Consider the following 114818-nt stretch of genomic DNA (forward strand, 5'->3'; position numbering starts at 1 on the left):
CAACATCCTGGCCAGAAAGCTGGCCAGGATCGCTTGGGGCGTCTTCAAGAGCGGCCGGGACTTTGACCCGGCCATGCTGAAAGTGGGTCAAGCCTGCTTCCAGCAGGCTTGACCACGAACATAGGATCTCGGCTCTACATCTATTGGTGGGTGCCGACCGTTGGTCGGCACACCTGCCCCCATCACACCCGCCCGAACACCAGCGCGGCGTTGGTGCCACCGAAGCCGAAGCTGTTGGACATCACCGTGTCCAGCGTCTGCGCGCGGCTTTCGCGCAGGATCGGGAAGCTCTCCACCTTCGGGTCCAGTTCGCCGATGTTGGCCGAACCGGCAACGAAGCCATCGCGCATCATCAGCAGGCAGTAGATCGCCTCGTGCACGCTGGCCGCACCCAGCGAATGGCCGGACAGCGCCTTGGTCGAGGACAGCGGCGGCACCGCATCGCCGAACACTTCGCGGATGGCGTTGAGCTCGGTGACGTCGCCCAGCGGCGTGGAGGTGCCGTGGGTGTTGAGGTAATCCAGCGGGCGATCGACGCCCTGCAGTGCCATCTTCATGCAGCGCACCGCGCCTTCACCGGACGGGGCGACCATGTCGGCGCCGTCGGAGGTCACGCCATAGCCGATCAGTTCGGCATGGATGCGCGCGCCGCGCGCAACGGCGTGGTCGTAGTCCTCCAGCACCAGCATGCCACCACCGCCGGCGATGACGAAGCCGTCGCGGTCCTTGTCGTACGGGCGCGAGGCGCTGGCCGGGGTCTCGTTGAAGCTGGTCGACAGCGCGCCCATCGCATCGAACATCACGCTCATCGACCAGTGCAGGTCTTCGCCGCCACCGGCGAACATGATGTCCTGCGCGCCATGGCGGATCATGTCCGCGGCGGCGCCGATGCAGTGCGCCGAGGTCGCGCAGGCGGCCGACAACGAATAGCTGACGCCCTTGATCTGGTAGGCGGTGGCCAGGCAGGCCGAGACCGTCGAGCACATCGTGCGCGGCACCATGTACGGGCCGACCTTGCGCACACCACGTTCGCGCAGCAGGTCGACCGCGCCGATCTGCCATTCGCTGGAGCCGCCACCGGAACCGGCGATCAGGCCGGTGCGCAGGCTGCTGACCTGCTCGGCGCTGAGCCCGGCATCGGCGATGGCATCGCGCATGGCCAGGTAGGCGAAGGCCGCCGCGTCGCTCATGAAGCGCTTCTGCTTGCGGTCGATCAGCGCCTCCAGATCGAGGTCGACACGACCGCCGACCTGGCTGCGCAGGCCCGCTTCGGCGTGGTCGGCCAGGGCGGTGATGCCCGAGCGCCCTTCGCGCAGCGCGGCCGAAACGGTATCCAGATCATTGCCGAGGCAGGAGGTGATGCCCATGCCGGTGATGACGACGCGACGCATCAGAAGCTCCCGGTTTCGGTGAACAGGCCGACGCGCAGGTCGCGGGCGCTGTAGATTTCGCGATCATCCACGTACATGCGGGCATCGGACTGGGCCATCACCAGCTTGCGGTTGATGACCCGGCTGATGTCGATCTCGTAGCGTACGAGCTTGGCGTCCGGCAGTACCTGGCCGGTGAACTTCACCTCGCCACAGCCCAGCGCGCGGCCCTTGCCGGGGGCGCCCAGCCAGGTCAGGAAGAAGCCGGTCAGCTGCCACATGGCATCCAGGCCCAGGCAGCCTGGCATCACCGGGTCGCCGATGAAGTGGCAGCCGAAGAACCACAGGTCCGGGCGGATATCCAGCTCGGCGCGTACCATGCCCTTGCCGTGCGGTCCGCCGTCCTCGTGGATGTCGGTGATGCGGTCGAACATCAGCATCGGATCGTTGGGCAAACGGCCGGCGGCGGTGCCGAACAGTTCACCGCGTGCGCTGGCCAGCAGCTGTTCGCGGTTGAACGCGTGGAGACGGGTCATGAAGCACAATCCTGGAAGCGGGGAAACAGGGAAACAAGCGTTCGAGGATGCCCGTGGAAACTGCGCCGATCAAACATTTCAACCGTACGCAACCGTAGTGTTTTCAATGGAATACGCGCATCCTGTTGATGTGCAACGACCATACTTCGGCGTGTGGCCCGTTCGGCACGCCCCCGCTCTTTCCGCCTGACATGACCCGACTGCGCAAGATCATCCACGTCGACATGGACGCGTTCTACGCGTCGGTGGAGCAGCGCGACGATCCGTCACTGCGCGGCAAGCCGGTGGTTGTGGCATGGCGCGGCGCGCGCTCGGTGGTGTGTGCGGCGTCCTACGAGGCACGCGTGTTCGGCGTGCGTTCGGCGATGCCGGCGCTGCGCGCCGAACGCCTGTGTCCGGACGCGATCTTCGTGCCGCCTGACTTTGCACGTTACAAGGCGGTGTCACGCCAGGTGCGCGAGATCTTCCTGCGCCACACCGACCTGGTCGAGCCGTTGTCGCTGGACGAGGCCTACCTGGACGTGACCGAGCCGAAGAGCGGCATCGAACTGGCCACCGACATCGCCCGCACCATCCGTGCGCAGATCCGTGAGGAGACGAACCTGACCGCTTCAGCCGGGATCGCGCCGAACAAGTTCCTGGCCAAGATCGCTTCGGACTGGCGCAAGCCCGATGGCCAGTTCGTGATTCCACCGCAGCGGGTGGACGCGTTCCTGCTGCCGCTGCCGGTGAACCGGGTGCCCGGCGTCGGCAAGGTGATGGAAGGCAAACTTGCCGCGCGTGGCATTGTCACCTGCGGCGATCTGCGGCAATGGGCATTGACCGATCTGGAAGAGGCGTTCGGCAGTTTCGGCAGCAGCCTGTACAACCGCGCACGCGGCGTCGACGAGCGGCCGGTGGAACCGGACCAGCAGGTACAGTCGATCTCCTCGGAGGACACCTTTGCCGAGGACCTGCTGCTGGAAGACCTGGGCGAGGCGATCGTGCAACTGGCGGAGAAGACCTGGAAGGCCACGCGCAAGACCGAGCGCGTCGGCCACACCGTGGTGCTGAAACTGAAGACCGCGCAGTTCCGCATCCTCACCCGCAGCTTCACCCCGGAGCGCCCGCCGGAATCGATGGAAGAACTGCGCGACATCGCGCTGGCCCTGCGCGCCCGCGTCGACCTGCCGGCGGAGACCCGTTACCGCCTGGTCGGCGTCGGCCTGGGTGGCTTCCGCGAAAAGGAACCGGTGGTGCAGGGGGAATTGTTCGAGCACTGATCATTGCCGTGCCGACCAACGGTCGGCACCCACCAACAGCAGCAGGTTCCGTCAGCAGCAGGAAACTTTCGAAGGCGGGGTGGGGCCGGTTGCGGGGGCGTGAGCCGCATGGATGCGGCGACCGAGCTTACATGGACGTACTTGCAGCGTCCCCCGCAACCGGACCCACCTCGCCATCCCACGGATAGCCAGCTGTTGCTGTTGCTTCGGCTGTTGCCGTTGCATTGAGCAGGTGCAGGGCGCAGCCCTGCAAAAGAAAACTCCCTACCTCATGGCCACTGCATCTCGCCCTTGGCCACCTTCGCGCTCAGCTCCAGCGATGCGACGCCATCCAGCTTCGGGTAGCGCGACTGCATTGCCTGCACCAGCGCCGCACTGTCCTTCGCCTTTGCCGCTTCGATATCGAACGTGCGGATGTAGTCCGCAGTGAAGCGCAGTGCACTGGCATCCAGCGCCGCACCTGGCGCGTAATGCCCCGGCACCACCACCTTCGGCTTCAGCGCCTGCAGCTGCTGCAGGGTCTGCAGCCAGTCGGCATGTGACTTCGGCGTCTGCGTGTCGGCCATCCACACGTGCTCGCCCGCCACCACCGGAATGCCACCGACGATCGCGCGCAGCGACGGCACCCACAGCACGGTGCGGTCCGGGGTCGGTCCGTCCAGGCCGATCAGCGGCAGGCGCTGGCCTTCCAGTTGCAGGGCATCGCCCTCCAGCACCTGCGGCAGCACGATGCGCGCGGGCACGTCGGCAGCCATCTTCGGGCCCCAGTAGGCCAGCTTGCCGGCCTGTGTCTGCTGGATGTGGGCAACGGTCTGCGCGGTAGCGACGATGCGCGCCTGCGGGAACGCATCCTGCAGCGTGGCCAGGCCGAAGTAGTAGTCCGGATCGCCGTGGCTGATATAGATCGTGGTCAACTGCTTGCCGCTGGCGCGGATCAGCTCGACCAGTTTGCGCGCGTCGCTGGCACCGAACTGCGCATTGACCAGGATCGCGTCGTGGCGGCCTTCGATCAGCACCGAGGACACCGGGAACATTGCCTGCGGGCCGGGATGGAAGGTCTGCAGGTGCAGTTGGGATTTCGTCGCGGTGGTCGGCGCCGCGGTGGCCGGTGCGGCCAGCAGCGGCGCACTGGTGAAAGTGGCGGCCAGGGCGAGGGGAAGCAGCAGGGCAGCGGTACGCATGGGAATTCCTTGTCTAGAGCCGGGCCAATGCCCGGCTGCATGTTCGCGTAGAGCCGAGCGCGGGCTATGCCGGGCGTCCTTGCCCGGCCCCCTACGGGCCGTCGCAAGCGATGTTGGCAACGGCTCCTGCCGTTGCCTTCGGCTCTACAGGGAGGTAGCGCCGGGCCATGCCCGGCGGACGGCATGATCAATACGCTGCCGTGATGATCTGCTTGGGGTACTTGTGCGCTTCCAGCTCGGCGACGAACGCCGCGCCGTAGTCGGCATAACTGATGCGGCTGTGGCCGCTGGCGTCGGCCAGGAAGGCCCTGGGCTGCACGCGGTAATGGCCCCGCTCTTCGCCCGGGCCGATTTCGGCGGCCGGCGAGAAGAAGGTCCAGTCCAGGTCGTCCACCGCCTGCAGTCGATTGAAGGCTTCTCGATGGGCCAGCGCGTATGGCTTGTAGGCCTCCGGGAAGGTGGGGGTATCGACCAGCTGCACGCCGGGTGCGACTTCCAGGCTGCCGGCACCGCCGACCACCACCAGGCGCGGTACACCGGCCTTGCGCGCGGCCGCGGCCAGCTGTGCGGCCACCTCGCCGACGCGGCCGATGTCATCGCCCGGGCGTGGGCCGTAGGCGCTGGCCAGCACGTCGTGGCCGGCGATGGCGGCGACCAGCGCGTCCTGGTCATCCAGCGAGGCGACCACCGGATGGGCGCCGGCCAGTTCGGCCGGAAGATCCTGCGCGCTGCGCACGATGACAGTGAGTTCGTGGCCGTTCGCCAGCGCGTGGCGGGCGATCTGGCGGCCGATGTTGCCGGTGGAACCGACGAGGGCGATCTTCATGGCAGGACTCCGTGGGGCGGTGTGGGGGGGGGACGCGGCCACTGTAGGCCGCTGCAGTCGCTCGAAAAACAGCGTATAACGCGCTTGTTTGTTGCATGGATCGAGCATATGGACCGATTGACCGCCATGACCGTGTTCGTCGAGGTGGCCGAGCGCGGCAGCCTGACCGCAGCGGCAGAGGTGCTGGACATGTCACGGGCGATGGTCAGCCGTTACCTGGCCGAGGTCGAGGGTTGGCTGGGCGCGCGCCTGCTGCACCGGACCACACGGCGGGTCAGCCTGACCGGCCCCGGCGAAGCGGCGCTGGCGCGCTTCCGGCAGATGCTGGCGATAAGTGAGGAACTGCAGGGCGAGCTGGCCAGCGATGATCCCGAACCGCACGGCACGCTGCGGGTGACCGCCAGCGTGTCGTTCGGGCAGAGCCACTTGGCACGAGCGGTGGCCGGTTTCGTCGCGCGCCATCCTGCCGCGCGCATCGAACTGCTGCTGGTCGACCGCACCGTGAACCTGGTGGAAGAACGGGTGGACCTGGCCGTGCGCATCGCGCGCCAGATCGATCCCAGCCTGATCGCACGGCGGCTGGCGACCTGCCGCTCGGTGCTGTGCGCGACGCCGTCCTACCTGGAGGCGCGCGGTACGCCAACCGCTCCCGAACACCTGGCCGCGCACAACTGCCTGACCCACCACTACGTCGGCAAGAGCCTGTGGCAGCTGCACCGCGATGGCCGTTCGCTGTCGGTGGCTGTGGGCGGCAACATCAGTGCCAACGAGGCATCGCTGCTGCTGGAGGCGGTGCGGGCCGGTGCCGGTATCGCCATGCTGCCGACCTACCAGGTGGCGCCGATGCTGCGCAGTGGCGAACTGGTCGAACTGCTGCCCGAATTCAGTCTGGACGAGCTCGGCATTCATGCCGTGTACGCATCACGGCGACAGCAGCCCGCTATCATGCGGCGATTCCTGGACTTCCTGGGCGAGTGCTTCGCCGGCCCGGCCTTCCAGGATCTGGATTGGCGCCCGCCGGGCACGGAGGATACATGAACCATGGACAGGCCTTGATCGACCACAACCGTGCTGCCTGGGACCGCCAGGCCAGTGAAGCGCGCGAATGGTCGCGCCCGGTGGAAAGCTCAACGATTGCTGCCGCGCGCGCAGGCCGCTGGCAGGTGCATCTGACGCCGCGCGCGTTGCCGCTGGACTGGATGGGCGACGTGCGCGGCCGTCGCATCCTGTGCCTGGCCTCGGGTGGTGGCCAACAGGCACCGGTGCTTGCTGCCGCTGGCGCCGATGTCACCGTGTTCGACCTCTCCGACGGGCAGCTTGAACAGGACCGCGCGGTCGCCGCGCGCGATGGCCTGCAGCTGCGCACCGTGCAGGGTGACATGCGCGACCTGCACGTGTTTGCCAATGACAGTTTCGATGTGGTGTTCCACCCGATCTCGAACCTCTACGTCCCTGACGTGCGCCCGGTATGGACTGAATGCCGCCGCGTGCTGGCGCGCGATGGCATGCTGATGGCCAGTTTCTACAATCCGGTGCTGTTCGTGGGTGCGCGCGATCCGCAGCTGGATGCACAGGGCCTGATCCGTCCGCAGTACGCCATTCCCTATTCGGACCTGGAAGACCTGCCGCAAGCCGAACGCGAGGCGAAGCTGGCCCGTGGCGACGCATTGACCTTTGGCCACAGCCTGACCGAGCTGATTGGTGGCCAGCTGGATGCCGGCTTCGTCATCGATCGCTTCATGGAAGACTGGCAGCCGCGGCCGCGCTTCCTGATCGACCGTTATCTTCCCACCTTCCTGGCCACCCGGGCGCGCCGGATCGGTTGAGGCGGATCGGCGCGGAAACCAGCGGCGTACAATGGGGGCCCACGTCGTGCAGGTACCGTTCCTTGTCGTATCCCTATCCACTGGTCGTGTTCGACCTTGATGGCACGCTGGTCGACAGCGCAGCTGATATCGCCGAAGCGCTGAACCGCACGCTGGAGGACATCGGCATGGCACGCGTGCCGGAAGCCACCGTGCTCGGCTGGATCGGCGACGGTGTGCGCCGCCTGGTCGAACAGGCCGTGCATGCGGCAGGCCGCGAGGTCGACCTGGTCGAAGTGATGCCGGTGTTCATGGTGCACTACCGTGAATGCCTGCTGCGCAGCCCGCGCCTGTTCGATGGCGTGGCCGACGCACTGGCGCAGCTGCGCGCGCGCGACGTGCCACTGGCGATCTGCACCAACAAGCCCGAAGCACTGGTGCCGCCGCTGCTGCAGCACCTGGGCATTGGTGATGCGTTCGCGCTGATACTGGGCGGTGATTCGCTGCCGCAGCGCAAGCCCAGTGGCGAACCGCTGCGGCACATCGCCGCGCATTTCGCGCTGCCGGTGGAGGCGTGCCTGATGGTGGGAGATTCGTTGACCGACTACCGCGCCGCCGAAGATGCGGGCATGCCGATCGCGCTGGTGCGCTACGGCTATCCGCGCGGCCTGGACCTGGGCAGCGCGCACGCGGTGGCAGTGATCGACGACCTGCGTGAGTTGCCGGGGTTGGCCGCGGGCGTTCGGGCGTAGAGCCGAGCCCACGCTCGGCTGCTTTTCATTGCGTGAGCCGAGCATGGGCTCGGCTCTACAGTAGATCGACGCCATGCGTCGATGGCATCAGGAGGCGCCGGGCGATGCCCGGCGCGCGCCTTCATTTCGGCTGGTAACGCACGCTCAGCTGGTACTCGCGGCCGGGCTGGTTGAACCACGCCACGGTCTCGTAGCGGCGATCGAACACATTGGCGACACGCGCCAGCAGCGTCCACGACGGCGTCAGCGCGTACTCGGCGCGCAGGTCCAGCGTACCGTAACCGCCGACCTTTATCGTGTTGGCTGCATTGTCATAACGCTTGCCTGAACCCTGAACCGTCAGACCGGCGCGGAAGTCGCCGAAGCGGCGGTCGATGTCCAGGCGTGCGGTCTGCTGCGCGCGGCGCGGCAGCCAGTTGTCGAACTGGGTGCTGCCATGGGTACGGTTGCGCGGGTCGGTGTAGCTGAGCTGTGCGTTGATGTCGAAGCCGGCCAGCAGCACGCCACCGGTCAGTTCGGCGCCGCGGATGCGGGCCTTCTCCACTTGCTGCATCCTGAAGGTCGCCGCATCGTAGGTAATCAGATCATCGATGCGGGTTTCATATACGTCCAGGCCCCAGTGCCAGCCCTGTCCCTGCTGCGAAACGCCCAGGTTGGCGCTCTTGGACTTCTCCGGGTTCAACGTCGGCACGCCGCTCCACGGGTCGTACAGATCGCTGAAGGTCGGCGCCTTGAACGCGGTGCCATAGCTGGCGTTGAGGCGCAGGCCGTGGCCCAGTTCCATCGCCCAGCCGGCGCTGCCGGTGGCGTGGTTGCCGAACTGCTGGTTGTCGTCGTTGCGTGCGCTGACCTGCAGCTGGTGGCGGCCGAAGCGGCCCTGGTACTGCACGAACACGCCGGTGCTGCGACGGCTGTCGACGAGGTACCCGGCGCTGCTGCCATCCAGGTTGTCTTCGCTCCAGTCCACGCCGGTGCTCAGCAGCTGGCCTTCGGCCATGCCGAAGTCGCCCTGCAGCGAGGCGCTGTCACGATGGGTCTGGGCGCTGCCACGGGCATCGAAGTCGCCGAAGTTGTCCGACTCGTTGTCACTGCGGCCGACATTGGCGGTGAACGCCAGGCGTTCGGACGGGGTGTAGCGCAGCTTGCCGGACAGCACCTGCTGGCGGGTTTCCGAATAGTTGTAGTAGCCGTCGTAATGGTTCTTTCCGTCGGCACGCAATGCACTGCCTTCCACGTTCCATTGGTCGTTGAAGGTGTAGCCACCGCGCAGGCTCTTGGACAGGTTGCGGTAGCCGTCGCGGTCATGCTCGTCGGCAAAGCAGCCCGCGGTGAACACCGAGGAGGAGCCGCGGCAGGCATCGATGCCATCGGAATGCTGGTAGGCGATGTCAGCGCCGAACCAGCCGCGTTCGGTGCCGCCGCCAATGCCGCCACTGGCCTCGCGCAGTCCATTGCTGCCGCCACCGAGCTGGAAATGCGGGGCGAAGTCACCCTGGCTGCGGCGGGTGAAGATCTGGATCACGCCACCGATGGCGTCCGCGCCGTACAGGCTGGACTGCGGGCCACGCACGATCTCCACGCGCTCGATCTGTGCCAGCGGCAGGTCCTGGTACATCGCCAGGCCGAGGTCGGCGCTGTTGATGCGCACGCCATCGACCAGCACCACGGTGTGGCCGGAGTTGGTGCCGCGCAGGAACAGCGAGCTCTGCTTGCCCAAGCCGCCGGCATTGGTCAGGTTGATGCCGGCGCGGCCGCGCAGCAGTTCCTGCAGCGAGGTGGCCTGGCTGGATTCGATCTGCGCGCGGTCGATCACCTGGGCCGGCGCGATGCTGTCCTGCAGGGCGATCGGGGTGCGGGTCGCAGTGACCAGGATCTGGTCGAGCGCGGTGGTGTCATTGGCGGCCTGGGCCAGCGCGGGCAGGGCGGCCAGCACGGCCAGGGACAACATTCGGGACTGCAGCTTCATGGGGGACTCCAGGTGCCACGCACGCCCGCGTGGCGAAGGGGAGGAGCCGCGAAGGCAGGCACGCGCCGATGCCGCAGCGCACGCCACGGTCATCCAGCGCCATGCCCACCGCATCGCGACCTGAGGCTTCCGGGCCGGTCTCCGGGCTTGCCGCCGGGCGGCGCGAGGCCGCCGTCCAGGCGCCTTCCCATGCCTGAGGCACAGTGGCAGTGTTGCCCGGAACTGACGTGCTTACCGTTGCGGGGGCAGCGCCGGCCTGGCGTGGAATCACGCGTCACCGGCTTCCCGTTTCAACCTGCCGGCCGTGGCCGCAGGTCACCTGGAAGTGCGCGCAGTCTACGGCATCGCAGGCAGTCCCGTTGCGTCGCGCCTGCTCGACTGCCTTTGCTGTGCCCTTAGAATGGTCCCTCGATCCCGTGGTGCCGTTGCCGATGTCCGCCCGTTTTCCGCTGTCCCCGCGTTGCCTGTACGGAACGCACGCATGATCCTCGACCTGGTCCGCCATGCCGGCAACGGTCGCGATGAGTTCCTCGATGGCCGCAGCGACCCACCGCAGCTGGCCCGCCTGCCGCAGGAACTGGTCGACGCCTACGCCGCGCAGCCCTGGGAGCGGGTGATCAGTTCGCCGCGGCTGCGCGCGCTGCACACGGCAATGGCGCTGGCCACGCCGCGCGGGCTGGACGTGGAAGCGGACGAGGAATGGGAGGAACTGGATTTCGGCGATTGGGACGGGCATTCGCTGTTCGACCTGCCGGAGGATGCACTGGCTGCCTTCCATGCTGACCCGCATGCGTTCCCGCCGCCGAACGGCGAAAGCTGGGGCCACTTCGAGCGGCGCATCGCGCGCGCGCTGGATCGCCTGCTCGATGATGACGATCCGGTGCCGACGCTGGTGGTCAGCCATGGCGGCCCGCTGCGCATGGTGCTGTCGAAGGTCTGCGGCCTGCCGATGTCGCTGTGCTGGGCGCTGCGCATCGACCATGGCACGCGCCTGCGTGTGTGGCTGGAGCGCGGTGAGGCCGGGCTGGTGGGCGAATTGCTGGAGCTGCAGCAGCCCTGACCCATCGGTAGTGCCGGCCGCTGGCCGGCAGCCTCGGAAACGCTGCGAAGATCATGCAGTTGCCGGCCAGCGGCCGGCACTACCATGCCGTCAATCCTCGTCCGCATCCTCGGCAACGCTGTCTTCCGCGTCATCGTCGGCATCGAAGCGCTGCTCATGCACCGGGCCCGACGCCGGGCCGGCCGCCTTCAGCGGATGCGCGGCGATGCGCGCTTCATAGTCCTGTACCAGCGCATCGCGCTGCGGCTCGCTCAGTTCCTGCCAGTGGCAGTCCAGCAACGCACCTTCCAGCGAGTACAGCAGGTTCAGGCTGGGCTTGAAGCCGGCACGCTTGACCTTGACGAAGGCACCGACCGCTCCGATCGCGACCAGGTCGTCGCGGCTGCGCAGGCCGACCTGGCGCAGCCAGGCCGCGCTCTTGGGGCCGATGTTGCGCAGCTTGGGTGCGTTCATCCCAGCGCCTCGACGAACACGCGGGCGATGGCTTCCAGGCCGGCCTGGTCGTCGGCATCGAAGCGGCCCACCTTCGGGCTGTCGATGTCGAACACGCCGATCAGTTCATCGCCGCGCAGCAGCGGCACCACCAGCTCCGAACGCGAGGCCGAATCACAGGCGATGTGGCCGGGGAAGGCGTCGACATCCTCCACGCGCTGGGTGACCCGCTGGCTGGCGGCGGCACCGCACACGCCCTTGTCCAGCGGGATGCGCACGCAGGCCGGCAGGCCCTGGAACGGGCCGACCACCAGTTCCTTGCCATCGTACAGGTAGAAACCCACCCAGTTCAGGTCGGGCAGGGCGTGGTAGACCAGTGCGGAGAGGTTGGCCGCGTTGGCGATGCGGTCGGACTCGGCGTAGACCAGGCCACGGGCCTGTTCCAGCAGCTGGGCGTATTGTTCCGGCTTGCTGCCGGTGAGCGAGGCATTGGCGAACATGCCCGCAGTCTAGCAAGCGCGACGGGCCGGCGATAATGCACGCTCTGTTGCCCTGTTGGAGCCAATCGATGCCGTTGCCTGCCACGCTGCCGCCCGCCCTGTTCGTTACCGGCACCGACACCGAAATCGGCAAGACCGCGGCCAGCACTGCGCTGCTGCATGCGCTGCGCCGGCGCGGCCTGCGTGCAGTCGGCATGAAGCCGGTGGCCAGTGGCAGCGAAGACCTGGGGCAGGGCCTGCGCAACGAGGACGCGCTGGCACTGCAGGCGGCCAGCTGGCCGGTGCCGGACTATGCCGACCTGAACCCGTATGCGCTGCGGCAGCCGCTGGCACCGGAGCTGGCGGCGGCCGAGGACGGCGTGCAGGTGGAACTGGCGCCGATCGTGGCCGCGTTCGCGCGACTGCGCGCGCAGGCCGATATCGTGGTGGTGGAGGGGGTTGGCGGTTGGCTGGCGCCGGTCTCGGCCACGCTGGACCAGCTCGACCTGGTGCGTGCGCTGCAGCTGCCGGTGCTGCTGGTGGTGGGCATGCGGCTTGGCTGCGTCAACCATGCGCGGTTGACTGCGCAATCACTGCAGGCCAGCGGCGTGGACCGCCTGGGCTGGATCGGCAACCACATTGATCCTGCGATGCAGCGCCAGGACGAGAACATCGCCACGCTGCAGCAGCGCCTGCCGATGCCGTGCTGGGGACGGCTGCCGCATCTGCCGGGGACGGATGGTCAGATCCTGAGTACGCACCTGCTCGACTGACCTGCTTCCTGTAGAGCCGAGCCCATGCTCGGCTCAGCGGGGACCGTCAGCGAAGGGCAGCCGAGCGTAGGCTCGGCTCTACAGGAGCTGGCGCACTGCCAGCTCCCGCGCAATCGCACCCAGCCGCTCCACCGCACCGATGAAGCGCGCATCCAGGCTCTGGCAGCACGACAGCCGCAGGCAGTGGCGGTAGCGTGCGCCGCGCGAGTACACCTGGCCCGGCATGAACACGATGTCCTCCAGCAGCGCTCGCTCGAACAGCTCGCGCGTGTCCACGCCCGGCAGTTCCAGCCACAGCAGGAAGCCGCCCTGCGGTTCGGTGGCGCGGGTGCCGGCCGGGAAGTGTTCGGCCACCAGCTGGCGCAGCCGCCCGACCTGTTCGCGGTACAGGCGGCGCATGCGGTGCAGATGGTGCTCGTAGCTGCCTGCTTCCAGATACGCGGCCACCGCATCGCCGAGCAGCTGCGGCTCGCCGCCGGTGGACTGGAACTTCAGCAGTGCGATGCGCTCTGCGAAGCGGCCGCCATCCAGCCAGCCGATGCGGTAATCCGGCGCCAGTGTCTTTGAGAAGCCACCGACCACCATCACCCAGCCATCGCGATCGAAGGCTTTCAGCAAGGGTGCCGGCGGTTCGCAGAACTGCAGCTCGGCGTACACCGCATCCTCGATCAGCGGCAGCTGCCGTGCGTTGACCAGTTCGGCCAGGTGTTGTTTGGCGGCGGTCGGCATGGTGCAGCCGAGCGGGTTGTGCACGGTCGGCATCACCACCAGTGCGGCCAGCGGCCTGTGCTCCAGCAGCGCATCCAGTGCATCCACGTCCAGTCCGTGCTGCGGGTGGGTGGGCAACTCGATGGCCTGCAGGCCGAGGTTGGCCAGCAACGGATACAGGTTGAAGTAGGACGGCGCCTCGATGCCCACCGCGTCACCGGGCTGGGTGACCGCGCGCAACGCCAGCTGCAGGGCTTCCATCGCACCATGGGTCAGCAGGAGTCGCTCGGCGTGGGTGTGCAGTCCCATGCGCGGACTGCGGCGCACGATCTGTGCCAGCAGCCGGGGGGAGCCGTTGGGTCTCGCATAGGTCTCCACCGTCTGCTGGCCGTGGCGCAGCACCTGCGCGGTATGCCGGGCCAGCTGCGCGCCGGGATAGAACTGGCGACCACGTGGGCCGGCGAAGGCCAGATCGACCACACCCGGGCGGCGCTGTGCTTCCAGTACCCGGGCCATCAGGACCTGCTGCAGCGGCGCGGTGGGCGCGGATGGGGTGTCGCGCAGCGAACGCTCCGGCACCGACAGCCGCGGCGCAACTTCGAAGCCCGCCTTCGGCCGCGGAATCACCAGTCCGGCATCTTCCAGCTGGCGATAGGCGGCAATCACCGTGTTCAGGCTGAGCCTGCGCTGCAGGGCCATCTGCCGCAGCGAAGGCAGGCGGCTGCCGACCGGAAGGCGGCCACCATGAATGGCTTCGGCCAACTCATCCGACAGCCGTTGATAGCGGGGGGGAATCATCGAGGCCTGGTCATCTGTATCCATCGAATATCCCGCCATCTGGTGCTGTACCCATGATGATGGCGAGCCTAGCATGTCGTTGTCGGCCGGGCCTGATCGGGGCACGGCCGATACTTCCCAAACGCACGGCTGGATGGCCGTGCGTCTTTTTTTGTGTGTAGAGCCGAGCCCATGCTCGGCTGCACTTCCGCCAACAGCAGCCGAGCGTGGGCTCGGCTCTACAGAGAGCACCGCCGAGCGTCGGTCAGGCCAAGGGGGAATGCCGGCTACCGCATCGGCACCAGCGCCGCCTCGCGCCGGTACAGCGCCGGGAACTGCTTGCCCAGCGCCGCAAGCTTCGGTGCGTCGTAGTAGCGGATGTAGGCGGCCTGCGGGTAGTTCGCCATGTAGTTCTGGTGGTAGCTTTCGGCCGGGTAGAAGCGCTGGCCGCTGACCAGCTGGGTGACGATCGGTGCGCGGTAGCTGCCGGCCTGGCCGAGCTGGGCGATGTAGGCGCGGCTGGCTGCCTGCTGGCGGGCGTCATCGGTGAAGATTGCCGATCGATACTGGCTGCCGTGGTCCGGCCCCTGGCGGTTGAACTGGGTCGGGTCGTGTGCCACCGAGAAGAACACCTGCATCAACTGCCCGTAGCTGACCTGGCGCGGGTCGTAGTCGATCCTCACTGCTTCGGCGTGGCCGGTCTGGCCGCTGCTGACCCGCTCGTAACGCGCGTCGGCGGCGCTGCCGCCGATGTAGCCGGACACCGCATTGCTCACGCCCTTGACGTGCTGGAACACGCCCTGCACGCCCCAGAAGCAACCGCCGGCGAACACCACGCTGGCGTGGGTCGCGTCATCGCGGAACGCCGCATCGCCCGTGGGTGCCGGTAGTGCCTGGGTCTGCGCGCTGGCTTCGACCGGCGCCGCAGCCGCGCCGTGGTCGACCAGCAGCACACCGGCGATCAATGCGGTGGCCACCAGTCCGGCGACACCGGCGGCGATGCCCTGTTCAAAGGAGAGTTTCATCATGTCCTCCGGTTTCAACCAAAAGTGAAGGCATAGGCCTGCACGCCCGCATCGAGGAATTCGATCTCGAAGCGGTGCGGACCGACCGTGCCGCGCTGGCGCACCAGCTGGTACAGGCGGTGCTCGTCGACCACGCCACTGCCATCGGCATCGACATCGCTGCCGGCATCGGCGGAGGGCAGCGGCTTGCCGTCCAGCCAGACGCGAAAGCGCACCGGCGTGCCGTCGCGGGTCGGTGCCAGCACCAGGTGCAGGTCGCGCGCATGGAACTGGAAGGCAATGCGGCCACCGGCCCGCTGCAGCTCTGCGGCCTCGTCGGTAATGGTCCAGTGGCCGGACAGTCCCCACTGGTTCAACGCCAGGGTGGTCGGCAGCGTGTAGTCGAACGCGCTGTCGCTGCGCTGTCCGCCGGGTGAGGCGAACTGCTCGGCACGGGCGTGGCCGAGGTAGGTTTCCGGCGAGCGCAGGTTGCCCATGTCGGCCTGCACGGCCACGCCCTTCAGGTCGGCGGCAGCGGGATCGGCCGGTGGCGGCAGGTTCGTCTGCCCGGCTTCGGCCAGCAGGCGACGGATCACCTGTTCCGAGCGCGCGTAGTTGCCTTCGCCGAACTGGTGGCCGCGGATGTTGCCCTGCGCATCGACGAAGTACTGCGCCGGCCAGTAGCGGTTGTTGAACGCGCGCCAGATCGTGTACTGGTTGTCGAGCGCCACCGGGTACTCGACCTTCAGCTGCTGCACCGCCTTCATCACGTTGCGTGGGTCACGCTCGAAGGCGAACTCCGGCGTGTGCACGCCGACCACCACCAGGCCGTGGTCACGGTAGCGGCGTTCCCATTCGTGCACGAACGGCATCGCGCGCAGGCAGTTGATGCAGGAGTACGTCCAGAAATCGACCAGTACCACCTTGCCGCGCAGCTGCTGGGCCGTCAGCGGTGGGCTGTTGAGCCAGCCGGTGGCGCCGTCCAGCGCGGGCAGGGTGCCTTCCACCGGTAGCGGTGCATCGGCTGCGGCGTTGGCACCGGCCATCATCATCATCGGCGGTGCCGCCGGCTGCGCACCGGGTACCGCATCCAGCAGGCCCTGCTCGATGCGTGCGGTGCTGACCGTCGAAAGACGGGTGAGCAGGCCGGTATCCCAGCCCAGACCAATCGCCACCACCGCCAGCAGCGCGGCTACGCCCAGCACCTTGCGCAGTACGTCGCCCAGCCCAAGCCGCGCCTGCAGCGCGCGGAACACGCGGCCACCTACCCATACCGCCAGCGCCAGCGCGCTGATCGCACCCAGCGCATACGCCAGCAGCAGCGCACTGGTACCGGCACTGGCGCCATGCAGGGCGGCACCGGTCAGCACCAGGCCGAGGATCGGCCCCGCGCAGGGCGCCCACAGCAGGCCGGTGGCGACGCCGATCAGCAGCGAGGTCCACGCGCCGCCGTGCCCCGCGGCATCCGCCGCATCGGCACGCGCGCTCAGCCGTGCGCCGACGCGCTGGAATGGCGCCAGCAGATGGTCGGCCAGTCGCGGCCACAACAGTGCCAGCGCGAACAGCGCCATCAGCAGCAGGGCGACCCAGCGTCCGACCTGGTTGGCCTGCGCCACCCATTGGCTGCCCACCGCAGCCAGGCTGGCGACCACGGTGAAGGTGAGCGCCATGCCCAGCAGCAACGGCAGCGTGCTGCGCAGGAAGGGGCGGTCGGCACGCGCGAACACGAACGGCAGCACCGGCAGGATGCACGGGCTGAGCAGGGTCAGCGCGCCGCCGAGGTAGGCAAGCAGCAACAGCAGCATCGTCAGGCTCCGGAAGCAGGGGAAGAACCGACCGGCACCCGCCAGCCGTCGGCGGTACCGTCCGTGGCGCCGGGAACGAACACCATCGCCGCACCGTTCATGCAGTAGCGCAGCCCCGTCGGGCGCGGGCCGTCGTTGAACACGTGGCCAAGGTGGCCACCACAGCGGCGGCAGTGCACCTCTACCCGCAGCATCCCGAAGGTCACGTCGCGGTCTTCGCCGATGGCGTTGTGCAGCGGTGCCCAGAAGCTGGGCCAGCCGGTGCCGCTCTCGAACTTGGTGGAGGAGGAGAACAGCGGCAGTGCACAGCCGGCGCAGGCGAAGGTGCCTTGCCGGTGTTCCTTGTTGAGCGGGCTGCTCCAGGGGCGTTCGGTGCCCTGCTGGCGCAGCACCGCGTACTGCGCCGGGGTCAACCGCTGGCGCCATTGCGCATCGCTGTGCATGACCTCGAACTGTCGCGGCGGGCGCGCTTCAGCGGCCGCCGGGGCGGCGCGGCTGCAGGCCCCCAGACCGAGCAGGCCGGCAGCGGTGGCAACACCACCCAGGCCCAGCAGATGGCGGCGGGACAGGGACATGGCGGACTCCGGGAAGGGGCGACGGGGCCATGCTGCGCCCGCCCGGGTCAACGAATCCTCACGCAGGATTCAATTTTTCGTGAGGTATCGGCGGCCGCCCCGCGCCACAATGCTGCCAGCCTCCCCACTGGCCCCGAGCTGCCGATGTCGACCAAACGCGTGCTGATCGTTGAAGACGATGCCCACATCGCCGACCTGCTGCGCATGCACCTGGGCGATGAGGGCTACGACGTGGCCCATGCCGCCAGCGGCGATGCCGGCCTGCGCCTGCTGGAGCATGAAGGTCCGTGGGATGCATTGGTGCTGGACGTGATGCTGCCCGGCGTGGATGGCCTGCAGGTCTGCCAGCGTGCACGCGCGATGGCGCGCTATGTGCCGATCATCATCATCAGCGCGCGCGGCAGCGAAACCCAGCGCATCGTCGGCCTGGAACTGGGCGCGGACGATTATCTGGCAAAGCCCTTCTCGATGCCGGAACTGGTAGCGCGGGTGCGCGCATTGCTGCGCCGCGCCGAGGCGATGGCGCAGAGCGCACGCATCGATGCCGGCGCGATCGAACTGGGCGGCCTGCAGCTGGATCCGGTCGCGCGCACCGCCTCGGTGGATGGCAACGCGCTGGAGCTGACCCCGCGCGAGTTCGACCTGCTGCTGTTCTTCGCCCGTCATCCGGACCAGGTGTTCGCGCGCATGGAACTGCTCAACCAGGTCTGGGGCTACCAGCACGATGGCTACGAACACACGGTCAACACCCATATCAATCGCCTGCGCAGCAAGATCGAGCCGGACCCGGCCAACCCACGGCGGTTGCTGACGGTGTGGGGCCGCGGCTACAAGCTGGTCGATCCGGCCGGGGCGGCGGCATGATCAAGCCGAACCTGTGGCAGAAGCTGGCGGTGGTGACCGCTGCGCTGATGCTGGCGTGCTGCATGGCGCTGCTTGCACTGCAGATGCGGGCCAACACCCGCCACGAGCAGGAGGTGGTACAGCGGCTGTCGCTGGGCCTGGCCGAGCACATTGCCCAGCGCAGCGAGCTGATGGATACCAGCGGCATGCGCGATGCCGCCGTGCGCGCGCTGTTCGGCCAGCTGATGGCGGTCAACCCCAGCGTCGAGGTCTACCTGCTGGACGACCAGGGCCGCATCCTTGGCCACGATGCGCCCAGTGGGCACCTGGTGCGCACCCGGGTGGACGTGGCGCCGCTGCGCCGCCTGCTGGCGGGAGCACCGTTGCCGATCCTCGGTGATGATCCGCGCAGCGCCGATGGCCGCAAGGTGTTCAGTGCTGCACCGTTGATCGTGCAGGGCCGCCAGGCCGGCTATGTGTACGTGGTGCTGGTGGGCGAGCACCGGCAGATGCTGGCCGACGACCTCGCTGCCGGCAGCCAGTGGAACACCACGCTGTGGTCGGTGGCACTCGTTGGTGGCCTCGGCCTGCTGGCCGGGCTGGTGGCCTTCTACTGGGTGACACGCCCGCTGCGGCGGCTGACCCGGCGCATCCAGGCCTTCGACATCGATGCACCCACGCCACTGCCGCCGGCGGAGCCGCTGCGCCCGGGTGAGCGCGATGAACTGGTGATCCTCGAACATGCGCATGCGCAGATGGCGCGACGGTTGGGCGAGCAGTGGCAGCAGCTGCGCCAGCAGGATCTGCAGCGCCGCGAGCTGGTCGCCAACATCTCGCATGACCTGCGTACGCCGTTGTCGTCGCTGCATGGCTACCTGGAAACACTGGCGTTGAAGGACGCCACGCTGTCGCCGGACGAGCGGCGCCGTTATCTCGGCATCGCGCTGGCACAGAGTGCCAAGGTCGGCCGGCTGGCACGCGCGCTGTTCGAGCTGGCGCGGCTGGAACATGGCGAAGTGCGCCTGGAGTGGGAAGTGTTCGCGCTGCCGGAACTGCTGCAGGATGTGCTGCAGAAATTCGAGCTGGCGGCGCAGGCGCGCAACCAGCACCTGCACGCCGAGTTCCCGCCCGGCCTGCCGCTGGTGCGTGCCGATCTGGGCCTGGTCGAGCGGGTGCTGACCAACCTGCTCGACAACGCGCTGCGGCATGCACCCGAGGGTGGGCAGATCGAGGTGCGCCTGCGCGCAACCGATGACAGCGTGGAGGTGAGCGTGGCCGATGATGGCCCCGGGGTGGCGCCAGCGCTGCGCACCCACCTGTTCCAGGCACCGGCCGCGCTCGGCGCTCGGCGTGGCGAGAACGGCGGGCTGGGCCTGCTGATCGTGCAGCGCATCGTGCAGCTGCATGGGCGCAGGATCGAACTGCGTGACAGCGCGAGCGGCGCGTTGTTCGTGTTTGCCCTGCCACGCGCCGAACCGGCGGCCTAGCAGGCCGGTTCGCCCGTCACCGCACCGCCGCTTTCCAGCGGCAGTTTCAGGCGGATGCACGCACCTCCCAGTTCGGAGTCGGTCACTTCAACGTGGCCGCCGTGCTTGTCGGCCACCACCTGCACCAGCGCCAGGCCGAGGCCGAAGCCCGGGCTGCCCGGGTCCAGCCGCACGTAGGGTTGCAGTACCTGGCCGCGCAGTTCGGGTGCGATGCCGGGGCCGTCGTCCTCCACCTGCAGGCACAGCCAGCCGTCATTGACGGTGCTGGCAATACGGATCTGCCGGCGCGCGTAACGCAGTGCATTGCCGAGCAGGTTGCGCAGTGCCAGCTCCAGCATGTGCCGGTTGACGTTGACCAGGCCCACCGGCGACAGCGCCTGCTGCACCGGCACCGGCAGCGGCGCGAACTGGGCGACCACGCCGCGCACCAGCGCCGCCAGCTGCAGGCGCTGGCGGGTCAGCTGATGGCAGCGACCCAGTGCGGCGTACTCGACGCCGGCGTCGGTCAGGTGCTGCAGCCGATCCACATCGGTGCGCAGGCCGCCCAGCGCATCGCGCTGCACGTCGTCGAGTGCGCTGTCTTCCAGCTCGGCCAGGCCGAAACGCATCCGTGCCAACGGCGTGCGGACTTCGTGCGCCACCGCCTGCGCGAGCACCCGCTGGCTTTCCAGCAGTTGCTGCAGCTGCTCGGCCATGTGGTTGAAGGCATTGGCCAGCGGCCGCACCAGTGCGGTGCCGGCGCGCGGCGCACGCGTGTCCAGCTGGCCGTCGCGCATCCGCCGCGCCGCCTGGGCCAGCTGCGAGACGTCGCGCCACAGCCGGTAGACCATCACGTACATCGGCAGTGCCACCGCCACCATCAGGATCAGCAGCAGGATCGCCACGCCGGAGACTTCGCTGTCCTGCCAGCTTTCGTCAGGCAGCGCTGCGTCCAGCGGCCCCAGCATCAGCGCGTAGCCGCTGTCACCGATGCGCTGCAGGCTGCGCATGTGCTCCAGGTCGATCTGCACCCGGCCGTTGTTGAATGGCGGTCGCTGGCTGGACTGCAGCGCCTTCACCGCCTCGGCCAAAGGAACCAGGCGTAGGGCATAGGCGAAATCAGCGTCGAGTTCGCGGGCCAGCGCCGGCCACTGTTCACGCGGGGTTTCGGCGAAGCGATGCTGCAGCAGCGCGTGCGTGCCGCGCATCTCGGCCTGCAGGCCGGCTTCGGTGCGGTCTTCCAGCAGCGCGTCCCAGGCCCACAGGCCCAGCACGATCAGCAACAGATGGGCGAGCAGGAAGCCGATGCCGTAGCGCAGGAAGTGGAAGGCGTGGCCGCGCATCGCCGACGGCGTGCGCGTCATCCCCATGCCGAGCGGCTGAACAGGTAGCCGCGGCCGCGAACGGTCTTGATCCGTTCTGGCTGCTCCGGGTTGTCGCCCAGCTTGCGGCGCAGGCGCGAGATGCGGGCATCGATCGAGCGGTCCAGGCCGTCGAAGGCGATCCCGCGCAGGCCGCGCAGCAGCGCATCGCGGTCCAGGATCTGGCCGGCGTTGCTGGCCAGCAGGAACAGCAGGTCGAACTCGGCGGTGGTCAGTTCCAGCAGGGCGCCCTGCAGGTGTACGTTGCGGGTGGAGGGGTCGATGTTCAGCTCGCCGAAGCGCAGGCTGCCGTCGCGTGGCTCGACCCGGCGGTGGCGGCGCAGGTGGGCGCGCAGGCGGGCCAGCAGCACCCGTGGTTCGATCGGCTTGCCGATGTAATCGTCGGCGCCCAGTTCCAGTCCCAGCACCTGGTCGATGTTGTCGGTGCGGGCGGTCAGCACGCAGATGATGCCGTCATAGTGGGGCCGGATCTGCCGACACACTTCGAAACCATCCTGGTCGGGCAGGCCGACATCGAGCAGGACCAGCGCCGGCTTTTCCGCCAGGATCCGGGCCACTGCCCGTTCGCCGCTGCGTTCATGGGCGACCCGGTAGCCATGCCGCTGCAGGTAGTCACTGACCATCGTTCCCAGGCGGGCATCGTCTTCGACCAGTACGATATCCAGCATTTCCAAGGCCTCCGTGGACGCAAACGTACCGCCACGGCACGAGCGCGGCGATGCTATCCCAGCCTGCGGGCCGCCCGGGTCGAGCGGGTGGGCGCCATTCAGCCGGGGTTGCTGGCGCTGGGGCCGCACTCCAGGCCTGGCAACAGCTTGGCGTTGAGCATAGCCTGAGACTGTTACAAAGCGTTACCTTCGTGATACGTCTGGTGACCATCGCTGACAGCAACGCGACTGACGCGGGGCCGTCAGGGCGCAGAGCATGGAGTCTCCTCCGCTCCGCGTGCCGTTCCCATGTCGCCCGCCGCCGCCTGCCTGCTGACCCCGTCCCGCCGCTGCCGCTGCGGAGGTGCCCGATGAGCGGCGTGGTCGGGGCCTGGCTGCCGCCCGCCGAGGACGAACACCTGCTGCAGCAGCTGGCGCCGATGCTGCGCACCCTGCAGCAGCGCGGCCGGGGCCGCATCGGCTACTGGACCGACGCCGAGGCCGGCCTGGCGTTGGGCCATTGCCGGGCGCCCACCGATACGCCGTTGCAGCCCCTGAGTTCAGACTGTGGTCGTTACGTGCTGTGCCTGGATGGCCGGTTGTACAACCGGGCCGACCTGCAGTCGCAGCTGCGCGATCTGCCGCGCAGCTGCAGCGATGCCCGGCTGCTGCTGCAGGCGATCGTCGAATGGGGCGTGGAGCGGGCGCTCTCCCGCATCGAGGGCGCATTTGGTTTCAGCGTATGGGACCGCGAATCGCGCGAACTGTGGCTGGCCCGCGACCCGGTCGGCGAGCGGCCGCTGTACTACGGCTGGTATCAGGGCCAGTTCCTGTTTGCCTCGGAAATGAAGGCGCTTCAGGCCTTCGCCGGCTTTGCCCCGAGCATCGACCAGGATGCGCTGAGCCTGCTGTTGCGCCATGACTATGTGCCGGCACCACACACCATCTACCGCGGTATCCACAAGCTGGTGGCAGGCGCGATGCTGCGCATCGATCTGAATGACCATGCGGCTGGCGGTTCCAGCCAGGCCACACAGGGCGGCTCACGCTACTGGTGTGCACGCGATGCGATGCAGAGCGCGCTGCAGGAACCACTGCAGCCGGCACCCAGCCTGGAGCAGGCCACCGACCAGCTGGAAGCGGTACTGCAGAAGGCCATTGCCGCACGCATGCACTCGCCGCTGGCCTGCGGCGCGTTCCTGTCCGGAGGCACCGATTCCTCATTGGTAACCGCAATGATGCAGGCGCAGTCGACTCTGCCGATCGAAGCCTGGACGGTCGGTTTCGACGATCCCGGCCATGATGAGAGCGACTGGGCCTCGCAGGTCGCGCGTCACCTGGGCGTGCAGCATCACCTGCACCGCATGGACGCGCGCCAGGGCCTGGACCTGCTGCAGCGCCTGCCGCAGGTCTGGTGCGAGCCGTTCGCCGATGCCTCGCAGCTGCCGACCCTGCTCGCCAGCGAACTGCTGGGCGCTCGCAAGCCGGTCGCACTGACCGGTGATGGCGGCGATGAACTGTTCTTCGGTCACCCCAGCTACGGCCGCGCGCTGCGCAATGCACGCCTGTGCGGCGGCCTGCCGGACTGGGTGCGTGACCTGGCACGGCGCAGCGGCAACCGGATGAACGTGGAGCGAGGCCGCCTCGGCGGCTGGCGTGCGCTGGTGGCGGAAGTCGCCGCCAACGACGTGGAAGGCCACTACCTGCAGCGCGTGACGCGCTGGCGGCAGCCGGCGCAGGTGGTGCTGGGTGCACGCGAGCCGATGACGATCTTCCAGCAGCAGGACACCGCGCTGCCGGCCGAGGCGCGCATCCAGCTGCTGGATTTCCGCATGGACCTGGCCGAGGGCATCCTTGCCAAGGTTGATCGCGCGGGCATGGCGGCGGGCGTTGAAACCCGTGCGCCATTGCTGGACATGGAGGTGGTGCGCCTGGCCTGGCGCCTGCCGCAGCACCTGAAGTACCACGATGGCGAACACAAACTCATTCTGAAGAATCTGTTGGCACGCTACCTGCCCGAGCCGCTGGTGTACCGTCCCAAGCGTGGCTTTGGCCCGCCCATGGCGCGCTGGCTGGCCGGTCCGTTGCGCGATTGGGCGGAGGCGCTGCTGGACCCGCAGCTGCTTCGCAACCAGGGCTGCTTCGATGCGGCACGCGTGCGCGGCATCTGGGAAGCGTTCCTGCGCGGCGAGCGCAAGTGGCACACGCACCTGTGGAACGTGCTGATGTTCCAGGCGTGGCACCAGCATTGGCATGGTGGTCGCGGGCGCTGAGGTTCCTTCGCGGGTTGTCCTGCGCGGCGCAGGGCGGAGGCCCTTGCGTACGAATGTCCTCCGGCGCCGGCCGTTGGCCGTCACCTCCCCCTTTACTTCGTACGCAAGGGCCTCCGCCCTGCGTTCGGAGTTCGTCGGCGCCTCGTTGAAAGGCGCCACGAGCGCTGCGCTTTACCTGCCGTAAGCCGAGTCTCGTCGGGGCGGGCGGGGGGCTGGGCAAAGTAAAGGAGGAGGTGGCGGCCAACGGCCGGCGCCGGGACATTTGCCCAGGCCCCTGCCTGTCCCTGCGGGGCCCCTCAGTTCGCAGAGACATCGGACGAAGACGCACTCCGGAATCCGGACGCCAGGCAAAAAAAGACCCGGCAGAGGGAGGGATCTGCCGGGTCCGGATTGCATGGGGGGAGGGACCCACGCAATGAGCGTTGCGTCGCGTCAGTGGTTGCTCGCGTCCGCCGTTGATTCGTTGTAACCCTGCACCAGTTCGGACCACGCCTTGCTGGCCACCAGGCCGAGACCGACCACGTCCTGCTGGGCCTGGCCCAGCCGCTGCAGGTTGTCCTGCCACAGCTGTGCGCCCTTGTTGAGCATCCCGGCCGCGTCGTCGCTGCGGGCCAGTTCGCCCAGCCAGCCGCCGGTCGCGGTCAGGTTGCGCTCCATCACCTTCAACTGCACGCCGAACATGCTTTCCGCGTTCTCCAACGCCAATCGGTTTGCGCGCGTTGCGGCGGCGGCGAACTGGCGGGTGGCATCACTGAAGCGATCGCTGAAGGCGGCGGCCATGGGGGGCATCAGGGAGTGGCTTGATGCATTGCAGCATACGCCGTTGATGCGGCAATGCAACAAAAATAACAAAGGCGCTCAGGGCGCCTTTGAAAATCCTTTCAGATCAATGAGTTGATCAGGCCGTCGGGCCGCGGTAGCGACAGCCGGAGGTGCAGGTTTCGTGCACGGTGATCTCGCTCAGCGCCGGCAGGCTGGGCTTGAGTTCGTTCCAGATCCACACCGCCAGGTTCTCGCTGGTCGGGTTCTCCAGGCCGGGGATGTCGTTGAGGTAGTGATGGTCCAGGCGGTCATAGATCGGCTGGAAAGCCGCCTTCACGTCGCCGAAGTCCATGATCCAGCCGGTCTGCGCACCCGGCTCGCCCTCGACCTTCAGTTCCACCCGGAACGAGTGGCCGTGCAGGCGCGCGCACTTGTGCCCCGGCGGCACGTTGGGGAGGCGGTGCGCCGCCTCGAGCATGAAGACTTTGAAGATTTCCATGGCGCGATTGTACGCCGCAGGTGGCCGGCCATCCTGAGCGATTGTTGGACTTTCGTGAAGTAATTCTTTCCATCCGGATGAAGAGATGATAGTTTCTCTTATATCCGTATGAAGAGATGTTATTGGCCGGACCCCGGCTTGGCATGGACTACTGCGGAACTACGTCGCCCTTTCCACCTCCCCCACATCGTCATGCCCAAGCACACCCTGCTCGTGGCGGCCCTGGCCGTCGCTCTGGCCGCGCCTTTGTCCGCCGCCGCCGAAACCTCCGCCGACGCCAGTGGCGAAGCCAGCACCCTGGCCGCCGTGCGCGTCACCGGTTCCAACATCAAGCGCACCGATACCGAGGCCTCCAACCCGGTGCAGGTGATCGGCCGCCAGCAGTTGGAACAGACCGGCAAGGCCACCGTCGCCGACGTGCTGCGCTCGATCTCGGCCAACACCGGCAACGCTGCCAACGAAACCACCAACAATGGCTGGGCGTCCGGCTCGGCCGGCATCGGCCTGCGTGGCCTGTCGCAGAAGAACACGCTGGTGCTGCTCAACGGCCGCCGGCTGGCCAACTATGGCTTCCCGGCCGGTGGCCTGTCCGACACCTTCGTCGATCTCAATGCGCTGCCGCTGGTCGCGGTCGAGCGCATTGAGGTGCTCAAGGACGGCGCCTCGGCGGTGTACGGCTCCGACGCCGTGGCCGGCGTGGTCAACATCATCACCCGGCAGAACTTCGAAGGCGCCGAGATCGGCGGCAGCTTCGGCGGTGCCGACCAGGGCGGCCTGCACGAGCAGAACCTGAAGTTCGTCGGCGGCCTGGGTGATCTCGACACCGATGGCTACAACATCCTCTTCAGTCTGCAGGGGTACAACCGTGAGCGCCTGGACCAGGACGAACGCAACCTGACCAGGAGCGGCATCTACACCGACAAGCCGGGTGGCCGCTGGAACGGCTGGTCGGCCAAGGGCGCGCGCTACCTCATCAACGGCGTGTCGGTGCCGATGCTCGACGCCAACGGCAACTGCCCGGCCGGCACCACCCGCGTTGCCAGCGCGCCGATTGATGGCCTGTCCGGTGACACCTGCGGCTTCAACCAGGCGCCGTTCACCACGCTGATCCCCTCGACCAAGCGTTACCAGGCCTATGCCAACGGCACCTTCCGCCTGAACGACAACGTCGAGGCCTTCGGCGAAGTGCTGTACAGCCAGATCAAGAGCGCCGCGTGGTTCGGCAGCAGCCCGTTCTTCACCCTGGAAAGCGGCCGCTTCGCGTTGAACGCCAACAGCGGCCTGGCCGAGCCGGTGTCGTCGCTGCTGCCGGCCAACAATCCGTACAACCCGTACGGCCGTGCGATCCCGATCGAGTACACGTTCTTCGACCTTGGTGGCACCATCAAGACCAACCGATCCACGGCCTATCGCGGCGTGTTCGGCCTGCGCGGCACCACCGCCAACTGGGACTGGGAAGTGGCTGCATTCGGTGCGCGCAGCAGCGAGCGCGAGAGCGTGTCCGGCGGCTTCGCCAATCGCTGGGCGCTGGCCGACGCGCTGGCCACCGGCAGCTACAACCTGCTCAACCCGGCGGCCACGCCGCAGTCGGTGCGCGATTCGATCAACATCGCCACGCTGCGTCCGGCCGAATCCAAGCTGCAGGGTATCGATGCGAAGATTTCCGGCAGCCTGGGCCATACCTGGGCGGGTGAGATCGGCTTCGCGGCCGGTGCCGAGTGGCGCCGCGAAAAGCTCGACTCCAACAACCCGTGGCAGATCGATGCCGGCCTGCAGGTGCGCCCGGCCATTGCCGAAGTACACGGCAAGCGCCAGGTCAGTGCGGCCTACGCCGAAGTGAACGTGCCACTGGCCTCGACGCTGGAGCTGTCCGCTGCCGCGCGCGCCGACCACTACGACGATTTCGGCGATGCGTTCTCGCCGAAGATCGGCCTGCGCTGGCAGCCCCTGGATGTCCTGCTGGTGCGTGCGTCCGCTTCCAAGGGCTTCCGCGCACCGTCGCTGTCGGAAAACTCCAACAGCACCAGCATCGCCTACGGCAGCGTGGTTGATCCGCGTGATCCGGACGTGCCGGGCTCGCGCCAGAACCCGACCTTCTTCACCGTCGGTAACAACGCACTGAAGCCCGAGCGAACCAAGAGCGTGAACTTCGGCGTGGTGCTGTCACCGTGGGCCAACACCAACCTGAGCGTGGACTATTACCGCATCCAGCTGGACAACCTGGTCGGCACCAACAATACCCAGACCCTGGTCAACGACAACGTGGCTGGCGCGGTGCAGCGCGATGAGCGCGGCAAGCTGCAGGCGGTTTACAACCGCTACCAGAACCTGAGCGAGCTGAAGACCTCGGGTATCGACGTCGAACTGCGCCAGCGCATCCCGACCGCGGCGCTGGGTGACTTCACCGTGTCCTCGGCCTATACCCACGTGCGCGACTACCGTCGCCCGACCGTGGTCGGTGGCCCGCTGGTGGACTACGCCGGCAGCAACCTGGGCGCGACCCTGCCCAAGGACAAGGCCACCACCACGCTGGACTGGAAGTACGGTGATTTCAACGCCGCAGTAACCTGGTACTACACCAGCAGCTACCGCCAGGAAGCCAGCACCGCAGCCAAGGCCGTGCAGCAGCGCGTCGGCAGCTATAGCCAGTACGACCTGTACCTGGGCTACACCGGCATCGACAAACTGACGCTGTATGCCAAGGTGCAGAACCTGGCTGACAAGACGCCGCCGTACGACGCTTCGTTCCCGGGCATCCGCGCGCCATACGACTTCAGCCAGTACGACCTGCGCGGCCGCTACTTCACGCTAGGCTTCGATTACCGCTTCTGATCCATCCGCTGCGGCCGGTTTCTTCAGGGAGCCGGCCGCGCGACCGTCTGCCGTTGTGTCCTGGGGAGTCACCGTGTCCTTGCATCGTCGTGCCGTTCTTCCGTTGCTGATCGCCGCCGCCACCGCACTGTCCTGCCCGCAGCCAGCGCAGGCACAGAGTGCGTACTTCTTCCCGCAGGCCGTCGACGCGGCCGCGTTCGATACGTCCATTCCCACACCCGAGCAGTTCCTCGGCTACCCGATCGGCAGCCGTTACACCCGGCACGACCAGCTGGTGGCGTACTTCCAGGAACTGGCGAAACGCTCGGACAAGATCAGCGTGCGCGAGATCGGCCGCAGTTACGAGGGGCGCCCGTTGCTGATCGCCACGGTAACCGCTGCCGGCAACCACGCGCGGTTGGAACAGATCCGCCAGCAGCACGCGACCCTGGTCGATCCGGCGCAGCCGCGCAGTGCGGCGGGCGACAGCCCGGTGGTGGTGTGGCTGGGTTACAGCGTGCATGGCAACGAGACCTCCAGCGCCGAGGCGGCGATGCTGACCGCCTACTACCTGGTGGCCAACCGCAGTGCCGAGACCCAGCAATGGCTGCAGCAGGCGGTGGTGCTGTTCGACCCGGCGCAGAATCCGGACGGTCGCGATCGCGCCGCCAACTGGCACAACGCGTGGGCCTCCGATCCGGCCTCGGCCGACCCGGCTGACAAGGAGCACGTCGAGCCGTTCCCGCAGGGCCGCACCAACCACTACTTCACCGATCTCAACCGCGACTGGCTGGCCCTGACCCAGCAGGACTCGCGGCCGAAGGTGGAGGTGTTCCACCAGTGGTACCCGAACGTGCAGATCGACTTCCACGAAATGGGCAAGGACAGCACGTACTACTTCGAGCCTTCGCCGAAGAGCATGCACAGCCCGTTGATTCCGGCGCCGTCGTACGAGTTCAACAAGACCCTGGCCAAGTACCACGCGCAGGCGCTGGATGCCTTGGGTTCGCTGTACTACACCGGCGAGAATTTCGACAACTTCTCGCCGGTGTACGGCTCGACCTATCCGGACTTCCACGGCGCGGTCGGCGTCACCGTCGAGCAGGCCAGTTCACGTGGCCGCGTGCAGGAATCGGTGAATGGCCTGCTGACCTTCCCGTTCACCGTCCGCAACCAGGTCGCCACCGGGCTGGGCACGGTGCGTGGTGCAGTGGCCGAGCGCAGTGGCCTGTTCGACCTGCAGAAGCAGTTCTTCCAGAGCGCGTTGAAGCAGGCCGCACAGCAGCCGGTGAAGAGCTTCGTGTTCGGCGACGCGCACGATCCGGCACTGACCCGTCGCCTGCTGGAACTGTTGCTGCTGCATCGCATCGAGGTACGTGCGCTGGAGCGTGCAGTCACCGTCGATGGGCAGCGCTTCGATGCCGGCAGCGCCTACGTGGTGCAGTTGCAGCAGGCGCAGTTCCGCCTGGTGCATTCGATCTTTGCCGAGACGCCGCCGATCAAGGGCGACGTGTTCTACGGCAGCACCAGCTATGCAATCGCACCGGCCTACGGCGTGGCCTTCGCCGGCAGCCGCAGCCGTATCGAAGGCGGCGCACGGGTGACTGCGTTGCCGGCGCAGCAGGGCGCGGTGCTGGGTGGCCAGGCCGGGTTCGCCTACGCGATCGACTGGCGCGACTACAACGCCGGGCGCGCGCTGGCCGCGCTGCAGGGCAAAGGCGTGAGCGCACGTGCAGCATTCCAGCCGTTCACCACCGCGACCGCGCAGGGCGACGTCAGCTTCGCCGCCGGCAGCCTGGTGATTCCGGTTGCCGGGCAAGCGCTGCAGGGCGCGGCGCTGCTTGAGGCAGTGACATCGGCCGCGCGCGAGGCAGGTGTGCAGGTGCACGCGCTGTCCAGTGGCCGCAGCCGCGAAGGCATCGATCTGGGCAGTGACGGCGTCAAGGCGCTGCGCAAACCCGCGGTTGCGCTGGTGATGGGTGAGGGCGTGGCCGCCACCGAGATCGGCTCGGCCTGGTTCCTGCTCGACCAGCAGTTGCATTTGCCTGCCAGCAAGCTGGACCCGCAGCAGCTGGGCAAAGTGTCCCTGGACCGCTACACCACGATCGTGCTGTCCGGGGGTACCTACACCGGCGTCGATACCACGGCGGTGGCTGCGCTGAAGCGCTGGGTGCAGGCGGGTGGCTCGCTGGTTACCTACGGCAGTGCATCGAAGTGGGCGATCGAGCAGAAGTTGGCCGACGGCGAGAAGCTCGGCAAGGAAGAAGAGACTGCCGACGAGAGCCGCCGTGCATTCGGTGACCAGCGCGACATCGCCGCGATCGAGCGGGTCAGCGGCAACATCCTGAGCGCCGATGTGGACACCAGTCATCCGCTGGCGTTTGGCGTGCCGCGCCGGCAACTGGCGATCAACAAGGAGAGCACGGTGACGCTGCAGCCGAGCACGAATCCGTTCTCGACGGTGGTACGCATCGACACACCGCCGCGGGTGAATGGCTATCTTTCCGAGCGCAACCGTGCGCGGGTGGCGGGCAGCGCGTGGGTGCTGGTGTCGGCGCAGGGGCAGGGCAACGTGGTGCTGTTTGCCGATGACCCGGCGCACCGCAAGTACTGGCACGGCACGGACCGGTTGTTGATCAACGCGATCTTCTTCGGGAATCTGGTGAATCCGAGTAAGGCGCGGGGTTGAGGCGTTTGGCGCCGAGTCGTTGTTGTGCTTGGGAGGCAGGGGGCCTCAGCCAGGACACGCCGTGAACCCATCCATGGGGGCTCGATGGCGCCATCCTTGGCGCCAACGGTCCTGGCTGAGGCCCCCTGCCTCCCATGACAGTTTCCTGCGGGCGCGGACGCATCAGACCCCAAGGCGGGAGCAAGGGCAAAAGCAAAGCCAGGAATTGCGGCTTCGGCTTTTGACTTTGAATTTGAATTTGAATTTGAATTTGATCTTTCTTCTCCCGGCTACCCGGCGGGAGAAGAAGGCGCGGGCAATGCTTGAAGCGGATGGGCGTGGGGCCAGCGCAAAACCGTGAGGCGCATGGATGCGCCGACCGAGCCCCCATGGATGGGTTTACGGCGTGTTTTGCGCTGGCCCCACTCCCACCCTCCCTCAGCGCAGCACACCGCCGGCTTCTACTCACGGTAGCCAGCAACAAAAAAGGACGGCGCGTCAGCGCCGTCCTTCGATAGCCCCCCGCGCAGCGGGAAGCACCCTCCATGTCAGCTGGGATCAGCCAGCGCGACCACCGCCGCCACCCTGGCCACGACCACGGCCGCCACCACCGCCACGGCGCTGGCCCTGGCCGGCACCTGCACGCTGCTGGCCATTTCCACCGCCTTCGCGGCGGCCACCGCCGGCCTTCTTCGGGCCGGCATGCGCATGGCGCGGCGCATCACCGTGCGGACGGCGTGCGTGGCTCTTGCGCGGTGCGCGCTCGCCGGTATCGTGCTCAGCCTTGCCCGGCGCACTGTTGCCCCAGCGGATCGGAACCTGCAGTTCGAAGCCCGGTACATCGCGGATGTCCATGTCGCGGCCCAGCAGGCGCACGATCGCGCGCAGCAGCTTCACTTCATCCTGCGCCACCAGCGAAATCGCCTGGCCGGTCGCGCCGTTGCGGCCGGTACGACCGATGCGGTGCACGTAGTCCTCGGCCACCATCGGCAGGTCGAAGTTGATCACCTTCGGCAGCTCGTTGATGTCGATGCCGCGCGCAGCGATGTCGGTGGCCACCAGCACGGTCACGCGGCCGGCCTTGAAGTCGCCCAGCGCACGCAGGCGCTGGCCCTGGCTCTTGTTGCCATGGATCGCCGCAGTCTTGATGCCCGACTTTTCCAGGAACGTGGCCAGTTTGTCGCTGCCGTGCTTGGTACGGGCGAACACCAGGGTCTGCTCGCGGCTGTCCTGCGCCAGCAGGTGCAGCAGCAGGTCACGCTTGCGGCCGGCATCGACCGGGTGCACGCGGTGGGTGATGGTTTCGGCCACGGTGTTCTTCGGCGTCACCTGGATCTGTTCCGGGTTGCGCATGAACTCCAGCGCCAACTGGCGGATGTTGTCCTCGAAGGTGGCCGAGAACAGCAGGGTCTGGCGGTTCTGCTTCGGCAGCTTGGCCAGGATGCGCTTGATCGACGGCAGGAAGCCCATGTCGAGCATGCGGTCGGCTTCGTCCAGCACCAGCAGTTCAATGCCGGACAGGTCGACGCTGCGACGCTCCAGGTGGTCGATCAGGCGGCCCGGGCAGGCCACCAGCAGGTCCACGCCACGGCGCAGGATGTCCAGCTGGTTGCCCATGCCGACACCGCCGTAGATGCAGGCGCTGGGGATACGCAGGTACTTGCTGTAGCCGCGCAGGCTGTCATGCACCTGGGTGGCCAGTTCGCGGGTCGGGGCCAGGATCAGCGCACGCGGCTTGCGCGGGCCGGCACGCACTTCCTGCGAGGCGGTGCCCAGGTGCTGCAGCAACGGCAGGCCGAACGCGGCAGTTTTGCCGGTACCGGTCTGTGCGCCGGCCAGCAGGTCGCGACCGGCCAGCGCCAGCGGGATCGCCTGCTGCTGGATCGGGGTCGGGTTTTCGTAGCCCTGCTCGGCAAGCGCACGCAGCAGGAAGGGCGCCAGGCCCAGCGATTCAAAAGACATTGAGATTGCTCCAGGTACAAGAAACGCCTGTCCGAACGGACAGACGGGGGCAGATCAAAGTGATCGGCTGACTCGGAGCGTTCCCGTGAACCGCGCTGCGAGAATTGGGTGCAGCCGGCACGAAGCGCCGGCTGGAATGCGTGACGAACGGCGTCGGAGTGGGGGCGGGCGAAGAGGGCGGACCCTGGTCGCCGGCGGTCCCGGAGGGAAACGGACGGCCGCTGCAGACCCCGCAAGTCTAAACGATGTTTGAGACTTCACGCAAAAAGGCCTGTTCAGGTAAGCGGTTCTCTCTGCAGGGCTGCGCCCTGCACCCGCAGAGGCCAAAGCGACGTCAACGTCAAAAGCGGGTTTCCTGAGGGATGGCGGGGTGGGTCCGGTGGCGGGAGACGCCGTAAACCCGTCCATGGGGGCTTGGCCGCGGCATCCATGCCGCGGACACTCCCGCCACCGGGCCCACCCCGCCTTCGACAGTTTCCCGCGAGCTGCTGGGACGTCTCTTGGTGTCAGATCCGCTTTCCTTTGGAAAACGGATCTGTCCCCCGGAATTCCATTCGATATCTGACCAATGTGTCGACCAAGGTCGACATCCACCAGCAGTCGCCGGAATGTGTCGAGGGCGGGCGGTGTCGGATTGCGGGGTGTCCGCGGCATGGATGCCGCGGCCAAGCCTACAGGGACGTACTTGCGGCGTCCCCGCAATCCGACACCGCCCAGGCAACCCACGGAAAGCCAGCTGTTGCCGTTGCCGTTGCCGTTGCCGTTGCATTGAGCAGGTGCAGGGCTGCAAGCCCTGCCGAACCCCCCACTACGGTAGGCTGGGCCGATGCCGCGCTGCAGCTTGGCGCCGCCGCAGATTTGATTACACTTGAAACTTGTTTGCCCACGACTCCGGACACCCACCCATGAAGCTTGGTTCCTTGAAGGAAGGCGGCCGCGACGGCACCCTGATCGTCGTCTCGCGTGACCTGCGCCACGGCGTGCGCGCCACCGGCATTGCCGCCACCCTGCAGCAGGCCCTGGAGGACTGGAGCCACATCGCGCCACGCCTGAACGCCCTGTACGAATCGCTCAACGCTGGCGACGCCGATGGCGTGTTCGACCTCGATCCGCAGGCGCTGGCCGCACCGATGCCGCGTGCCTATGAGTTCGTCGATGGCAGCGCCTACCTGCCGCACGTCGAGCGCGTGCGCCGCGCCCGCGGTGCCGAGGTGCCCGAGAGCTTCTACACCGACCCGCTGATGTACCAGGCCACCAGTGCGGGCTTCTACGGCCCGCGCGATGCGGTCAAGGTGGTCAGCGAGGACTACGGCATCGACCTGGAAGCGGAGATCGTGGTGATCACCGACGACGTGCCGATGGCGGCCACTCCGGAACAGGCCGCCAGCCACATCCAGCTGGTCGGCCTGGTCAACGATGTCTCCCTGCGCAACCTGATCCCGGGCGAGCTGGCCAAGGGCTTCGGCTTCCTGCAGTCCAAGCCGCGTTCGGCGCTGTCCCCGGTGTTCGTCACCCCCGATGAGCTGGGTGCTGCGTGGCAGGACAGCAAGGTGCACCTGCCGCTGCTGACCCACATCAACGGCCAGTGGTTCGGTGCGCCGGAGGCGGGCGTGGACATGCAGTTCAACTTCGCCCAGCTGGTCGCGCATGCGGCCAAGACCCGCCCGCTGGGTGCCGGCACCATCGTCGGCTCGGGCACCATCGCCAACGAAGACACCAGCAAGGGTGCCTCATGCTTCGCCGAGCAGCGCGTGGTCGAGACCCTGCGTGACGGCAAGCCGAGCACGCCGTTCATGTCCTTCGGCGACGTGGTCCGGATCGAGATGCTCGACGCTGCCGGCAACAGCATCTTCGGTGCGATCGAGCAGCGCATCGAACAGGCGGCCAAGCCCTGAGCATGGAGGCGGCGATGGAGATTCCGGTCGACGACGGCATCGTGCTGTACACCTACTGGCGATCCAGCGCCGCCTACCGCGTGCGCATCGGCCTGGAGCTGAAGGGCCTGGCCTGGGAGGCGCGGCCGGTGCATCTGGTGCGCGACGGTGGCGAGCAGCACCATGAGGCTTATCGCGCGCTCAATCCGCAGCAGCTGGTGCCGACCCTGCTGCGTGAGGGGCACACGCTGACCCAGTCGCTGGCGATCCTCGAGTACCTGGAAGAGCGCTTCCCACAGGTGCCGCTGCTGCCTGCCGATGCTGCGGGCCGCGCACGGGTGCGGGCGCTGGCGCAGCTTGTGGCCTGCGATATCCATCCGATCAACAACCTGCGGGTGATGCAGTACCTGGAACGCGACCTGCAGCTGCCTGCCGACACCCGCACGCAGTGGACCCTGCACTGGATCGCCGAAGGCTTTGACGCGATGGAAGCGATGCTGGCCAACAGCCGCGACACCGGCACCTTCTGCCACGGCGACCGCCCTGGCCTGGCCGACATCTGCCTGTTGCCGCAGCTGTACAACGCCCACCGTTTCGGCCTGGACCTGGCACCGTACCCGACCCTGCGCCGCATCGAAGCGGCCTGCCAGGCGCTGGACGCCTTCGACCGCGCACGCCCGGAAAACCAGCCCGACGCCGCCTGAAAGCAGAGGGGGCGGAACGGATCACGTCGTAAGTGCATTTACGACTTAATCCCCTCCGTCCCCTTTCTGTTGCAATCGGGCCAGGTCATCGCGGAACAACCGGTAGGCCTCCTCGCGGCGGGCATCGTCGGTCTGTCGCAGCACCCACGCCGGGTGCACAGTGGCGTAGCCGCGCGTGCCATCTTCGAGGGTGTGCCAGCGTCCGCGGTCGCGTGAGAGGTCGAAGTCACGACCGAATACAGAGGCTGCCGCTGTCGCGCCCAGGCACACGATCACCCGGGGCCGCACACGCGCGATCTCGCCCATCAGCCAGGGGCGGCAGGCCTGGATGTGGCGGCTTTCCGGTCGCTTGTGCAGCCGCACCTTGCCGCGCCGCTCATGGTGGAAGTGCTTCACCGCGTTGGTGAGGTACAGCTGGGCGCGATCGATTCCCAGCTCCGCCAGTGCGCGGTCCAGCACCTGGCCGGCGGGTCCTGCGAACGGCTGCCCGCGCAGATCCTCGGTGTCGCCGGGTTGTTCTCCGACCAGCATCACCTCGGCCCCTGCCGGCCCCTGGCCGAACACGGTCTGCGTGGCCTGCTCCCACAACGGGCACTGGCGGCAGGCGCTGGCCTGTCCGCGCAGATTGTCCAGACTGCTGGCATCGGTTGCCGGCGCCGCAGCGTTCGCACGTGGGCGAATCCTGCGTCGCGGCGCCTGCGCCGGCCGGTCATGCATCTCCTGCACGCGGTCGGCCGCATCGCGCACCAGGCGTGGCAGCAACTGTGCTTCAGGCAGATGGCGCCAGTACTTGGCCGGCATTTCCTGCATCATCATCCGCGTGTTGAGCCGGGCCGGATTGAAGATGCTGGCGTAGTAGGTCTGCCACAGCGACTCGCGTGCATCCTCGGGCGGGGCATCCTCACGCCGTGCACCGGGGCCGAAGGCAAGCGCCTGCCCATCCCAGGCGACGCTGCGCGAAGGCGTGAGGATGGCCCAGCGCATGCCGGTGAAGCGGCGCGCGAAGAAGGGCGCGACCCGGTCGACGATGTGGTGCTGTGGCTCGAACCAGGCGATGAACGCATCAGGCTGGCCAGGCACCTCGCGGAAGCGCACGAATGCCTTCATCTTGTGCGTGTCACGGCGGACCGCCTGTGCCATGGCCAACGCCCGCAGTACGTCGGCATCGGCGGGGTTTGACAGCACCGAGCGTTCGTCATGGGTGATGCGCCACAGCAACCGGTACAGGAGGGCCATGCGCTGTCCGTCGCGATGGCACAGGCAGGTGGCCGCCAGCTCCAGGAAGTCGCGCGGTACCGTCGGTGCGCCAGCATCGGCCTGTGCGGGCGCCGAGGTGACCGCTGGCGCGTCCAGCAGTGATGCGTCGCTACCCTCGAGCCAGTCCAGCTGCTCCGGCGCGACGCCGCGCAGCAGGGCTTCGCGCGCACCGCTGCGCCAGGCGTCCAGCGACCACGGCGGATCCACCCGCAGCGACCAGCGTTGCGCGTCAGGCTGCGGGCGGGGCATCGAACAGCGAACCCTGGCGCGGCGGCGGGGCCAGCTGCGCGCGCAGCGCCGCCGGATCGTCCAGCGCTTTGCGCGGGTGATGGTCGGCCAGCAGCACGAACGGCAGCAGCTTGCTCATCGGTGCCTTCAGGCGCGCGATGTCGGCCACGCGCAGCCGCCCGTGACGGCGCGCCATCAGCACGCGCTTGACGTTGCGCACGCCCAGGCCGGGCACGCGCAGCAGCATTTCCTTCGGTGCCCGGTTCAGATCGACCGGAAAGCGCTCGGGGTGGCGGATCGCCCAGGCCATCTTCGGGTCGATATCCAGGTCGAGCATGCCGTCCTGGGTGGTATCGGTAATCTCATCCACGCCGTAGCCGTAGAAGCGCAGCAGCCAGTCGGCCTGGTACAGGCGGTGCTCGCGCTGCAGGGGCGGCGGCTGCAGCGGCAGCTGGCGGCTGGCATCCGGAATCGGGCTGAAGGCGGAGTAGTACACCCGGCGCATGCGGTAACTGCCGTACAGGCTGTCGGCGCTGGCCAGGATCTGCTGGTCGTTGGCCCCGTCCGCGCCGACGATCATCTGCGTGCTCTGCCCGGCCGGGGCGAAACGGGGAGGGCGCGGGCGTGCGCTGCGGCTGGCCGTCGGCGCCACCGCTGCGGGGGCCTTGCGCGCCTCCTTGGCTTCCTCGATGCGCCAACGCAGTTCGCCCATCGCGCCACGGATGGAATGAACCGTCTTCTCCGGCGCCAAGGCGCTCAGGCCGGCTTCGGTCGGCAGTTCCACGTTGATGGACAGGCGGTCGGCATAGCGCCCGGCACTGGCCAGCAGTTCCGGCGAGGCCTCGGGAATGGTCTTGAGGTGGATGTAGCCGGCGTAGCGGTGTTCTTCGCGCAGTTGCCGGGCTACTTCCACCATCTGTTCCATGGTGTAGTCCGCATTTCGGATGATGCCGCTGGACAGGAACAGGCCCTCGATGTAGTTGCGCTTGTAGAAGTCCAGGGTGAGCGTGACCACCTCATCCACGCTGAAACGTGCACGCGGCACGTTGCTGGAGACCCGGTTCACGCAGTACGCGCAGTCGTAGACGCAGAAGTTGGTCAGCAGGATCTTCAGCAACGAAACGCAACGGCCATCCGGCGTATAGCTGTGGCAGATGCCCATGCCTTCGGTGCTGCCGATGCCGCCGCTGGCGCGTGAGTCGCGCTTGCCCGAGCCGCTGGAGGCGCAGGAGGCATCGTATTTGGCGGCGTCAGCCAGGATGGCAAGCTTGCGGATGGTTTCCATTGCGGAAACCTACGGATGAGCGGTCTCAATGGATGAGACCGGCCCTGAATCCTTCAGGCTTGCGCCGGGCATGGCCCGGCGCTACCGGTGTCGAAAGAGCTGCGCGGATCAGAAGCCGTGGGTGATGCTGGGCGCGCCCGCCGAGAAATCGGCGTACGGGTCATGCTCGCCGCTGCTGCCCTCGGACAGGCGGAACTTCAGGGCCAGGCCATCGCGCGAGTCGGCCGCGCGCAGCGCTTCTTCCTGCTCGATGATGCCGGCCTTGGCCAGCCGGAACAGGCACTGGTCGAAGCTCTCCATGCCTTCTTCCAGCGAGGCTTCCATCGCCGCCTTGATCTCGTGCACCTGGCCGCGGCGCAGCAGGTCGCGGATCATCGGCGTGTTGATCAGCACCTCGGTGGCCGGCAGGCGACGGCCTTCCTTGTTCTTCACCAGGCGCTGGCTGATCACCGCACGCAGGTTCAGCGCCAGGTTCATCAGCACGTTCTTGTGCGCGCTTTCCGGGAAGAAGTTGAGGATGCGCTCGATGGTCTGGTCGGCGTTGTTGGAGTGCAGGGTGGCCAGGCACAGGTGGCCGGTCTCGGCGAAGGCGATCGCCGCCTCCATCGTTTCCGCATCCAGGATCTCGCCGATCAGGATCACGTCCGGCGCTTCACGCATCGCGTTCTTCAGCGCGTTGTGGAAGGCATGGGTATCCAGGCCGACCTCGCGCTGGTTGACGATCGACATCTTGTGCTTGTGCAGGTACTCGATCGGGTCCTCGATGGTGAGGATGTGACCGGTGGTGGTGCTGTTGCGGTGGTCGATCATCGACGCCAGCGAGGTGGACTTGCCGGAGCCGGTGGACCCCACCACCAGCACCAGCCCGCGCGGGGTCATGATGACGTCCTTCAGCACCTGCGGAAGGTTCAGCTCCTCGATGCTCGGGATGCGGCTGCGGATGGCGCGGATGACCATGCCGACCTCGCCCCGCTGCTTGAACACGTTGACGCGGAAGCGCCCGGCGTCGGGCAGGGCGATGGCCATGTTGAGCTCGAGTTCGCGCTCGAACTGCGGCACCTGGCCCTCGTCCATCAGCGAGTAGGCAATCTTCTTCACCATGCCCGGCGGCAGGCCGGTGTTGCCCAGCGGATAGAGCTTCCCCTCGATCTTGATGTAGACCGGTGCCCCGGTGGTCAAAAACATGTCCGAAGCGTTCTTTTCGGTCATCAGCTTCAGGAAGTAGCCGATATCCATTGCGAATTTTCCCCAACGAAACGGCCGACGCCCGTTGCCAGCACGGTGTCGGCTTGACGACAATGGCCGTGAACCGACAACCGGTACGGCCTCCCCAATGAAACGACTTAGCTTCGCACGAATGCGCCATGGCCTGTATGTGATGGCGTTTGCATTCGCACTGTCTGCCCCCGCCTGGGCGCAGGACGCCGCCCTGGAACTGGCGCAGGCCCGGCAGGCGGTCGACAAGGCCACCCAGGCCGATGCCGACCAGTACGCCCCGGACCTGATCGGGCTGGCCCGGCAGGGGCTGGAGCAGGCCCAGCGCGCCGCAGGCGACCGCCGCGAGCGCAAGAATGCGCCGGCAATGGCCCTGCGCGCCGCCGCCGATGCCGACCTGGCCCGCGTCCGCAGCGAGGAAGCCACCGTCAGCGCGCAGCTGCAGCTGCGCCGCAACGAGGTCAACCAGCTGCAACGCCAGCTGTCGACCGGGGAGGACCGCCGGTGAAGCCGATGACCGCCGCAACCCTGGCCGCGCTGCTGGCGCTGCCGACCCTGGCCATGGCCGCCGACAACCCGATGGTGGCGCAGCTGAGCCAGCGCCTGATGGCCATCCAGGCCAACCCGGATACCGCTGAGCTGGGCGCGTTCGAGCGCATGCAGGCCCAGCAGGCCATCGCCACCCTGGACAAGGCCAAGCGCCGCGATCAGGAGCTGGCCACCTACCTGGCCGAGCGCCGGGTCGAGATCGCCGAGACCGCCGTGCGCACCGCACTGGCCGCGCGCGAGGTGGACCGCCTGGATCGGACCCGCAGCGACCTGCTGATCGAGGCCAGCCGCCGCGATGCGGCCCGTGCCCGCCAGGAAGCCGAGCAGCTGCGCATGCAGGCGCAGATGCAGGCCGAGGAGGCCGAACGGTTGCGCCAGGCCGCCGAAGCCGAGACCCTGGCCCGCCAGGACGCCGAGAACGCCCTGACCAGCGTGGCCGGCAAGCAGCAGCAGCGTCTGAGCGCCGCACAGCAGAACGCCGCCAAGCTGGCCCGCGAGGAAGCCGAACTGGTGTCCGGGCAGAAACTGCCGGGCTCGAAGTTCGATGGCCGTGGCGAAGTTTTCACCTTCGCTGGTGACGCATTCGCCGTCGGCGCGTCAAGCCTGTCCAGTGGGGCCCGCAATCAGGCCAAGGCCCTGGCCGAGTACCTGAACATCGGCAAGAAGGGCCGCCTGCGCATCGAGGCCTACGACAGTGCCAACGGCGTGGGCCAGAAGCGTGCCGAAGCGCTGCGCGACGCCCTGGTCGCGGGTGGTGTCGCCAGCAACCGCATCCAGGTCAGCGGCAAGAAGGCTGCGTCCACCCGGGCGCGCTCGGCCGAGGTCATCATTGCCCCGTAATGCATTGATATTGTTTGTTTTTCGTTGTGATGAGCATTCAGCCTGAACCCCGCCCGGCGGGGTTCGGTCTTTTTGACGCAGGGGTCTTGTACCCCGCCTTGAGCAGGCGTAGGGTCAATCGTCCGGGACGCAATGCCGCGGACCGGACGATGGGAGGGCCGGGCCGATGCAAGCAGGGCGCGAACCGCAGCAGATCGACGTGCGCAGGCCAGTGCCGCAGGTCGTTGCAGGCGTCCAGGTGGCCATCGACCGGCGCTCCTCCATGAACAACGCCCCGTGCCTTTCGGCCGGGGCGTTCGTGTATCTGTCGAAGGAGGTCCATCATGTTTGAAGATCAGCCCCAGAGCGAGATCGACGCACGTCGCGCGCGTGATCCGGAGTTCAGGGCACTCCATGACCAGCACCGCAAGTTGAACAAGAAGTGCATGGACGCGGAGTTGGGTGTACTCCCGATCGATGATGTCACCCTGGGTCGCATGAAGCGCGAGAAGCTGCTGGCCAAGCAACGTCTTCTGCGAATGTACGAAACACCGCTCCCAACGACGTCCCCCACGCTTTGACGCACATCGTCGCGCCCGGAACGGCGTGACCCGGCCATCGATGGCCCTGCCGGGGGCTCCTGCCCTGGCATCGCGGCCGCGCCGATGAGGCGGCCGCGCCAAGGCACCACAGGCGGTGGTGCCTTGGCCTTCAGGCACAACTCACCGATGCGGGCGGCACCGGTCTCCTCGTCGATCCGGGGCCGTCCGCATCCCTTTTTTGCGGGCTTCCGGCCCCGCGGCGCAACGACCTGACATTCATCGCCATCCGACGGATAATCATCGGTCCGGCCCTGCGCGGCGCGAATCGAAAGTCCTCCGAATGCCCATTCATTCTTCCGTCCTCGAACTCATCGGCCAGACCCCGATCGTCAAGGCCCAGCGCCTGGACACCGGCGTCTGCGAGCTCTACCTGAAGCTGGAGAGCGCCAACCCGGGCGGATCGATCAAGGATCGCATCGGCCTGTCGATGATCGAGGCGGCGGAGCAGCGTGGCGACCTGAAGCCGGGCGCGACCCTGGTTGAAGGTACCGCCGGCAACACCGGCCTGGGCCTGGCGCTGGTGGCACAGCAGAAGGGCTACAAGCTGATCCTCGTCGTTCCCGACAAGATGAGCCGCGAGAAGATCTTCAACCTGAAGGCGATGGGCGCCGAAGTCCGCCTGACCCGCTCGGACGTGGCCAAGGGCCATCCGGAGTACTACCAGGACTTGGCCAAGACCATCGCCGAGCAGACCCCGGGCGCCTACTTCATCAACCAGTTCGGCAACCCGGACAATCCGGCAGCGCACGAATTCGGTACCGGCCCGGAGATCCTGGAGCAGATGGGGGGGGACCTCGACGCCATCGTGTTCGGCTGCGGCAGCTCCGGCACCATGACCGGCCTGTCGCGCGCGTTTGCCAAGCTGTCGCCCAAGACCGAGCTGGTGCTGGCCGATCCGGTCGGCTCGATCCTGGCCGAATACATCAACGACGGCGTGCTCAACGACAAGTCGGGCAGCTGGCTGGTGGAGGGCATCGGCGAGGACTTCCTGCCGTCGATCTCCGATTTCAGCCGTGTCAAGAAAGCCTATGCAATCAGCGACGCCGAGAGCTTCCACACCGCGCGCGAGCTGCTGGGCAAGGAAGGCATCCTCGGCGGTTCGTCCACCGGCACCCTGCTGGCCGCAGCGCTGAAGTACTGCAAGGAGCAGACCACACCGAAGAAGGTGCTCGTACTGGTCTGCGATACCGGCAACAAGTACCTGTCGAAGATGTACAACGACTACTGGATGCTGGACAACGGCTTCCTGCAGCGCCCGCAGCACGGCGACCTGCGCGACCTGATCCTGCGTCCGTACGGCCAGCGCGACACTGTCGTTATTGGCCCGAACGACCTGCTGACCACCGCCTACCAGCGCATGAAGCTGTATGACGTGTCGCAGCTGCCGGTGATGGACGGTGACCAGCTGGTCGGCATCGTCGATGAAAGCGACGTCCTGCTGCATGTCTATGGCGACGAAGCGCGCTTCCGCGACACGGTTGCCACGGCGATGGTCAGCAAGCTGGACCGGCTGGACGTGAAGTCGCCGATCGAGGCCCTGCTGCCGGTGTTCGACCGCGGCCAGGTGGCGATCGTGATGGACGGCGATGCTTTCCTGGGCCTGATCACCCGTATCGACCTCCTGAACTACCTGCGCCGTCGCGTGCAGTAAGCCGCCGATCACGGCAGTTCACCGCTGAATTCCGGTTTATTCGCGTCAAAGCTCGTTAAGGCTGCGCTGATAGACTCCCGATCCTTTGACGGCGCCGCACGTCGGCGCCATTCAGGAAACGACATGTCCAACTCCTCTTCGCCCGACCGTGCGCTGGCCCTGGCCACGCTGGCCATCCACGGTGGCCAGTCGCCCGACCCCAGTACCGGTGCGGTGATGCCGCCGATCTACGCCACCTCGACCTATGCCCAGTCCAGCCCGGGCGAGCACCAGGGCTTCGAGTACTCGCGCACGCACAACCCGACCCGTTTCGCCTATGAGCGTTGCGTGGCGTCGCTGGAAGGCGGTACCCGTGGCTTTGCGTTCGCTTCGGGCATGGCGGCCAGCTCGACGGTGATCGAGCTGCTGGACGCCGGCAGCCACGTGGTGGCGATGGACGATATCTACGGCGGCAGCTTCCGCCTGTTCGAGCGCGTGCGTCGCCGCACCGCCGGGCTGGATTTCAGTTTCGTCGACCTGACCGATCTGGCGGCGTTCGAAGCCTCGATCACGCCGAAGACGAAGATGGTGTGGATCGAGACCCCGACCAACCCGATGCTGAAGATCGTGGACATCGCCGCGGTCGCTGCCATCGCCAAGCGCCATGGCCTGATCGTGGTGGTCGACAACACCTTCGCCTCGCCGATGCTGCAGCGCCCGCTGGAACTGGGCGCGGACCTGGTCCTGCATTCGGCCACCAAGTACCTCAACGGTCACTCGGACATGGTCGGCGGCATGGTGGTGGTTGGTGACAACGCCGAACTGGCCGAGCAGATGGCGTTCCTGCAGAACTCGGTGGGTGGCGTGCAGGGCCCGTTTGACAGCTTCCTGGCCCTGCGCGGCCTGAAGACCCTGCCGCTGCGCATGAAGGCACATTGCGCCAACGCGCTGGCCCTGGCCCAGTGGCTGGAAAAGCACCCGGCGGTGGAGAAGGTGATCTACCCCGGCCTGGCCTCGCACCCGCAGCATGAGCTGGCCGGCAAGCAGATGGCCGGCTACGGCGGCATCGTCTCGATCGTACTCAAGGGTGGGTTCGAGGCGGCCAAGCGCTTCTGCGAGAAGACCGAGCTGTTCACCCTGGCCGAGTCGCTGGGCGGTGTGGAAAGCCTGGTCAACCACCCGGCGGTGATGACGCATGCCTCGATCCCGGTCGCACGCCGGGAGCAGCTGGGCATCAGCGATGCGCTGGTGCGGCTGAGCGTGGGTGTTGAGGAGTTGGGGGATCTGCAGGTGGATCTGGAGCGGGCATTGGCAGGGAACCGCTGATTCATGCAGAAGCACGCCAATCTCCTGTTCCTGTTCCGCCAGCTGCTGGGGCGTGAGTTGGCAGCACGGTACCGCACCACCACGTTGGGTGTTCTGTGGCTGGTGCTGCAACCTTTGCTGATGCTATGCGTGTACACGCTGGTGTTCAGTGGCGTGTTCAAGGCGCGATGGGCGGGGGCCGAATCCACCGGCGACTTCGCCCTGATGCTGTTTGCAGGCCTGGTACCGTTTACGCTGCTGTCGGAAGTGCTGATCACCGCACCGGGTATCATCGCCGGGCAGCCCAACTTCGTGAAGAAGGTGGTATTCCCGTTGCCGGTCCTGTCGATGGTAAAGGTGGCCGCAGCGCTGACCACCGCCGGCATCGGCCTGACCATCCTGCTGGTCGCGCAGACCTGGCAGTCGGGGCTGCCGTCGGCATGGGCGCTGGCCTCGCCGCTGATCCTGCTGGAAATGACCCCCATGCTGCTTGCGATCGCCTGGTCGCTGTCGGCACTGGGGGTCTATCTGCGCGACATCGGCCAGTTCGTCGGCATCCTCAGCAGTGTATTGCTGTTTCTCAGCCCGATCTTCTTCCCGGCGCATGCAATGCCCGAGGCGGCGCGCGGCCTGGTGTACTTCAACCCGCTGGTCACCCCCATCGAACAGTTGCGTGCGGTGACGGTGCAGAACTCGGCGCCTGATCTGGCCACCCTGTTGCCGCACTTCCTGCTTTCCGTGGCGGCGGCGATGCTGGCCTACGCGCTCTTCCGTCGCCTCTCGCGCGGCTTCTCGGACGTCCTATGAACAACCCGCAGACCACCACGGTGCATGCCTCACCCGACGCGGCCATTGAAGTGGTGGGCGTGACCAAGGACTATCCGGTCTACGCCAACCCGCGCGACCGCCTGCTGTCGCTGCTCAAGCCTTCCGGCGACCGGGCCAGCCGCACCTTCCGCGCGTTGGACGGCATCAACCTGATCGTGCCGAAGGGCGAGACCGTCGGCATCATAGGCCGCAACGGCGCCGGCAAGTCGACCCTGCTGCAGATCCTGTGCGGCACGGTGCGCCCGACCTCCGGCTCGGTCAGCATCCGCGGGCGCTTTGCCGCGCTGCTCGAACTGGGGGCCGGTTTCAATCCGGATTTCTCCGGCCGCGACAACGTGTACCTGAGCGCCTCGTTGCTGGGCCTGAGCCGCAAGGAAGTGGACGACAAGCTGCAGTCGATCATCGACTTCGCCGATATCGGCGATTTCTTCGATCGGCCGGTCAAGACCTATTCCAGCGGCATGTACGTGCGCCTGGCGTTCTCGGTGGCCATCCACACCGAACCGGATGTGCTGATCATCGACGAAGCACTGTCGGTGGGTGACATCCGCTTCCAGATGAAATGCCTTGCGCGCATCGAACAGATCCGTGCACGCGGCGCCACCATCCTGTTCGTGTCGCATTCGCTCGAGCAGGTCAAGCGCTTCTGCCAGACCGCGCTGTGGCTGGAAGGTGGCAAGGTCAAGCTGCACGGTGAAGCCAGCTTCGTGGCCGACCGTTTCCGCGACTACGAACTGGGCAAGGACCTGGCCGTGGCGCAGGATGCCGAAGTGCGCCAGGCACCCGCCCCGGGCAGCATCCCCGCGCATCTTGAAACGGTTGCACTGAGCACCGACATGCTGGCCCCGTTCGAGCCGCTGACGGTGGACATCAGTTATACCGTCGGCGATGAGGTGGTCGATGGCCTGCTGCTCGGCGTAGCGATCAAGGGCATGGACGGCCTGCATATCTTTGGCCCCAACACCTATCTTGAGCGGGTGGTGATTCCCACCTCCCGCGGCTCGCACCGCGTCAGCTACTGCATCCCGTCGATGACCCTGCTGACCGGCAGCTACCGCGTTGATGTGGGACTGTTCACCGACAAGGGCCTGGTCTGCCTGGATTATCTGTCCGAAGCCAGTGTCTTCACCGTGGCTGCGCCCTACTTCAGTGAGGGCGTGGTCTATATCCCGCATGAGTGGAAGGTCCATGACCCCGACGCTGCTTGAAATTCCCTTTGACCATTACCAGCGCTACGCTGCGGCGACGCATCTGCTGCAGGCGCTCGATCTGCCCGCGCCGCGGGTGCTGGAAGTAGGGGCCAACCGTCAGCGTCTGCTCGGGCAGTTCCTGCCACAGGCAACGTTCCTGTACACCGACCTGCATGCCGAAGGGGACGAGAAGGACTTCGTGGTGGCTGACGCCACCGCGCTGCCGTTCCCCGAGCAGGGCTTCGACGCGGTGGTCTCGCTGGATGTGCTCGAGCATATTCCCGCGCCCCTGCGTGCCAAGGCCGCGGCCGAAATGGCGCGTGTCGCCAGCCGTGCGGTCATCGTCGGCTTCCCGCCGGATCAGCCGTGGGTGCGTGACGCTGAAGTCGATGCGAATGGGCGCTGGCATGAGCTGTTCGGCGAGGACTATGTCTGGCTGCAGGAGCACAAGGAATTCGGCCTGGTGGACACCGCCGAGATCGTGGCCGCGTTTGAAAGCGCCGGCATGACGGTGCTGCGTTTCGGGCAGGGCAATGCCGCATTGTGGTCCAGCCTGATGGGTGCGCATTTCATCAAGGTGAAGTTCCCCGAGCTGGAGCCGCTGGTCAGCGCCGCCGACCGTCTCTACAACAGCCGGGTGTTCGCCGGCGATCACAGCGACCAGCCCTATCGCGAGTACTGCGTGGCGGTGCGCCTGCCCAGCGACGCGGCGCGCCTGCAGGCCAACCCGCCGTTCCGTGCCGATCTCGATGCGGAGGCGACTGCGCTGCTGAGCGGTCTCGCCGGCGGCCTGCGTGAGCTGGCGGTGCGTACCGCCAACTCCGAGAAGGAATGGAAATCCACGGCGCGGCTGCTGGACGCCTACATCGCCGATCTTGCCGTGGCCAAGCGCGAGTGGGGCGCCACCGCCGCCTATGCGCAGCAGCTGCAGCAGGCCAAGGACGAGGCCGATGCCGGGTGGCTGCGAAGGCGCGACCAGTGGCAGCAGGCCGAGCTGGATTGGCAGCAGCGCGAGCAGGAGCTGAAGGCGCGTGTGGCCGATGAGCTGCAGCAGTTGCAGAGCGCCCAGGCACGCATGGCTGAACTGGTGGAGGCCGCGGAGGCCGCGGAGGCCGCCCGCTTGCAGGCACTGGATGTGGAGCGCGAGCTCGAGCAGCGCCTGCAGCAGCGCGCGGCGGACTACCAGCGCTCGCGCCGCAAGTGGCAAGCCGCAATGGTGGGGTTGACGCTGGGCGGCCTGGTCATTGGCGCGCTGGTGGGTTGGGGCGTGTCTTGAAGCGATGGGGCAAGCGGGAAGTGACCGTACTGAATCAACGAGGTAATGCCTGATGTCCAAGATGGGTAATCTGCTTCGCGGAATCTACTGGAGCATTCGTCGCGCACAGGGGCAGGGTGTCTCTTTCGGCACCATCCTCTCTGCGCTGGCCCGCGCCGCACGCAGGGGGCCGAAGCATCTGGCCCGGGCGATTCTGGCCTATGCCAATGGATCGCACACGGCAGCAGCGACCACGCCGCCGGACGTCTACGCCGAATGGCTGCGCCAGCAGGCGCCGGCCGCAATTCCGGCGGACGCTGGCCTGATCAGCATCGTGATGCCTGTCTGCAACACGCCGGAAGTGTTCCTGCGCGAGGCCGTGGCCAGCGTCGAAGCACAGACGTACCTGAACTGGGAACTGTGCATCCACGACGATGCGTCCGATCAACCGCATGTGGCACGCGTGCTTGAAGAACTGGCGCGGCGGTTGCCGAACCTGCGTGTTTCGCGCTCAAGTGAGCGGCAGGGCATTGCGGCCACCACCAACGCTGCGGTCGCACTGGCCAAGGGGCGCTGGATCACCTTCCTGGACCATGACGACCTGCTGGAGCCGGATGCACTGGCTGCGGTGGTTGCCTGTCATGTGGCCACCTCGGCAGGGGTCGTGTACACCGACCACGATGTGCTGGGCGAAGACGGCCGCCTCCGCCATCCGTACTTCAAGCCCGACTGGAATCTGGACCTGTTCCTGTCGCAGATGTACCTGGGTCACCTGGTCAGCTTCGATGCTGCGCTGGTGGCGCAGCTGGGGGGGCTGCGCAGCGACTGCGATGGCTCGCAGGACTACGATCTGGTGCTTCGCTGTGCCGCCGCCGGCGCCACCATCGCGCATGTGCCCAAGGTGCTCTACCACTGGCGCGCGCACGCCGGTTCCACCGCGGCCAATGCCGGCTCCAAGCCCTACGCGCACCACGCCGGTCGTCGCGCGCTGCAGCAGCATGTGCAGGCAACCCACCCCGGGGCGCAGGTGGACGACGGCGAGCAGCTGTTCTGCTACGACGTACGCTACCCATACGCGGACAAGGGCCCCTTGGCCAGCATCATCATTCCCACCCGCGATGGCCTGGACCTGCTGCGGACCTGTGTTGAATCGCTGTACGCCAAGACCGACTACCGTGCATTCGAGATCATCGTCGTCGACAACGGTTCAACCCAGGCCGAGACGCTGCAGTGGCTGGAGGCGATGTCCCGCCGCGAGAGCTTCCGGGTGATCCGTGCCGATGTGCCGTTCAACTGGTCGGCACTGAACAACCTGGCTGCGCGGCAAGCGCGTGGCGAGGTGCTGGTGTTCCTCAACAACGACACCGAGATCATCGATGGGCAGTGGCTGCAACGGCTTGCCGAGAACGCGCTGCGGCCGGACGTGGGCGTGTGCGGCCCGTTGCTGCTGTACGGCGATCGCACCATCCAGCACGCCGGCGTGGTGATCGGCATGGGCGGCTGGGCCGACCATGTATTCAAGGGTGAAGCGCCGGTGCACAACCAGAACCTGTTCGTTTCCCCGGTGCTGCAGCGCCAGGTGCTGGCCGTGACGGGCGCCTGCATGGTGGTGGCACGTGACACGTTCGAGTCGCTGGGCGGGTTCGATGAATCCTTCATTGTCTGCGGCAGCGATGTGGAGCTGTGCCTGCGTGCGCATGCACGCGGCCTTGCCACCGTTTACGTCGCACGTGCAGTGATGATCCATCACGAGTCCAAGACGCGTGATCCGCGTGCAATCCCCGAGAGCGACTTCGTGCGCTCGGCCGAAGCGTACTCGCCGTATCGCGAAGAGGGCGATCCGTTCTTCAGCCCGAACCTGGACTACATGGCTTCATCGCCCCGTCTGCGCGGGGCCGTGCAATGAGCCGCCTGGGTAACCTGTTGCGGCGCGTCGCCGCGCGCCTGGATGCAAGCGCTCCCGGTGCGCCCACGCCCAATACCCACGTTGCCGAGATCACTCCCTGTACCCCCCGGCACGACCCCTGGGAGGGCCGGCGGCTGAACCTGGTGCTGCCGTCGATCAACAAGCAACATTACTTCGGCGGCATCCATACCGCTGTGCTGATCTACCGCGAGCTGTGCCGGTTCTTCCCTGCATCGCGGATCATCCTGGTCGACAGTTCACCGGATGAAGAAGCGCTTTCGCGCTTCTCCGACCACGTACTGGTGCCTGCAGACCAGACCTCCACGGCGATGCGGCAGATCGTGCCGTTCAGCGATCGCTACCAGAAGACCCTGCCGGTGGCCGGCGAGGACATCTGGGTGGCCACCGCCTGGTGGACGGCGTATGCAGCGCAGCGCATGTCGCAATGGCAGGGCGACAACGGCGGTATTGATCGCCCGATGATCTACCTCATCCAGGACTTCGAGCCGGGGTTCTATGCCTGGTCGAGCCAGTACGCGCTGTCGCTGAGCACGTACCGCCCTGCGCGCGACATCGGCATCTTCAACACGGCCCTGCTTGCCGGATTCTTCGAGCAGCATGGCCTGCGCTACGAGAAGCACTCGGTGTTTGAACCGGTTCTGCATGACGGGCTGCGCCCGGCGCTGCAGCAGGTCCGTGATGCTGCTGTTCCCCGCCAGCGCCGCATCGTTGTCTACGCGCGCCCGGGCACGCCGCGCAATGCATTCGAGCTGATCTGCGAGGGCCTGCGCCTGTGGGGCTGGAAGGACCCGCGCGCGAGGCAGTGGGAGGTGGCGGCACCGGGTGAACTGCAGGCCGACCTGGATCTGGGCCCGTTCGCGTTGAAGGCGCTCGGCAAGCTGGATATCGATGCGTATGCCCGGCTGTTGTCGACGTCGGCGATCGGCCTGTCGTTGATGGTCTCACCGCACCCCAGTTATCCGCCGCTGGAAATGGCCGCGTTCGGCATGGAGGTGCTGACCAACCGCTACGACAACAAGCGGCTGGACCAGACCGTGGCCAACGTGCATTCGCTCGACAGCATGACCCCCGAGGCGATCTGTGCGGGGCTTGTGGCGCTGGTGGATGCATTTGAACAGCGCGGCATGATGCAGAGTGCCGTTGCCGGAAGCGATCATGCCCTGCTCGGCCAGGGCGAATTCGCCCGTATTGCCAGCGACGTGCACAGCCGCGTGCTGGCAGACGGCTGACTACATGGTCGCCAGTGCTGGAAACGGGCCAAGCCATGGCGTGCTGGGGCGCAACCGCGGCAGGTGGGTGGCCGCCGGCGTCCTGATCTTCATCCTGCTCTGCTCGCGCAGTGTTTCCCAGTTCCAGTTCGTCATTCTGCTGGCGGTCTCCCTGTTGTCCATGGGATGGTTCGGTCATCGGGTACTGGCATGGCTGGGGCTGGCAAGCACAGCGCAGGGACCTGGCCTCTTCCTGAAGGCTTGGCTGGGCCAGTTTGCACTGCTGCTGGTCTGGCTTGTCTCGGCTCCGCTGGCCTGGGCCTGGACGAGCTGGGCCGACCTGCCGCTGGCCCTGCCGTTTATGGTGATGGCGGCACTGTCGATCAGTCTGCTGCTGCATCGAACGCAGGCACGCGGGTTTGCGCGCAGCCTTGTGCCCTCATGCAGCGGTTCTTCGCTGCCGAGCCTGCTGGGCCTGTTCGCACTGGTCGCCACCGCCGCGCTGTACTCGCGGCGTGCCGGCGCGCTGGGGCTTGATACCCATCAGCATATTGCCTTCACAACGGCAATGTACGAAGCGGGCTATCCGCTGCTGACCGCCGGCGGCACCGCCTGGCTGGAGAAGTACCCGAAGCTGCTGCATGTGCTGGCCTCGCTGTGGGCCTGGCCCGGCATGGGCCATCACCTGGGGCCGTTCCTGAAGGTGCAACCGGCCCTGCAGGCGACGCTGGCCGTGGTGGGGCTCACCGAGCTGGTATGGGGGCGCCTGCGCTCACGGGGGCTGTCGCCGGCGCTGTTGATGGCCGGCGGCGCACTGCTGCTTGCGGGCCTGGGTGCGCTCATGCTGCGCGGAACCACGTACTTCTATCCCGTGGCAGACCTCAACAGCACCGGGCGCCTGAGTGCGCTGGCAGTGCTGCTGCTGCCCGCCCTGGCGGCCACCCTGCACGGCATGGCGCGGAACCGGCGCAGCGCCGCGTTCTGCTGGGCCGCGCTGCCCTTTGCCGGGGCAATGGCGGTCAAGCTCAATCCTTCACTGGCAGTGGCCTACGCCGGTTTCTCCGTGCCGCTGTTCCTCTGCGTGGCGGTGTTCCCGTGGTTGCACACGCGTGGACTGTCCCTTCGCCTGCTGATGCCGCTGCTGGGGCTGTTCACCGGAACGGCGGCCGGCGTTGTGTTGCTGCTGGCCGATCCTTACTACCTCCAGCTTGTGGCAGAAGCCGTGCCAGAGGTGCGGGCGGGGCTGCAGCAGTTCCTGGGGCTGCGCCTGTACACGCCACCCTCCGTTGCTCTGGTCGAGGGTTCACTGCCGGAGGCGCTTCGTGCGGCGGTGATGTGGGAGCTCTGGCACGGGCCTCAGCCGGCGCCCTGGACGCAGTGGATGCCCGATTCCAGCCAGTTCCTGTGGCGCGCCATCCATCCGCTGGGACATGCTCTGGCGCTTGCCAGCATTGTGGCAGGCCTGGCAGCGCTGCTCTGGCGCCGCTGGGCCGCGGAAAGCCGGCGTCTGCTGGTGTCGATTCTGGGGTGGCAGATTGGATTGCTGCTCTCGGTGCTGTGTGCGCAGCGGCTTGCCAACATCGTCCTGCTCGCCCTCGGCCACAGTTCGCTGGAAGCGAGCCTGCTGAGCACCTACTCGCAGCGTTACATCGACCTGCTGGGCATGTATGCGCTGCTCATCCAGTCGATGCTGGCACTGGCGTCGCTGCTGCTGCTGCTGGACGCGGTGGGTGCAGGCCGCCACCTCCGCGCCCTGCCCAAGGCCAGCCTGCGCCGCGCCACCGCCATCGTGGTCGCCCTTGGGGCCCTGGCCTTTGCAGTGGTGCCACCGCCTGCACCGCGGGCCAGGACCATGGGATGGCCCTATCCAGTGGACGAAAAGCAGGTGCGGGCGTTCCAGCAGGCCGAGGCGCGTTTGCCGGCGGATGCGGTGGTGCTGGTACCGGCCTATTCGGTCATGCTCAATGGGCGCGAGGACTGGGTGCTGCCCTCTGCCAGCGTCGCGCCCTATCTTCCGTTCGGACAGCGTGACTATCTGTTCAATGTACGGCTGGGGGCCGGCTATCCATTCACGGCACGCGATCTTCGACAGCTGCTCTGCAGCAACAAGCCCGCCGCAGCGCGCCAGCAGCTGCGAAGGCTGGGGGTGACCCATGTGTTGATTGATCGTTCCGACCGTGCAACCGATCGTGACATGCTGGAAACACGCCTGTGCATGACCGAGCTGGGCAGGCTGGGCCTGAGCGTGCAGGATGCGATTGCCGCACCGGGCGGCCTCTTCTTCTATCCTCTGCAACCATGACCGCTGCTCTCTCGCCCGACGCTCCCCAGGCTGCTCCCTGCGTACCGCGCATCGCGGTGATCATCCCGTGCTACAAGGTCACCCGCCATATACGCGGTGTGCTGGCAGCGATCGGCCCCGAGGTGACGGCCGTCTACTGCGTGGACGATGCGTGCCCCGAGGCGTCGGGTGATTTCATCGAATCTGATACGGATGACGCCCGGGTGCGGGTGTTGCGCCATGCCCGGAACAAGGGCGTGGGCGGTGCGGTCGTGACCGGCTATCGGGCTGCCATTGCCGACGGCATGGAGATCCTGGTCAAAGTGGACGGCGACGGGCAGATGGATCCGCGACTGCTGCCGTTGTTCGTGACTCCGATCGCGCGCGGGCAGGCCGACTATGCCAAGGGCAACCGTTTCTGGGATCTGGGCCAGATCAGCCGCATGCCCTGGCTCCGTCGCCTGGGTAATCTGGGGCTTTCCTTCCTGGCCAAAGCATCCACCGGCTACTGGGATCTGTTCGATCCCACCAATGGATACACCGCCATCCACGCCGCGGTCGCCGCACGCTTGCCGCTGGCAAAACTCAGCGAGCGGTACTTCTTCGAAACCGACCTGCTGTTCCGGCTCAACGCCGTGCGTGCCGTGGTGGTGGACGTGCCGATGGACGCGCACTACGGCGAAGAGGTCAGCAACCTCAGCGTAGGCAAGGTGCTGGGCGAGTTCGCCCTGAAGCACGCGCGCAACTTCGCCAAGCGCATCAGCTACAACTATTTCCTGCGCGACCTGTCAGTGGCATCGCTGCAGCTGGTGGCCGGTGTCGTGCTGTTGCTCGGAGGCGGTGCCTACGGCGCTGTTCGCTGGTTCGAACTGTCCGTGGCGGGGTTGGCAGCACCGGTGGGTACGGTGGTGCTGCCTGCCATGGCCATTCTCAGTGGGCTCCAGCTGATCCTGGCCTTCCTCAACTACGACATTGCGCTTCGCCCGCGTGATGTCCTGCACACCCGGCTGCCGCCGCTGGTGTCAGACCAGGTGCGGCAGCGCGATATGGGTGAATGAAGCGGCTGACAGTACGAACAGCAGCAGCGCCACGGCGGTGAACAGGACGCGTCCCCACTGCGACTCGCCGGTGCGCATGAACAGCGGCACCATCATCACCACCAGGCCCATCACATAGCGCCCCTGCGGCTGGAAATCATAGGTCCAGCTGTGCAGGAACGAGGCCAGCACCAGTGCCAGCCCGCAGCCGACACTGGTGATGGCCAGGGCAGGGGAGAGCGTGCGGGTGCCCAGTCCCCAGGCAAGCGCGAGCAACAGGACCCCGAGCACGCACCAGCCGACGAACCGATAGGCGCTCTCGGTGTCGAAGTACTCCATATAGCCATAGACGCCAAAGAAGCTGCGGAACGTTCCCACGTGCCACTCCTTCGGTGCGTCGAGCAGTTGCCCGATCTGCACGCCCTTCTCCTGGAGCTTGAACCCGGAGACCTCTGCGGACAGCGTGCGGCTCACCGAGGGCTTGAATGCGGGCTCGGCGAACCGCTCACGCTGCTGCTCGATCAGTGCGGTCTTGCCCGGGCCGCCGCGGTGCTTGTAGGCATCGGCCGCGATCCACGGCAGGGCCACCGCTGCAGACAGTGCGAGGGTCAGACAAATGCGACCGATCGCTGCGCGGCTGTGGGATTCGCGCAGCAGGACCCAGGCTGCATAGAAGCAGTAGAGCAGCGACAGGCCGGCCATGATGCCCACCACGGTGAGCAGGGAGGAGCCCGCCGCAGCGGCCAGCCCCGTGCCGGCGCCGTTGGCGGCAACGCCGGCCAGCAGCAGCACGACCAGGGACGACGCCAGCAGGGCGCGCAGTCGCAGCGCGACGACCGACATCGACAACGCGATGAACGCTGCGACCGGCCAGTAGTTCTTCTTCGAAAGAAGCAACAGGCCCAGGCAGGTGCAGAACACCAGCAGATGCCCCAGTGTGGCGGCGTCGAAGGGCCCGCGGCGCTGCAGGAAGCGCTGCAGTGGGCCCTCGGGCATCAGTGCGATCGTGGCGGCCAGCATGCCCAGCGCGAAGGGCATTGCATCGCCATTGAAATAGGAGAACACGTACCAGAGCTGTGGCGTGATCAGCAGCGGGATGTAGCTGCCCCGCGGCGCGCGGATCACCACCAGGCCAACGAGCATCAGCGCAAACAATGCCAGATTGAACGCGCGATAGGACAGCATCACGTCCAGGCCCAGCTCGCCAAAGATCCGTGAGGTCTTTGCGGCGAACAGGTAGACAACGTTCCATTCGGAAAGATAGGTCACGCCATACGGACTGCTGGTGAAGCTGGTCGCCAGGTCCGCTGCATCCATGCGCGGCGGCGCCCAATGGTGCTGGAAATACCCCGCATCCGCGTCGTGCAGCAGCTCATCGGGGTGCACCGAACGCCCCGAGGTCGGGGAGAACATCGACAGCGCGGTGCACAGCCCGAGCACGATCAGTGCCAATGCCAGGAGCGGCATGGGCCGGCGCAGGAACTGGAGGCTGATGGCTACCAGCAGGCTCAACCAGAATGCCCACCACAGCAGGTTCCACGTAGCCGGTGCTACGCCGGAGTTGCTTTTCATCGGCACCGCGAGCGGGATCGCCAGCTGTGGATCGGTGGCATCGGCGGCGATCACGAACCGTGCGTGTTCCAGGCCGGGGCTGGTGTCGCGTGCCATCTGCACACCTTCCAGCTGCAGCGGGTCTGCGAGCGTCTGTCGCTCGCGCCCGCCGAAGCCAACCGCGCCGATATGCGTGAACACGATGGGCGCTGCGCCGGGATCAGGATCTATCCGGACGCCATGCAGCGTGCCGCGTGGCAGCTCGTAGCGCAGTTCGGTCTGGCCGGCCTGATAGCGCTTGATCATGGACAGGGACTCGGAGAGGCCCTGTCCCATGTCGAAATAGACCTGCAGCCGCCCAGGCTGTGCGCTCTCCAGGTCAATGACCAGCACCTGGCGGTTGTACGGCACGATCAGCAGGATCAGCAGCAACAGACCCGCGACCAGCATCATCAGCCCTTGCAGGCGGCGGAGCATGGTCAGGCTGGAGTACCAGCCGGGCAACCCCTTGAGCAGTTCCCGGGCGTCCTGCGCTGCTGAAGTGACCGGTTGATTCATGCGAGCACGTCGTCCGCAGCTGCGAAGATCGCCTCAAGGTGCTCTTCCACGCCCACCCACAGTGGCATGCGCACCAGCCGCTCGCTGAGCGCGTCGGTATTGTGCAGCTCGCCATGGGTACGGCCGGCCTGAAGGCCGGCGGGTGCCGAATGCAGCGGAATGTAATGGAAAACGGTCTGCACCCCGCGGTTCCTCATTTCCGAGATGAAGCGGGTGCGCGCGTCGAGGTCGGGCAGGAGCATGTAGAACATGTGCGCGTTGTGCTGGCAGTCGGCCGGTACGATCGGCCGGCGCAGCCGGCCAGCCGCTTCATGCGGCGCCGCCCATTGCTGGTAACGGTCCCAGATGGCCAGGCGGCGCGCGGTGATCTGGTCTGCTTCTTCGATCTGCGCGCAGAGGAATGCGGCGGTGATTTCGCCGGGCAGGAAGGAGGAACCGACGTCCACCCAGGTGTACTTGTCGACCTGGCCGCGGAAGAAGCGGCTGCGGTTGGTTCCCTTCTCGCGCAGGATTTCCGCGCGTTCGCCGAATTGGGCGTCGCGGCAGAGCAGGGCGCCGCCCTCACCTGAAATGATGTTCTTGGTTTCGTGGAAGCTGAGGGCCCCCAATTCGCCAATCGTGCCCAGTGGTCGCCCCTTGTAGGTGGACATGATGGCCTGTGCTGCATCCTCGACGATGGCCAGGCCGTGGCGGGCGGCGATGTCCAGCAAGCTGTCCATTTCGCAGGCGACACCGGCATAGTGCACTACGCAGATGGCGCGGGTGCGCGGCGTGATCGCAGCCTCCACCAGGCGCTCGTCCAGGTTCAGCGTGTCCTCGCGGATGTCCACGAAGACCGGCACCGCCCCTCGCAGTACGAATGCGTTGGCGGTGGACACGAAGGTATAGGACGGCATGATCACTTCGTCACCGGGCTGCAGGTCGAGCAGCAGCGCCGCCATCTCCAGCGCGGCCGTGCAGCTGTGGGTCAGCAGCGCCCGCTGCGCCCCGGTGCGCTGTTCAAGCCAGGCGTGGCTGCGCTTGGTGAACTGACCGTCGCCGGACAGGTGGCCGTTGGCGTGCGCCTGCGCAATGTGCCAGAGCTCACGACCAGTCATGAAGGGCTTGTTGAAGGGAATCAAGAGTGTGCCTCGCAGGGTGGGCGTTGGAATGGTGTCAGGCGACCGATCGTGACAGCACGACCACACCCAGCATGATGATCAGCGTTCCGGCGATCTTGTATCCATCCAGCTGCTCACGGAAGATCACGCTGGCAAACAGCGCAACCAGGAAGAAATTGATCGCCATGTACGGGTAGGCCCGGCTGATCGGCATCTTGCTGATGGCCGCCATCCAGCACAGCGATGCACCGAAGGCTGCCGCAAAGGCGGAAATGACCCATGGCTTGAGCAGCAGTTGCAGCACGTTCAAAGGCTGCAGCGGCGCGGAAAGCAGGTGGCCGTGGACGCCTACCTGCCACTTCAGGATCAGCTGGCCGTAGACCGTCAGCATGATCGTCAACGCGATGAAGAGGTAGCTCATCGTCTCAGTTCCCTGGCAGGGTGATCTTGCGGGTCAGCACGTCCAGCAGGTCGGTGCCGTCCCAGACCGGGTGGAAGTCAAGTGCGCGGCCGAAAGGCACGATGCGGTCGATGGCACGATTACCGAGCCGGTCAAGCAGCTTGATCAGCGATTCCCGCGGGAAACCCTGCACGACGAGCGTCTGGTCGCGATCATCCAGCTGTGGCGCCAGTGCTTCCAGCGTGTCCAACTGAACGTCCACCACCAGCCCGTGGCCACTCTGCAGCTCGCGCAGGTTTCCATCGGCGCGGGCAGCATCGAGCGTAAGGGGATAGGTGCCCAGTGACGTGCCCGAATGCAGGCCATCGGAGGAGAGTGCGGCCATCAGGTGGGCATCGGTCACCCGGGCCATCATCGCGGCGGGCTCATCTGCGACGGCGCCGGATTGCGAGCGTACCGCAGGCCAGAACCGTGCACGCGCGGCCTCCACTGTTTCCTGCGCGCCAACCCAGTACAGGGTGCGGGGTGAAGAGCACGCCTGCTGGCCGAACCAGAGAACATCGTTGACGAACCGGTGGGCAAGCTGCTGCAGGTCTGCGTCGCTGCTCTGCAGTACATGCGCGGCATCGATGGCTGCCACACCGAATCGATCCGGGAAGGCGAGTTCAACAGCCAGCGGCGCCAGCGGCAAGGAACGGATCTTGGCGACCGTTGCGTCGCCGCCCCAGATGATCCGCGCATGGCAGCTGCGGGAGATCAACGTAGTCACCGCGTCATCATGCGGATAGGTCAGCAGTACGCTTCGCTGCAGGACGTCGGCATGCAGCCCTTCCTCGCGCATGGCGTGCAGGATCGAGACCAGTGCCTCGCGTTGGGGACTGTGCTTCTGCGACAGGCGGGCTACGTTGCGATTGCCGGCCAGCACGGACATCAGCCAGGCATAGGCGAACAGCACATCGACGTTGGCCGGCGCAAGATGGAACACCAGGCCACGTGCCAGCAGGTGTTCGGTGGACGGCGCCAGCAGGCGCCGCGACAGCTGCTCCTGCGCCGCCGGACGGAACCAGTGTGCCAGCGTCGCCAGTTCGGGATGCTCGCGCAGCACCGGCAGCGCGAACACACGTCGTGCGAAATCGGCAACGAACGCGCGCGCCTCCGCACTGAAAGGTGGCAGCGGCGGCAGCGTGGCCAGGCGCGCCAGCTGATCCGGCAGCGCTGCGTCTGCGTCAATGGAAAACAGGATCTGTGTCATGCGCGGGGTACCGTTCGTGTGTCGCTGCAGCCGCGGACTTCAACGTTCTTGATGCGGCCCAGTACGCTGAAATGCTTCCCGAGTCGACCGCAAGGGCAATCGTCCTCGCCGTGGATCACGCCCAGGTCCTCGGTGAGCAGGCTGTGCCCCGGGTAGCTGCCAGGCAGCAGGCTCAGCACCTGCACGGCACCTGCGGTTCCATTGGCTGTTGGGCTGAGATCCTGCAGGTCACGAATGATCACATCGGCATAAGCCGGTGCATGAAGATGACCGTGCTCGCACTCGAAGAAAATCGATGCGACCTGCTCGACCATGCCGTAATAATTGTGGACGCGATCAATACCGAAGGTGCTGGAGAGCGAGGCCTTGTAAGCGGCATTGTCGACCTTCTGTTCGTCCATCTTCTTCCAGCCGCCGCCATGAACCAGCATGCTGCCTTCGGGAAAGCGCAGCGTTACGCCGTCGCGTGCGGCAGCCTGGACAAAGGACTGCCAGACGATGAAGGTGAAGCCGAACAGCAGTACCGGTTCGTCCGGGGCCTTGGCCAGCCAGTGCGCCAGTGCTGCCCAATCGGGCTGCAGCTGTTCGTCGAGCAGGTACAGATGGTCGCGGCCGAAGTTGGAGAAGCCCAGGATGCCGGCTGCGCGCGCGTTGAAGCGGCTGCGATCGCGCAGGAACGAGTCGTCGTCGACCACCAGCATGCGCATCCGGCGGTTGCCGGCAAAGTGGGAGAAGATCCGCGTCAAGGCGCGGGTCTGCGCGCGTGCGGTTTCCGCATCGAGGAAGATCCTCGAGACGGCAGCGCCCGTGGTGCCGCTGGAAACCAGCGTGCGCAGTACCTGGTCGTCGGCGACGCTCTTCAGGTCGATCTGCTTGAACAGCCGGACCGGCAGCCAGGGCAGCGATTCCAGCGAGTCCGCCTGGCCGCCGCGCCACAATGCATCGAGCATGGCGCGGTAGGGCGGGCAGGACAGGTGGTGATGCCGGGTGAGCGACTGCAGGCCGTCCAGCAGCCATTCGCGCTTGGCCTGGCGGCCCAGCCCATAGACCTCCGCTTCCAGCGCAGCCGCTGCCAGCGAACTGTCCGTGCCTGCGTTCATTGACGTGCTCCTTGCGCGGCGAGCTGCCGCAGCGACAGATAGTCGATCTTGCCGCTGGACAGCAGCGGCAGCGAATCCAGATGGATGCAGCGGACCAGGCCGCCGAACAGCTTGTAGCGCGCCTGCACCAATTGGCGGACGTTGTCCTGCGCGGCGGGGGCATCGCCATGGCTGAATACGACCAGATCGTCGTCATTGCCCGAGCAGGCGATCTGACGGCCGAGCGCGGTCGACAGCATCGCTTCCACTTCGTCGAGATTGACGCGGTTGCCGGAGATCTTCAGGAACCGTTTGGCGCGCCCGGTGATGTAATGGAACCCTTCGTCATCCACACGGGCCAGATCGCCCGTGCGAAGCAGGCCGTGCAGTTCGTCGGGGCGCGCAAGTTCTTCGCGCGAGGTGGCATAGCCCATCATGACATTGGGCCCCTCGTAGACCAGTTCACTGCTTTCCGCATCGACATGCATACGACCACCCGGCACCGCAATGCCGATGCTGCCGATCTTGTCCAGCAGCCGCTCGGAGGGAACATAGCTGATGCGGGGCGAGGCTTCGGTCTGGCCGTACATGACGAAGAACTGCAGGCCGTGGTCCTTGGCAGACTCGGCAAAATGCTGGACCAGTTCGTCGCGCAGGCGGCCACCGGCCTGGGTCAGCATGCGCAGGCTGGGCAGCTGCAGGCGCGCAAGGCCCATGCGGCGCAGTATTTCGTAGGTGGCCGGAACCCCGGACAGGGAAGTGACCGCATTGCCGCGTGCGGCTTCCCAGAACTCGCGGGTCATCAGGCTGTCTTCGCTCAGCACCACGCAGCCACCACAGCCCAGATGGCTGTTGAGGATGGACATGCCAAACGAATAGGCCAATGGCAATGTGGTGATGGCGCGGTCTTCGGGACCCAGGCCGAGATAGGCAATGATCGATGCCGTGTTCGCGGCCAGGCCCTGCGCGGACAACCGCACCAGCTTGGATGAACCCGTACTGCCCGAGGTGCTCAGCAACAGCGCCAGGTCGCCATGCGGCGATGGCAGCGTGAGCTGGGTTTCGCGCAGGTGGATGCCCAGAGTGCCTGCGACATGCACCGTCCGGTAACCCGCCGGCGCCGTGCCCGGCATGGCAAGCCAGTCCGGCGCGTACTGGGTCAGCAGCGCGTCCAGCAGCTCCAGGTCGACATCGGGCTGGATCAGCAGGGGTACCTGGCGGGTACTGCGCAGGGCGCCCAGATAGAGCGCGACCGCGTCGATCGTGCTGGGCATCGCCAGCACGCCCATGCCCCGCCCGGCGGGCAGGTGCATGGCCAGGGTATCGGCCAGCACGCCCAGTTCGTCATAGCTGAGCGTCCGTGTTCCCTCGATGAGCGCAGTGCGGTTGCCGTGCGCCAACTGCCAGAACTGCATTCAGACCACCATCTGTCCGTCGATGCCGATGATCTGGCCGGTGATATAGGCGGAGCTGTCGCCGAGCAGGAAGGCGACCAGCTCGGCCACTTCGCGCGGCGTTCCTGCGCGGCCCATGCCGATCGATTCCACCCGCTTGGCGTGGGCGGCCTGCGGCATGGCGCGGGTCATGTCGGTATCGATGAAACCCGGCGAAATCGCATTCACGCGAATGCCCTTGGCAGCCAGTTCCTTCGACGCGGATCGGGTTGCACCGACCAGTGCCGCCTTGCTTGCCGAATACAGGCTCAATCCTGCAGCGCCATTGACGCCCATGATCGAGACGAGGTTGACGATGCTGCCCTTCCGGGTTCGTGCCATCATCCGGCTTGCATGCTGCATCATCATCAACGGCGCTTTGACATTCACCGCCAGCACGCGGTCGATGTCTTCGGCACGGATCATGCCCAGAAGACCTTCGTGCAGGACCCCTGCGTTGTTCACCAGCCCATCCAGGCGGCCGAACTGGTTGAATATCTGCTTGAACACGGCGGCCACCGCATCGACGTCAGCCAGATCGATGACCGCGACCATCGGTTCCGGTGCCCCCTGTGCAGTGACCTCGGCGGCGAGCGCGCGCAGCGCGTCGTCATCGCGCGCGACGATCACCAGCTGGACGTGCTGTGCTGCCAGCAGTTCGCAGATGGCCCGGCCGATGCCTCGTGAGGCCCCGGTAACCAGGACAACGGGAGCGTGGGTGCCCGTCATTGTCAGACAGCAGCGCCGTGCTTGCGCAGGATTTCACGCGCCTTGCCGACCGAGCTCATGTCGATCACTTCGTCCATGTCGATCATGACGTTGAACGCTTCTTCCAGTGCGGCGACCACGGACATGTGCGCGATCGAATCCCACTGCGGAATGGTGTTGTAACGCAGTTCGTCAGTCACCTGGGAGGCATCGATGCCCAACACGCGGGCGAACACGGCTACAACCTGGTCTTCGTTGCTGGAGTTGCTCATAGGAATTTCCGGAACCCGTTAAGAGATGAATTGAATTGGAAGCCAAGCCGGGCATACAGATTGATGATGCCGGTATTAGCGGCGGACACCAGCGTCGTGCAGCGCTGGATATCCCTGGAAGCCAGCGATTGCAGGGCCGTGACCCATAGCGGCATGGCCAGCATGGCGTACGGCGCGGCTGCACCGGTCAGCAGCAGCTCTGCCCTGTGCTCGTCGGCGAAGACTCGTTCTGCATGGAAGCCAATGACACGGCCGCGTGATTCCGCGGTTTGGACCAGCTGGGCGTTGACCAGGTCCTCGATCCAGTTGGCGGTGCGAAGACGTGCGTGTGCAGGGTCGATGGCAGGGTCTTCCAGAAAACGGCCATGCCCGAAGTCGTCGGCGGCGATGGACCGCAGCAACGGAATGTCCGCAGCAACCGCCGGCCGCAGCGTAGGCAGCATCCCGCGCGGGACCGCAGGCAGTTGCCCCATGCCGCTGCGTGACACGGTCAGTGACGTTTCAACAAACTGGAAACCACAGCCAAGCACCGCAGCACGCAACGCATGCGCATTGGCATCGATGCGACCGAACAGGTAGTGGACGCCCTGCTGCCTGGCCCAGGCCTGGGCCTGGTCCAGCATTGCGGCCGCCTGGTCCGTGGTGGCCGCATCCAAACGGACGATCTCGGCAGTGGTGCAGCCCAGCGCGCGCTCATCCCAGGGGGTCAGGCGCGCCTCGACCACGCTGCCGCCTGCCTGCAGAGACAGGTGGCTCATGGAGCTTCTCCGCGAACGGTCGTTTCAGAGACGATGTAGTAGGGGCGCCGTTGCACATTGCGGAAGACCTGGCCGACGTACAGCCCCACAACGCCCATGGAGAACATCATCAAGCCGCCAATCAGCCAGATTGCGGCGATGATCGAGGTGTAACCCGCAACCTGGATGTCGCCGTCCCACCATCGCCAGATGCTGATGGCCACCATGACGAAGGCGACCAGCGCGCAGAACATGCCAGTGCCGGCCACCATGCGCAGCGGCTTCTCCGAGTAACCCAGGGCAATGTTCATGGCCAGCCGCAACAGGCGCCGCAGGGTGTAGGACGATTCACCCTCTGCGCGCTGCTGGTGGCGTACGGGAAGCTTGCCCGTGCGGAAGCCGGCCCATTTCACCATCAGCGGGAACGAGCGATCACGTTCCGGCATTGCACAGACCGCGTCGATGACCTTGCGGTGGAAAATGCCGAAATTGGCCGTGGAAGGGTCCTGCGGAACGCCGGTCAGCCAGCCCAGCACCGCAAAGAACCCCCACGACGAGAGGCGCTTGAGCGGGGTGTCCATGCGCTGTATCCGCTGCGCGAACACGGCTTCAAACTGCTCATCCACCGCCTTGCGGTACAGGCCGGGAATTTCTGCAGGAACATCCTGCAGGTCGCAATCCATGACGACCGTCCAACGGCCCTGGGTATGCTCGATGCCGGCTGAAATGGCCGAGTGCTGCCCGAAATTTCGCGAGAGCTTCAGGCCCTTGAGCCAAGGCCGGCTGGCGGCCAGCTCCTGGATGCGCGGCCATGCGCCGTCAGGGCTGGCGTCGTCGACCAGGATCATCTCGAACGACACGCCCATGGATCCTGCCGCAGCCTGGACTTGATCGACGAGATCTTCCAGGCACCCTTTACAGCCATAGACAGGCGCGACGACCGACAGTTCGACCGGCGGCTGCGGAGGGGAAGGCGGAACAGCGGTCATGGAGTGGTGGGCCTCGGCGCTATCTTCAGGGAAATCGGATCCATCGCGCCGGCGCATCCGCCTGCAGGGGGTAAATCCGACAACGGAAGAGTATAGACGCCCGGGCAGGGTCCGGCATGACGACGGCGGCGCAGGCGCCGCCGCCGTCGCTTGAGTCAGAGCGCCTTTTCCAGCTCCGGCAGGATCGCAAATAGATCCCCAACCAAGCCGATATCGGCAATCTCAAAGATCGGCGAATCCGGATCCTTGTTGATCGCCACGATCGTACCGGCGTCCTTGATGCCGGTCAGATGCTGGATCGCACCGCTGATGCCCACCGCCACATACAGTTCCGGGGCGATGATCTTGCCGGTCTGGCCCACCTGCAGGTCGCTGGGCACGTAGCCGGCATCGACCGCGGCGCGCGAGGCACCGACGGCGGCGCCGAGCTTGTCGGCCAGCTGGAAGATGACCTTGAAGTTCTCTTCCGAACCGACGCCGCGGCCACCGGAGACCACGCGCTTGGCGCTCTGCAGGTCCGGGCGGTCGCTGGCAGCGGCGGCCAGGCCGATGAAGCGGGTGTGGCTCGGCAGGGCAGCATCGACGCTGGCCGCTTCAATGGCGGCACTGCCGCCCTGGGCGGCTTCCGGCCACGACGCGGCGCGTACGGTGGCGACCACGATCTGGTCGGCGGGGGCTTCCACGGTGATGATCGCGTTGCCGGCGTAGATCGGGCGCTTGAAGGTGTGGCTGCCTTCGACGGTCATCAGGTCGGAGACCTGGTTGACGCCCAGCAGGGCGGCCACGCAGGGCATCAGGTCCTTGCCGAAGGTGGTCGACGGGCCGAACACGTGGGTGTAGCCCTTGGCCAGCTGCGCGATCTGCGGCGCCAGCACCTGGGCGATGGCCTGCGCGTTGGCAGCGTTGGCCACGGTCAGAACCTTGGCGACGCCAGCGATCTTCGCGGCCTCAGCGGCAACGGCGGCCGGGTCGGCGGCCAGCACCAGCACGTCGATGCTGGCACCGCTGATGGCGGCAGCAGCGCTTACGGTCTTGGCGGTGGCGGCGTTGAGCTTGCCGTCGTGGTGTTCGGCGATGACGAGAATCCTGCTCATTACAGCAACCCCTTCTGCTTGAGTGCGGCCACCAGTTCAGCCGCGTCCTTGACCATCACACCCTTGCTGCGCTTGGACGGCGCGGCATACTGGGTGGTCTTGAAGGTATCGGCGGCTTCAACGCCCAGATCGGCCAGCTGCAGGGTCTCCAGCGGCTTGGCCTTGGCCTTCATGATGTCCGGCAGCTTGATGAAGCGCGGCTCGTTCAGGCGCAGATCGGTGGTGACCACTGCCGGCAGGTCCACTTCCAGCGTTTCCAGGCCGGCGTCGACTTCGCGGGTCACCGTGGCCTTGCCATCAGCAATCTCCAGCTTGCTGGCGAAGGTCGCCTGCGGGCGGCCCCACAGCGTGGCCAGCATCTGGCCAGTCTGGTTGGCGTCGTCGTCGATGGCCTGCTTGCCCAGGATCACCATGTCCGGCTGTTCCTTCTCGATCAGCTTGAGCAGGGTGCGTGCGGCTGTCAGCGGCTGGATGGCCTGGTCGGTAACGACGTGAATGGCGCGATTGGCGCCCATGGCCAGGCCGTTGCGCAGGTGCGCCTGGGCATCGGCCGGGGCGATGGTGGCGACCACCACTTCGCTGGCAATGCCCTTGTCGCGCAGGCGCAGGGCTTCTTCCAGGGCGATTTCATCGAAGGGATTGGGGGACAGCTTGACGCCGTCGGTGACCACGCCGGAACCGTCCGGCTTGACCTGAATGCGGACGTTGTAGTCCACCACGCGCTTGTACGCGACGAGGATTTTCATCTGGTACGGGGTCCTTCAATAACTGGGGAGAACGTCCGGTCCTCGCACAGCAACCGGTTCGGGGGTGGGATCCCGATTCTAGCTGGCTTGAGCGGACCATGCGAATGCGTATGGTTATGCTGCGGTGCGGCATGGCTCTTTTGAATCGAGTGCGTCGTTCACGTCACGCAGGCAGTCGTGAAGACGAACCACATGTATCCTGTGCCGCTGTGTCGGGCGCTTCATAGCGCCCCTTGGATGAATTTCGATCAGGAGAACAGGTAGTGCCCACATGGCTTGTCACCGGCGGCGCCGGATTCATTGGCGGTAACTTCGTTCTCGAGGCCGTCGCGCGCGGCGTCAAAGTCATCAACCTCGATGCGCTGACCTACGCCGGCAATCTGAAGACCCTGTCCAGCCTGGACGGCAACCCCAACCACGTGTTCGTGCAGGGCGACATCGGCGATCAGGCGCTGGTCACCCGCCTGCTGGCCGAGCACCGGCCGGACGCCGTGCTCAACTTTGCTGCCGAGAGCCACGTGGATCGCTCCATCGACGGTCCTGGCGCCTTCATCCAGACCAACGTGGTGGGCACCCTGGGCCTGCTGGAGGCGGTCCGTGACTACTGGAAGGCGCTGCCGGCCGAGCAGGGCGCGGCCTTCCGCTTCCTGCACGTATCCACTGACGAGGTGTACGGCACCCTGGGTGAGACCGGCAAGTTCAGCGAAACCACGCCGTATGCTCCGAATTCCCCGTACTCGGCGTCGAAGGCCGCCTCGGACCACCTGGTCCGTGCGTTCCACCACACCTACGGGTTGCCGGTACTGACCACCAACTGCTCCAACAACTATGGCCCGTACCACTTCCCGGAGAAGCTGATCCCGCTGGTGATCGCCAAGGCGCTGGCCGGCGAGCCGCTGCCGGTGTACGGCGACGGCAAGCAGGTGCGCGACTGGCTGTTCGTGTCCGATCACTGCGAGGCGATCCGCACCGTGCTGGCCAAGGGCCAGGTTGGCGAGACCTACAACGTCGGTGGCAATTCGGAAAAACAGAACATCGAAGTGGTGCAGGCCATCTGCGCACTGCTGGACCAGCGCCGCCCGCGTGCGGATGGCCAGCCGCGCAGCAGCCAGATCACCTACGTCACCGACCGCCCCGGCCATGACCGCCGCTATGCGATCGATGCGTCCAAGCTGAAGAACGACCTGGGCTGGGAACCGGCCTACACCTTCGAGCAGGGCATCACCTTCACCGTCGACTGGTACCTGGACAACCAGGAATGGGTCAACGGCGTGCTGGACGGCAGCTACCGCCTGCAGCGCATCGGCACCGCAGCCTGAACCCGGGAGACACCATGACGCAGCGCAAGGGCATCATCCTCGCCGGTGGCTCCGGCACCCGGCTGTATCCGATCACCAAGGGCGTCAGCAAGCAGCTGCTGCCGGTGTACGACAAGCCGATGATCTACTACCCGCTCAGCGTGCTGATGCTGGCGGGCATCCGTGAAGTGCTCATCATCAATACCCCGCACGAACAGGCGTTGTTCCAGCAGTTGCTGGGCGATGGCTCGCAGTGGGGCATGGACATCCAGTACGCGGTGCAGCCCAGCCCCGATGGGCTGGCCCAGGCGTATCTGATCGGCCGCGACTTCGTGGCCGGCAAGCCAAGCTGCCTGGTGCTGGGTGACAACATCTTCCACGGCCACGGCCTCCGCGACGTGCTCAAGCGCGCCGATGAGCGCACCGACGGTGCCACCGTGTTCGGCTACTGGGTGAATGATCCGGAACGCTACGGCGTGGCTGAATTCGACAAGAGCGGCAAGGTCATCGACCTGGTCGAGAAGCCGGAGAATCCGCGTTCGAACTATGCGGTGACCGGCCTGTACTTCTATGACGGCAATGCCAGCGCGCATGCCGCCGACCTGAAGCCGTCGCCCCGTGGCGAACTGGAGATCACCGATCTCAACAAGCGCTACCTGGCCGAAGGCAACCTGCATCTGGAAGCACTGGGCCGCGGCTATGCCTGGCTCGATACCGGCACCCACCAGTCGCTGCTGGAAGCGTCCAACTTCATCGAGACCATCCAGACCCGGCAGGGCCTGCAGGTCTGCTGCCCGGAGGAAATCGCCTTCGGCCAGGGCTGGATCAACGCCGAACAGCTCGAAGCGCTGGCGGCGCCGCTGATCAAGAATGGCTACGGCCAGTACCTGCACAAGCTCGCATTGCGTGGAGTTGTTCCGTGAAAGTGATTGAAACCAAGTTGCCCGGTTGCGTGGTGATCGAGCCGGCGGTGTTTGGCGATGCCCGCGGCTATTTCTTCGAGACCTGGAATGCCGAGCGCTTTGCCGCGCTGGGCCTGCCGGATCGCTTCGTGCAGAGCAACGTGTCGACGTCAGCGCAGGGTGTGCTGCGTGGCCTGCATTACCAGTGGCCGCGCCCGCAGGGCAAGCTGGTCAGCGTGCTGGAAGGCGAGGTCTATGACGTGGCCGTCGACATCCGTCGCGGCTCGCCGACCTTCGGCCAGTGGGAAGCGGTGGTGCTGAGTGCGGAGAACAAGAAGCAGTTCTGGATTCCGGAAGGCTTCGCCCACGGCTTTGCAGTGCTGTCCGAGCGCGCGGTGTTCAGCTACCTGTGCACCGAGGTCTACCTGAAGGACTTCGACGCCGGCGTGCGCTGGAACGATGCGGATATCGCCGTGGACTGGCCAGTCAGTGCGCCGACGTTGTCGGCCAAGGACGAGAACGCGCCGTTCCTGAAGGACATCGCCGAAGACCGCCTTCCGGTCTACACCGCCGCCCAGGGCGCGCCATGACCGTGCTGGTGTTCGGTGGCAACGGCCAGGTCGGCCAGGAGCTGCTGCGCGCGCTGGCGCCGCTGGGCAAGGTGGTCGCGACCACCCGCAGCGGCACTCTGCCGGATGGCAGCGCCTGCGAAACCGCCGATTTCGGCCAACCTGAAAGCCTGCCAGCCCTGCTGGACCGTCTTCAGCCGTCGGTGGTGGTGAATGCTGCGGCCTATACCGCCGTTGATCGTGCCGAGCAGGATGTGGAAGCTGCGTTTGCGGCCAACGCGCAGGCGCCTGGCATGATCGCGCGTTGGTGTGCGGCCCATGGCGTGCCGTTCGTGCATTACTCCACCGACTATGTGTTCGATGGTCAGGGCACCGCGCCGTACCGCGAGGACGAGCCGACCGCGCCGCTGGGTGTGTATGGCACCAGCAAGCGCGATGGTGAGGATGCAGTACGCGCGGCCGGCGGTCGCCACCTGATCTTCCGCACGGCCTGGGTGTATGCCTCGCATGGGGCAAATTTCCTGCGCACCATGTTGCGCGTCGGCGCCGAGCGCGACCAGCTGCGTGTGGTGGCCGACCAGGTCGGTACACCGACGCCGGCCGCGTTGATCGCTGATGTTACTGCGCAGGCGCTGCGGCATCCGGGCCAACTGTCCGGTACCTGGCACCTGACCGCCAGCGGCCAGACCAGCTGGCATGGGTTCGCCGAAGCGATCTTCGCCGAAGCGCTGGTTACCGGCGTGTTGGCGAAGGTGCCGGCGGTCGAGGCGATTCCCAGTTCCGAGTATCCGACCCCGGCCAAGCGCCCGGCCTGGTCGGTGCTGGACAACCGCAAGCTGCAGCAGGATTTCAGCATCGTACTGCCGAGTTGGCAGCATGGCCTGAAGCGGGTGATGGCGGAGATTGCCTGACCCGGCAGGCGGCGTGCCGACCAACGGTCGGCACCCACCCCGACCAACGGTCGGTCGCCTCCAGCGGGCGCCGGGTCAGCTGCGCCCGTAGGTATCCTCGAAGCGCACGATGTCGTCCTCGCCAAGGTAGCTGCCGGACTGCACTTCGATCAGTTCCAGCGGCAGCTTGCCCGGGTTGCGCAGGCGATGGGTCACGCCCAGCGGGATGTACGTGCTCTGGTTTTCGCTGAGCAGGATCACTTCGTCGCCGCGGGTCACTTCTGCGGTGCCGCTGACCACGATCCAGTGCTCGGCGCGGTGATGATGCATCTGCAGGCTGAGTGTGCCGCCGGGCTTGACCGTGATGCGCTTGACCTGGAAGCGTGCACCATTGTCGATTGAATCGTACGCGCCCCACGGACGGTAGACCTTGCGATGCCACGTGGCCTCGCTGCGGCCTTCGGACTTCAGCTGACCGACAACGGTCTTGACCTCCTGCATGCGGTCGGCCCTGCCGACCAGCACCGCGTCGTCGGTCTCGACGACAATCACGTCATCCAGGCCGACCAGCGCCACCAGGCGCTGTGCATAGGCATAGGTGTTGCGGCAGTCGATGGCGATCACATCGCCCTGGTGGGCGTTGCCATCGCCGTCCTGCTGCGAGACATCGCGCAGGGCTGTCCACGAGCCGACATCGTTCCAGCCGGCGTCCAACGGAATCACCACGGCGTCGGCGGTTTTTTCCATCACGGCATAGTCGATGGAATCAGAGGGAACGGCGGCGAAGGCGTCCTTGTCCAGGCGGGTGAAATCCGAATCGCGGCGGGCCTGCTGCCAGGCCTGGCGGCTGCCGGCCAGCATGCCGGGCTGGAAGCGCTCCAGTTCCTGCAGGTAGCGCGAGGCCTTGAACAGGAACATGCCGCTGTTCCAGTAATACTGGCCGCTGCTGACGTAACCGCTGGCGGTCTGGAGGTCGGGCTTTTCGACAAAGCGCTCGACCGCACGCAGACCCTGCCCATCGGCGGCCTTGATATAGCCGTAGCCGGTTTCCGGACCGGTCGGCACGATGCCGAAGGTCACCAGCTTGCCGGTTTCGGCGGCACTGGCGGCGGCCTGCACGGCGCTGCGGAAGGCGGCTTCGTCGGTGATCACATGGTCCGAGGGCAGCACCAGCAGCAGCGCATCGGCGCCGTCGCGGGTGGCTTCCAGGGCTGCGACCGCGATTGCCGGCGCCGTGTTGCGGCCAACCGGTTCCAGAATGATGGCCGCCGGCTCGGCGCCGACCTGCTGCAGCTGCTCGGCAGCGACAAAGCGGTGCTCCTCGTTGGCGATCACCAGCGGGCCATGCGCGGTGATCGGCGCCACCCGTTTCCAAGTGGCCTGCAGCATCGTCAGTTCGCCCGCCAACGGCAGGAACTGCTTCGGGTACGCCTCGCGCGACAGCGGCCACAGGCGGGTCCCGGAGCCACCGGACAGAATGACGGGCTGGATGATGCTCATGGTCGTCCTTGATTACTGCTGGATTAGGCGGGAAATTTCGTCGGTACGCGCCTGCATCAGCGCGGCGTCACCACGGGCTTCGACATTCAGGCGCAGCAGCGGTTCGGTGTTGGAGCTGCGCAGGTTGAAGCGCCAGCCGCCGAAGTCGGCACTGATGCCGTCGGTGTGATCCAGTACCGGTGATTGCGCCGCGAAGTGCTCCATCACGCGGGCCACGGCAGCCTTGGAATCGGCCACCTTGAAGTTGATCTCGCCACTGCACGGATAGGCCGCCATGCGGTCTTCGACCCACTCGGCCAGTGAGCGGCCGCTCTCGGAGATCAGCTGCGCAATCAGCAGCCAGGGGATCATGCCGGAGTCGGCATAGGCGAACTCGCGGAAATAGTGGTGGGCGCTCATCTCGCCACCGTACACGGCGTCTTCGGCGCGCATCTTTTCCTTGATGAAGGCATGGCCGCTCTTGCACTGCACCGGCACACCGCCCGCCTGTTCGACCATATCCACGGTGTTCCAGACCAGGCGCGGGTCATGCACGACCTTGCCGCCGGGATTGCGTGCCAGGATCGCCTTGGCCAGCAGGCCGACCAGGTAGTAGCCCTCGATGAAGCGGCCGGTGTGGTCGAAGAAGAAGCAGCGGTCGAAGTCACCGTCCCAGGCAATGCCGAAATCGGCACCGTGTTCACGCACCGCATCGGCGGTGGCGGCGCGGTTTTCCGGCAGCAGCGGGTTGGGAATGCCGTTGGGGAAGCTGCCGTCCGGTTCGTGGCAGATGCGGATGAACTCGAACGGCAGGTGCGGGGCCAGCAGGTCGACGATCGCGCCCGCGCCGCCGTTACCGGCATTCACCACCAGCTTCAGCGGCTTGAGCCTGCTGGCATCGACATAGCTGAGCAGGTGCTGGATGTAGGCGCTCTTGTCGTGCTGGGCAACCTGCCCGGCACGCGGCGGCTGGGCCTCGGACGTATCGGCGGAAACCGCGTCGGAGATTGCGAACAGGCCGGTATCGGAGCTGATCGGCCGGGCATTCTCCTTGACCAGCTTCATGCCGTTGTAATCCATCGGGTTGTGGCTGGCGGTGACCATCACGCCGCCGGCCGCGCCCAGATGGTCGGTCTGGAAATAGACTTCTTCGGTGCCGCACAGGCCGATGTCGATCACCTCGCGCCCGGTACCACGCAGGCCGGTGGCCAGTGCATCCTGCAGCGCCGGGCTGGTCAGGCGCACATCGTGGCCGAGGACCACTGGACCGGGAGCGAGCTGCGCGGCCAAGGCGACGCCGATGCGGCGGGCCAGGTCTTCGTTCAGTTCTTCCGGCACACGGCCGCGGATATCGTAGGCCTTGAAGGCGGGCAGGGGCATCGATCAGTTCCTTTGTGAGCTCAGTCCCCAATTGTAGTCCCAGTCATGTATGGGAATCGTTTCCATCGGGGAACGCCGCCTGACTGGCGTCCGGAGGTCAGCTTCGCGTCGACCGCTTGCCCGCTTTGCGCAAACGCTTGCCGGGCAGGCCCGGCAACGGCGCCAGCAGCGCCTGCACGTCTTCTTCGCTGAAGCGCGGCCCGGCGCTGCCACCGCCTTCGAGAATCGAGTCGGCCAGCGTGGCCTTGCGCTCCTGCAGCTCGGCAATCCGTTCTTCGATGCTGCCTGCGGCGATCAGCCGGTAAACGAACACCGGCTGCTGCTGGCCGATGCGATGGGCGCGATCGCTGGCCTGGTTTTCGGCCGCCGGATTCCACCACGGGTCGAAGTGGATGACGGTATCGGCGGCGGTCAGGTTCAACCCGACGCCACCTGCCTTCAGGCTGATCAGGAATACCGGCACCTCGCCCTGCATGAAGCGCTGCACCGGCGTGGCCCGGTCCTGGGTGTCGCCGGTCAGGGTCACATAGGCCAAGCCCAGCTGATCCAGTGCCTGCGCGATCAGCGCGAGCATGCCGGTGAACTGCGAGAACAGCAGGATGCGCCGGCCTTCCTCGACCATCGACGGCAGCATCTCGCGCAGCAGGTCCAGCTTGGCTGAGCCCGCATTGCGCGCCGGGGCATCACCAGGCAGCAGGCGCGGATCGCAGCAGACCTGGCGCAGCTTCAGCAACGCATCCAGTACCACGATGTGGCTGCGCGCCAGCCCGCTGCCGCTGATGGCTTCGCGCACCTGCTTTTCCATCGCTGCGCGCACGGTTTCATAGAGATCACGCTGGCCGCTCTCCATTTCCACCGCGCGGGTAATGACGGTCTTGGGCGGAAGCTCTGACGCCACCTGGTCCTTGCGCCGGCGCAGTATGAACGGACGCAGCCGTTGCGCCAGCAAGGTGGCGCGGCGGTGGTCGCTGCCACGTTCGATCGGATGGCGCCAATGCTGGTTGAACTGTTTCTCGCTGCCTAGCAGGCCGGGCAGCAGGAAGTCGAACTGCGTCCACAGTTCGCCCAGGTGGTTTTCCAGCGGCGTGCCGGTCAGGCACAGCCGGTGGCGCGCCTGCAGCGTGCGCAGGGTGATGGCCGCGCGTGACTTCGGATTCTTCACCTGCTGGGCTTCATCCAGAATCAGCAGATGGTAGGTATGTGCCTGCAGCGCCTGCTCGTCGCGCCACAGCAGAGGGTAGGTGGTCAGTACAAGGTCGTGCCCGGGAATCGCCTCGAACAGCGTTTCACGTGCCGGCCCGTGCAGGGTCAGCACGCGCAGGCCCGGGGTGAAGCGTGCCGCTTCGCTCTGCCAGTTGTGCAGCAGCGAAGTGGGCACCACCAGCAGCGTCGGACGGTCCAGGCGCCCGGCTTCCTTCTCGACCAGCACATGCGCCAGCGTCTGCACGGTTTTGCCCAGGCCCATGTCATCGGCCAGCACGCCCCCCAGGCCCTGCTGGCGCAGGTACTGCAGCCACGACAGGCCTTCGCGCTGATAGGGACGCAGCGTTGCCACCAGCCCTGCCGGCGGCGGCACTTCGCCCAATGCGGGTGCCTGCATCAGCCGCTGCACCAGTGCCTGGGTGTCCTTGCGCCCGCGGAACTGCAGGCGCGCCGTGTCCTGCAGCGCCTGCAGGCGGCCACGGTCAAGCACAGACAGGCGCAGCGGCGCGCCACGCTGGGCGAACAGATCCGTCAACAGGGCCATGATCGGTTTCAGTCGTGCGGCCCGCAATGCCAGGCGCGTGTTGTCGCCCGCCATCAACAGAATGTTCTCATCATCGCCGATGGCGTCCAGCTGGCCACGCATCCAGCGGGGATCTGACTGCAGCACCTGCTGCAGCAGCGGAACCATCGACACGTTGCGGCCTTCCACCTGGATGTCCAGGCCCAGGTTGAACCAGCCCGCATCCGCCGGGTCCGCCTGGATGTCCAGGTCGATCTCATCCACCCGGGTGATGCGATGGCGGAAATCGTCGTCGGTCTCTACCTTCCAGCCCAAGGCTTCCAGGCGCGGTACGTCGTCCAGCAGGAACCGTGTCCAGTCATGGGTGCGCAGCTGGAACTGAGGTCCTGCGCCCTCCAATGGCGCCCGCGGCGCCGTGTCGCGATGCAGTCCCACCGTGCGCAGCTCGGCCTCGCGCCGTGATTCCTCGGCCAGGTCGCGGGGCAGCAGCGCAAGCTGGCCCTCCGGATCGTGGGCGAACAGGCTCGGATCATCCAGGAACCGCACGTGCTCGTCGTATTCGAAGGCCACGGTGGCGATATCGGCCCATTGCGAAGGGTCGCGTGGGCCGAGCCACGGCGGACGGAACTCGACCGTGTGCAGGCGCAGGACGGGGGTCATCGAACGGATCAGCAGCGTTGGCAGCGTGCTGCTGTCGTCGGGCATGGGGGGCGTATGGTCGATCTGCTGCAGCATCTGCGCCAGCACAGCCGCCACGTGCATGCAGTCGTGGCCGAGCGGGCAGGAACACCGGTTGCGTAGCAGGCTGCGCGGATGGCGAAGACTGGCGGCCAGGTCGATCTCCACCCGGTAGGAGTACTTGGCCGGGATCTTTACCTCAGCGACCAGAATGTCACCGAACAAACGCATGCTATGGACTTCCGACAGGCCATGGTCGCTCATTTCCAGCGTCCGGCCTTCCATCCAGCGGAGCAGGTCTTCTTCGGTGTAGGTATGGGCCATCAACGAGGGTGGGGCGGGCACGGGGCCGGCCATTGGCAGGGGAACCCGGCATTCTACGGAACCCTGTGCGATGCCCGTGCAATGCTGCGGCGCATCCAGGCCCTTCGCCGCCCTCCAGCTAGAATGCGGTCATCCTCAACGTGCAGGGTAGTACAGCAATGCAGCAATCGACTTCCACCGGCAAGCGCAGCAAGCGCTTCGCCAGTGCGGCGGAGGCCCTGCAAGGGGTGGTCGCCGATGGCCAGACGCTGGCCGTGGGCGGCTTCGGCCTGTGTGGCATTCCCGAGGCATTGATCGCCGCGCTGCGCGACAGTGGCGTCAAGGGCCTGACCGTGATCTCCAACAATGCCGGGGTCGATGGTTTCGGTCTGGGCCAGCTGCTGGAAACCCGGCAGATAAAGAAGATGATTTCGTCCTATGTGGGCGAGAACAAGGAGTTCGAGCGGCAGTTCCTGGCCGGCGAGCTCGAGCTGGAATTCAACCCGCAGGGCACCCTGGCCGAACGCCTGCGTGCCGGCGGCGCAGGCATTCCGGCGTTCTTCACCGCCACCGGCTATGGCACAGTGGTGGCCGAAGGCAAGGAAACCCGCGAGTTCGACGGCAAGCACTACGTGATGGAAACCGCGCTGCGCGCCGATGTGGCACTGGTCAAGGCCTGGAAGGCCGACGAGGCCGGCAACCTGGTGTTCCGCAAGACCGCGCGCAACTTCAACCCCGCCTGTGCGATGGCCGGCAAGGTCTGCATCGTGGAAGTGGAAGAGGTGGTGCCGGTGGGTGCCATCGATCCGGACCAGGTGCACCTGCCGGGCATCTACGTGCACCGCATCGTGCACAACCCGCATCCTGAGAAGCGTATCGAACAGCGCACCATCCGCGCGGAGGGCAACTGACATGGCGTGGACCCGCGATGAGATGGCGGCGCGTGCCGCCCGCGAACTGACCGATGGTGCCTACGTGAACCTGGGCATCGGCCTGCCGACCCTGGTCGCCAACCACATCCCCGAAGGCGTGGACGTGTGGCTGCAGTCGGAGAACGGCCTGCTGGGCATCGGGCCGTTCCCGACCGAAGCCGAGGTCGATGCCGACCTGATCAATGCCGGCAAGCAGACCGTCACCGCGCGTGCCGGTGCCAGCTACTTCGGCAGCCACGACAGCTTTGCGATGATCCGTGGCGGTCACGTCAATCTGGCCATCCTCGGCGCCATGCAGGTCACCGACAAGGGCGACCTGGCCAACTGGATGGTGCCCGGCAAGATGGTCAAGGGCATGGGCGGCGCGATGGACCTGGTGGCCGGCGTGCAGCGCGTGGTGGTGTTGATGGAGCACACCGCCAAGAACGGGGAGCACAAGATCCTGGCCGAATGCACGCTCCCGCTGACGGGTGTTGGCGTGGTCGACCGGATCATCACCGACCTGGCGGTGTTCGACGTGACTGACAAGGGCCTGCTGCTGGTGGAGGCCGCGCCGGGTGTCAGTGATGACGAGCTGAAGGAAAAGACCGGCGTCGCATTCCAGCGCGGCTGATCGATACGGGCAAGGGGGGCGCGTTGTGCCCCCTTCAACGTCAGCCGCGTCGGGCGTAGGCGTACTCGTGGCTGCTGGCATCGGCCTCGCCGAGGCAGGCTGCGGCCGTCGCGACGTGCAGTCCAGCGTGTTCGCAGCAGGCACCCAGTACACGTTCAATGGCGTGGGCCAGCGTTCCATCGATCTGGCCCTGCTCGATGTCGAATGCGCTGCGATACAGGTGCGCGTCCAACAATGGGCGCAGGGCCTGCAGCCGCCACCAGCCCATACTGCCGGCGCCGAATAGACTGGTGTCCACGGGCTTTTCCAGTCCAAGACGCGCCTGCAGCCGTGCCAGTAGGGGGGCATTGCCACCGACGAATTCGGCAACGGGAAGCAGATGCCCTTCGGCGACCACCATGCCCAAGGCGGGGTCGGCCTGGAATGCGGCATGGATGCGTGCGGCACGTCCTCCCCGGACCAGCCGTTGCAGTAGTTCCTGCCGCCACTGATCGCCATCTGTGCGATGGGTCGAGCGCTTCGTGTGCAGTTTCAGCACGACGTCGTGGCCCGTCTGCAGCAACCGCTCGGCAACTTCCAGGAACGGAAGTATGTCGCGACCGTGGTTGTCGACGGCCACGACCTCACCCTCAAGCCCATGCGCCGCCAAGGCCTGCCGGACCTGATCCATCTGCTGCACCGGGGTGGTCACCACGATTGCCCACTCCAGTGCGGCCTCGCGCAGTGCGGTCAACACTTCCGGCAGCGTTTCCAGATACCAGGCGTGCAGATGCACTGCCGGTACCAGGCAGGAGGGCGGTGCTGGCACCAGAGCATCGCGCGTGGCCTGCAGCCAGGCATGCCCCAGCCGCGCATCCGGTTCCAGCACCGCACCTTCGGCCCATTCGTTCCATGCGTTTATGAACACCAGTCGCTGCGCCGGCGGTGCTGCGGAGAGGCGTTCATGGATCGTGGTGCGCAGCCAATCGCGGTAGCCACGCGGAGAGGCGTGCAGGTAGACGCGGCCACGACCGGAACGACGAGCCTCGTTGTCCCAGCCGGGGTTCACGCCGGGGTACAGCGGATAGTCCGGCAGCGGCCGCGCCGCGATGTCGGTGGCCAGTTCGCGCCAGTCGCGGACATCGCCATTGAAATCTGGATTGAGCAGCCACTGTTGCGCCGACAACGAGCGTGGGTTGCTCATGTTCGGCGGGAATTCGACAGCGGCATCGAAGCCGATGTCGCGCGGGTCGGGGCGTTCGAAGCCCTGCACATAGGCCAGGTGGATCTCGCCTACACCGTTGTCGCGGCACCAGCGGCGCCAGCGCTCGGCGGTGGCGCGTGCATCGGGCAGCAGGTTCGGGCGGTAGACCAGCAGCATGGGCCGGCCATCGACCTTCAGCGCACGGCGATCGCGCAGGTACGGCGCCACGTGGGTGATGAAGGCCAGGTCGTCGGCGGCGCTGTGCTGCTGGCCGATCAGGATGTCGTCGTCGCGGCCATCCCAGCGGCGTGCCCAGTTTTCATTGGCCCAGCACAGGCAGAACGGCAGTTCGATGCTGTCGTCGGCCAGCCATTGGCGCAGCGGGTCTTCCATCAGCGTGCGGCCGCTGAACCAGTAGTAATAGAAGCAGAACGCGCCGATGCCATGCTCGGCGGCAAGCCGCGCCTGGTCACGCATCACCTGCGGGTTGCGCAGGTCATAGAAACCCAGATCGGCCGGAAGCCGCGGTTGGATGTGGCCTTCGAACTGTGGCAGCGCGCGGGTGACGTTGCGCCATTCGGTGAACCCCTTGCCCCACCATGTGTCATTCTCGGGGAAGGTGTGGAACTGTGGCAGGTAGAACGCGACCAGTGTGGCGGGCATCGGATCCGGCAGCGCAGCCTTCTGGTGCGGGCGGTAGCCGATCGCGGCCTCGTCGGCGCGCCAGCGGAGTTGCGCACTGGCCCGTGTAGCACCCGCGTCCTGCTGTCCCTTTGGCGGCGAGGGTACCCAGTCGCCGTGCCGTGCCAACAGCCGTGTGCGCAACCGGTCGCGCTGCGCCTGCGGCAGCGGCAAGGCCCGGAACACGGCGCGCAGCAACGGGAACAGCAATTGGCGCAGGCTCATCGGATGGGGCCCCGGCAAGTCAGGCAATCGGATGGTATCGGCATCTGGGAAACAGTCATGGGGCCATTTTCGACGCTGCTGGCCACGACGGCAAACGCCGGCGTGCTAGCGTGTGGCCATGCTGTTCCCCTACGACCTGCCCGGTGCCGACGTCCAGCTCCTGCCGGGCTGGCTGGCTGCGGCCGATGCCGACCGGCTCGTGTCCGCACTGCAGGCCGAAGTTCCGTGGGAGGTCCATCGCATCCGCATGTTCGGCAACTGGGTGGATTCGCCAAGGCTGAGCTGCTGGATTGGCGATCCGCAGGCGCGCTACCGCTATTCCGGGGCTGAATTCGTGCCGCACCCATGGCCACCCGCGTTGCAGGCCGTGCGTGAGCGCTTGCAGGCAGAAGGCTTCGGCCACTTCAACAGCGTACTGCTGAACCGCTATCGCGGCGGCGGCGACTACATGGGATGGCACAGCGATGACGAGCCGGAGTTGGGTCCGGCCCCGGTGATTGGGTCGCTGAGTCTGGGCGCATCGCGTCGATTCCTGCTGCGCCGGCGCGATGATCCGGCGCGCAAGGCCGAGTACCTGCTCGGCCATGGCGATCTGCTGGTAATGGCGGGGCAGACGCAGAGGTTCTACCAGCACGCGCTTCCGAAGATGGCGCGGGTGCAGGGTGAGCGGATCAACCTGACGTTCCGCTGGATTGCGCCGCGCTGATCGATCAGCGCGCGACGTTAGGCTGGTCGGCCTGCCCGCTCACCAGTGTCCACCCCACCACATCCTGCGCAAGCTGCTGCAGGCCACGTTCGAACGCCGCGGTCACCGCCGGTACGTCGGTGCTGCCGACCGGCTGCGCCTGGCGGAACGTACGGTCGGCCACCACGCGCTGGTCGGCGACGTGGATCAGCTTGGCGTTGACCTCGATCACCACGGTCGGCGTGGCCTGGCCCTGGTAATCCGATTCGAAGCGGCGCACGTCGGTGGACAGCTTGTAGTCGGCACGGATGCCGGCGGTGCTGCGCGCCACGCCGCGGATGCGCCCGGAATCCTCGAAGCCGCGCAGCAGGGTGTCCTCGATCATGTCGGTGGCCGGCTGTGCCCAGCTGGCGCCCTTGTAGATTTCCATCTGCGAAGGCGTCGGCCGCACATTGATGCGCGGGCTGTCGACCAGGCGCGCGGCGCTCGGCTTGGCCAGTACCAGCTGCCAGCTGGCCTGTGGCCACGCCGGGTCGGCCATCACCTGCACCGAGGGCGAGTACAGCGTCACTGCGGTTTTCTCGCTGCTGCCAAGGATGGAGCAGCCGCCCAGCAGGGCGACCATCGAAGCGGCCAGCAGCAGGCGCGGAAGGGGGGGCGGGCTCATTTGGGTTCGAACTCCTTCGGTGCGTCGCGGCCCAGCAGGTAGCGCGCGGGGTTGTTCTCGAGGCGGTCGCTGACCCGGCGCAGGTCGCGGATCAGGCCGCGCAGTTCGGTCAGCGTCGGGCCGAGCTGGCCGAGGCCATCATTGGCGAAGCTGTTGATCGCGGCGCGGTTCTCGCCAAGGATCGAATCGGCGTTGCCGGCGGCCGAGTCGAGCTTGGCCAGGGTGGCATCGAGCTTGTCGATGATGCCCGGCAGCTGCTGCACCAGGTTCCTGTCCAGGCGCTCGATGGTGCCGTTGGTGGTCTTCAGCGTGGTGTCCAGGCTGCGGGCGGCATCGCGCGCGCTGAGCAGCAGCGCCTGGGTACCCTGGTCGCGGTCGGCCAGGCCACCGCTGATGGTCTCCAGGTTGGCCAGCGTGGCGTTGATCGAGGCTACATTGCGGTCGCTGAGGATCTGGTCCATGCGCTCGACGATGCGGTTGGCAACATCGGTGATGTTCTGCAGCGCCGACGGCGTGGTCGGTATGATCGGTGCCGGGTCCTTGTTGACCGTGGTCAGCGCCGGCGACTGCGGCGTACCGCCGCTGAGCTGGATGATCGACGGGCCGGTGAGGCTGGTGATCGCCAGCTTGGCGCGGGTATCGGTCTTGACCGGCGTGGTCGAGTTCAGGCGGATGCGTGCGACCACCTGGCGCGGGTCGTCCGGCACCAGGTTCAGCTCGACGATCGACCCGACCGCGATGCCGTTGTACTGCACCGGGCTGCCCACCGACAGGCCGGTCACCGCCTCGCGGAACACCACGCGGTATTCCTGCCAGGTGCGGTCGGAAGAGTACTTGGCCGCCCACAGGCCGAACGCCAGCAGGGCCAGGCCGGTGATCAGGGTGAACGCGCCGATCAGCACGTAGTTGGCTTTGGTTTCCATGGCTCAGGCACTCTCGATCTGTTCGCCACGCGCGGCGCGCGCGCGGGGTCCGTGGAAGTATTCCTGGATCCACGGATGATCCAGTTTCTCGATTTCCGGGAGGGGGGCGTTGGCAACGACCCTGCGGTCGGCCAGCACGGCCACGCGGTCGCAGATGGCGTACAGAGTGTCCAGGTCGTGGGTGATCAGGAACACGGTCAGCCCCAGCGCTTCCTGCAGGGTCTTGATCAGGCGGTCGAACGCGGCCGCGCCGATCGGGTCGAGGCCGGCGGTGGGTTCGTCCAGGAACAGCAGCGGCGGGTCCAGCGCCAGCGCCCGGGCCAGGCCGGCGCGCTTGCGCATGCCGCCGGACAGCTGCGAGGGCAGCTTGTTGATCGCGTCGGCGGGCAGGCCGGCCAGCTTCACCTTCAGCAGTGCCAGCTCGTAATGCCAGCGCTCGGGCAGTTCGCGGTGGTGTTCCTTCAGCGGTACCTGCACGTTCTCGCCCACGGTCAGTGACGAAAACAGTGCGCCGTCCTGGAACAGCACGCCGGTGTTGCGTTCGATGTGCAGGCGGCTCTCGGCGTCGTCGGCACGCGCGTCGCGGCCCAGCACTTCGATCTGGCCTTCGTCGGGCGTGCGCAGGCCCAGGATGGAGCGCATCAGCACCGACTTGCCGGTGCCGGAGCCACCGACCACTCCCAGGATCTCGCCGCGACGCACGTCCAGGTCCAGGTCTTCGTGCACGGTCTGGCTGCCGAAACGGTTGACCAGGCCGCGCACGCGGATGGCCAGCTCGTGGCCGTCGTCGTCCTGCATGGGAATGTCTTCGGGCGTCGGATGCGTGCTCATGTCACCAGCCCATGTGCATGAACCACAACGCCGCGAAAGCGTCGATGATGATCACCAGCGAGATCGTCTGCACCACGCTGGAAGTAGTGCGTTCGCCTACCGACTGTGCCGTGCCTTCGACCTTCAGGCCTTCCAGGCAGCCGATCAGGCCGATCACCAGCGCGAATACCGGCGCCTTCGACAGGCCGACCAGCATGTGCCGCACCTCCATGGTCTCGTGCATGCGCGCGATGTACATCTGCGGCGGGATGTCGAGGTCGAACGCACCGACGGTGACGCCGCCGGCCAGGCCGGCGATCATCGCGATGAAGGTCAGCAGGGGCAGGGTGACCAGCAACGCCAGCAAGCGAGGCAGCACCAGCAGGTCGACCGGGTCCAGGCCCAGCGTGCGCATCGCATCGATTTCCTCGCGCGCCTTCATCGCGCCGATCTGTGCGGTGAAGGCGCTGGCGGTACGGCCGGCCAGCACGATCGCGGTCAGCAGCACCGCGAACTCGCGCAGGAAGGCGATGTTGACCAGTTCGACCACGTAGATCTCGGCGCCGAAGTCGCGCAGGATGGTCGAGCCGAGGAAGGCGATCACCGCACCGACCAGGTAGGACAGCAGTGCCACCAGCGGCACCGCATCCAGCCCGACCTGCTCCATCTGGTGCACGGTGGCGGTAAGGCGGAAGCGGCGCGGTTCCTTGACCAGGCGGGCCGCCTTGACCAGGTTCTCGCCGAGGAAACTGCACAGCGCCTTGATGTTGTGGCCGGTGGCATGGACGCTGACACCCAGCCGCTCCAGTGCCGCCAGCACGCCGAAGTCGCGCTTGGGCTTGGGCCGGTCGTCGGCGACTTCCTCGATGGTGCACACCAGCGCCTGGTGATCCGCGCGGAACTTCAGTGCGTCTTCGCCGAGGTCGGCGCGATGGGCCACGCGCAGCACCTGCAGCACGCCGGCCGAATCCATCTTCTCGATGGCGGTGGCATCGATGCCGGTCAGCGTGTCAGGAACGCCACGCAGGACCTCGGCCGCGGCCAGCGCGGTCTTCAAGGTCCAGGTGCCGGACAGGCGGATCACGCCCGGATCATGGGCGTCCTGTTCGAGCTGGGGGGCGTGGTTCGGGGTCACTTGGGCCATTCCGGTCGCAGCATAACCGTTCTGTATTGGCCATCGCGTCGAACTCGGATGAATTTCTCCGGTCAGGCCCCGCCTAGGTAATACTACGGCGCATGTCCGCAGATGCTCACACGATCCCCACGCCCCAGGCCACCTACGCGCAGCGGGTGGCCTTCGTTTCCGAGATCGCCGGACGCCTGCACAGCTATGGCACCACGGCCCAGCGCCTGGAAACGGCGGTGGTGGCACTGGCTCGCCAGCTCGACCTGGATTGTGAACCGTGGTCGAACCCCACCGGCATCATCCTCAGCTTCAGCGATCCGGCGCAGGCGATCGGCTCCAGTGACATCACCCGGGTGATCCGCCTGGCGCCCGGCGAGAACGACCTGCACAAGCTCAGCGTCGCCGACCATATTGCCGAAGAAGTGGCCAACGGCCGGATGAGCATCGCGCAGGGCCACACCGCGCTGCGCCAGCTGGACAAGGATCCGGGCCGGCGCGGCAAGCTGCGCACGATCCTCTCGTTCACCCTTGGCGCGGCCGGCGTGGCCGGCATGTGGAAGCTGCCGTGGCTGGACATTGCGACCGCCGGTGTCATCGGCCTGATGATCGGCCTGCTCGGCATGGTCACCGACCGTCGCCCGGCCACCCGCGAAGCCGCCGAGGCACTGGCCGCGCTGTTGGCTGGCCTGGTCGCCACGCTGGTTGCGTCCTTTATTGGTGCGCTCAACCTCAACACGGTGATCATCGCCTCGCTGGTGGTGCTGCTGCCCGGCATGTCGCTGACCAATGCGGTCAACGAACTGGCCAGCCAGCACTGGGTATCGGGCACCGCGCGCTTTGCCGGCGCGCTGACCACCATCATGAAGCTCAGCGTCGGCGCGATGATCGCGGTGACCCTGGCCGACGTGCTCGGCCTCGACCCGGTGATCCGCGCGGCTCGGCCGCAGGGGCCGTGGGTGGAGTGGGGCTCGCTGCTGACCGCGGCATTCGCGTTCGCGATGCTGTTCAAGGCCAATCGTCGCGACTATCCGTGGGTGATTGCCGCCTCGGTGGCCGGTTATGCGATCTCCAAGTTTGGCGGCCACGCCTGGGGCGCGCCGGCCGGCATCTTCCTGTCGGCGATGCTGCTGACCGCCGGTGGCAATCTGTTCGGTCGTCTGGTCGGGCGTCCGGGCGCGATCATCCGCCTGCCCGGCATCATCATGATGGTGCCCGGCAGCACCAGCCTGCGCGGCGTGCTGACCCTGGTCCAGCAGCAGGACGTGGGCGCCGGCCAGAGCGTGTTCCTTACCGTGCTCAACGTGGTGATGGCACTGGTGGCCGGCCTGCTGTTCGGCAATCTGCTGATGCCCGCCCGCAAGACTCTGTAGAGCCGAGCCCATGCTCGGCTTCGGATATGGATAGCCGAGCGTGGGCTCGGCTCTACAAACAAAAAAACGCCGGCTTTCGCCGGCGTTTTTCATTGCATCCCGATCCGGCCTCAGGCCTTCTTGATCAGGAAATCTTCCGGCTTCTTGTTGCCCTTGGCAGTCAGCTCAGCCATCCAGCGCGGCTGCTTGCCACGGCCGGTCCAGGTTTCCTTGGGGTTGGCCGGGTTGCGGTACTTCGGGGCAACCTTGCCCAGCTTGCGGCCGGCGGTCTTCGACGGGGCCTTGGCGGCCGGAGCGGCCTTGCGGGCACGCGTGGCCGGGGCGCTGCCGAACAGTTCTTCGATGGTGTAACCCTCGGTCTTGGCCAGCTTGGTCAGCTGGGCCCGGACCTTGGTGATCGGCCGGCGCTTGGCGACGATGGTCTGCTGCTTCTTGGCGGTACGGATCAGGGCGCCCAGCTCGCGTGCTGACAGGCCGGTCAGGTCAATGCTCATTTACGGTTACTCCGGAAACTAATGTGTGGACGGGACAAGCCAGTCCATGGCGTCGGCGGACAGAATAGAGATGAATTAATCACAGCACAAATGCAGGCGGGTCATGGCGTGGCGGCATGCAGGCGCCGTCGCGGTGATTTTGACCGGATTATGTCCGCTGCAATATCGGGGAAGACCGCGGCAGAAAAAAAAGACCGGGGCAGGGCCCGGTCTTTTTCCTGATCAGCCCTGCAGACGCTGCAGCAGGGAGGCCTTGTCCAGGCTTTCCGCTTCGCTGGCGCGGCGCGAGCGGTATTCGTAGGTACCGGCGGCCAGGCCGCGTTCGCTGACCACCACGCGGTGCGGGATGCCGATCAGTTCCATGTCGGCGAACATCGCGCCCGGGCGCAGGCCGCGATCGTCAAGCGCCGCGTCCAGGCCGGCATCGCGCAGTTCCTGCAACAGGTTGGCCGCAGCGTCGGCCACGGCAGCATCGCCCTTCGGGTTGATCACGCACACCACCACCTGCCACGGCGCCATCGCGTCCGGCCAGATGATGCCGGCGTCGTCATGGTTCTGTTCGATCGCGGCAGCTACCACGCGCGAGATACCGATGCCATAGCAGCCCATCGCCATCACCGCCGCCTTGCCGTTTTCATCCAGCACGGTGGCATCCAGCGCTTCGGCGTACTTGCGACCGAGCTGGAACACGTGGCCGACTTCGATGCCACGGGCAATCTTCAGTTCGCCACCGTCCAGTGCGCGGTCACCGGCACGCACGTTGCGGATGTCCGCCACTTCCGGTTCCGGCAGGTCGCGGCCCCAGTTGACGCCGGCCAGGTGGAAGCCGGTTTCGTTGGCGCCGACGACGAAGTCCGACATCGCCGCCACTTCGCGATCGGCGACCACGCGGATGGGCTTGGCCGGGGCGACCGGGCCGAGGAAGCCCGGCACGCTGCCCAGATGCTCGGCGATCTCCGCCTCGCTGGCGAAGCGCTGTTCGTCCAGGCCGGCAACCTTGGCCAGCTTGATCTCGTTGACTTCATGGTCACCGCGCACCAGTACCAGCACGAACTGCTGTGCCTTTCCTTCACCCGCGATCAGCGCCACCGACTTCACCGTGCGCTGCAGGTCGATGCCGAGCAGGGCCGCGACCTCCTCGCAGGTCTTCTGGGTGGGGGTGTCGACCTTGCGCATGGCTTCGCTGGCGGCCGCACGCGGCGCCGGATCGGCGGCAATCGCCGCTTCCATGTTGGCCGCGTAGTCCGAGCCGGTGGAGAACACCAGCGCGTCTTCGCCGGAATCGGCGATCACGTGGAATTCCTGCGACGCATCGCCGCCGATTGCGCCGGAGTCGGCCTGCACCATGCGGAAGTCCAGGCCGAGGCGGGTGAAGATGCGGCTGTAGGCCGACTTCATGTTCTCGTATTCGCGCACCAGGCACTCGTCGTGCAGGTGGAACGAATAGGCGTCCTTCATCAGGAACTCGCGCGAACGCATCACGCCGAAACGCGGGCGGATCTCGTCGCGGAACTTGGTCTGTACCTGGTAGAAGTTCACCGGCAGTTGCTTGTAGCTGGACAGCTCGCTGCGCGCGAAGTCGCAGGCGGCTTCCTCGGCGGTCGGGCTGTAGCAGAACACCTGGTCCTTGCGGTCCTTGATCTTCAGCAGCTGCGGGCCGAACTTCTGCCAGCGCCCGGTCTGCTCCCACAGTTCCTTCGGCTGGATGGTCGGGATCTGGAATTCCACGGCACCGGCGCGGTCCATTTCCTCGCGCACGATGCGCTCGACCTTGCGCAGCACGCGCAGGCCCAGCGGCGACCAGGTGTACAGGCCCGATGCCAGCTTGCGGATCATGCCCGCGCGCAGCATCAGCCGGTGGCTGGTGAGCTCGGCGTCGCTGGGGGTTTCCTTGGTGGTGTGCAGGTGGAACTGGGAGAGGCGCATCGTCGGCTTCGGATAACGGCAGAGACGCCTATTCTGCCAGCCCGGCCGGGGGGAGGGGTATCGGCAGGGCTGCGCCCTGCACCCGCAGTAGTGCCGGCCGCTGGCCGGCAACCTCAGAAGCAACAGTCGAAGCAACAGCGGGCTTCCCGTGGGATGGCGGGGTGGGTCAGGTTGCGGGAGACGCCGTAAACCCCGCTCCGCGGTCCGGCCCAGCCGCCGGCGGCTGTGCGTTCGGGCGCTTGCGAAGCAGTGCTTCGCGAGCAAAGCGCCCTCACCCATGGGGGCTTGGCCGCGGCATCCATGCCGCGGCCACTCCCGCAACCGGACCCACCCCGCCTTCGACAGTTTCCTGCGGGCTGTCGGAATGGCTCCTGGGGTCAGATCCGTTTTCCGCAGGAAAACGGATCTGACCCCGGATTCAATTCGAGATCCGACAGATTTCATCCACGCATGGCGTGGATCTATTGGCCACCGGGAATCTGTCGGGGGTGGGGCGGTGTCGGATTGCGGGGTGTCAGCCGCATGGATGCGGCTGCCAAGCCTACATGGACGTACTTGCGGCGTCCCCGCAATCCGACACCGCCCCGCCATTCCACGGAATGCCCGCTTTTGACGTTGCCGTTGCCGTTGCATGCAGCCTCTGCAGGTGCAGGGCGCAGCCCTGCCGGCCTCCTTAACTTGCCGGTGGGCAGTACGCCTTGATCGCGGCCTCCGCCAGCCCCTTCTGCGCGGTGCGCTGCTCCGGGCTCAACGGGGTATCGGCCTTGCCATCACCATCGGCGTCCTGCATCACCTGGCCGCCACCATCCAGCAAGGCCAGGTTGGCACGGGCGGTGCTGCACTGCTCGGGCACCGGTGCAGCCGGAGTCTGGGTGCTGGTTGCAGTCTGCGGGCTGCGCGCCTGCTCCCGGGTCTCGTACTTTTTGCCGGCCGGCGGGGTCTCCGAGTACTGGGTCACGCCATGGGCGTCCTTCCATTTATAGACCGGGCCAGCCACGGCGCTGGCACTGGCCAGCAGCAGGCATCCAAGGCAGGACAGGGCACGCATGGCAAACTCCGCGGAATGGGCGTAGAACGCCGATTGCAGCATTGGCGCCGAGCACTGGCAAGTCGATTAAACTGGATTCCATGGACCCGATCACACCGCCGCCGCGTTCGCGCACGATTTACCTGCTGCCCAACCTGTTCACCACTGCCGGACTGTTCGCCGGCTTCTACGCGATCATCGCCGCGGCCAATGGGGATTTCGTCAACGCCAGCATCGCCGTGTTCGTGGCGGCGGTGATGGATGGGCTGGATGGGCGCGTGGCGCGCCTGACCGGCACCAGCAGCGAATTCGGCGTGCAGTACGACTCGCTGGCCGACCTGGTCAGCTTCGGCATGGCTCCGGCGCTGGTGATGTATCACTGGTCGCTGTCGTGGCTGAAGTTCGACGATCCGCTGCTCGGCCGCGTTGGCTGGGCCGTAGCGTTCCTGTACGCGGCCTGCGCGGCACTGCGCCTGGCCCGCTTCAATACCCAGGTGGCGGTGGTCGACAAACGCTGGTTCGTCGGCCTGGCCAGCCCGGCCGCGGCCGGCCTGATGATGTCCTTCGTCTGGGCGTTCGCAGATGGCAACCTGGGCTGGGACGGCAACCAGTTGCGCTACGTGGCGCTGGCGGTGACGATCATCGCGGCGCTGCTGATGGTCAGCCGCATCCGCTTCTGGAGCTTCAAGGGCGGCGGCGCCAAGGGTACCCGTTCCGACCGCGTGCCGTTCCTGGTGCTGGCCCTGGTACCAGTGGCCATCGCCATCGCGGTGATCGACCTGCCGCGCGTGCTGTTCGCGGTGGGCATCCTGTACGCCCTGTCCGGCCCGGTGATGTGGGCCGTGCAGCGCCTGCGCAAGAAGCCCGAGGCCGCGTGAGCCAGGACCTGCCCGTGCTGTGGTCTCCGGCCCAGCAGGCCTGGCTGCAGGCCATGGGCTACACCGTCTATCACGACGGCCAGCTGGCCGCCGAGCTGGACGCCGCGCTGCAGCTGAGCGTGGCCGAAGCCGAGGCGGCTGCCGCGCCAGCGGTGGAGCAGGCGCGGGCACCCACCGCGCCCGCGCGCGAACCTCTGGCTGCGCCAACACCGGTTTCCCGGCAGGAACGCCAGGCGCCACCACGTCGCCAGACCCCGGTCAACGCACCGGATACCGCGCCGGCGGCGGCCCGCCCGCTGCCCGGCGGCAATGCCCGGCAGCCGGTGGTGCGGCTGCCGGATCGCCTGCAGATCGCCTTGCTGCGCGCGTCCGGCTGCAATCCCAATGATCCGGCCACGCAGGCGCTGATGGACAGCTGGCCGTTGGACCAGCTGCGCCAGGATCCCGCCGCCAAGCGCGCGCTGTGGCCGCAGCTGCGTGCCCTGCGCAAGCGGGGCGCACCGTGAGTGCGGTCAGCCAGCCTGGTCCGGTCAGCCTGCGCGCGCTGCGCGAGAGTGACCTCAACGCGGTGATGGCGATTGAGGTACGCGGGTATCCGTTTCCGTGGACCCGCGGCATCTTCGTCGATTGCCTGCGTGCGGGCTATCCCGGCCTGGCCATGGAGCGCGATGGCCAGTTGATCGGCTATGGGGTGCTCAGCATCGCGGCCGATGAGGCACATGTATTGAACATCTGCATCGATCCGCTGGCGCAGTCGCGTGGGCTGGGTCGTCAACTGCTGCGCGCGCTGGTACAGCTGGCTGGCGACCGGGGGGCACAGCGTGTGTTCCTCGAAGTGCGTCCGTCCAATACGCCGGCGCTGGCGCTGTACCACAGCGAAGGCTTCAACGAGATCGGCCGCCGCCCGCGCTACTACCCGGCCGCACAGGGCCGCGAGGACGCGGTGGTGATGGCGATCGAGCTGGTCGATGGTGACCTGCAGGCGATGCCGCCGTTGTGACGGAGAAGGGTGCCGGCCAGCGGCCGGCACTACCGCTAGCCGCCAACCTTGGTTGGCACGCTTCTCTCACGCCATCCGCAGTGCGAGCACGCCACCCACAATCAACGCCGCTGCCAGCCAGCGCGCACGCGGAATCCGCTCGCGCAGCACGAATACCGAGATCAGCAACGCGAACAGGATCGAGGATTCGCGCAGCGCCGAGACCATCGCCACCGGTGCCTGGGTCATGGCCCACAACGCCATCGCGTAGGAGGCGGTGGTGCCGACGCCACCGGCCAGGCCCAGTGGCCAATGCTGCCGCGCATAGTCCAATACCGCGCCGCCGCGGGTGTACAACGCCCACAGCGGCAGCGGAATGCCCGACAGCAGGAACAACCACAGCGTGTAGCTGAGCGCGCTGCCGGACTGGCGCGCGCCGTGCGCATCGACCAGGGTGTAGGTGGCGATCATCGCCGCAGTCAGCAGCGGCAGGCGCAGCTGGCCGCCACGTGCACCCAGTGCCATGCACAGGATGCCGGTGCTCACCAGCACCACGCCCAGCCACGCCGCCGGGGGCAGTTGCTCGCCCAGCAGGGAGCCCGCCAGTGCGACCAGGATCGGCGCGCTGCCACGCATCAGCGGATAGGCCAGGCTCATGTCGACCCGCTGGTAGCAGCGTGCGACCAGCCCGTAGTAGGTCACCTGCAGCAGCACGGACGCAGCCAGCCAGGGCCAGCTTTGCGCGGCCGGGAACGGCAGGAAGGGCAGGGCCACCGCCGACAGCAGCGCAGCGCTGCCGGTCACCAGCACGGTGCCGAGGAACTTGTCCGGCCCGCGTTTGACGATTGCATTCCAGCTGGCATGCAGTGCCGCGGCGGCGAGGACCAGCAGGAAGATGGAAAGCGGCATCCGGTGATGATGCCATGCCGGGAAAATGTTCCGGGTTTGCTGGGTGCCAACCTTGGTTGGCACCCACCAGGGCGAGGTGTTACAGCTTCGCGCGCTGTTCGCGCAGGCCGGCCAGCTGGGTGTTCCAGTCGGCCAATCGCACGCGCTCCTGCTCGACCACCGCCGGTGGAACCTTGTCGGTGAACCTGGCCAGCTTGGTTTCGCTCTTTTCCTGCTCGCCTTCCACGCGCTTGATCTCCTTGTCCAGGCGTGCGCGCTCGGCGTCCAGATCGACCAGGCCTTCCAGCGGCACCAGCAGCTTCAGCTCGCCCACGATCGCGGCGGCCGCCGGCGGTGCGCTTTCGCCTTCGGCCAGCCACTGGACGCTGTCCAGCTTCAGCAGGAACGACAGCGAGGCGCTGAAGCGTTCAATACGCACGCGGTCCTGCGCCAGGCCGGCCTGCAGGCGGAGCGGCACCAGCTTGGACGGCGCGACGTTCAGCTCACTGCGCACGCGGCGCACGGCACTGATCACCGCCTTCAGCCATTCCACGTCGGCCTCGGCCTGGGCGAAATCGCCTTCGAACTCGGCGGCGGTCGGGTACGGGCGCAGCGACAGCGTGGTTTCGGTCAGGCCCAGGCGCGGGGCCAGCTGCTGCCACAGCTGTTCGGTGATGAACGGCGTGAGCGGGTGCAGCAGGCGCAGCAGCGCTTCCAGCACGTACAGCAGGGTGTGGCGGGTGCTTTCGGCATCAGCCGCGTCTGCACCGTTCAGTGCCGGCTTGCTCAGTTCCAGGAACCAGTCGCAGAACGCGTTCCAGGCGAACTCGTACAGGCACTGCGCCAGCAGGTCGAAGCGGTAGGCGGCGAAATGGCCCTGCGCTTCGGCGGTGGTGGCGGCCAGGCGCGCGAGGATCCAGCGCTCGGCATCGGTACGCGGCTTCGGCACGCCGGTGAACGCAGCGCCTTCGGTGTTCATCAGGGCGAAGCGGCTGGCGTTCCACAGCTTGTTGCAGAAGTTCTTGTAGCCCTCGGCGCGGTTCATGTCGAACTTGATGTCGCGGCCGTGGGTGGCCAGCGCGGCGATGGTGAAGCGCAGCGCATCGGCACCGTGGGCAGCAATGCCGTCCGGGAATTCCTTGCGGGTGGCCTTTTCGATCTTCTCCACCATCTTCGGCTGCATCAGGCCGCCGGTACGCTTGGCGACCAGGTCGTCGATGGTGATGCCGTCGATGATGTCCAGCGGATCGAGCACGTTGCCCTTGCTCTTGGACATCTTCTGGCCCTGGCCGTCGCGGATCAGGCCAGTGAAGTAGACGTCCTTGAACGGGATCTTTCCGACCAGGTTGTCGGTGGCCATGATCATGCGCGCCACCCAGAAGAAGATGATGTCGAAGCCGGTGATCAGCACCGACGATGGCAGGTAGCGGTCGAAGCCGCGCTCGGCCATGGCCTGCTCATTCGGCCAGCCCAGGGTGGAGAACGGCCACAGCTGCGAGGAGAACCAGGTCTCCAGCACGTCGCTTTCCTGGTTCAGCACCACGTCGCTGCCGAGGTTGTTCTTGGCGCGCACTTCGTCTTCGCTGCGACCGACATAGCAGCTGCCGGTGGCTTCGTCGAACCACGCCGGAATGCGGTGGCCCCACCACAGCTGGCGGCTGATGCACCAGTCCTGGATGTTGTTCATCCAGTGGCGGTAAGTGTTGATCCAGTTCGGCGGCACGAAGGCGATACTTCCGTCCTCGACCAGTTCCAGGCCACGCTTGGCCAGGTCGTCCATCTTCACGAACCACTGGTCGGTCAGGTACGGCTCGATCACCTGGCCGGTACGGTCACCGCGCGGCACCTGCAGCTTGTGCGCCTTTGTCTCGATCAGGATGCCCAGGTCTTCCAGTTCGGCCAGCACGGCCTTGCGCGCTTCATAGCGGTCCAGGCCCTGGAAGCGCTCCGGCGCGTTTTCGTTCAGCGCTGCCACCGGCGTGAACAGGTTGATCATCGGAAGGCTGTGGCGCACGCCCACTTCGTAGTCGTTGAAATCATGCGCCGGGGTGACCTTGACCACGCCGGTGCCGAACGCACGGTCCACGTAGTCGTCGGCGATCACCGGCACGCGGCGGCCGGTCAGCGGCAGCACCACGTTCCTGCCGATCAGGTGCGCGTAGCGTTCGTCTTCCGGGTGCACCATCACTGCGGTATCGCCCAACAGGGTTTCCGGACGGGTGGTGGCGACGACCAGGTAGTCGCGGATTTCGCGCAGGGTTTCCACGCCGTCGGCATCGCGCTCGACGTGCTCGTAGCTCAGGCCTTCATCCAACGTGTAGGCGATCGACCACAGGAAGCCGTCTTCCTCGGCACTCTCCACTTCCAGGTCGGAAATGGCGGTCTTCAGCACCGGGTCCCAGTTCACCAGGCGCTGGCCACGGTAGATCAGGCCCTGCTCGTACCAGCGCACGAAGGCTTCGTTGACCGCCGCCGACGGCTGCGGGTCCATGGTGAAGGTGCTGCGCGACCAGTCGGCGGAGGTGCCGAGGCGGCGCATCTGGCGTTCGATGGTGTCGCCGGACTGCTGCTTCCACTCCCAGACCTTGCCGATGAAGCCTTCGCGGCCCAGCGAATCACGGGTCTCGCCCTTGCCTTCCAGCGCCAGGTTGCGGCTGACCACCATTTCGGTGGCGATGCCGGCGTGGTCGGTGCCGACCTGCCACAGCGTGTCGTAGCCGCGCATGCGGTGGTAGCGCACCAGCGCGTCCATCAGGGTCTGCTGGAACGCATGGCCCATGTGCAGCGTGCCGGTCACGTTCGGCGGCGGCAGCAGGATGGTGTAGGGCTCGCCCGTGCCGGACGGCTTGAAGTGGCCGGCCTTCTCCCAGGCCTCGTAGAGGTCGGTCTCGAAGGACGTCGGGTCGTAGCTGGAGGCGAGTTGGGTCATGCGGGGGAACCAGGAGGTAATCGTTGAAGGATCAGGGCGCGGCGGCGGCCCATCAAGGGGCCGGGGCGCGCTTACATGTCGTGCTTGTTCAGGTCGTAACCGGCGGCCTTGTACTGGCGCCAGCGTTCGCGCAGCGGTTCGCGCGCTTCCGGATCGGCCGGAACCACTTCCAGCACGCGCTCGCACTGGCCCAGCCAGGGCTCGTCGCGCAGGTTGATCACCAGCGGACGCACCGGTGCCTCGGTGCCGGGCACGGTGATCAGCACCAGGGCTTCTTCCTCGTCCATGTCTTCGCCGGCAATCTGGTGCGGGATGTAGGCATCGTTGTCGAACGCCCACAGCAGTTCGTCCAGCTCCTCGGCCTGGGCCTGGTCGCGGGCCAGTACCAGGGTGAACAGCCCGGCATCGTTGGCCTTGCGCGCCAGCTCGCAGACCAGGCGCAGGGGCTCGGTCAGGAAACGGGGCTTGGCGATCAGGTAGAAGTCGGCGCGGGGCATGGCAGGGTCCGGGGCAGGCAGGGTTCCGGCGGTGCCGGGCGAGGCCCGGGCCGGCGTCTGCCGGCCAGGGTCGGGTACGGCATCAGGCGCGGGCGGCCTGGTCCAGCAGCCACTGGCTCAGCAGGCCCACCGGGCGGCCGGTGGCCATGCCGCGCTTGCCTTCATCGCTGGCCACGCCGGCGATGTCCAGGTGGGCCCAGCGCTGGCCTTCGGCGAAGCGCGACAGGAAGCAGCCGGCGGTGATCGCACCGGCCCAGCGGCCGCCGATGTTGTAGACGTCGGCGAAGGTCGAATCCAGCATCGGCTGGTATTCGTCCCACAGCGGCAGGCGCCAGGCGCGGTCGAACACCTGCTCGCCGGCGGCCAGCAACTCGTTGGCCAGGTCGTCGTGCTTGCTCATCAGGCCGGCGGTCTGGTGGCCCAGGGCGACCATGCAGGCACCGGTCAGGGTGGCGACGTCGACCAACGCGGCCGGCTCGAAGCGCTGCGCGTAGGTCAGCGCGTCGCACAGGATCAGGCGGCCTTCGGCGTCAGTGTTGCCCACTTCGATGGTCTTGCCCGACATCGAGGTGATCACGTCCGACGGACGATAGGCGTTGCCATCGATGGCGTTCTCCACCGCCGGGACCACCACGACGAGGTTCAGCGGCAGCTTGGCCTTGACCGCAGCGACGAAGGTGCCGATGACGTTGGCGCCACCGCACATGTCGTACTTCATTTCCTCGATGCCGCCCTGGGTCTTCAGGTTGACGCCACCGGTATCGAAGGTGATGCCCTTGCCGACCAGCACGTAGGGCTTGGCGTCGCCGCCATTGTTCCACTTCAGCACGACCAGGCGCGGGCGGTTGGCCGAGCCACGGGCCACGGCCAGCAGCGAGCCCATGCCCAGCGCTTCCATCTGGTGCTCGTCGAGGATCTCGGCTTCGGCACCGTCATGCTCGCCGGCGAACTTCACGCCCACCTCGGCCAGGTAGGCCGGGGTGCAGTAGTTCGGCGGCAGGTTGCCCAGCTCGCGGGCGAACTCGACACCGGCGGCGATGGCCTGGCCCTGGGCCAGGGCCTGCGCGTCGTCACCGGCGATGGCCAGCTGGGCCAGGCCGGCGTCGTCGGCCTTCTTCTTGCCCAGGGTGGCGGTGTAGCGGTAGGCGGCGTGATCGGCGGCGATCACCGCCTGGCGGATCGCCCAGGCCGCGTCGCGGTCCTTCACCGCCACTTCGGACAGGGTGAACAGTGCGCTGCGGGCAGCGCCGGCCTTCAAAGCACGCACGGCGTCGCCCACGGCCTTCAGGTACTGCGGCACGCCGAAGCGGGCGGCGTCGCCGAGGCCGACCACCAGCACGCGCGGCGCGCTCACGCCCGGCAGGTCGTGCAGCAGGGTGGTGGCGCCGGTCTTGCCGGACAGGTCGCCACGCTGGGCCAGGGCGGCCAGGCGGCCACCGCTGGCGGCATCCAGCGCCTGCGCGGCCGGGGTCAGGGTATGGTCGGCATACGCGCCGACCACCAGGCAATCAACGGTGGCGGCGGCCGGAGCAACGTGGTTCAGGGTGAATTCGAGGGCCATTGAGCAGATTCCATTGGCGAGTCCGTACAATCGCAGGCCGTTTACGCCCAGACAGTAGACTGGGCGGCACCGCGAACGAACCCCAGAGTTTAAACCACCGCCCCATGCTGAAGCTCGACCGATACCTGCTGGGCGATTTCGTCCAGAGTTTCCTGGCTACCCTGATCGTCCTGCTGGTGGTCAGCGTGGGCGGCGTGCTGGTGGACATCCTCGGCAACATCGCCGACGGGCGCCTGCCGGCCAAGCTGCTGTTCTCGCAGCTGGGCCTGCAGTTCATCGCCTACCTGCCGCTGATCCTGCCGCTGGCGCTGATGCTGGGCCTGCTGCTGGCCATCGCCCGCCTGTACCGCGACTCGGAGATGGCGGTCATCACCGCGATCGGGGTAGGCCCAAAGCGGCTGCTGCGGCCGCTGCTGATGCTGGTGGTGCCGGTGGTGCTGCTGGTCGGCGCCTGCTCGCTGTGGCTGGGCCCGTGGGCCGGCCGGGTGGCAGAGCAGATGGTCATCGAGGCCAACCGCAGCGTGCTGATGGCCGGCCTGGAGCCGGGCCGTTTCACGCCGCTGCCCAACGGCGGCGTGGTCTACCTGTCCTCGATCTCGCCCGACGGCACCCAGCTGGGCAAGGTGTTCCTGCAGCGGCAGAAGGATGATCGCCTGGAAGTGGTTTCGGCCAACAGTGGCCGCATGTACTTCGAGGGCACCCGCCAGCGCTTCCTGGAACTGGATGATGGCCACCAGGTGGAAGGGCCCGTGGCCGGTGGGCTCGACTACCGGCTGGCGACCTTCGCCCGCAATGACGTGGCCCTGCCCGACGGCGCACAGACCCGCACCGAGGACGACCCGGAACTGATGCCGACCCTGAAGCTGATCGGCGATGCGCGCCCGCAGGCGCAGGCGCAGCTGCACCGTCGCATCGCACCGCCGCTGATCGCGCTGGCGTTCGCCCTGCTGACCGTGCCGCTGGGCCGCAGTTCGCCGCGGCAGCAGCGCTATGGCCGCATGATGCTGGCCCTGATGGCCTACATGGTGGGTACCAACCTGATGTTCATCGGCAGTGGCTGGATTGCCAACGGCAAGATTCCGGCCGCGCTGGGCCTGTGGTGGTTGACGGTGCCGCTGCTGGCGCTGGCGATCTGGATGTATGCACGTGATGGCCGCCTGGGCCACCCGAAGGGAGCCCGCGCATGAGGCTGCGCCCGATGCGTTTCGACCTGTACCTGGGCCGGTCGGTGTTCACCACGGTGCTGCTGACCTGGGCGGTGCTGGTCGGCCTGGACGTGGTGATGGCCTTCTCCGGCGAGTTCAAGGACATCGGCAAGAACGGCTATACGCTGGGCCATGCCGCCGCCTGGGTGCTGTACACGGTGCCGCGCCGCGCCTACACCATGTTCCCCACGGCCGCGGTGATCGGCGCACTGATGGGCCTGGGCCAGCTGGCAGCGACCTCTGAACTGACCGCGCTGCGTGCACTGGGCCTGTCGCGCAAGCGCCTGAGCGTTTCGGTGGCGATCGCGCTGTCACTGCTGACCGCGGTGATGGTGCTCAGCGCCGAGACGCTGGGCCCCTGGGGCCAGGACCGCGCCGATGCGCTGAAGTCCAGCGCCAAGTGGGGCCGGGATATCGCGACCAGCCGCTACTCCGGCCTGTGGGCACGCGAAGGCGATACCTTCCTCAACGCGCAGAGCGGCGAGGAGCAGCCGGTCGGTGACAAGGGCACCCGCCTGATCCTGCGCGACGTGCGTCTCTACCGCATTGCCGGGGACGGAGGGATCGCCTCGTTGACCCATGCCGCCACCGCCGAGCACGACAAGGACGGCTGGGTGCTGACCGGGGTGCGTCGCGACACCTTCGGCGAGCGTTCGGCGACCCGCCAGGAAGTGGCGCGCGAGCCGTGGAACTCGAATCTCGATGCGGCGGCACTGGCTACCGGCATCGCCAAGCCGCGCAACCTGAGCGTTGCCGAGCTGAGCACCAGCATTGCCTACCGCCAGCGCAACGGGCTGGATGCGCGCGATTTCGAGGATGTCTACTGGAGCCGCTGGTTCTACCCGGTGAACGTGCTGGCACTATGCCTGGCGGCGGTGCCGTTCGCGTTTGGTTCGCTGCGCAGCGGCGGCATGGGCAAGCGCCTGTTCCTGGGCATCCTGTTCGCGCTGGGCTTCTGGCTGCTGCAGCTGTTCTTCGGGCGCATGGCCGGCGCGTTGAAGTTCGACTACCGCATTGCCTATGCGTTGCCGCCGATCGTGATGCTGGCGGTGTCCGGACTGTTGTTCCGGCGCAAGTCGGGTTGATTCTGGTAGCGCGGGGCCATGCCCGGCGCTACCGGGGCAATCCACCGCTTCGGCATCCGAGCCAGGACCACCAGCATCCCGGCCCAGCGTGCTGGATTCTGTAGAGCCGAGCCCATGCTCGGCTGCTTTTTGCGCACCGCCTGCCAGCCGAGCATGGGCTCGGCTCTACAGATCGTGCATCACCGTTTCGGCATGCGCACCAGACGGGTGCCGCTGGCGCGGTCGTGCCAGGTCAGGCGTTGACGGTCGACCCACGCCCACCAGAATCCCAGCCCGCCCAGCAGCAGTGACAGCGTACCTACCGCAAAGCGCAGCCACAGCTGGTTGCGCCGCAGTGGCGTGCCATCGCTCGATTGCACTTTAAGCCGCCATGGACGCATGCCCAGCGTCTGTCCGCCGCGGCGCCAGCTGGCCGTGGCGTACCACCCCGTGATCGCCCAGCACACCGCCCACAGCAGCCACTGCCAGGCACTGAATGGCGCGATGTTCTCGCGTTGCGCGTGGCCGCTGAGGGTGTAGGCGAGGGTGAACAGCGTGCCGGCGAGCATCCACAGTGCCAGCACCGGCAGTGCGTCGTAGACCATTGCCAGCATGCGCCACAGCAACAATGCGCGCGGATGGGGCATTTCGGCAGCAGCGGCAGAGGCCGTGTCGGTGGCAGGCTGGGACATGCGTCGAGCATACGCAAAGCTGGCCGTGCCCGCAGTGGCCCCCGTATCCTGCACGCATGGCCCATGTTTCCACCCCCGCCGAACGCCGCCAGCTGGTCCAGCAACTGCCCGAACTGCGCGCCGACGACAGCGCACGCATCCAGCGCTTCCTTGATGCGATCTGGGCCGAGAACGGCCTGGCCCGCGCCACCCTCGACAGCTACCGGCGCGATCTGGAAGGGCTGGCGCGCTGGATGGATGGGCGCGACGGTGGCCTGGCCGGCATCGAGCGCCCCGGACTGTTCGAGTATCTGGCCTGGCGCACCCGGCATGGCTGGTCGCCGCGCAGCAATGCGCGCCTGCTGTCGGCGTTGCGGGCGTTCTTCGCCGATGGCGTGCGCCGCGGCGAACGCAGCGAGGATCCCAGCGCGCTGCTCGACCCGCCGAAGTTGCCACGGCTGCTGTCCAAGGCGCTGGCCGAAAGCCAGATCGACGCGCTGCTGGCAGCGCCCGATACCGACAGCGCATTGGGCCTGCGCGATCGCGCCATGCTGGAACTGATGTACGCCGCCGGCCTGCGCGTGAGCGAGCTGGTGCTGCTGCCCGCGACTGCGGTCAACCTGCGCCAGGGCGTGCTGCGGGTCACCGGCAAGGGCAGCAAGGAACGGCTGGTGCCGTTGGGCGAGGAATCCCAGCACTGGCTGGAGCGCTACCTGCAGCACTCGCGGCCGCAGCTGGTCGGGAAGGGCAAGGTGCAGGCGCTGGCCGATGGGCAGACGCCGTTGTTCATCGAGCCGTCGCTGCATGCGCTGACCCGGCAGGCGTTCTGGCACCTGGTCAAGCGCCATGCGCAGGTGGCCGGCATCGACCCGGCGCGGATCAGCCCGCACGGCCTGCGCCACAGCTTCGCCACCCATCTGCTCAACCGTGGTGCCGACCTGCGCGCGTTGCAGATGCTGCTCGGCCACAGCTCGCTGTCCACCACCCAGATCTACACCCTGGTAGCGCGCGAGCACCTGCAGAAGCTGCACGCCCGCCACCATCCGCGCGGCTGAGCAGGCCCCTGAATCCCGGCCACAAACCATGGGCGGTGCCGCTGTCCGGTACCGCCGGCTGTGTCAGAATCCAGGGTCTTCTTCTGTCGCGGATCATTCCATGCTCCGATTTGCCATCGCCGCCGTGTTCGGTGCGCTCAGCCTGACCGCCTGCGCCCAGCCGGCCCCGCCGGCCGCCAAGGCGCCTGCTGCTGCCGCTGCGGCCAAGGCCGCCCCCGCCGCCAACGCGTCGGCCGACCAGGCGGTACGTGCCGCGTTGACCGCGCTCAATCCCGGTTTCCAGGTGGATTACATCGGTGCCGCACCGTTCCCGGGCTTCCGTGAAGTGGTGGTCTCCGGCCAGCTCCTGTACGTGTCCGATGATGGCCGTTACCTGTTCCAGTCGCAGCCTTACGACACCCGTGCCAAGGGCCCGGCCAACAGCGAAGGCCTGCTCGGCTACCGCCGCGATCTGCTGGCCAAGGCCAACCATGGCGACCGCATCGTGTTTGCCGCACCGAACGCCAAGTACACCATCAGCGTGTTCACCGACATCGAATGCGGCTACTGCCGCAAGCTGCACCAGGACATCGCCGAGCTCAACCGCAACGGCATCTCCGTCGAGTACCTGGCATTCCCGCGCATGGGCCTCGGCAGCAAGGACTACACCGACATGATCTCGGTCTGGTGTGCGGCTGATCGCCGCCAGGCACTGACCAACGCCAAGCGCGGTGGCAGCGTGCCGGCAAAGAACTGCACCAACCCGGTGGCGATGCAGTACGCACTGGGCCAGCAGCTGGGCGTGAACGGCACGCCGGCGATCTTCGCGCCGGACGGCACCCAGTTGGGGGGCTACCTGCCGCCGGCACAGCTGCGTGCGGCGCTGGAAAAGCTGTCGGCCAAGCGCTGACGCGACCGACCTTGTTTCTGTAGAGCCGAGCCCATGCTCGGCTGATGTTTCCGCAGCCGAGCATGGGCTTGGCTCTACAGGTAGGAAGCCGGGGGAGCGCAGCACCCCCGGCTTTTTTCTTACTTCAGGCCATCACTGACCGCCTTGGTCAGCGTGCCCTGCGCATCGTCACCACTGAACTCCCAGACGAACGCGCCGCCCAGGCCCTGGGTCTTCACGTAGCCCATCTTGCGGGTGATGTTGGCCGGGGTGTCGAAGCTCCACAGCGTGCTGCCGTTGTAGATCCAGGTGGCACCTGCGGTGTTGTCGGTGTAGCCCGGCCACGCCAGGTTCTTCAGCACCTTCCAGTCTTCGATGCCGGCTTCATACGTGCCCGGGGCAGCGCCGGTCGCGGTCTGGTACAGGCCGTTGTTGGCGTTGGCCACACCGGTCCAGCCACGCCCGTAGTAGCCGATGCCCAGGTTGAGCTTGGCCGCGGGCACGCCGCGGCTGATGAAGGCTTCGATGGCGTCGTTGCTGTTGTACAGCTTCTGGTCGCCGGTGGACGGATCATTGGGCGAATCGAACAGCGCCGACTGGTGATTGGTCTTCGCATCCCACGCGCCGTGGAAGTCGTAGGTCATCACGTTGATGTAGTCCAGGTACGGGTGGTACGCGGCCGGATCGGTGACGCGGATCTTGTCGATGCCGGCGCCCACCGCCACCGTCAGCAACAGGCCCGGACGCACCGCATCGAGCTGGCGGCGGAACTCGGCCATCAGCGCGGTGAAGTTGGCGTTGTCTTCCGGCTTGCCGCATTCGATGCCGCAGGCCACCGGGTATTCCCAGTCGATGTCGATGCCGTCGAACACACCCAGCGCGGCACCGGCACCACCGGCACCGTCGGTCACTGGCAGATTGCCCTTGATGTACGCGTCGATGCACGAGGCGACGAAGGCCTGGCGGTTCTCCGGGCGCGCTGCGCTGGAGAAGCCGCGCGACCAGGTCCAGCCACCCAGCGAGATCAGTACCTTCAGATTCGGGTACTTGGCCTTGAGCTGCTTGAGCTGGTTCCAGTTGCCGCGCAGCGGCTGGTCCCAGGTGTCGGCGCTGCCGCTGACACTCTCGGCGGCACTGAAGGCCTTGGTGTAGTCGGCGAAAGCATCGCCACCGGCACCGCTGTTCGGATCCGAGGGTTGGGTGACGCCCACTTCGCAACGGTTGTTGCGCACGTTGCCGAACGCGTAGTTGATGTGGGTCAGGCGCGCGGCCGAACCGCTGCTGTCGATGTTCTTGACCCGGTAGTTGCGGCCGTAGATGCCCCACTGGGTGAAGTAACCGATGACCCGCTTGCCGGTGGTTCCGCCGTCGCCGGCCAGCGTGGTGGCGCTGATCTCGGTGCCCTGCGCTGAGGCATTGCCGGCATTGTCGCGGGCGCGTACGCGGTAGCGGTAGGTGGTGGATGCAGTCAACCCGCCATCGACGTAGCTGGCACTGGACGGTGAACCGACCAGGCTGCCGTTGCGGTACACGTCATAGCCGGCCACGCCGCTGCCACCGGTGTTGTCGGTGGACGGGCTCCAGCTGAGCGCGATGCTGTTGGCGGTACGGGTGCCGACCGCCAGCCCGCCCGGCACGCTCGGCGCGGTGGTGTCGCCGCTGGCGGCGTTGACGGTGATGGTGATGGTCGCCGTGCTGGTGGTGGCGTTGTTGTTGTCGGTGGCCACCGCGCGCAGGGTGTGGCTGCCGGCGCTGGCGTTGGCCCAGCTGGCCGCATACGGCGCACTGGTGGCCACGCCGAGCGTGCTGCCATCGCGGAAGAACTCGACCTTGGCGACGCTGCCGTCTGGATCACTGGCGGTGGCGGTCACGTTCACCGTGCTGCCGGCACTGAAGGTGGCACCGTTGGCCGGCGAGGTCAGGCTGACCACCGGCGGCTGGTTGGCGCCGCCGCCATCGCAGGCGCCGAGGTTGGTGTAGTAGGGCGCGCCGGCCGGATGGTCCGGCGGCGCGTTCCAGATGTCCTGGTTCGCCCGATAGAGGACGCCTCCTTTCTGCAGGGTATCGCCGGCCCGGTAGATCTTGGCCTGGTCCCATTCGGCCACCCCGGCACAGCTGGCGGCCTGCGCCAGGCCGGGCAGGACGGCGGCACCGGCGGCCAAGGCAAGCAGCCAGGCCAGGCGGCGGGGACGACAGCTTCGGGTCGAACGTTCGGCACTGCGCACAATCGGGTCGTACATGGGTAAGTCTCCGATCAAAGGGCGCGCGGGCCCCGATGGCGCCGCGCGTGACGCAGGTCCGGGCATCGCCGGGGAAGGCGACGGAGGGGCCGGACGGAGGTACCTGGGAGGCCGGGGAGAGAGTCCGGCGCCAGGTAGGGACAACGTTGTCATCAATCGTGTGGTCAATCCGTGAGCAAGCGCATGGTTCGGGGAATCGGGCGGAGAGCGCGCTGCGCGCTGCGCGCGGTCGGCGGCCATCGGCGGAGCCCCTCGTGGCTGGGGCTTTCCGCGAACAGCGGATTTCTGGGGGTTGGCCGGGCGGGTGGGCTGCGCAGGGGACGCTGCAAGTACGTCCATGTAAGCTCGGTCGCCGCATCCATGCGGCTCACGCCCCTGCGCAGCCCACCCGCCCGGCCACGGACAGGTTCCTGCGCGGCCAGCCACGAAAGACAGAAGAAAAAAACAAAGGCAAAAGCCGGTCGCTGCGCTCTTCAATGCCTGATTTCTGACATTTCCTGGGTGCCGGCCAGCGGCCGGCACTACCGGGAAGCATTCACGCATGGCCGCAGATCGCGGAAATCTGTCGGGGGCGGGGGGGTGGGGGCCAGCAGGACCGTTGGCGCCATGGATGGCGCCATCGAGCCCCCATTGATGGGTTTACGGCGTGTCCTGCTGGCCCGCCAGCCCACAGGAAGCCAGCTCTTGCTGTTGCTGTTGCCGTTGCCCTGGCCTCGGCGGGTGCCGGGCGCCGCCCGGCCAGAGCCCTTCCCCCGCTTCCGGTACAATGTCGGGCCCGTTTCCCAACTACGGTTCCCCGGACATGATGGTCCTCGAGGGCGCGCCCGCCCTGTCGCCGTTCCGCCGCGAACGTCTTGAATCCCGCCTGCAGTCCATCGCTCCCTCCCTGCGCATCAGCGGTGCCTGGCACGTCTACTTCGTGCAGCCCGAAGGCAGCGCCGCCCCCGACCTGACCACGCTGTGCCGCATCCTCGAAGCGGCGCCGCAGGCCGAAGCCGTGGCCGAAGGCGCAGTCAGCCGCATCGTGGTGCCGCGCCTGGGCACGCTGTCGCCGTGGTCGAGCAAGGCCACCGAACTGGTCCGAGGTGCCGGCCAGCCGGTCAGCCGGGTCGAGCGTGGCCTGCGCATCGACGTGCAGGGTTGGCCGGCCGATGCCGCCGCCCAGCAGGCGCTGGTCAAGGCGCTGCACGACCCGATGACGCAGTCCGTGCTGGAGACCGTGGAACAGGGCCAGGCGCTGTTCTCGGCACCGGCCCGGGGTGAACTGGAGCGCGTGCCGGTGGACCAGCTGGAGGCCGCCAACCAGCGCCTCGGCCTGGCCATGGCCCAGGACGAGATCGACTACCTGCGCGAGCGTTTCACTGCGCTGGGCCGGTCGCCGTCGGACGTGGAACTGATGATGTTCGCGCAGGCCAATTCCGAGCACTGCCGCCACAAGATCTTCAACGCCAGCTGGACCATCGACGGCCAGGAGCAGGACCGCTCGCTGTTCCGGATGATCAAGAACACGCACCAGCAGACCCCGCAGCACACGCTCAGCGCGTACAGCGACAACGCCGCGGTGATTGAAGGCCATCCGGCGTCGCGTTACCGCCCGGATCCGGCCAGCGGCGAGTACCGCCGCGAGCCGCAGGTGCCCAGCGCGTTCCAGATCAAGGTGGAAACGCACAACCACCCGACCGCGATCGCGCCATTCCCGGGCGCCTCGACCGGTGCCGGTGGCGAGATCCGCGACGAAGGCGCGACCGGCCGCGGCGGCAAGCCCAAGGCCGGCCTGACCGGCTTCTCGGTTTCGCACCTGCGCATTCCGGAACTGCCGCAGCCGTGGGAGGCGCCGCGCGCGCTGAACCCGCGCATGGCACCGGCGCTGGAAATCATGACCGACGGCCCGCTCGGTGGCGCGGCGTTCAACAACGAGTTCGGCCGCCCGAACCTGCTCGGCTACTTCCGCAGTTTCGAACTGCCCGAAGGCGCCGATCTGGTGCGCGCCTACGACAAGCCGATCATGCTGGCCGGTGGCCTCGGCGCGATCGACCGCGTGCAGGTCGACAAGATCCCGCTGCAGGCCGGTGATGCGGTCATCGTGCTGGGTGGCCCGGCGATGCTGATCGGCCTGGGCGGCGGTGCCGCCAGTTCGGTGGCCTCCGGTGAAAGCGCCGAGGACCTGGACTTCGCCAGCGTGCAGCGCGACAACCCGGAAATGGAACGCCGCTGCCAGGAGGTCATCGACCGCTGCGTGGCGATGGGCGCCGACAACCCGATCAAGTTCTTCCACGATGTCGGCGCCGGTGGCCTGTCCAATGCCATCCCCGAACTGCTGCACGACTCCAGGGTCGGCGGCGTGATCGATCTGGGCAAGGTGCCCACCGATGATCCGTCGCTGTCGCCGATGCAGCTGTGGTGCAACGAATCGCAGGAACGCTACGTGCTGGGCGTGGCCCAGGAGCGCCTGGCCGAGTTCGCCGCGCTGTGTGCTCGTGAGCGCTGCCCGTTCGCTGCAGTTGGCGTGGCGACCGCCGAGGAACATCTGGTGGTGGCCTATGGCGCCGTGCCGGGCCACACCCCGGCCGACGCACCGATCGACCTGCCGATGGACGTGCTGTTCGGCAAGCCGCCGAAGATGCACCGCGACACTGCGCACCCGCCGGCACCGCGCTGGCCGGCGCTGAAGACCGGTGGCCTGGATCTGCAGGAAGCAGGCCTGCGCGTGCTCGCGCACCCGACGGTCGCCTCGAAGAACTTCCTGGTCACCATCGGTGATCGCAGCGTCGGTGGCCTGACCGCACGCGAACAGATGGTCGGTCCGTGGCAGCTGCCGGTGGCCGACGTGGCGATCACCCTGGCCGACTTCGACGGCGTCGCCGGCGAAGCGATGTCGATCGGCGAGCGCACCCCACTGGCCCTGCTCGATGCGGCTGCTTCGGCACGCATGGCGGTGGGTGAAGCGCTGACCAACCTGTGCGCGGCGCCGGTCGATGCGCTGGATGAGATCAAGCTGTCGGCGAACTGGATGGCCGCGGCCGGCCACCCGGGCGAAGACGCACTGCTGTACGACGCGGTGAAGGCAGTGGGCATGGAGCTGTGCCCGCAGCTGGACATCAGCATCCCGGTGGGCAAGGACTCGTTGTCGATGCAGGCGCAGTGGCACGACCAGGGTGAGGCGCACAAGAGCGTGTCGCCGGTGTCGCTGGTGATCTCGGCGTTCGCGCCGGTGGCCGACGTGCGCCAGCAGTTGACCCCGCTGCTCGACCGGGAGGTGGACAGCGAGCTGTGGCTGATCGGCCTGGGGGCCGGCAAGCAACGCCTGGGTGGTTCGATCCTGGCCCAGGTGCATGCCGACCACAGCGAACTGCCGGCCTTTGCCGGTGCCGCCCCGGACCTGGACGATCCGCAGCGCCTGCGGGGTTTCTTCGAACTGATCCGCGATGCGCGCCAGTCCGGCCTGCTGCTGGCCTATCACGACCGCAGCGACGGCGGTGCCTTCGCCGCGTTGTGCGAAATGGCCTTCACCTCGCGCCTGGGCCTGGACATCACCCTCGATGCCTGGGGTGACGATCCGTTCCGCAGCCTGTTCAACGAAGAACTGGGTGCGGTGGTGCAGATCGCACGCGAAGACCGCGCCGCGTTTGCCGACCTTGTCGAACGCCATGCATTGACCGAATGCGCGCAGCGCATCGCCAAGCCGACCACCGCACCGGTGGTGCGCGTGTCGCTGGGTGGCGAAAGCCTGGCCGAATGGCGCTGGGAAGCGTTGTTCGACGCGTGGTGGTCGGTTACCCACGCGATGCAGAAGCGCCGCGACAATCCGGCCAATGCCGACGCAGAGCGCGAGGTGGCACGTGCCTTCAACGCACCGGGCCTGAAGCCGAAGCTAAGTTTCGATCTCAACGAAGACGTGGCCGCACCGTTCATCAGCAGCGGTGCGCGCCCGCGCGTGGCCGTGCTGCGCGAGCAGGGCGTCAATGGCCAGATCGAAATGGCCAACGCCTTCGAACGCGCCGGCTTCCGCGCCTTCGACGTGCACATGAGCGACCTGATCGAAGGCCGCGTGGCGCTGCAGGACTTCACCGGCCTGGTGGCCTGTGGTGGCTTCAGCTATGGCGACGTGCTCGGTGCCGGCCGTGGCTGGGCTACCTCGATCCTGGAGCGCAGCGTACTGCGTGATGCCTTCGCCGCGTTCTTCGCACGCGAAGACAGCTTCGCGCTGGGCGTGTGCAATGGCTGCCAGATGATGAGCCAGCTGAAGAACATCATTCCGGGTGCCGAGCACTGGCCGCAGTTCCGCCGCAATGCCAGCGAGCAGTTCGAAGCCCGTACCGCACTGCTGGAAGTGGTGGAGTCGCCGTCGATCCTGCTGCGTGGCATGGCCGGCTCGCGCCTGCCGGTGGCGGTGGCGCATGGTGAAGGCCAGGCAGTGTTCGACACGGCCGTCGACCAGGCCGCGGCCCGCGTCTCGCTGCGTTACATTGATGGCCATGGCAACGTTGCCAGCCAGTATCCGCTGAATCCGAATGGTTCGCCGGATGGCATCACCGGCCTCACCAGCAGCGACGGCCGGGTCACCATCATGATGCCGCACCCCGAGCGCACCCCGCGCGCGCTCAACATGAGCTGGGCGCCGGCCGAATGGCAGGGTGATTCGCCGTGGATGCGCATGTTCCGCAACGCACGGGTGTGGTGCGGCTGATCGCAGCATTGCGCGCACGGCGCAATGCCATCGCGTATGGAAAACCCGCCGCGTTGCCGGCGGGTTTTTCTTTGCGCGCGCGAAACCCTTGTCGCGTCCGCTAGTTACATCGGTTTTCATGCGCCAGCAGTTCGTCACGTGTGCATAACGAAGTTCTTTTATAAACACGCGAAATGGTGAACTGCTTCACGGCAATAGGATTTGCCGTGTCAAAGTCTTGACGATCTGCAAAGTTGCCGTTAACACTTGAAGCCCGTTTCAGAATCATTCATTTCGCAGTAACCGCTTGGCGCATGCGCTCGGGTTTCTGTCGCTGCGCGCCGTTCGGCATTACCCGCAGTAAATCACGCGAATAGACGCCCCCAGGGGACGCTGGGCCAGAAGGCTCGGCGATGGCGTCGCTTTGCCCAAAACCAGTCCAATCAGGAGCCGTACCGATGAATCGGATTTATCGCAAGGTCTGGAACAAAGCATTGGGTCAGTTGGTGGTGGCCTCGGAGCTGGCCTCCTCCGACAGCAGCGGTGGTGTTGTCGACCAGCGCCGCGATACGACACAGGCCACGCCCGCGCTGTTGGCGGTGGCACTGGGCCTGGTATTGGGATTGGGCATGAGCAGTTCCGCCGCTGCACAGTCGGTGCAGATCGGTGGCAGCGCCACCTGTGTGGCACTCAGCGGCAAGCTGCTGGAAAAGTGCCTGGTTGAAGGCACGGCCAGTGCCAAGGGCAGCAACGCGGTGGCGATCGGTGGCAACAGCAGCGCCAGTGCAGCCAACAGCGTTGCGCTGGGCGCAGGCTCCAAGGCTACGCGCGCCAACACGGTGTCTGTCGGCGATGCCGGCAAGGAACGGCAGATCACCAACGTGGCCGCCGGTACCCAGGCCACCGATGCGGTGAACAAGGGGCAGCTGGATGCGCAGGCGCGCGCCACGCAGGCCGCGCTGGCGGATGTCGCCGCAGCTGGGGACCGCTACTTCAAGGCTGATGGCGCAGGTGATGACAGCGACGCGGCCAAGATCGACGGGCAAGGCGCGGTAGCCGCCGGTGCCGGCGCCCAGTCCTTGGCCAATGCCACCACCGCCGTCGGCACCCAGGCCATTGCCGCCGGTCTCGGCGCCAGTGCGTTCGGACAAGGCGCATTGGCGATCGGCGATGCCAGCGTGGTGGTCGGGCAGAGCGCCGCAGCGTTCGGTCTCGGTGACACCGCCGTTGGCGCCAGCGCCTATGCCGCCAGCGAGAACGGCGCGGCCACCGCGCTGGGTGCGTTGTCCGAAGCAAGCGCCGACGGCGCCACTGCCGTAGGTGGTGGCGCTGTGGCGATGGGCCCAGGCAGTTCCGCACTGGGTCGAGGCGCCACTGCCGCAAACGAAGCCTCGATTGCGGTGGGTGCATTCAGTACCGCCGTGGGCGAATACAGCACCGCACTGGGCTCCAATTCGGCGGCGGTTGCCACCGGCAGCGTGGCGCTGGGCGCAGGCTCGCTGGCCGACCGTGTCGATACGGTGTCCGTCGGTGCGACCGAGTACGGCCTGACCCGGCAGATCACCAGCGTTGCGGCAGGTACTGAAGATACCGACGCGGTCAATGTCGGCCAGCTGAAGGACGTGGCTGCCGTGGCCGATGCCACCGCCAAGCGGTTCCAGGCTACTGGCAGCAGCAACAGCGATGCCGGCGCGCTGGCCGAAGGTGACGAGGCACTGGCGGCCGGCGAGGCGGCCAACGCCATCGGCAACGGCGCCACCGCTGTGGGCGCGGGCGCCAACGCCATTGCGCAGAATGCGACCGCCGTGGGCAACAACGCACTGGCCTCGGGCCAGAACAGTGCCGCGTTCGGCAACAACGCACAGGCCAACGGCCCGGGCAGCGTCGCCGTCGGTGGTGCCGCTGTTGATGCCGATGGCAATCCGCTGATCACCAGTGGCGGCGTGCCGGTGGAAACCGGCGCCACCAGCGCCGGTGTCGGTGGCACCGCGGTGGGCGCCAGTGCCGAAGCCAGTGGATTTGCGGCGTCGTCCTACGGCGTTGGCGCGTATGCCGCCGGTGCGCAGTCGTCGGCATTCGGTGCGGTCGCCAATGCCATCGGTGACTACTCCACCGCACTGGGTACGCAGAGTACCGCCACTGGTAGCAGCAGCGTCGCCATCGGCGGCCCGGCCGACCTGATTCCGGGCCTGGGCTTCTTCGTGCAGACCCAGGCCAGCGGTGAAGCGGCGACGGCCGTCGGCGCCGGTGCCATCGCCAGCGGTGATCGTGCGGTGGCCAACGGCAGCCTGACCGAAGCGTCCGGTGCGGAATCCACCGCCGTCGGCTACTTCGCTTACGCCCCGGGTGAGAATGCCAGCGCACTCGGCGCGCAGACCTGGGCCAGCGGCGCGCAGAGTACCGCCGTCGGGTACTACGCCACCGCGCGTGGCGCCAACAGTGTCGCGCTTGGCGCGAATTCCGAAGCGGTGCGCGCCAACAGCGTGGCCGTCGGCAGTGCCGGCAACGAACGGCAGATCACCAGCGTCGCTGCCGGCAGCGAAGCCACCGATGCAGTGAACAAGGCGCAGCTGGACGCCGTGGCCAGTACCGCGGACAACACCGCGCGCTTCTTCCAGGCCCAGCCGGAAGCGGGCAGTAATGCCGGTGCGCTCGCCGAGGGCGAAGGCGCGGTGGCGGCCGGTTCGTCGAGCAATGCGATCGGCGCCGGTGCGGTTGCACATGGCGCCGCCGCTTCGGCGATCGGTGATGACAGCGTGGCGGTGGGTCGCAACAGCAGCGCCACCGGCAACGGCGGTGTTGCCATCGGTGGCCTCGGCCAGGCCTACGACGAGTACAACCAGCCGATCATCGGTGCCGACGGCACGGCGCAGCAGGTAGGCACCACCGCCGTCGCCAACGCCACCGCAGTGGGCAGCGGCGCACAGGCCACCGGCGCCGCCAGCAGCGCGTTCGGCAATGCGGCCAAGGCCAGCGGGGACAACAGCTTCGCTGCTGGCGGCACGTCGCGTGCAACCGGCAGCTATGCGGTCGCGGTTGGTGACAGCGCCTTCGCCAGCAGCGATGACAGCACCGCGGTAGGGGGTTACAGCTGGGCGACGGCCAGTGGCGCAGCAGCGTTCGGTTCGGGTGCGTGGGCCACCGCCACCAACGCGTCGGCCTTTGGCAACGCGGCCTGGGCCAGTGGCAGCGGCGCAACCTCCATCGGCTACAACAGCTGGGCCAATGGGGCCAGTTCCACTGCGGTCGGCCGCGGTGCGTTCGGCTATGGCGACAACAGCGTGGCACTGGGCTTCCAGGCGCTGGGCAACAGCATCAACAGCATCGCCATCGGTACCAATACGGTGGCCGGCGGCGAAAGTGCGATCGCATTGGGCGCCGGCAGCAACGCCAGCGCCAGCAATGCTGTCGCGCTCGGTGCCGGTTCGGTTGCCAGCCGTGCACGCACGGTGTCGGTGGGCAGCAGCGGCAACGAACGCCAGGTCACCAACGTCGCTGCCGGTACCCAAGCCACGGACGCGGTGAACAAGGCACAGCTGGATGCAGTGGCAACCACCGCCACCACCACCAGCCGCTTCTTCCAGGCCAGCGGCAACGGCGACGACGTGACTGGTGCCCTGGTGGACGGTGACAACGCGCTGGCCGCCGGTGATGCGGCCAACGCCATCGGCAACGGCGCCACCGCGCTCGGCAGTGGTGCCAATGCGCTGGCCAACAACGCGCAGGCGATCGGCTTCAACGCGCTGGCCAGCGCCGCCAACGCCAGCGCCGTCGGTGCCAACGCGCAGGCCACCGGTGAGTACGCCACCGCACAGGGCGCGGAAAGCGAAGCCAGCGGCGAGCAGAGCGCGGCGTTCGGCGCGGCCAGCGTTGCCAGTGGCGCCGGAAGCACTGCCAATGGCGTTCTGTCCGAAGCGTCCGGTGAAGAGGCCGTAGCCATGGGCTACTTCAGCAATGCCAGCGGCGATGCGGCCACCGCTGTCGGCAGCGAGAGCGTGGCCAGCGGCACCGCGTCGGCAGCGTTCGGCATCGGTGCAGAAGCGACCGGTGGCTACAGCACCGCCATCGGTGGCTATGCGCAGGCCTCGGCGTTCAACGCCACCGCCTTCGGCAACTTCGCCAATGCCTCCGGTTCCAACAGTGTGGCAGTGGGTGGCGATGCGGAAGCCTCCGGTGCCTACAGCACGGCCACCGGCCAGGGCAGCCTGGCCACCGGCACCAACAGTGTTGCCGTCGGCGGTTCGCTGTTCGGCGTGCTGGCCACCGAAGCATCGGGCAACTACTCCACCGCCGTCGGTGGTGGCGCCTGGTCCGGTGGCATCAACAGCACCGCACTGGGCAACGCCGCCGAATCGCGCGCGGCCAACAGCGTGGCGCTGGGTGCCGATTCGATCGCCGACCGCGACAACACCGTGTCGGTGGGCGGTGGTGGCAATACCCGCCAGATCACCAACGTGGCTGCTGGCACGCAGGGCACTGATGCGGTCAACAAGAACCAGCTCGACGCCGTAGCCGCTGCAGCGGAAAAGACCAGCAGGCAGTTCCAGGCCAGTGGCAACGCCGATGGTGAAACCGGCGCCCTGGTTGAGGGCGACAACGCGTTGGCCGCCGGTGATGCGGCCAACGCCATCGGCAACGGCGCCACCGCACTCGGTAGCGGCGCCAATGCGCTGGCGGCCAACGCCACGGCGGTGGGCCTCGATGCGCTGGCCACCGGCGACAACGCCGCAGCGTTGGGCAGTGCCGCACAGGCCACCGGCGAAGACAGCCTTGCGCTCGGCACCGGCGCCAGCGCCAGCGAGCTGGGTGCCAGTGCCGTGGGTGCGCGTGCACAGGCCAGTGGTGCATACAGCACCGCGACCGGCACTGAATCCAACGCCAGCGGCACGCAGGCACTGGCCAGCGGCTTCCGCAGCGCCGCCTCGGCCGATGGCACCACCGCCGTCGGTGGCTATGCCGAAGCAAGCGGACGCCTCGGCACCGCGTTGGGCTATGGCTCGGCGGCCAGTGGTGCCAACACCACGGCAGTCGGCTTCGGCGCTGCCGCGGCCGGTACCGGTGCCGTGGCCGTAGGTCAGTCCAGCGAGGCCAGTGGCGAGGAGAGTGTGGCCATTGGTGGCAGCACCTTCTTCGGCTTGATCCCGTCGCGTGCCAGCGGCACTGGTGCAGCGGCATTCGGTGCGGGTGCGTGGGCGACCGAAGACTACGCGACCGCGATCGGCTGGAACTCGTGGGCGGATGCGGCGGATGCCACTGCGCTGGGTGCCGGTGCCACCGCCAGTGGGTTGAACAGCGTGGCGCTGGGCGCCGGCTCCAAGGCCGAGCGCGACAATACCGTGGCTGTGGGAACCGCGGGCGGTGAGCGCCAGGTGACCCATGTTGCAGCCGGCACTGAAGCCACCGATGCGGTGAACAAGGGCCAGCTGGACGCGGTGGCCAGCGTTGCCGACAAGACCAGCCGCCAGTTCCAGGCCAGCGGCAATGCCGATGGCGAAGCAGGCGCACTGGTGGAGGGTGACAACGCGCTCGCCGCTGGCAATGCGGCCAATGCAATTGGCAACGGCGCTACCGCGTTGGGCAGCGGCGCAACGGTGGTCGCTGCCAATGCCACGGCGGTCGGCGTCGACGCACTGGCCACGGCCGAGCAGAGCGTGGCCATCGGCAGCGGTGCCAGCAGCACCGCAGACAGTGCCGTTGCGCTGGGTGCACAGAGCAGCAGCGGCGGCGCCGCCAGCATTGCGATCGGCGCGCAGTCGCAGTCGCAGGGCATCGGGGCGACCGCTGTCGGCGGCATGGCCGAGGCCGCCGGCCTTGCGGCTACCGCAGTGGGCTACGGCGCGATCGCCGATGGCCGCGAAACGACCGCAGTCGGCAACTTCGCGCAGGCCAGCGGCTGGCGCGCCACGGCGTTTGGTGCAGGTGCCAGCGCCGGCTTCTTCGGCACCGCCGTAGGCAGTGCTGCGCAGGCCGCCGATGTTTCCACGGCGGTGGGCCAGGGCACCATCGCGCAGATCGCCGGCGCCGGCTTCGGCGTGCAGGCAAAGGCTGGCGAGTACGGCACCGCTCTGGGCAACAACGCCGCCACCGGGTTGAACGGCGTGGCGGTCGGCTTCAACGCACTGGCCGGACAGGATGCCGCCAGCGCCAGCGCCGGCCAGTTCACTACCGCCATCGGCAGTGAAGCGTGGGCCACCGAAGATGGCGCCACCGTGGTCGGTTACAACAGCTATGCGCAGGCCAGCAACGCGACGGTGCTCGGCAGCAACACCTGGACCACCAAGGACGCCGGTAACAGCGTCGCGTTGGGCGCGGGCTCGCTGGCCGACCGCGCCAACACGGTGTCGGTGGGTGCTGCGCAGGAGTGGGTCGATGCCGCCGGCGTCACCCACAGCGCGATCAACCGCCAGCTCACCAATGTCGCGGCGGGTACGCAGGCCACCGATGCGGTGAACAAGGGCCAGCTCGATGCAGTGGCCGCCACCGCCGATGCGGTCGGCCAACGCTTCAAGGCCAACGGTTCGGGTACCGCCAGTGCCACCGGCACCGATGCCGTGGCCATTGGCGGCAACGCCAACGCCAGTGGCGGCCGCAGCAATGCGTTGGGCAGCGGTGCCGCGGCCATCGGCAATGCGACGCTGGCACTGGGTGCCAACAGCGGCGCCAGCGGCAACAACTCGGTGGCATTGGGTGCCGGTTCGCGCGCGCTGGAGGCCAACGTGGTCTCGGTCGGCGGTGGCAACGGCACCGCCGGTCCGGCCACGCGGCGCATCGTCAACGTCGCCGACGGCCGCATCGCTGCCGGCAGCACCGATGCGATCACCGGCTCCCAGCTCAACGTCACCAACCAGCGGGTGGGAGCAGTGGAAACCCGCGTGGGTGACTTCGACTCGCGCATCGCGACGGTCGAGACCACGGCGGCCAGTGCGGTCGGCTACGACGACGCCAGCCGTGACCGACTGACCCTGTCCGGTTTCCAGGGCACCACCATCGACAACGTCGGTGCCGGCAGCATCGCCGCCGGTAGCCGCCAGGCGATCAACGGCGGGCAGCTGTTCCAGTCGCTAAGTGATGCCGCCAGCTTCCTCGGCGGTGGCGCCAGCGTTGGCATGCAGGGCGTGTTCGTGGCGCCGAACTACGTGATCCAGGGCGCCACCTACAGCAACGTCGGCGATGCGCTGGGCGCGCTGGACCGCAAGGTCAGCGAGATCGACCGTCGCACCGCCGGTGGCACGCGTGCCGGAACCGCCAGCCTGCGCGCGATGAGTGCCTCGCTGGATGACAGCCCGCTGGCCAGCGCCGCGGATGCGCGTGCAACAGCCGATGCAGCACCGGCCGGCACCGCGCGGGTGCAGGGCACGCCGACGGCCGCCGCGGCGGGTGCTGGCATTCCGGTCGGGACCCCGGCGACCGGCGCCAATGCGGTGGCCATGGGCGAGGGCGCCGTCGCCAGCGGCGCGTCGTCCACCGCCGTCGGCCAGGGTGCCAGTGCCACGGCTGCCAACGCCGTGGCACTGGGCCAGGGTTCGGTCGCTGATCGTGCCAACACCGTGTCGGTCGGCAGCGAAGGCAACGAACGCCAGGTCACCAACGTCGCCGCCGGCACCACCGCCACCGACGCCGTCAACAAGGGCCAGCTGGACCGTGGCGTGGCCACGGCGAACAGCTACACCGACAGCCGCGTCCAGGCCGTCGC

The 114818-nt window shown here is 67.1% G+C and carries 90 protein-coding genes, 1 pseudogene and 1 riboswitch (1 of these 92 running past the window's edge); of the genes and pseudogenes, 43 read left to right on the forward strand and 48 right to left on the reverse strand.

Features of this window, described 5'->3' with window-relative positions; genetic code table 11:
* Window positions 1-112 (forward strand): annotated as a pseudogene (locus tag AC5P7R_RS10565) (IS110 family transposase); the annotation flags it as partial.
* Between the two features lie 70 nt (window positions 113-182).
* Here AC5P7R_RS10565 and fabB read toward each other — a convergent pair.
* The gene (fabB, locus tag AC5P7R_RS10570; RefSeq protein ID WP_019660927.1) at window positions 183-1391 is read right to left on the reverse strand and encodes a beta-ketoacyl-ACP synthase I; all 1209 of its coding nucleotides are present in this window, start codon (window positions 1389-1391) and stop codon (window positions 183-185) included.
* A complete protein-coding gene (fabA, locus tag AC5P7R_RS10575; RefSeq protein WP_014035851.1) occupies window positions 1391-1906 on the reverse strand; it encodes a 3-hydroxyacyl-[acyl-carrier-protein] dehydratase FabA in 516 nt (171 codons plus the stop codon). Before fabA ends, fabB begins: the two co-directional genes overlap by 1 nt.
* 191 nt (window positions 1907-2097) lie before the next feature.
* Between fabA and dinB the strand changes: the two genes are divergently transcribed.
* A complete protein-coding gene (dinB, locus tag AC5P7R_RS10580) occupies window positions 2098-3168 on the forward strand; it encodes a DNA polymerase IV (protein WP_021204382.1) in 1071 nt (356 codons plus the stop codon).
* A gap of 269 nt (window positions 3169-3437) precedes the next feature.
* Here dinB and AC5P7R_RS10585 read toward each other — a convergent pair whose 3' ends face one another.
* Window positions 3438-4349: an MBL fold metallo-hydrolase gene (locus tag AC5P7R_RS10585; protein ID WP_019660929.1), complete on the reverse strand. Its 912-nt coding sequence runs from the start codon at window positions 4347-4349 to the stop codon at window positions 3438-3440.
* A gap of 187 nt (window positions 4350-4536) precedes the next feature.
* Window positions 4537-5175, reverse strand: coding sequence for an NAD(P)-dependent oxidoreductase (locus AC5P7R_RS10590; protein WP_021203368.1), 639 nt, complete (start codon window positions 5173-5175; stop codon window positions 4537-4539).
* A gap of 108 nt (window positions 5176-5283) precedes the next feature.
* Between AC5P7R_RS10590 and AC5P7R_RS10595 the strand changes: the two genes are divergently transcribed.
* From AC5P7R_RS10595 to gph, 3 genes are all read left to right on the forward strand, one after another.
* Complete coding sequence (locus AC5P7R_RS10595) at window positions 5284-6213, forward strand: LysR family transcriptional regulator (RefSeq protein WP_019660931.1); 930 nt, start codon at window positions 5284-5286, stop codon at window positions 6211-6213.
* Window positions 6210-7001 carry a class I SAM-dependent methyltransferase gene (locus tag AC5P7R_RS10600; RefSeq protein ID WP_019660932.1) on the forward strand — a complete coding sequence of 264 codons (792 nt, stop codon included), beginning with the start codon at window positions 6210-6212 and terminating at the stop codon, window positions 6999-7001. The genes AC5P7R_RS10595 and AC5P7R_RS10600 overlap by 4 nt, the downstream gene beginning before the upstream one ends.
* Before the next feature lie 62 nt (window positions 7002-7063).
* Entirely contained in the window at window positions 7064-7732 is a 669-nt protein-coding gene (gph, locus tag AC5P7R_RS10605) for a phosphoglycolate phosphatase (RefSeq protein ID WP_021203371.1), read from the forward strand.
* Window positions 7733-7853: 121 nt separating this feature from the next.
* Here gph and btuB read toward each other — a convergent pair whose 3' ends face one another.
* The gene (gene btuB, locus AC5P7R_RS10610; protein ID WP_227853675.1) at window positions 7854-9698 is read right to left on the reverse strand and encodes a TonB-dependent vitamin B12 receptor; all 1845 of its coding nucleotides are present in this window, start codon (window positions 9696-9698) and stop codon (window positions 7854-7856) included.
* Window positions 9699-9813: 115 nt separating this feature from the next.
* Window positions 9814-10036: riboswitch (cobalamin riboswitch) on the reverse strand.
* A 143-nt stretch (window positions 10037-10179) separates the two neighbouring features.
* Here btuB and AC5P7R_RS10615 point away from each other — a divergent pair.
* Window positions 10180-10758, forward strand: a complete 579-nt coding sequence (locus AC5P7R_RS10615; RefSeq protein ID WP_478436191.1) for a histidine phosphatase family protein — start codon at window positions 10180-10182, stop codon at window positions 10756-10758.
* 90 nt (window positions 10759-10848) lie between these two features.
* Here AC5P7R_RS10615 and AC5P7R_RS10620 read toward each other — a convergent pair whose 3' ends face one another.
* Window positions 10849-11211, reverse strand: coding sequence for a TfoX/Sxy family protein (locus AC5P7R_RS10620; RefSeq protein ID WP_021203374.1), 363 nt, complete (start codon window positions 11209-11211; stop codon window positions 10849-10851).
* Window positions 11208-11690, reverse strand: coding sequence for a GAF domain-containing protein (locus tag AC5P7R_RS10625; RefSeq protein WP_005407940.1), 483 nt, complete (start codon window positions 11688-11690; stop codon window positions 11208-11210). The genes AC5P7R_RS10620 and AC5P7R_RS10625 overlap by 4 nt, the downstream gene beginning before the upstream one ends.
* 68 nt (window positions 11691-11758) lie before the next feature.
* Here AC5P7R_RS10625 and bioD point away from each other — a divergent pair, with 68 nt between their 5' ends.
* The gene (gene bioD / locus AC5P7R_RS10630) at window positions 11759-12442 is read left to right on the forward strand and encodes a dethiobiotin synthase (RefSeq protein WP_227853674.1); all 684 of its coding nucleotides are present in this window, start codon (window positions 11759-11761) and stop codon (window positions 12440-12442) included.
* Window positions 12443-12520: 78 nt separating this feature from the next.
* Here the strand turns inward: bioD and AC5P7R_RS10635 are convergent, their stop codons facing one another.
* From AC5P7R_RS10635 to msrB, 4 genes are all read right to left on the reverse strand, one after another.
* Window positions 12521-13972: an aminotransferase-like domain-containing protein gene (locus tag AC5P7R_RS10635; protein WP_019660938.1), complete on the reverse strand. Its 1452-nt coding sequence runs from the start codon at window positions 13970-13972 to the stop codon at window positions 12521-12523.
* Between the two features lie 242 nt (window positions 13973-14214).
* On the reverse strand, window positions 14215-14952 hold the full coding sequence (gene msrA, locus AC5P7R_RS10640) for a peptide-methionine (S)-S-oxide reductase MsrA (protein ID WP_227853673.1): 738 nt from the start codon (window positions 14950-14952) through the stop codon (window positions 14215-14217).
* Window positions 14953-14966: 14 nt separating this feature from the next.
* Window positions 14967-16736: a cytochrome c biogenesis protein DipZ gene (locus AC5P7R_RS10645; protein ID WP_197575642.1), complete on the reverse strand. Its 1770-nt coding sequence runs from the start codon at window positions 16734-16736 to the stop codon at window positions 14967-14969.
* 2 nt (window positions 16737-16738) lie between these two features.
* Window positions 16739-17311: a peptide-methionine (R)-S-oxide reductase MsrB gene (gene msrB / locus AC5P7R_RS10650; RefSeq protein WP_111097713.1), complete on the reverse strand. Its 573-nt coding sequence runs from the start codon at window positions 17309-17311 to the stop codon at window positions 16739-16741.
* Window positions 17312-17455: 144 nt separating this feature from the next.
* Between msrB and AC5P7R_RS10655 the strand changes: the two genes are divergently transcribed.
* Both AC5P7R_RS10655 and AC5P7R_RS10660 read left to right on the forward strand, forming a co-directional pair.
* Entirely contained in the window at window positions 17456-18175 is a 720-nt protein-coding gene (locus AC5P7R_RS10655) for a response regulator transcription factor (protein ID WP_111097712.1), read from the forward strand.
* Window positions 18172-19641: a sensor histidine kinase gene (locus AC5P7R_RS10660; RefSeq protein ID WP_021203380.1), complete on the forward strand. Its 1470-nt coding sequence runs from the start codon at window positions 18172-18174 to the stop codon at window positions 19639-19641. Before AC5P7R_RS10655 ends, AC5P7R_RS10660 begins: the two co-directional genes overlap by 4 nt.
* On the opposite strand, the gene AC5P7R_RS10665 is transcribed toward AC5P7R_RS10660, so the two are convergent.
* Both AC5P7R_RS10665 and AC5P7R_RS10670 read right to left on the reverse strand, forming a co-directional pair.
* Window positions 19638-20984: an ATP-binding protein gene (locus tag AC5P7R_RS10665; RefSeq protein WP_031270199.1), complete on the reverse strand. Its 1347-nt coding sequence runs from the start codon at window positions 20982-20984 to the stop codon at window positions 19638-19640. The two genes, AC5P7R_RS10660 and AC5P7R_RS10665, sit on opposite strands and share 4 nt — an antisense overlap.
* Complete coding sequence (locus AC5P7R_RS10670) at window positions 20981-21670, reverse strand: winged helix-turn-helix domain-containing protein (RefSeq protein ID WP_495213843.1); 690 nt, start codon at window positions 21668-21670, stop codon at window positions 20981-20983. The genes AC5P7R_RS10665 and AC5P7R_RS10670 overlap by 4 nt, the downstream gene beginning before the upstream one ends.
* 350 nt (window positions 21671-22020) lie before the next feature.
* Here AC5P7R_RS10670 and asnB point away from each other — a divergent pair, with 350 nt between their 5' ends.
* Entirely contained in the window at window positions 22021-23922 is a 1902-nt protein-coding gene (gene asnB / locus AC5P7R_RS10675; RefSeq protein ID WP_021203383.1) for an asparagine synthase (glutamine-hydrolyzing), read from the forward strand.
* A gap of 432 nt (window positions 23923-24354) precedes the next feature.
* Here asnB and AC5P7R_RS10680 read toward each other — a convergent pair whose 3' ends face one another.
* A complete protein-coding gene (locus AC5P7R_RS10680) occupies window positions 24355-24702 on the reverse strand; it encodes a phasin family protein (RefSeq protein ID WP_019660945.1) in 348 nt (115 codons plus the stop codon).
* A gap of 118 nt (window positions 24703-24820) precedes the next feature.
* Window positions 24821-25183, reverse strand: coding sequence for a 6-carboxytetrahydropterin synthase QueD (gene queD / locus AC5P7R_RS10685; RefSeq protein ID WP_005407953.1), 363 nt, complete (start codon window positions 25181-25183; stop codon window positions 24821-24823).
* Window positions 25184-25375: 192 nt separating this feature from the next.
* On the opposite strand from queD, the gene AC5P7R_RS10690 reads away from it, so the two are divergent.
* Both AC5P7R_RS10690 and AC5P7R_RS10695 read left to right on the forward strand, forming a co-directional pair.
* The gene (locus tag AC5P7R_RS10690) at window positions 25376-28015 is read left to right on the forward strand and encodes a TonB-dependent receptor plug domain-containing protein (protein WP_111099285.1); all 2640 of its coding nucleotides are present in this window, start codon (window positions 25376-25378) and stop codon (window positions 28013-28015) included.
* A gap of 73 nt (window positions 28016-28088) precedes the next feature.
* Window positions 28089-30683 carry a M14 family zinc carboxypeptidase gene (locus tag AC5P7R_RS10695; protein ID WP_478436193.1) on the forward strand — a complete coding sequence of 865 codons (2595 nt, stop codon included), beginning with the start codon at window positions 28089-28091 and terminating at the stop codon, window positions 30681-30683.
* A 537-nt stretch (window positions 30684-31220) separates the two neighbouring features.
* Here the strand turns inward: AC5P7R_RS10695 and AC5P7R_RS10700 are convergent.
* Complete coding sequence (locus tag AC5P7R_RS10700) at window positions 31221-32624, reverse strand: DEAD/DEAH box helicase (protein WP_155028908.1); 1404 nt, start codon at window positions 32622-32624, stop codon at window positions 31221-31223.
* A 905-nt stretch (window positions 32625-33529) separates the two neighbouring features.
* Between AC5P7R_RS10700 and AC5P7R_RS10705 the strand changes: the two genes are divergently transcribed.
* Window positions 33530-34519: a fumarylacetoacetate hydrolase family protein gene (locus AC5P7R_RS10705; RefSeq protein WP_005415155.1), complete on the forward strand. Its 990-nt coding sequence runs from the start codon at window positions 33530-33532 to the stop codon at window positions 34517-34519.
* Window positions 34520-34533: 14 nt separating this feature from the next.
* Complete coding sequence (maiA, locus tag AC5P7R_RS10710) at window positions 34534-35202, forward strand: maleylacetoacetate isomerase (protein WP_227853670.1); 669 nt, start codon at window positions 34534-34536, stop codon at window positions 35200-35202.
* Between the two features lie 45 nt (window positions 35203-35247).
* On the opposite strand, the gene AC5P7R_RS10715 is transcribed toward maiA, so the two are convergent.
* From AC5P7R_RS10715 to AC5P7R_RS10725, 3 genes are all read right to left on the reverse strand, one after another.
* Complete coding sequence (locus tag AC5P7R_RS10715; RefSeq protein WP_188250028.1) at window positions 35248-36708, reverse strand: UdgX family uracil-DNA binding protein; 1461 nt, start codon at window positions 36706-36708, stop codon at window positions 35248-35250.
* Window positions 36689-37972 (reverse strand): putative DNA modification/repair radical SAM protein, encoded by a 1284-nt coding sequence (locus AC5P7R_RS10720; protein ID WP_111103838.1) that lies wholly within the window; start codon window positions 37970-37972, stop codon window positions 36689-36691. The genes AC5P7R_RS10715 and AC5P7R_RS10720 overlap by 20 nt, the downstream gene beginning before the upstream one ends.
* Before the next feature lie 108 nt (window positions 37973-38080).
* Window positions 38081-39208 (reverse strand): PilT/PilU family type 4a pilus ATPase, encoded by a 1128-nt coding sequence (locus AC5P7R_RS10725; protein ID WP_014035879.1) that lies wholly within the window; start codon window positions 39206-39208, stop codon window positions 38081-38083.
* Window positions 39209-39329: 121 nt separating this feature from the next.
* Here AC5P7R_RS10725 and AC5P7R_RS10730 point away from each other — a divergent pair, with 121 nt between their 5' ends.
* The 12 genes from AC5P7R_RS10730 (at window position 39330) to AC5P7R_RS10785 (ending at window position 53839) form a co-directional block, all read left to right on the forward strand.
* A complete protein-coding gene (locus AC5P7R_RS10730) occupies window positions 39330-39695 on the forward strand; it encodes a DUF4398 domain-containing protein (RefSeq protein ID WP_019660954.1) in 366 nt (121 codons plus the stop codon).
* Window positions 39692-40576: an OmpA family protein gene (locus tag AC5P7R_RS10735; protein WP_019660955.1), complete on the forward strand. Its 885-nt coding sequence runs from the start codon at window positions 39692-39694 to the stop codon at window positions 40574-40576. The genes AC5P7R_RS10730 and AC5P7R_RS10735 overlap by 4 nt, the downstream gene beginning before the upstream one ends.
* 323 nt (window positions 40577-40899) lie before the next feature.
* A complete protein-coding gene (locus AC5P7R_RS10740) occupies window positions 40900-41136 on the forward strand; it encodes an HP1242/YdcH family protein (RefSeq protein WP_005407964.1) in 237 nt (78 codons plus the stop codon).
* A gap of 301 nt (window positions 41137-41437) precedes the next feature.
* Entirely contained in the window at window positions 41438-42808 is a 1371-nt protein-coding gene (locus AC5P7R_RS10745) for a pyridoxal-phosphate dependent enzyme (protein WP_021202680.1), read from the forward strand.
* Window positions 42809-42931: 123 nt separating this feature from the next.
* Entirely contained in the window at window positions 42932-44113 is a 1182-nt protein-coding gene (locus tag AC5P7R_RS10750; protein WP_111103836.1) for a cystathionine gamma-synthase, read from the forward strand.
* A 3-nt stretch (window positions 44114-44116) separates the two neighbouring features.
* A complete protein-coding gene (locus tag AC5P7R_RS10755; protein ID WP_227853668.1) occupies window positions 44117-44899 on the forward strand; it encodes an ABC transporter permease in 783 nt (260 codons plus the stop codon).
* The gene (locus AC5P7R_RS10760) at window positions 44896-46128 is read left to right on the forward strand and encodes an ABC transporter ATP-binding protein (RefSeq protein ID WP_227853667.1); all 1233 of its coding nucleotides are present in this window, start codon (window positions 44896-44898) and stop codon (window positions 46126-46128) included. Before AC5P7R_RS10755 ends, AC5P7R_RS10760 begins: the two co-directional genes overlap by 4 nt.
* Window positions 46109-47386 carry a methyltransferase domain-containing protein gene (locus tag AC5P7R_RS10765; RefSeq protein ID WP_206621854.1) on the forward strand — a complete coding sequence of 426 codons (1278 nt, stop codon included), beginning with the start codon at window positions 46109-46111 and terminating at the stop codon, window positions 47384-47386. Before AC5P7R_RS10760 ends, AC5P7R_RS10765 begins: the two co-directional genes overlap by 20 nt.
* A gap of 52 nt (window positions 47387-47438) precedes the next feature.
* On the forward strand, window positions 47439-49271 hold the full coding sequence (locus tag AC5P7R_RS10770; protein ID WP_227852417.1) for a glycosyltransferase family 2 protein: 1833 nt from the start codon (window positions 47439-47441) through the stop codon (window positions 49269-49271).
* Window positions 49268-50521, forward strand: a complete 1254-nt coding sequence (locus AC5P7R_RS10775; RefSeq protein WP_111103828.1) for a rhamnosyltransferase WsaF family glycosyltransferase — start codon at window positions 49268-49270, stop codon at window positions 50519-50521. Before AC5P7R_RS10770 ends, AC5P7R_RS10775 begins: the two co-directional genes overlap by 4 nt.
* A 4-nt stretch (window positions 50522-50525) precedes the next feature.
* The gene (locus tag AC5P7R_RS10780; RefSeq protein WP_134731764.1) at window positions 50526-52802 is read left to right on the forward strand and encodes a hypothetical protein; all 2277 of its coding nucleotides are present in this window, start codon (window positions 50526-50528) and stop codon (window positions 52800-52802) included.
* Complete coding sequence (locus AC5P7R_RS10785) at window positions 52799-53839, forward strand: glycosyltransferase family 2 protein (protein ID WP_057496718.1); 1041 nt, start codon at window positions 52799-52801, stop codon at window positions 53837-53839. The genes AC5P7R_RS10780 and AC5P7R_RS10785 overlap by 4 nt, the downstream gene beginning before the upstream one ends.
* On the opposite strand, the gene AC5P7R_RS10790 is transcribed toward AC5P7R_RS10785, so the two are convergent.
* The 12 genes from AC5P7R_RS10790 to AC5P7R_RS10845 all read right to left on the reverse strand — a co-directional run bounded on the left by AC5P7R_RS10790 (window position 53804) and on the right by AC5P7R_RS10845 (window position 65737).
* Window positions 53804-55927, reverse strand: a complete 2124-nt coding sequence (locus AC5P7R_RS10790) for a hypothetical protein (protein WP_495213844.1) — start codon at window positions 55925-55927, stop codon at window positions 53804-53806. The two genes, AC5P7R_RS10785 and AC5P7R_RS10790, sit on opposite strands and share 36 nt — an antisense overlap.
* On the reverse strand, window positions 55924-57048 hold the full coding sequence (gene rffA, locus AC5P7R_RS10795) for a dTDP-4-amino-4,6-dideoxygalactose transaminase (RefSeq protein ID WP_111103814.1): 1125 nt from the start codon (window positions 57046-57048) through the stop codon (window positions 55924-55926). Before rffA ends, AC5P7R_RS10790 begins: the two co-directional genes overlap by 4 nt.
* A 34-nt stretch (window positions 57049-57082) precedes the next feature.
* Entirely contained in the window at window positions 57083-57448 is a 366-nt protein-coding gene (locus AC5P7R_RS10800) for an EamA family transporter (protein ID WP_057496716.1), read from the reverse strand.
* A 4-nt stretch (window positions 57449-57452) separates the two neighbouring features.
* Complete coding sequence (locus AC5P7R_RS10805) at window positions 57453-58679, reverse strand: acyl-CoA reductase (protein ID WP_111103810.1); 1227 nt, start codon at window positions 58677-58679, stop codon at window positions 57453-57455.
* Entirely contained in the window at window positions 58676-59779 is a 1104-nt protein-coding gene (locus tag AC5P7R_RS10810; RefSeq protein WP_495213845.1) for a LuxE/PaaK family acyltransferase, read from the reverse strand. Before AC5P7R_RS10810 ends, AC5P7R_RS10805 begins: the two co-directional genes overlap by 4 nt.
* Window positions 59776-61173: an AMP-binding protein gene (locus AC5P7R_RS10815; protein WP_227853665.1), complete on the reverse strand. Its 1398-nt coding sequence runs from the start codon at window positions 61171-61173 to the stop codon at window positions 59776-59778. The genes AC5P7R_RS10810 and AC5P7R_RS10815 overlap by 4 nt, the downstream gene beginning before the upstream one ends.
* Window positions 61174-61920 (reverse strand): SDR family NAD(P)-dependent oxidoreductase, encoded by a 747-nt coding sequence (locus AC5P7R_RS10820; RefSeq protein ID WP_057496712.1) that lies wholly within the window; start codon window positions 61918-61920, stop codon window positions 61174-61176. It lies immediately after the preceding gene.
* Window positions 61921-61922: 2 nt separating this feature from the next.
* Window positions 61923-62171 (reverse strand): acyl carrier protein, encoded by a 249-nt coding sequence (locus tag AC5P7R_RS10825; RefSeq protein WP_057496711.1) that lies wholly within the window; start codon window positions 62169-62171, stop codon window positions 61923-61925.
* Complete coding sequence (locus AC5P7R_RS10830) at window positions 62168-62929, reverse strand: GNAT family protein (RefSeq protein WP_057496710.1); 762 nt, start codon at window positions 62927-62929, stop codon at window positions 62168-62170. The genes AC5P7R_RS10825 and AC5P7R_RS10830 overlap by 4 nt, the downstream gene beginning before the upstream one ends.
* Window positions 62926-63897, reverse strand: a complete 972-nt coding sequence (locus tag AC5P7R_RS10835; RefSeq protein WP_206621851.1) for a glycosyltransferase family 2 protein — start codon at window positions 63895-63897, stop codon at window positions 62926-62928. The genes AC5P7R_RS10830 and AC5P7R_RS10835 overlap by 4 nt, the downstream gene beginning before the upstream one ends.
* Window positions 63898-64052: 155 nt before the next feature.
* Window positions 64053-64991 (reverse strand): electron transfer flavoprotein subunit alpha/FixB family protein, encoded by a 939-nt coding sequence (locus AC5P7R_RS10840; RefSeq protein ID WP_111103795.1) that lies wholly within the window; start codon window positions 64989-64991, stop codon window positions 64053-64055.
* Window positions 64991-65737 carry an electron transfer flavoprotein subunit beta/FixA family protein gene (locus AC5P7R_RS10845; protein ID WP_206621850.1) on the reverse strand — a complete coding sequence of 249 codons (747 nt, stop codon included), beginning with the start codon at window positions 65735-65737 and terminating at the stop codon, window positions 64991-64993. Before AC5P7R_RS10845 ends, AC5P7R_RS10840 begins: the two co-directional genes overlap by 1 nt.
* Before the next feature lie 263 nt (window positions 65738-66000).
* On the opposite strand from AC5P7R_RS10845, the gene rfbB reads away from it, so the two are divergent.
* Genes rfbB through rfbD form a run of 4 tightly spaced genes read left to right on the forward strand, consistent with a single transcriptional unit; the run spans window position 66001 to window position 69417 of the window.
* Window positions 66001-67056, forward strand: coding sequence for a dTDP-glucose 4,6-dehydratase (rfbB, locus tag AC5P7R_RS10850; protein WP_019660969.1), 1056 nt, complete (start codon window positions 66001-66003; stop codon window positions 67054-67056).
* A 14-nt stretch (window positions 67057-67070) separates the two neighbouring features.
* The gene (gene rfbA / locus AC5P7R_RS10855) at window positions 67071-67958 is read left to right on the forward strand and encodes a glucose-1-phosphate thymidylyltransferase RfbA (protein WP_206621849.1); all 888 of its coding nucleotides are present in this window, start codon (window positions 67071-67073) and stop codon (window positions 67956-67958) included.
* A complete protein-coding gene (gene rfbC, locus AC5P7R_RS10860) occupies window positions 67955-68527 on the forward strand; it encodes a dTDP-4-dehydrorhamnose 3,5-epimerase (RefSeq protein WP_057496705.1) in 573 nt (190 codons plus the stop codon). Before rfbA ends, rfbC begins: the two co-directional genes overlap by 4 nt.
* A complete protein-coding gene (gene rfbD / locus AC5P7R_RS10865; protein ID WP_206621848.1) occupies window positions 68524-69417 on the forward strand; it encodes a dTDP-4-dehydrorhamnose reductase in 894 nt (297 codons plus the stop codon). The genes rfbC and rfbD overlap by 4 nt, the downstream gene beginning before the upstream one ends.
* Before the next feature lie 75 nt (window positions 69418-69492).
* Here the strand turns inward: rfbD and AC5P7R_RS10870 are convergent, their stop codons facing one another.
* From AC5P7R_RS10870 to AC5P7R_RS10880, 3 genes are all read right to left on the reverse strand, one after another.
* Entirely contained in the window at window positions 69493-70896 is a 1404-nt protein-coding gene (locus AC5P7R_RS10870; protein WP_206621847.1) for a mannose-1-phosphate guanylyltransferase/mannose-6-phosphate isomerase, read from the reverse strand.
* A gap of 12 nt (window positions 70897-70908) precedes the next feature.
* Complete coding sequence (locus tag AC5P7R_RS10875) at window positions 70909-72255, reverse strand: phosphohexomutase domain-containing protein (protein WP_206621846.1); 1347 nt, start codon at window positions 72253-72255, stop codon at window positions 70909-70911.
* A 97-nt stretch (window positions 72256-72352) separates the two neighbouring features.
* On the reverse strand, window positions 72353-74983 hold the full coding sequence (locus AC5P7R_RS10880) for a DEAD/DEAH box helicase (protein ID WP_206621859.1): 2631 nt from the start codon (window positions 74981-74983) through the stop codon (window positions 72353-72355).
* 158 nt (window positions 74984-75141) lie between these two features.
* Here AC5P7R_RS10880 and AC5P7R_RS10885 point away from each other — a divergent pair, with 158 nt between their 5' ends.
* On the forward strand, window positions 75142-75873 hold the full coding sequence (locus AC5P7R_RS10885) for a CoA transferase subunit A (RefSeq protein ID WP_021202697.1): 732 nt from the start codon (window positions 75142-75144) through the stop codon (window positions 75871-75873).
* 1 nt (window position 75874) lies between these two features.
* Window positions 75875-76507: a CoA transferase subunit B gene (locus AC5P7R_RS10890; protein ID WP_111103787.1), complete on the forward strand. Its 633-nt coding sequence runs from the start codon at window positions 75875-75877 to the stop codon at window positions 76505-76507.
* 40 nt (window positions 76508-76547) lie between these two features.
* Here the strand turns inward: AC5P7R_RS10890 and AC5P7R_RS10895 are convergent, their stop codons facing one another.
* Window positions 76548-78596, reverse strand: a complete 2049-nt coding sequence (locus tag AC5P7R_RS10895) for a glycoside hydrolase family 99-like domain-containing protein (protein WP_111103785.1) — start codon at window positions 78594-78596, stop codon at window positions 76548-76550.
* 118 nt (window positions 78597-78714) lie between these two features.
* Between AC5P7R_RS10895 and AC5P7R_RS10900 the strand changes: the two genes are divergently transcribed.
* Window positions 78715-79302: an alpha-ketoglutarate-dependent dioxygenase AlkB family protein gene (locus AC5P7R_RS10900; RefSeq protein WP_206621845.1), complete on the forward strand. Its 588-nt coding sequence runs from the start codon at window positions 78715-78717 to the stop codon at window positions 79300-79302.
* A gap of 4 nt (window positions 79303-79306) precedes the next feature.
* On the opposite strand, the gene AC5P7R_RS10905 is transcribed toward AC5P7R_RS10900, so the two are convergent.
* From AC5P7R_RS10905 to AC5P7R_RS10920, 4 genes are read right to left on the reverse strand one after another with little or no spacing between them, the layout of a single operon-like run.
* The gene (locus AC5P7R_RS10905) at window positions 79307-79948 is read right to left on the reverse strand and encodes an ABC-type transport auxiliary lipoprotein family protein (RefSeq protein WP_111103781.1); all 642 of its coding nucleotides are present in this window, start codon (window positions 79946-79948) and stop codon (window positions 79307-79309) included.
* Window positions 79945-80871 (reverse strand): MlaD family protein, encoded by a 927-nt coding sequence (locus AC5P7R_RS10910; protein WP_019660980.1) that lies wholly within the window; start codon window positions 80869-80871, stop codon window positions 79945-79947. Before AC5P7R_RS10910 ends, AC5P7R_RS10905 begins: the two co-directional genes overlap by 4 nt.
* A gap of 3 nt (window positions 80872-80874) precedes the next feature.
* Window positions 80875-81702 (reverse strand): ABC transporter ATP-binding protein, encoded by an 828-nt coding sequence (locus tag AC5P7R_RS10915; protein WP_021202702.1) that lies wholly within the window; start codon window positions 81700-81702, stop codon window positions 80875-80877.
* Between the two features lies 1 nt (window position 81703).
* A complete protein-coding gene (locus AC5P7R_RS10920; RefSeq protein ID WP_019660982.1) occupies window positions 81704-82825 on the reverse strand; it encodes an ABC transporter permease in 1122 nt (373 codons plus the stop codon).
* A 92-nt stretch (window positions 82826-82917) separates the two neighbouring features.
* Between AC5P7R_RS10920 and AC5P7R_RS10925 the strand changes: the two genes are divergently transcribed.
* A complete protein-coding gene (locus AC5P7R_RS10925) occupies window positions 82918-84177 on the forward strand; it encodes a threonine/serine exporter family protein (protein ID WP_019660983.1) in 1260 nt (419 codons plus the stop codon).
* 110 nt (window positions 84178-84287) lie between these two features.
* On the opposite strand, the gene AC5P7R_RS10930 is transcribed toward AC5P7R_RS10925, so the two are convergent.
* From AC5P7R_RS10930 to AC5P7R_RS10940, 3 genes are all read right to left on the reverse strand, one after another.
* Window positions 84288-84671, reverse strand: coding sequence for an H-NS histone family protein (locus AC5P7R_RS10930; protein WP_010480700.1), 384 nt, complete (start codon window positions 84669-84671; stop codon window positions 84288-84290).
* Window positions 84672-84893: 222 nt separating this feature from the next.
* Complete coding sequence (locus AC5P7R_RS10935; protein WP_058981022.1) at window positions 84894-86597, reverse strand: proline--tRNA ligase; 1704 nt, start codon at window positions 86595-86597, stop codon at window positions 84894-84896.
* A 673-nt stretch (window positions 86598-87270) separates the two neighbouring features.
* The gene (locus AC5P7R_RS10940; protein WP_031270259.1) at window positions 87271-87645 is read right to left on the reverse strand and encodes a DUF4124 domain-containing protein; all 375 of its coding nucleotides are present in this window, start codon (window positions 87643-87645) and stop codon (window positions 87271-87273) included.
* 80 nt (window positions 87646-87725) lie between these two features.
* On the opposite strand from AC5P7R_RS10940, the gene pssA reads away from it, so the two are divergent.
* From pssA to rimI, 3 genes are read left to right on the forward strand one after another with little or no spacing between them, the layout of a single operon-like run.
* Complete coding sequence (gene pssA / locus AC5P7R_RS10945; protein WP_019660986.1) at window positions 87726-88502, forward strand: CDP-diacylglycerol--serine O-phosphatidyltransferase; 777 nt, start codon at window positions 87726-87728, stop codon at window positions 88500-88502.
* Complete coding sequence (locus AC5P7R_RS10950; protein ID WP_058980477.1) at window positions 88499-89008, forward strand: hypothetical protein; 510 nt, start codon at window positions 88499-88501, stop codon at window positions 89006-89008. The genes pssA and AC5P7R_RS10950 overlap by 4 nt, the downstream gene beginning before the upstream one ends.
* Window positions 89005-89502: a ribosomal protein S18-alanine N-acetyltransferase gene (rimI, locus tag AC5P7R_RS10955; RefSeq protein WP_019660988.1), complete on the forward strand. Its 498-nt coding sequence runs from the start codon at window positions 89005-89007 to the stop codon at window positions 89500-89502. The genes AC5P7R_RS10950 and rimI overlap by 4 nt, the downstream gene beginning before the upstream one ends.
* 66 nt (window positions 89503-89568) lie before the next feature.
* Here the strand turns inward: rimI and AC5P7R_RS10960 are convergent, their stop codons facing one another.
* The 4 genes from AC5P7R_RS10960 to AC5P7R_RS10975 form a co-directional block, all read right to left on the reverse strand.
* On the reverse strand, window positions 89569-90390 hold the full coding sequence (locus tag AC5P7R_RS10960; protein ID WP_021203470.1) for an EamA family transporter: 822 nt from the start codon (window positions 90388-90390) through the stop codon (window positions 89569-89571).
* Window positions 90391-90469: 79 nt separating this feature from the next.
* The gene (locus tag AC5P7R_RS10965) at window positions 90470-93298 is read right to left on the reverse strand and encodes a valine--tRNA ligase (RefSeq protein ID WP_227852426.1); all 2829 of its coding nucleotides are present in this window, start codon (window positions 93296-93298) and stop codon (window positions 90470-90472) included.
* A gap of 71 nt (window positions 93299-93369) precedes the next feature.
* Window positions 93370-93795, reverse strand: a complete 426-nt coding sequence (locus AC5P7R_RS10970; protein WP_021203468.1) for a DNA polymerase III subunit chi — start codon at window positions 93793-93795, stop codon at window positions 93370-93372.
* A gap of 82 nt (window positions 93796-93877) precedes the next feature.
* Window positions 93878-95356: a leucyl aminopeptidase gene (locus tag AC5P7R_RS10975; RefSeq protein ID WP_021203467.1), complete on the reverse strand. Its 1479-nt coding sequence runs from the start codon at window positions 95354-95356 to the stop codon at window positions 93878-93880.
* Between the two features lie 104 nt (window positions 95357-95460).
* On the opposite strand from AC5P7R_RS10975, the gene lptF reads away from it, so the two are divergent.
* A complete protein-coding gene (gene lptF, locus AC5P7R_RS10980; protein WP_019660993.1) occupies window positions 95461-96543 on the forward strand; it encodes an LPS export ABC transporter permease LptF in 1083 nt (360 codons plus the stop codon).
* Window positions 96540-97646 (forward strand): LPS export ABC transporter permease LptG, encoded by a 1107-nt coding sequence (gene lptG / locus AC5P7R_RS10985; protein ID WP_495213847.1) that lies wholly within the window; start codon window positions 96540-96542, stop codon window positions 97644-97646. The genes lptF and lptG overlap by 4 nt, the downstream gene beginning before the upstream one ends.
* Window positions 97647-97825: 179 nt before the next feature.
* Here the strand turns inward: lptG and AC5P7R_RS10990 are convergent, their stop codons facing one another.
* Window positions 97826-98317, reverse strand: a complete 492-nt coding sequence (locus AC5P7R_RS10990) for an RDD family protein (RefSeq protein ID WP_312543475.1) — start codon at window positions 98315-98317, stop codon at window positions 97826-97828.
* Window positions 98318-98373: 56 nt separating this feature from the next.
* On the opposite strand from AC5P7R_RS10990, the gene xerD reads away from it, so the two are divergent.
* Both xerD and AC5P7R_RS11000 read left to right on the forward strand, forming a co-directional pair.
* Entirely contained in the window at window positions 98374-99351 is a 978-nt protein-coding gene (gene xerD / locus AC5P7R_RS10995) for a site-specific tyrosine recombinase XerD (protein WP_495213848.1), read from the forward strand.
* 100 nt (window positions 99352-99451) lie between these two features.
* Window positions 99452-100240, forward strand: a complete 789-nt coding sequence (locus AC5P7R_RS11000; protein ID WP_021203463.1) for a DsbC family protein — start codon at window positions 99452-99454, stop codon at window positions 100238-100240.
* Between the two features lie 119 nt (window positions 100241-100359).
* Here AC5P7R_RS11000 and AC5P7R_RS11005 read toward each other — a convergent pair whose 3' ends face one another.
* Window positions 100360-102459 carry a glycosyl hydrolase family 18 protein gene (locus AC5P7R_RS11005; protein WP_021203462.1) on the reverse strand — a complete coding sequence of 700 codons (2100 nt, stop codon included), beginning with the start codon at window positions 102457-102459 and terminating at the stop codon, window positions 100360-100362.
* Window positions 102460-103261: 802 nt separating this feature from the next.
* Here AC5P7R_RS11005 and purL point away from each other — a divergent pair.
* Both purL and AC5P7R_RS11015 read left to right on the forward strand, forming a co-directional pair.
* Window positions 103262-107146 (forward strand): phosphoribosylformylglycinamidine synthase, encoded by a 3885-nt coding sequence (purL, locus tag AC5P7R_RS11010; RefSeq protein ID WP_495213849.1) that lies wholly within the window; start codon window positions 103262-103264, stop codon window positions 107144-107146.
* A gap of 437 nt (window positions 107147-107583) precedes the next feature.
* Window positions 107584-114818, forward strand: partial view of an ESPR-type extended signal peptide-containing protein gene (locus AC5P7R_RS11015; protein ID WP_494540198.1) — the 5' portion only. It continues 289 nt past the right edge of the window; the window shows 7235 of its 7524 coding nt (coding positions 1-7235); it begins with the start codon at window positions 107584-107586; its stop codon lies off the right edge, out of view.

It is taken from the genome of Stenotrophomonas sp. YJH_SMC_27, from assembly GCF_059369815.1.

Excerpts from the sequence above, each read along its gene's own strand:
- AC5P7R_RS10810 (WP_495213845.1), bottom strand. The coding sequence starts at position 59,779 with ATGAACGCAGGCACGGACAGTTCGCTGGCAGCGGCTGCGCTGGAAGCG.
- lptF (WP_019660993.1), top strand. The coding sequence starts at position 95,461 with ATGCTGAAGCTCGACCGATACCTGCTGGGCGATTTCGTCCAGAGTTTC.
- purL (WP_495213849.1), top strand. The coding sequence starts at position 103,262 with ATGATGGTCCTCGAGGGCGCGCCCGCCCTGTCGCCGTTCCGCCGCGAA.
- AC5P7R_RS10990 (WP_312543475.1), bottom strand. The coding sequence starts at position 98,317 with ATGTCCCAGCCTGCCACCGACACGGCCTCTGCCGCTGCTGCCGAAATG.
- AC5P7R_RS10935 (WP_058981022.1), bottom strand. The coding sequence starts at position 86,597 with ATGCGCCTCTCCCAGTTCCACCTGCACACCACCAAGGAAACCCCCAGC.
- AC5P7R_RS10750 (WP_111103836.1), top strand. The coding sequence starts at position 42,932 with ATGTCCAACTCCTCTTCGCCCGACCGTGCGCTGGCCCTGGCCACGCTG.
- AC5P7R_RS10910 (WP_019660980.1), bottom strand. The coding sequence starts at position 80,871 with ATGGAAACCAAAGCCAACTACGTGCTGATCGGCGCGTTCACCCTGATC.
- AC5P7R_RS10765 (WP_206621854.1), top strand. The coding sequence starts at position 46,109 with ATGACCCCGACGCTGCTTGAAATTCCCTTTGACCATTACCAGCGCTAC.
- msrB (WP_111097713.1), bottom strand. The coding sequence starts at position 17,311 with ATGTCCCTGTCCCGCCGCCATCTGCTGGGCCTGGGTGGTGTTGCCACC.
- AC5P7R_RS10620 (WP_021203374.1), bottom strand. The coding sequence starts at position 11,211 with ATGAACGCACCCAAGCTGCGCAACATCGGCCCCAAGAGCGCGGCCTGG.
- asnB (WP_021203383.1), top strand. The coding sequence starts at position 22,021 with ATGAGCGGCGTGGTCGGGGCCTGGCTGCCGCCCGCCGAGGACGAACAC.
- bioD (WP_227853674.1), top strand. The coding sequence starts at position 11,759 with ATGCCGTTGCCTGCCACGCTGCCGCCCGCCCTGTTCGTTACCGGCACC.
- AC5P7R_RS10835 (WP_206621851.1), bottom strand. The coding sequence starts at position 63,897 with ATGACCGCTGTTCCGCCTTCCCCTCCGCAGCCGCCGGTCGAACTGTCG.
- AC5P7R_RS10755 (WP_227853668.1), top strand. The coding sequence starts at position 44,117 with ATGCAGAAGCACGCCAATCTCCTGTTCCTGTTCCGCCAGCTGCTGGGG.
- AC5P7R_RS10925 (WP_019660983.1), top strand. The coding sequence starts at position 82,918 with ATGTCCGCAGATGCTCACACGATCCCCACGCCCCAGGCCACCTACGCG.
- AC5P7R_RS10725 (WP_014035879.1), bottom strand. The coding sequence starts at position 39,208 with ATGGATATCGGCTACTTCCTGAAGCTGATGACCGAAAAGAACGCTTCG.
- AC5P7R_RS10820 (WP_057496712.1), bottom strand. The coding sequence starts at position 61,920 with ATGACGGGCACCCACGCTCCCGTTGTCCTGGTTACCGGGGCCTCACGA.
- AC5P7R_RS10840 (WP_111103795.1), bottom strand. The coding sequence starts at position 64,991 with ATGAGCAGGATTCTCGTCATCGCCGAACACCACGACGGCAAGCTCAAC.
- AC5P7R_RS10845 (WP_206621850.1), bottom strand. The coding sequence starts at position 65,737 with ATGAAAATCCTCGTCGCGTACAAGCGCGTGGTGGACTACAACGTCCGC.
- AC5P7R_RS10780 (WP_134731764.1), top strand. The coding sequence starts at position 50,526 with ATGGTCGCCAGTGCTGGAAACGGGCCAAGCCATGGCGTGCTGGGGCGC.
- AC5P7R_RS10590 (WP_021203368.1), bottom strand. The coding sequence starts at position 5,175 with ATGAAGATCGCCCTCGTCGGTTCCACCGGCAACATCGGCCGCCAGATC.
- AC5P7R_RS10975 (WP_021203467.1), bottom strand. The coding sequence starts at position 95,356 with ATGGCCCTCGAATTCACCCTGAACCACGTTGCTCCGGCCGCCGCCACC.
- AC5P7R_RS10705 (WP_005415155.1), top strand. The coding sequence starts at position 33,530 with ATGAAGCTTGGTTCCTTGAAGGAAGGCGGCCGCGACGGCACCCTGATC.
- AC5P7R_RS10965 (WP_227852426.1), bottom strand. The coding sequence starts at position 93,298 with ATGACCCAACTCGCCTCCAGCTACGACCCGACGTCCTTCGAGACCGAC.
- AC5P7R_RS10930 (WP_010480700.1), bottom strand. The coding sequence starts at position 84,671 with ATGAGCATTGACCTGACCGGCCTGTCAGCACGCGAGCTGGGCGCCCTG.
- AC5P7R_RS10615 (WP_478436191.1), top strand. The coding sequence starts at position 10,180 with ATGATCCTCGACCTGGTCCGCCATGCCGGCAACGGTCGCGATGAGTTC.
- AC5P7R_RS10825 (WP_057496711.1), bottom strand. The coding sequence starts at position 62,171 with ATGAGCAACTCCAGCAACGAAGACCAGGTTGTAGCCGTGTTCGCCCGC.
- AC5P7R_RS10805 (WP_111103810.1), bottom strand. The coding sequence starts at position 58,679 with ATGACACAGATCCTGTTTTCCATTGACGCAGACGCAGCGCTGCCGGAT.
- AC5P7R_RS10775 (WP_111103828.1), top strand. The coding sequence starts at position 49,268 with ATGAGCCGCCTGGGTAACCTGTTGCGGCGCGTCGCCGCGCGCCTGGAT.
- lptG (WP_495213847.1), top strand. The coding sequence starts at position 96,540 with ATGAGGCTGCGCCCGATGCGTTTCGACCTGTACCTGGGCCGGTCGGTG.
- AC5P7R_RS10625 (WP_005407940.1), bottom strand. The coding sequence starts at position 11,690 with ATGTTCGCCAATGCCTCGCTCACCGGCAGCAAGCCGGAACAATACGCC.
- rfbD (WP_206621848.1), top strand. The coding sequence starts at position 68,524 with ATGACCGTGCTGGTGTTCGGTGGCAACGGCCAGGTCGGCCAGGAGCTG.
- AC5P7R_RS10905 (WP_111103781.1), bottom strand. The coding sequence starts at position 79,948 with ATGAGCCCGCCCCCCCTTCCGCGCCTGCTGCTGGCCGCTTCGATGGTC.
- pssA (WP_019660986.1), top strand. The coding sequence starts at position 87,726 with ATGGACCCGATCACACCGCCGCCGCGTTCGCGCACGATTTACCTGCTG.
- AC5P7R_RS11005 (WP_021203462.1), bottom strand. The coding sequence starts at position 102,459 with ATGTACGACCCGATTGTGCGCAGTGCCGAACGTTCGACCCGAAGCTGT.
- AC5P7R_RS10970 (WP_021203468.1), bottom strand. The coding sequence starts at position 93,795 with ATGCCCCGCGCCGACTTCTACCTGATCGCCAAGCCCCGTTTCCTGACC.
- AC5P7R_RS10645 (WP_197575642.1), bottom strand. The coding sequence starts at position 16,736 with ATGCTGCTGTTGCTGCTTGCCTACCTCGGCGGCGCGCTGACCCTGCTC.
- AC5P7R_RS10900 (WP_206621845.1), top strand. The coding sequence starts at position 78,715 with ATGCTGTTCCCCTACGACCTGCCCGGTGCCGACGTCCAGCTCCTGCCG.
- maiA (WP_227853670.1), top strand. The coding sequence starts at position 34,534 with ATGGAGATTCCGGTCGACGACGGCATCGTGCTGTACACCTACTGGCGA.
- xerD (WP_495213848.1), top strand. The coding sequence starts at position 98,374 with ATGGCCCATGTTTCCACCCCCGCCGAACGCCGCCAGCTGGTCCAGCAA.
- AC5P7R_RS10800 (WP_057496716.1), bottom strand. The coding sequence starts at position 57,448 with ATGAGCTACCTCTTCATCGCGTTGACGATCATGCTGACGGTCTACGGC.
- AC5P7R_RS10785 (WP_057496718.1), top strand. The coding sequence starts at position 52,799 with ATGACCGCTGCTCTCTCGCCCGACGCTCCCCAGGCTGCTCCCTGCGTA.
- AC5P7R_RS10830 (WP_057496710.1), bottom strand. The coding sequence starts at position 62,929 with ATGAGCCACCTGTCTCTGCAGGCAGGCGGCAGCGTGGTCGAGGCGCGC.
- AC5P7R_RS10760 (WP_227853667.1), top strand. The coding sequence starts at position 44,896 with ATGAACAACCCGCAGACCACCACGGTGCATGCCTCACCCGACGCGGCC.
- AC5P7R_RS10895 (WP_111103785.1), bottom strand. The coding sequence starts at position 78,596 with ATGAGCCTGCGCCAATTGCTGTTCCCGTTGCTGCGCGCCGTGTTCCGG.
- AC5P7R_RS10715 (WP_188250028.1), bottom strand. The coding sequence starts at position 36,708 with ATGCCCCGCCCGCAGCCTGACGCGCAACGCTGGTCGCTGCGGGTGGAT.
- AC5P7R_RS10940 (WP_031270259.1), bottom strand. The coding sequence starts at position 87,645 with ATGCGTGCCCTGTCCTGCCTTGGATGCCTGCTGCTGGCCAGTGCCAGC.
- fabB (WP_019660927.1), bottom strand. The coding sequence starts at position 1,391 with ATGCGTCGCGTCGTCATCACCGGCATGGGCATCACCTCCTGCCTCGGC.
- AC5P7R_RS10670 (WP_495213843.1), bottom strand. The coding sequence starts at position 21,670 with ATGCTGGATATCGTACTGGTCGAAGACGATGCCCGCCTGGGAACGATG.
- AC5P7R_RS10890 (WP_111103787.1), top strand. The coding sequence starts at position 75,875 with ATGGCGTGGACCCGCGATGAGATGGCGGCGCGTGCCGCCCGCGAACTG.
- AC5P7R_RS10770 (WP_227852417.1), top strand. The coding sequence starts at position 47,439 with ATGTCCAAGATGGGTAATCTGCTTCGCGGAATCTACTGGAGCATTCGT.
- AC5P7R_RS10595 (WP_019660931.1), top strand. The coding sequence starts at position 5,284 with ATGGACCGATTGACCGCCATGACCGTGTTCGTCGAGGTGGCCGAGCGC.
- AC5P7R_RS10720 (WP_111103838.1), bottom strand. The coding sequence starts at position 37,972 with ATGGAAACCATCCGCAAGCTTGCCATCCTGGCTGACGCCGCCAAATAC.
- queD (WP_005407953.1), bottom strand. The coding sequence starts at position 25,183 with ATGGAAATCTTCAAAGTCTTCATGCTCGAGGCGGCGCACCGCCTCCCC.
- AC5P7R_RS10870 (WP_206621847.1), bottom strand. The coding sequence starts at position 70,896 with ATGAGCATCATCCAGCCCGTCATTCTGTCCGGTGGCTCCGGGACCCGC.
- AC5P7R_RS10790 (WP_495213844.1), bottom strand. The coding sequence starts at position 55,927 with ATGAATCAACCGGTCACTTCAGCAGCGCAGGACGCCCGGGAACTGCTC.
- btuB (WP_227853675.1), bottom strand. The coding sequence starts at position 9,698 with ATGAAGCTGCAGTCCCGAATGTTGTCCCTGGCCGTGCTGGCCGCCCTG.
- fabA (WP_014035851.1), bottom strand. The coding sequence starts at position 1,906 with ATGACCCGTCTCCACGCGTTCAACCGCGAACAGCTGCTGGCCAGCGCA.
- AC5P7R_RS10730 (WP_019660954.1), top strand. The coding sequence starts at position 39,330 with ATGCGCCATGGCCTGTATGTGATGGCGTTTGCATTCGCACTGTCTGCC.
- AC5P7R_RS10655 (WP_111097712.1), top strand. The coding sequence starts at position 17,456 with ATGTCGACCAAACGCGTGCTGATCGTTGAAGACGATGCCCACATCGCC.
- AC5P7R_RS10915 (WP_021202702.1), bottom strand. The coding sequence starts at position 81,702 with ATGAGCACGCATCCGACGCCCGAAGACATTCCCATGCAGGACGACGAC.
- AC5P7R_RS10660 (WP_021203380.1), top strand. The coding sequence starts at position 18,172 with ATGATCAAGCCGAACCTGTGGCAGAAGCTGGCGGTGGTGACCGCTGCG.
- AC5P7R_RS10740 (WP_005407964.1), top strand. The coding sequence starts at position 40,900 with ATGTTTGAAGATCAGCCCCAGAGCGAGATCGACGCACGTCGCGCGCGT.
- AC5P7R_RS10600 (WP_019660932.1), top strand. The coding sequence starts at position 6,210 with ATGAACCATGGACAGGCCTTGATCGACCACAACCGTGCTGCCTGGGAC.
- AC5P7R_RS10815 (WP_227853665.1), bottom strand. The coding sequence starts at position 61,173 with ATGCAGTTCTGGCAGTTGGCGCACGGCAACCGCACTGCGCTCATCGAG.
- AC5P7R_RS10745 (WP_021202680.1), top strand. The coding sequence starts at position 41,438 with ATGCCCATTCATTCTTCCGTCCTCGAACTCATCGGCCAGACCCCGATC.
- AC5P7R_RS10700 (WP_155028908.1), bottom strand. The coding sequence starts at position 32,624 with ATGTCTTTTGAATCGCTGGGCCTGGCGCCCTTCCTGCTGCGTGCGCTT.
- AC5P7R_RS10635 (WP_019660938.1), bottom strand. The coding sequence starts at position 13,972 with ATGGATACAGATGACCAGGCCTCGATGATTCCCCCCCGCTATCAACGG.
- msrA (WP_227853673.1), bottom strand. The coding sequence starts at position 14,952 with ATGAAACTCTCCTTTGAACAGGGCATCGCCGCCGGTGTCGCCGGACTG.
- AC5P7R_RS10665 (WP_031270199.1), bottom strand. The coding sequence starts at position 20,984 with ATGACGCGCACGCCGTCGGCGATGCGCGGCCACGCCTTCCACTTCCTG.
- AC5P7R_RS10880 (WP_206621859.1), bottom strand. The coding sequence starts at position 74,983 with ATGGCCCATACCTACACCGAAGAAGACCTGCTCCGCTGGATGGAAGGC.
- AC5P7R_RS10960 (WP_021203470.1), bottom strand. The coding sequence starts at position 90,390 with ATGCCGCTTTCCATCTTCCTGCTGGTCCTCGCCGCCGCGGCACTGCAT.
- AC5P7R_RS10885 (WP_021202697.1), top strand. The coding sequence starts at position 75,142 with ATGCAGCAATCGACTTCCACCGGCAAGCGCAGCAAGCGCTTCGCCAGT.
- AC5P7R_RS11000 (WP_021203463.1), top strand. The coding sequence starts at position 99,452 with ATGCTCCGATTTGCCATCGCCGCCGTGTTCGGTGCGCTCAGCCTGACC.
- AC5P7R_RS10680 (WP_019660945.1), bottom strand. The coding sequence starts at position 24,702 with ATGGCCGCCGCCTTCAGCGATCGCTTCAGTGATGCCACCCGCCAGTTC.
- dinB (WP_021204382.1), top strand. The coding sequence starts at position 2,098 with ATGACCCGACTGCGCAAGATCATCCACGTCGACATGGACGCGTTCTAC.
- rfbA (WP_206621849.1), top strand. The coding sequence starts at position 67,071 with ATGACGCAGCGCAAGGGCATCATCCTCGCCGGTGGCTCCGGCACCCGG.
- AC5P7R_RS10690 (WP_111099285.1), top strand. The coding sequence starts at position 25,376 with ATGCCCAAGCACACCCTGCTCGTGGCGGCCCTGGCCGTCGCTCTGGCC.
- AC5P7R_RS10920 (WP_019660982.1), bottom strand. The coding sequence starts at position 82,825 with ATGGCCCAAGTGACCCCGAACCACGCCCCCCAGCTCGAACAGGACGCC.
- AC5P7R_RS10585 (WP_019660929.1), bottom strand. The coding sequence starts at position 4,349 with ATGCGTACCGCTGCCCTGCTGCTTCCCCTCGCCCTGGCCGCCACTTTC.
- AC5P7R_RS10875 (WP_206621846.1), bottom strand. The coding sequence starts at position 72,255 with ATGCCCCTGCCCGCCTTCAAGGCCTACGATATCCGCGGCCGTGTGCCG.